General features: G+C 72.6%; 106 protein-coding genes and 3 pseudogenes (2 of these 109 only partly in view). 54 read left to right on the top strand and 55 right to left on the bottom strand.

All coding sequences use genetic code 11. The features are described from left to right. From SACTE_RS02440 to SACTE_RS02425, 4 genes are all read left to right on the top strand, one after another. Positions 1 to 271, top strand: the 3' portion of a protein-coding gene (locus SACTE_RS02440; protein WP_014044440.1) for a flavin reductase family protein. The gene continues 236 nt to the left of window position 1, outside the view; 271 of the gene's 507 nt are visible here — the last part of the coding sequence; its start codon lies beyond the left edge, outside the window; its stop codon occupies positions 269 to 271. A 200-nt stretch (positions 272 to 471) separates the two neighbouring features. Next, positions 472 to 1,257 carry an electron transfer flavoprotein subunit beta/FixA family protein gene (locus SACTE_RS02435; RefSeq protein ID WP_014044439.1) on the top strand — a complete coding sequence of 262 codons (786 nt, stop codon included), beginning with the start codon at positions 472 to 474 and terminating at the stop codon, positions 1,255 to 1,257. 85 nt (positions 1,258 to 1,342) lie between these two features. Next, complete coding sequence (locus SACTE_RS02430; protein WP_014044438.1) at positions 1,343 to 2,305, top strand: electron transfer flavoprotein subunit alpha/FixB family protein; 963 nt, start codon at positions 1,343 to 1,345, stop codon at positions 2,303 to 2,305. 169 nt (positions 2,306 to 2,474) lie between these two features. After that, positions 2,475 to 3,773 (top strand): aldolase/citrate lyase family protein, encoded by a 1,299-nt coding sequence (locus SACTE_RS02425; RefSeq protein WP_014044437.1) that lies wholly within the window; start codon positions 2,475 to 2,477, stop codon positions 3,771 to 3,773. A gap of 38 nt (positions 3,774 to 3,811) precedes the next feature. Here SACTE_RS02425 and SACTE_RS02420 read toward each other — a convergent pair whose 3' ends face one another. Next, on the bottom strand, positions 3,812 to 4,840 hold the full coding sequence (locus SACTE_RS02420; protein ID WP_014044436.1) for a LacI family DNA-binding transcriptional regulator: 1,029 nt from the start codon (positions 4,838 to 4,840) through the stop codon (positions 3,812 to 3,814). A gap of 185 nt (positions 4,841 to 5,025) precedes the next feature. Between SACTE_RS02420 and SACTE_RS02415 the strand changes: the two genes are divergently transcribed. After that, positions 5,026 to 5,997: an ROK family protein gene (locus SACTE_RS02415; RefSeq protein WP_014044435.1), complete on the top strand. Its 972-nt coding sequence runs from the start codon at positions 5,026 to 5,028 to the stop codon at positions 5,995 to 5,997. A gap of 205 nt (positions 5,998 to 6,202) precedes the next feature. On the opposite strand, the gene SACTE_RS02410 is transcribed toward SACTE_RS02415, so the two are convergent. Then, positions 6,203 to 7,057, bottom strand: a complete 855-nt coding sequence (locus SACTE_RS02410) for an NAD(P)H-binding protein (RefSeq protein ID WP_014044434.1) — start codon at positions 7,055 to 7,057, stop codon at positions 6,203 to 6,205. 114 nt (positions 7,058 to 7,171) lie between these two features. Here SACTE_RS02410 and SACTE_RS02405 point away from each other — a divergent pair, with 114 nt between their 5' ends. Beyond that, positions 7,172 to 7,771 (top strand): TetR/AcrR family transcriptional regulator, encoded by a 600-nt coding sequence (locus SACTE_RS02405; protein ID WP_014044433.1) that lies wholly within the window; start codon positions 7,172 to 7,174, stop codon positions 7,769 to 7,771. A gap of 472 nt (positions 7,772 to 8,243) precedes the next feature. On the opposite strand, the gene SACTE_RS02400 is transcribed toward SACTE_RS02405, so the two are convergent. Both SACTE_RS02400 and SACTE_RS02395 read right to left on the bottom strand, forming a co-directional pair. Then, entirely contained in the window at positions 8,244 to 9,203 is a 960-nt protein-coding gene (locus SACTE_RS02400) for an NAD-dependent epimerase/dehydratase family protein (RefSeq protein ID WP_014044432.1), read from the bottom strand. A gap of 166 nt (positions 9,204 to 9,369) precedes the next feature. Next, positions 9,370 to 10,227: an SDR family oxidoreductase gene (locus SACTE_RS02395; RefSeq protein ID WP_014044431.1), complete on the bottom strand. Its 858-nt coding sequence runs from the start codon at positions 10,225 to 10,227 to the stop codon at positions 9,370 to 9,372. Positions 10,228 to 10,424: 197 nt separating this feature from the next. On the opposite strand from SACTE_RS02395, the gene SACTE_RS02390 reads away from it, so the two are divergent. From SACTE_RS02390 to SACTE_RS02375, 4 genes are all read left to right on the top strand, one after another. Continuing rightward, positions 10,425 to 11,303 carry a helix-turn-helix transcriptional regulator gene (locus SACTE_RS02390; protein WP_014044430.1) on the top strand — a complete coding sequence of 293 codons (879 nt, stop codon included), beginning with the start codon at positions 10,425 to 10,427 and terminating at the stop codon, positions 11,301 to 11,303. A gap of 233 nt (positions 11,304 to 11,536) precedes the next feature. Continuing rightward, complete coding sequence (locus tag SACTE_RS02385; RefSeq protein ID WP_014044429.1) at positions 11,537 to 11,965, top strand: Rid family hydrolase; 429 nt, start codon at positions 11,537 to 11,539, stop codon at positions 11,963 to 11,965. A gap of 387 nt (positions 11,966 to 12,352) precedes the next feature. Continuing rightward, the gene (locus SACTE_RS34355) at positions 12,353 to 12,565 is read left to right on the top strand and encodes a hypothetical protein (protein ID WP_019992885.1); all 213 of its coding nucleotides are present in this window, start codon (positions 12,353 to 12,355) and stop codon (positions 12,563 to 12,565) included. After that, entirely contained in the window at positions 12,562 to 13,596 is a 1,035-nt protein-coding gene (locus SACTE_RS02375) for an NUDIX hydrolase (protein ID WP_014044428.1), read from the top strand. The genes SACTE_RS34355 and SACTE_RS02375 overlap by 4 nt, the downstream gene beginning before the upstream one ends. A gap of 35 nt (positions 13,597 to 13,631) precedes the next feature. Here the strand turns inward: SACTE_RS02375 and SACTE_RS34820 are convergent. Beyond that, positions 13,632 to 13,867: pseudogene (locus SACTE_RS34820) on the bottom strand (MBL fold metallo-hydrolase); the annotation flags it as partial. Positions 13,868 to 13,940: 73 nt separating this feature from the next. After that, positions 13,941 to 15,302, bottom strand: coding sequence for a dipeptidase (locus SACTE_RS02370; protein ID WP_014044427.1), 1,362 nt, complete (start codon positions 15,300 to 15,302; stop codon positions 13,941 to 13,943). 195 nt (positions 15,303 to 15,497) lie between these two features. Between SACTE_RS02370 and SACTE_RS02365 the strand changes: the two genes are divergently transcribed. Then, the gene (locus SACTE_RS02365) at positions 15,498 to 16,718 is read left to right on the top strand and encodes a geranylgeranyl reductase family protein (protein WP_014044426.1); all 1,221 of its coding nucleotides are present in this window, start codon (positions 15,498 to 15,500) and stop codon (positions 16,716 to 16,718) included. A gap of 474 nt (positions 16,719 to 17,192) precedes the next feature. Here SACTE_RS02365 and SACTE_RS02360 read toward each other — a convergent pair whose 3' ends face one another. Further along, entirely contained in the window at positions 17,193 to 18,032 is an 840-nt protein-coding gene (locus tag SACTE_RS02360) for a LysR family transcriptional regulator (protein ID WP_014044425.1), read from the bottom strand. 69 nt (positions 18,033 to 18,101) lie between these two features. Between SACTE_RS02360 and SACTE_RS02355 the strand changes: the two genes are divergently transcribed. After that, positions 18,102 to 18,419: a hypothetical protein gene (locus tag SACTE_RS02355; protein WP_014044424.1), complete on the top strand. Its 318-nt coding sequence runs from the start codon at positions 18,102 to 18,104 to the stop codon at positions 18,417 to 18,419. Between the two features lie 175 nt (positions 18,420 to 18,594). On the opposite strand, the gene SACTE_RS02350 is transcribed toward SACTE_RS02355, so the two are convergent. The 3 genes from SACTE_RS02350 to SACTE_RS02340 form a co-directional block, all read right to left on the bottom strand. Further along, complete coding sequence (locus SACTE_RS02350; RefSeq protein WP_014044423.1) at positions 18,595 to 18,897, bottom strand: DUF6332 family protein; 303 nt, start codon at positions 18,895 to 18,897, stop codon at positions 18,595 to 18,597. A gap of 96 nt (positions 18,898 to 18,993) precedes the next feature. Continuing rightward, positions 18,994 to 19,362, bottom strand: a complete 369-nt coding sequence (locus SACTE_RS02345; protein WP_014044422.1) for a hypothetical protein — start codon at positions 19,360 to 19,362, stop codon at positions 18,994 to 18,996. Between the two features lie 68 nt (positions 19,363 to 19,430). After that, positions 19,431 to 20,690: an MFS transporter gene (locus SACTE_RS02340; protein ID WP_026359050.1), complete on the bottom strand. Its 1,260-nt coding sequence runs from the start codon at positions 20,688 to 20,690 to the stop codon at positions 19,431 to 19,433. A gap of 111 nt (positions 20,691 to 20,801) precedes the next feature. Here SACTE_RS02340 and SACTE_RS02335 point away from each other — a divergent pair, with 111 nt between their 5' ends. After that, a complete protein-coding gene (locus SACTE_RS02335) occupies positions 20,802 to 22,016 on the top strand; it encodes an ROK family protein (protein ID WP_014044420.1) in 1,215 nt (404 codons plus the stop codon). A 145-nt stretch (positions 22,017 to 22,161) separates the two neighbouring features. On the opposite strand, the gene SACTE_RS02330 is transcribed toward SACTE_RS02335, so the two are convergent. Together SACTE_RS02330 and SACTE_RS02325 are read right to left on the bottom strand one after the other, a co-directional pair. Continuing rightward, positions 22,162 to 22,686, bottom strand: a complete 525-nt coding sequence (locus SACTE_RS02330) for an ATP-binding protein (RefSeq protein ID WP_014044419.1) — start codon at positions 22,684 to 22,686, stop codon at positions 22,162 to 22,164. A 167-nt stretch (positions 22,687 to 22,853) separates the two neighbouring features. After that, positions 22,854 to 23,210 (bottom strand): hypothetical protein, encoded by a 357-nt coding sequence (locus SACTE_RS02325; RefSeq protein WP_014044418.1) that lies wholly within the window; start codon positions 23,208 to 23,210, stop codon positions 22,854 to 22,856. Between the two features lie 198 nt (positions 23,211 to 23,408). On the opposite strand from SACTE_RS02325, the gene SACTE_RS02320 reads away from it, so the two are divergent. Continuing rightward, the gene (locus SACTE_RS02320) at positions 23,409 to 24,539 is read left to right on the top strand and encodes a PLP-dependent cysteine synthase family protein (protein WP_014044417.1); all 1,131 of its coding nucleotides are present in this window, start codon (positions 23,409 to 23,411) and stop codon (positions 24,537 to 24,539) included. A gap of 127 nt (positions 24,540 to 24,666) precedes the next feature. Here the strand turns inward: SACTE_RS02320 and SACTE_RS02315 are convergent, their stop codons facing one another. The 4 genes from SACTE_RS02315 to SACTE_RS02300 form a co-directional block, all read right to left on the bottom strand. Beyond that, entirely contained in the window at positions 24,667 to 25,809 is a 1,143-nt protein-coding gene (locus SACTE_RS02315) for a cellulose-binding domain-containing protein (RefSeq protein ID WP_014044416.1), read from the bottom strand. A 163-nt stretch (positions 25,810 to 25,972) separates the two neighbouring features. Beyond that, the gene (locus SACTE_RS02310) at positions 25,973 to 27,343 is read right to left on the bottom strand and encodes a cellulase family glycosylhydrolase (protein WP_014044415.1); all 1,371 of its coding nucleotides are present in this window, start codon (positions 27,341 to 27,343) and stop codon (positions 25,973 to 25,975) included. Positions 27,344 to 27,462: 119 nt separating this feature from the next. Then, positions 27,463 to 27,897, bottom strand: a complete 435-nt coding sequence (locus tag SACTE_RS02305; protein WP_014044414.1) for a hypothetical protein — start codon at positions 27,895 to 27,897, stop codon at positions 27,463 to 27,465. Between the two features lie 83 nt (positions 27,898 to 27,980). Beyond that, positions 27,981 to 28,808: a DeoR/GlpR family DNA-binding transcription regulator gene (locus tag SACTE_RS02300; protein WP_014044413.1), complete on the bottom strand. Its 828-nt coding sequence runs from the start codon at positions 28,806 to 28,808 to the stop codon at positions 27,981 to 27,983. A gap of 324 nt (positions 28,809 to 29,132) precedes the next feature. Between SACTE_RS02300 and SACTE_RS02295 the strand changes: the two genes are divergently transcribed. Next, on the top strand, positions 29,133 to 31,415 hold the full coding sequence (locus SACTE_RS02295) for a hypothetical protein (RefSeq protein WP_226995212.1): 2,283 nt from the start codon (positions 29,133 to 29,135) through the stop codon (positions 31,413 to 31,415). On the opposite strand, the gene SACTE_RS02290 is transcribed toward SACTE_RS02295, so the two are convergent. From SACTE_RS02290 to SACTE_RS02280, 3 genes are all read right to left on the bottom strand, one after another. Next, positions 31,385 to 33,850, bottom strand: a complete 2,466-nt coding sequence (locus tag SACTE_RS02290) for a right-handed parallel beta-helix repeat-containing protein (protein ID WP_014044411.1) — start codon at positions 33,848 to 33,850, stop codon at positions 31,385 to 31,387. The two genes, SACTE_RS02295 and SACTE_RS02290, sit on opposite strands and share 31 nt — an antisense overlap. Positions 33,851 to 34,084: 234 nt before the next feature. Next, positions 34,085 to 34,705 (bottom strand): hypothetical protein, encoded by a 621-nt coding sequence (locus SACTE_RS02285; protein ID WP_014044410.1) that lies wholly within the window; start codon positions 34,703 to 34,705, stop codon positions 34,085 to 34,087. A gap of 389 nt (positions 34,706 to 35,094) precedes the next feature. Continuing rightward, complete coding sequence (locus SACTE_RS02280; RefSeq protein ID WP_014044409.1) at positions 35,095 to 35,613, bottom strand: DUF6643 family protein; 519 nt, start codon at positions 35,611 to 35,613, stop codon at positions 35,095 to 35,097. Positions 35,614 to 36,527: 914 nt separating this feature from the next. Between SACTE_RS02280 and SACTE_RS02275 the strand changes: the two genes are divergently transcribed. Continuing rightward, entirely contained in the window at positions 36,528 to 37,373 is an 846-nt protein-coding gene (locus SACTE_RS02275; RefSeq protein ID WP_014044408.1) for an MIP/aquaporin family protein, read from the top strand. 27 nt (positions 37,374 to 37,400) lie between these two features. Continuing rightward, positions 37,401 to 38,918: a glycerol kinase GlpK gene (gene glpK / locus SACTE_RS02270; protein WP_014044407.1), complete on the top strand. Its 1,518-nt coding sequence runs from the start codon at positions 37,401 to 37,403 to the stop codon at positions 38,916 to 38,918. A 15-nt stretch (positions 38,919 to 38,933) separates the two neighbouring features. Here the strand turns inward: glpK and SACTE_RS02265 are convergent, their stop codons facing one another. Further along, a complete protein-coding gene (locus SACTE_RS02265) occupies positions 38,934 to 41,081 on the bottom strand; it encodes a 2Fe-2S iron-sulfur cluster-binding protein (RefSeq protein ID WP_014044406.1) in 2,148 nt (715 codons plus the stop codon). An 11-nt stretch (positions 41,082 to 41,092) separates the two neighbouring features. Continuing rightward, positions 41,093 to 41,893: a siderophore-interacting protein gene (locus tag SACTE_RS02260; RefSeq protein ID WP_014044405.1), complete on the bottom strand. Its 801-nt coding sequence runs from the start codon at positions 41,891 to 41,893 to the stop codon at positions 41,093 to 41,095. Between the two features lie 111 nt (positions 41,894 to 42,004). Here SACTE_RS02260 and SACTE_RS02255 point away from each other — a divergent pair, with 111 nt between their 5' ends. Beyond that, positions 42,005 to 42,625 carry a TetR/AcrR family transcriptional regulator gene (locus SACTE_RS02255; protein WP_014044404.1) on the top strand — a complete coding sequence of 207 codons (621 nt, stop codon included), beginning with the start codon at positions 42,005 to 42,007 and terminating at the stop codon, positions 42,623 to 42,625. Positions 42,626 to 42,748: 123 nt separating this feature from the next. Next, complete coding sequence (locus tag SACTE_RS02250) at positions 42,749 to 44,035, top strand: TerD family protein (protein ID WP_106707901.1); 1,287 nt, start codon at positions 42,749 to 42,751, stop codon at positions 44,033 to 44,035. Positions 44,036 to 44,056: 21 nt separating this feature from the next. Here SACTE_RS02250 and SACTE_RS02245 read toward each other — a convergent pair whose 3' ends face one another. Then, positions 44,057 to 45,259 (bottom strand): glycosyltransferase, encoded by a 1,203-nt coding sequence (locus tag SACTE_RS02245; protein ID WP_014044402.1) that lies wholly within the window; start codon positions 45,257 to 45,259, stop codon positions 44,057 to 44,059. Positions 45,260 to 45,317: 58 nt separating this feature from the next. Between SACTE_RS02245 and SACTE_RS02240 the strand changes: the two genes are divergently transcribed. The 6 genes and pseudogenes from SACTE_RS02240 to SACTE_RS32810 all read left to right on the top strand — a co-directional run bounded on the left by SACTE_RS02240 (position 45,318) and on the right by SACTE_RS32810 (position 51,389). Further along, complete coding sequence (locus SACTE_RS02240) at positions 45,318 to 46,103, top strand: aspartate/glutamate racemase family protein (RefSeq protein WP_019992891.1); 786 nt, start codon at positions 45,318 to 45,320, stop codon at positions 46,101 to 46,103. A 69-nt stretch (positions 46,104 to 46,172) separates the two neighbouring features. After that, a complete protein-coding gene (locus tag SACTE_RS02235; protein ID WP_014044400.1) occupies positions 46,173 to 46,751 on the top strand; it encodes a hypothetical protein in 579 nt (192 codons plus the stop codon). Positions 46,752 to 46,794: 43 nt separating this feature from the next. Continuing rightward, a complete protein-coding gene (gene lnt, locus SACTE_RS02230) occupies positions 46,795 to 48,417 on the top strand; it encodes an apolipoprotein N-acyltransferase (protein ID WP_014044399.1) in 1,623 nt (540 codons plus the stop codon). A 9-nt stretch (positions 48,418 to 48,426) separates the two neighbouring features. Beyond that, complete coding sequence (locus SACTE_RS02225) at positions 48,427 to 48,906, top strand: NUDIX domain-containing protein (protein WP_014044398.1); 480 nt, start codon at positions 48,427 to 48,429, stop codon at positions 48,904 to 48,906. Between the two features lie 305 nt (positions 48,907 to 49,211). Further along, positions 49,212 to 50,018, top strand: a pseudogene (locus tag SACTE_RS35360) (glycoside hydrolase family 16 protein); the annotation flags it as partial. Beyond that, on the top strand, positions 49,992 to 51,389 hold the full coding sequence (locus tag SACTE_RS32810) for a lectin (RefSeq protein WP_050986386.1): 1,398 nt from the start codon (positions 49,992 to 49,994) through the stop codon (positions 51,387 to 51,389). The pseudogene SACTE_RS35360 and the gene SACTE_RS32810, both read left to right, overlap by 27 nt. Positions 51,390 to 51,505: 116 nt before the next feature. On the opposite strand, the gene SACTE_RS02215 is transcribed toward SACTE_RS32810, so the two are convergent. The 7 genes from SACTE_RS02215 to SACTE_RS02185 form a co-directional block, all read right to left on the bottom strand. Then, positions 51,506 to 52,519 carry a bile acid:sodium symporter family protein gene (locus SACTE_RS02215; RefSeq protein WP_014044396.1) on the bottom strand — a complete coding sequence of 338 codons (1,014 nt, stop codon included), beginning with the start codon at positions 52,517 to 52,519 and terminating at the stop codon, positions 51,506 to 51,508. Positions 52,520 to 52,621: 102 nt separating this feature from the next. Then, positions 52,622 to 53,008: a glyoxalase superfamily protein gene (locus SACTE_RS02210; protein ID WP_014044395.1), complete on the bottom strand. Its 387-nt coding sequence runs from the start codon at positions 53,006 to 53,008 to the stop codon at positions 52,622 to 52,624. A 102-nt stretch (positions 53,009 to 53,110) separates the two neighbouring features. Then, positions 53,111 to 53,338 (bottom strand): ferredoxin, encoded by a 228-nt coding sequence (locus tag SACTE_RS02205; protein ID WP_014044394.1) that lies wholly within the window; start codon positions 53,336 to 53,338, stop codon positions 53,111 to 53,113. Then, on the bottom strand, positions 53,335 to 54,528 hold the full coding sequence (locus SACTE_RS02200; RefSeq protein WP_014044393.1) for a cytochrome P450: 1,194 nt from the start codon (positions 54,526 to 54,528) through the stop codon (positions 53,335 to 53,337). The genes SACTE_RS02205 and SACTE_RS02200 overlap by 4 nt, the downstream gene beginning before the upstream one ends. A 105-nt stretch (positions 54,529 to 54,633) precedes the next feature. Further along, a complete protein-coding gene (locus SACTE_RS02195; protein ID WP_014044392.1) occupies positions 54,634 to 55,449 on the bottom strand; it encodes an SAM-dependent methyltransferase in 816 nt (271 codons plus the stop codon). Between the two features lie 114 nt (positions 55,450 to 55,563). Next, the gene (locus SACTE_RS02190; protein WP_014044391.1) at positions 55,564 to 55,824 is read right to left on the bottom strand and encodes a DUF5133 domain-containing protein; all 261 of its coding nucleotides are present in this window, start codon (positions 55,822 to 55,824) and stop codon (positions 55,564 to 55,566) included. 221 nt (positions 55,825 to 56,045) lie between these two features. After that, entirely contained in the window at positions 56,046 to 56,711 is a 666-nt protein-coding gene (locus SACTE_RS02185) for a hypothetical protein (RefSeq protein WP_014044390.1), read from the bottom strand. Between the two features lie 118 nt (positions 56,712 to 56,829). On the opposite strand from SACTE_RS02185, the gene SACTE_RS02180 reads away from it, so the two are divergent. Together SACTE_RS02180 and SACTE_RS02175 are read left to right on the top strand one after the other, a co-directional pair. Continuing rightward, positions 56,830 to 57,264 (top strand): Hsp20/alpha crystallin family protein, encoded by a 435-nt coding sequence (locus tag SACTE_RS02180; RefSeq protein ID WP_014044389.1) that lies wholly within the window; start codon positions 56,830 to 56,832, stop codon positions 57,262 to 57,264. Between the two features lie 337 nt (positions 57,265 to 57,601). After that, positions 57,602 to 57,997, top strand: coding sequence for a DUF2267 domain-containing protein (locus tag SACTE_RS02175; protein WP_019992897.1), 396 nt, complete (start codon positions 57,602 to 57,604; stop codon positions 57,995 to 57,997). Between the two features lie 154 nt (positions 57,998 to 58,151). Here the strand turns inward: SACTE_RS02175 and SACTE_RS02170 are convergent, their stop codons facing one another. Beyond that, a complete protein-coding gene (locus tag SACTE_RS02170; RefSeq protein ID WP_014044387.1) occupies positions 58,152 to 58,325 on the bottom strand; it encodes a CsbD family protein in 174 nt (57 codons plus the stop codon). Positions 58,326 to 58,497: 172 nt separating this feature from the next. On the opposite strand from SACTE_RS02170, the gene SACTE_RS02165 reads away from it, so the two are divergent. The 5 genes from SACTE_RS02165 (at position 58,498) to dhaL (ending at position 63,444) form a co-directional block, all read left to right on the top strand. Further along, positions 58,498 to 59,064, top strand: coding sequence for a PadR family transcriptional regulator (locus SACTE_RS02165; RefSeq protein WP_014044386.1), 567 nt, complete (start codon positions 58,498 to 58,500; stop codon positions 59,062 to 59,064). A 58-nt stretch (positions 59,065 to 59,122) separates the two neighbouring features. After that, positions 59,123 to 60,841, top strand: coding sequence for an acyl-CoA dehydrogenase family protein (locus tag SACTE_RS02160; RefSeq protein ID WP_014044385.1), 1,719 nt, complete (start codon positions 59,123 to 59,125; stop codon positions 60,839 to 60,841). 99 nt (positions 60,842 to 60,940) lie between these two features. Next, positions 60,941 to 61,564, top strand: a complete 624-nt coding sequence (locus SACTE_RS02155; protein ID WP_014044384.1) for a DUF998 domain-containing protein — start codon at positions 60,941 to 60,943, stop codon at positions 61,562 to 61,564. Between the two features lie 160 nt (positions 61,565 to 61,724). Beyond that, the gene (locus tag SACTE_RS02150) at positions 61,725 to 62,723 is read left to right on the top strand and encodes a dihydroxyacetone kinase subunit DhaK (RefSeq protein WP_014044383.1); all 999 of its coding nucleotides are present in this window, start codon (positions 61,725 to 61,727) and stop codon (positions 62,721 to 62,723) included. Positions 62,724 to 62,778: 55 nt separating this feature from the next. Continuing rightward, the gene (gene dhaL / locus SACTE_RS02145; protein WP_014044382.1) at positions 62,779 to 63,444 is read left to right on the top strand and encodes a dihydroxyacetone kinase subunit DhaL; all 666 of its coding nucleotides are present in this window, start codon (positions 62,779 to 62,781) and stop codon (positions 63,442 to 63,444) included. A gap of 43 nt (positions 63,445 to 63,487) precedes the next feature. Here dhaL and SACTE_RS02140 read toward each other — a convergent pair whose 3' ends face one another. Then, positions 63,488 to 64,168, bottom strand: a complete 681-nt coding sequence (locus SACTE_RS02140; protein WP_014044381.1) for an HAD family phosphatase — start codon at positions 64,166 to 64,168, stop codon at positions 63,488 to 63,490. Positions 64,169 to 64,737: 569 nt separating this feature from the next. On the opposite strand from SACTE_RS02140, the gene SACTE_RS02135 reads away from it, so the two are divergent. Beyond that, positions 64,738 to 65,400, top strand: a complete 663-nt coding sequence (locus SACTE_RS02135; protein WP_014044380.1) for a ScbR family autoregulator-binding transcription factor — start codon at positions 64,738 to 64,740, stop codon at positions 65,398 to 65,400. An 88-nt stretch (positions 65,401 to 65,488) separates the two neighbouring features. Here the strand turns inward: SACTE_RS02135 and SACTE_RS02130 are convergent, their stop codons facing one another. Continuing rightward, a complete protein-coding gene (locus SACTE_RS02130; RefSeq protein WP_014044379.1) occupies positions 65,489 to 66,391 on the bottom strand; it encodes a DUF72 domain-containing protein in 903 nt (300 codons plus the stop codon). 156 nt (positions 66,392 to 66,547) lie between these two features. Between SACTE_RS02130 and SACTE_RS02125 the strand changes: the two genes are divergently transcribed. Further along, positions 66,548 to 68,020 (top strand): hypothetical protein, encoded by a 1,473-nt coding sequence (locus SACTE_RS02125; RefSeq protein WP_014044378.1) that lies wholly within the window; start codon positions 66,548 to 66,550, stop codon positions 68,018 to 68,020. A gap of 14 nt (positions 68,021 to 68,034) precedes the next feature. On the opposite strand, the gene SACTE_RS02120 is transcribed toward SACTE_RS02125, so the two are convergent. Continuing rightward, complete coding sequence (locus tag SACTE_RS02120; protein WP_014044377.1) at positions 68,035 to 68,457, bottom strand: ATP-binding protein; 423 nt, start codon at positions 68,455 to 68,457, stop codon at positions 68,035 to 68,037. 276 nt (positions 68,458 to 68,733) lie between these two features. Here SACTE_RS02120 and SACTE_RS02115 point away from each other — a divergent pair, with 276 nt between their 5' ends. Next, a complete protein-coding gene (locus tag SACTE_RS02115) occupies positions 68,734 to 69,051 on the top strand; it encodes a hypothetical protein (protein WP_014044376.1) in 318 nt (105 codons plus the stop codon). A gap of 92 nt (positions 69,052 to 69,143) precedes the next feature. After that, positions 69,144 to 70,079 carry a polyphosphate kinase 2 gene (gene ppk2, locus SACTE_RS02110; RefSeq protein ID WP_014044375.1) on the top strand — a complete coding sequence of 312 codons (936 nt, stop codon included), beginning with the start codon at positions 69,144 to 69,146 and terminating at the stop codon, positions 70,077 to 70,079. Positions 70,080 to 70,117: 38 nt separating this feature from the next. Here the strand turns inward: ppk2 and SACTE_RS02105 are convergent, their stop codons facing one another. Then, entirely contained in the window at positions 70,118 to 70,546 is a 429-nt protein-coding gene (locus SACTE_RS02105; RefSeq protein WP_014044374.1) for a pyridoxamine 5'-phosphate oxidase family protein, read from the bottom strand. A 99-nt stretch (positions 70,547 to 70,645) separates the two neighbouring features. Between SACTE_RS02105 and SACTE_RS02100 the strand changes: the two genes are divergently transcribed. The 10 genes from SACTE_RS02100 (at position 70,646) to SACTE_RS02055 (ending at position 83,378) form a co-directional block, all read left to right on the top strand. After that, on the top strand, positions 70,646 to 71,227 hold the full coding sequence (locus tag SACTE_RS02100; protein ID WP_014044373.1) for a hypothetical protein: 582 nt from the start codon (positions 70,646 to 70,648) through the stop codon (positions 71,225 to 71,227). After that, a complete protein-coding gene (locus SACTE_RS02095; protein ID WP_014044372.1) occupies positions 71,224 to 71,691 on the top strand; it encodes a DUF3618 domain-containing protein in 468 nt (155 codons plus the stop codon). Before SACTE_RS02100 ends, SACTE_RS02095 begins: the two co-directional genes overlap by 4 nt. Further along, positions 71,691 to 71,957: a DUF4235 domain-containing protein gene (locus tag SACTE_RS02090; protein WP_014044371.1), complete on the top strand. Its 267-nt coding sequence runs from the start codon at positions 71,691 to 71,693 to the stop codon at positions 71,955 to 71,957. Before SACTE_RS02095 ends, SACTE_RS02090 begins: the two co-directional genes overlap by 1 nt. A 283-nt stretch (positions 71,958 to 72,240) precedes the next feature. Then, positions 72,241 to 76,557, top strand: coding sequence for a HAMP domain-containing protein (locus tag SACTE_RS02085; RefSeq protein ID WP_014044370.1), 4,317 nt, complete (start codon positions 72,241 to 72,243; stop codon positions 76,555 to 76,557). Next, a complete protein-coding gene (locus tag SACTE_RS02080) occupies positions 76,554 to 78,986 on the top strand; it encodes a SpoIIE family protein phosphatase (protein WP_014044369.1) in 2,433 nt (810 codons plus the stop codon). The genes SACTE_RS02085 and SACTE_RS02080 overlap by 4 nt, the downstream gene beginning before the upstream one ends. Positions 78,987 to 79,072: 86 nt before the next feature. Continuing rightward, the gene (locus SACTE_RS02075) at positions 79,073 to 79,642 is read left to right on the top strand and encodes a TetR/AcrR family transcriptional regulator (RefSeq protein ID WP_014044368.1); all 570 of its coding nucleotides are present in this window, start codon (positions 79,073 to 79,075) and stop codon (positions 79,640 to 79,642) included. A gap of 77 nt (positions 79,643 to 79,719) precedes the next feature. Then, positions 79,720 to 80,907, top strand: a complete 1,188-nt coding sequence (locus tag SACTE_RS02070; protein ID WP_014044367.1) for an SGNH/GDSL hydrolase family protein — start codon at positions 79,720 to 79,722, stop codon at positions 80,905 to 80,907. A gap of 240 nt (positions 80,908 to 81,147) precedes the next feature. Next, entirely contained in the window at positions 81,148 to 82,236 is a 1,089-nt protein-coding gene (locus SACTE_RS02065) for an FUSC family protein (RefSeq protein WP_226995141.1), read from the top strand. A gap of 103 nt (positions 82,237 to 82,339) precedes the next feature. Beyond that, a complete protein-coding gene (locus SACTE_RS02060) occupies positions 82,340 to 83,149 on the top strand; it encodes an SDR family oxidoreductase (RefSeq protein ID WP_014044365.1) in 810 nt (269 codons plus the stop codon). A gap of 43 nt (positions 83,150 to 83,192) precedes the next feature. Further along, positions 83,193 to 83,378: a hypothetical protein gene (locus SACTE_RS02055; RefSeq protein WP_014044364.1), complete on the top strand. Its 186-nt coding sequence runs from the start codon at positions 83,193 to 83,195 to the stop codon at positions 83,376 to 83,378. 39 nt (positions 83,379 to 83,417) lie between these two features. On the opposite strand, the gene SACTE_RS32805 is transcribed toward SACTE_RS02055, so the two are convergent. After that, the gene (locus SACTE_RS32805; protein WP_014044363.1) at positions 83,418 to 83,603 is read right to left on the bottom strand and encodes a hypothetical protein; all 186 of its coding nucleotides are present in this window, start codon (positions 83,601 to 83,603) and stop codon (positions 83,418 to 83,420) included. Between the two features lie 121 nt (positions 83,604 to 83,724). Between SACTE_RS32805 and SACTE_RS02050 the strand changes: the two genes are divergently transcribed. After that, positions 83,725 to 84,096: a VOC family protein gene (locus SACTE_RS02050; RefSeq protein WP_014044362.1), complete on the top strand. Its 372-nt coding sequence runs from the start codon at positions 83,725 to 83,727 to the stop codon at positions 84,094 to 84,096. A 36-nt stretch (positions 84,097 to 84,132) separates the two neighbouring features. Here the strand turns inward: SACTE_RS02050 and SACTE_RS02045 are convergent, their stop codons facing one another. From SACTE_RS02045 to SACTE_RS02025, 5 genes are all read right to left on the bottom strand, one after another. After that, entirely contained in the window at positions 84,133 to 84,810 is a 678-nt protein-coding gene (locus tag SACTE_RS02045; protein ID WP_014044361.1) for a UdgX family uracil-DNA binding protein, read from the bottom strand. Positions 84,811 to 84,841: 31 nt separating this feature from the next. Continuing rightward, positions 84,842 to 85,885, bottom strand: a complete 1,044-nt coding sequence (locus tag SACTE_RS02040; RefSeq protein ID WP_014044360.1) for an SDR family oxidoreductase — start codon at positions 85,883 to 85,885, stop codon at positions 84,842 to 84,844. 43 nt (positions 85,886 to 85,928) lie between these two features. Beyond that, on the bottom strand, positions 85,929 to 87,062 hold the full coding sequence (locus SACTE_RS02035; RefSeq protein WP_014044359.1) for a PP2C family protein-serine/threonine phosphatase: 1,134 nt from the start codon (positions 87,060 to 87,062) through the stop codon (positions 85,929 to 85,931). A gap of 151 nt (positions 87,063 to 87,213) precedes the next feature. Continuing rightward, complete coding sequence (locus tag SACTE_RS02030; protein ID WP_014044358.1) at positions 87,214 to 88,872, bottom strand: catalase; 1,659 nt, start codon at positions 88,870 to 88,872, stop codon at positions 87,214 to 87,216. Positions 88,873 to 89,027: 155 nt separating this feature from the next. After that, a complete protein-coding gene (locus SACTE_RS02025) occupies positions 89,028 to 90,008 on the bottom strand; it encodes a helix-turn-helix domain-containing protein (protein WP_019992903.1) in 981 nt (326 codons plus the stop codon). A 70-nt stretch (positions 90,009 to 90,078) separates the two neighbouring features. Here SACTE_RS02025 and SACTE_RS02020 point away from each other — a divergent pair, with 70 nt between their 5' ends. Beyond that, on the top strand, positions 90,079 to 90,987 hold the full coding sequence (locus SACTE_RS02020) for an oxidoreductase (RefSeq protein ID WP_014044356.1): 909 nt from the start codon (positions 90,079 to 90,081) through the stop codon (positions 90,985 to 90,987). 135 nt (positions 90,988 to 91,122) lie between these two features. Here the strand turns inward: SACTE_RS02020 and SACTE_RS02015 are convergent, their stop codons facing one another. From SACTE_RS02015 to SACTE_RS01965, 11 genes are all read right to left on the bottom strand, one after another. Further along, complete coding sequence (locus SACTE_RS02015) at positions 91,123 to 92,142, bottom strand: hemolysin family protein (protein WP_014044355.1); 1,020 nt, start codon at positions 92,140 to 92,142, stop codon at positions 91,123 to 91,125. Further along, the gene (locus SACTE_RS02010) at positions 92,139 to 93,467 is read right to left on the bottom strand and encodes a hemolysin family protein (RefSeq protein WP_014044354.1); all 1,329 of its coding nucleotides are present in this window, start codon (positions 93,465 to 93,467) and stop codon (positions 92,139 to 92,141) included. Before SACTE_RS02010 ends, SACTE_RS02015 begins: the two co-directional genes overlap by 4 nt. 194 nt (positions 93,468 to 93,661) lie before the next feature. Continuing rightward, positions 93,662 to 94,591 carry a M56 family metallopeptidase gene (locus SACTE_RS02005; RefSeq protein ID WP_014044353.1) on the bottom strand — a complete coding sequence of 310 codons (930 nt, stop codon included), beginning with the start codon at positions 94,589 to 94,591 and terminating at the stop codon, positions 93,662 to 93,664. Positions 94,592 to 94,595: 4 nt separating this feature from the next. After that, positions 94,596 to 94,994 (bottom strand): BlaI/MecI/CopY family transcriptional regulator, encoded by a 399-nt coding sequence (locus tag SACTE_RS02000; protein ID WP_014044352.1) that lies wholly within the window; start codon positions 94,992 to 94,994, stop codon positions 94,596 to 94,598. A gap of 103 nt (positions 94,995 to 95,097) precedes the next feature. Next, positions 95,098 to 96,327 (bottom strand): cytochrome P450, encoded by a 1,230-nt coding sequence (locus tag SACTE_RS01995; protein ID WP_014044351.1) that lies wholly within the window; start codon positions 96,325 to 96,327, stop codon positions 95,098 to 95,100. Between the two features lie 59 nt (positions 96,328 to 96,386). Next, positions 96,387 to 97,580: an FAD-dependent oxidoreductase gene (locus SACTE_RS01990; RefSeq protein WP_014044350.1), complete on the bottom strand. Its 1,194-nt coding sequence runs from the start codon at positions 97,578 to 97,580 to the stop codon at positions 96,387 to 96,389. Beyond that, the gene (locus tag SACTE_RS01985; protein ID WP_014044349.1) at positions 97,577 to 97,777 is read right to left on the bottom strand and encodes a ferredoxin; all 201 of its coding nucleotides are present in this window, start codon (positions 97,775 to 97,777) and stop codon (positions 97,577 to 97,579) included. The genes SACTE_RS01990 and SACTE_RS01985 overlap by 4 nt, the downstream gene beginning before the upstream one ends. Continuing rightward, on the bottom strand, positions 97,774 to 98,445 hold the full coding sequence (locus tag SACTE_RS01980) for a TetR family transcriptional regulator (RefSeq protein WP_014044348.1): 672 nt from the start codon (positions 98,443 to 98,445) through the stop codon (positions 97,774 to 97,776). Before SACTE_RS01980 ends, SACTE_RS01985 begins: the two co-directional genes overlap by 4 nt. A 363-nt stretch (positions 98,446 to 98,808) precedes the next feature. Beyond that, entirely contained in the window at positions 98,809 to 100,338 is a 1,530-nt protein-coding gene (locus SACTE_RS01975; RefSeq protein WP_014044347.1) for an FAD-dependent oxidoreductase, read from the bottom strand. A gap of 13 nt (positions 100,339 to 100,351) precedes the next feature. Beyond that, positions 100,352 to 100,957 carry a flavodoxin family protein gene (locus SACTE_RS01970; RefSeq protein ID WP_014044346.1) on the bottom strand — a complete coding sequence of 202 codons (606 nt, stop codon included), beginning with the start codon at positions 100,955 to 100,957 and terminating at the stop codon, positions 100,352 to 100,354. A 114-nt stretch (positions 100,958 to 101,071) separates the two neighbouring features. After that, positions 101,072 to 101,398, bottom strand: a complete 327-nt coding sequence (locus SACTE_RS01965; protein WP_014044345.1) for a hypothetical protein — start codon at positions 101,396 to 101,398, stop codon at positions 101,072 to 101,074. Positions 101,399 to 101,635: 237 nt separating this feature from the next. Between SACTE_RS01965 and SACTE_RS01960 the strand changes: the two genes are divergently transcribed. Continuing rightward, positions 101,636 to 102,721: an XdhC/CoxI family protein gene (locus SACTE_RS01960; RefSeq protein ID WP_014044344.1), complete on the top strand. Its 1,086-nt coding sequence runs from the start codon at positions 101,636 to 101,638 to the stop codon at positions 102,719 to 102,721. Positions 102,722 to 102,772: 51 nt separating this feature from the next. Here SACTE_RS01960 and SACTE_RS01955 read toward each other — a convergent pair whose 3' ends face one another. Continuing rightward, entirely contained in the window at positions 102,773 to 104,419 is a 1,647-nt protein-coding gene (locus tag SACTE_RS01955; protein WP_014044343.1) for an FAD-dependent oxidoreductase, read from the bottom strand. Between the two features lie 9 nt (positions 104,420 to 104,428). After that, positions 104,429 to 105,343: a diiron oxygenase gene (locus SACTE_RS01950; RefSeq protein ID WP_014044342.1), complete on the bottom strand. Its 915-nt coding sequence runs from the start codon at positions 105,341 to 105,343 to the stop codon at positions 104,429 to 104,431. 514 nt (positions 105,344 to 105,857) lie between these two features. On the opposite strand from SACTE_RS01950, the gene SACTE_RS01945 reads away from it, so the two are divergent. The 4 genes from SACTE_RS01945 to SACTE_RS01930 all read left to right on the top strand — a co-directional run bounded on the left by SACTE_RS01945 (position 105,858) and on the right by SACTE_RS01930 (position 111,956). Then, positions 105,858 to 107,198, top strand: a complete 1,341-nt coding sequence (locus tag SACTE_RS01945) for an extracellular solute-binding protein (protein ID WP_014044341.1) — start codon at positions 105,858 to 105,860, stop codon at positions 107,196 to 107,198. Continuing rightward, positions 107,195 to 108,154: a sugar ABC transporter permease gene (locus SACTE_RS01940; RefSeq protein WP_014044340.1), complete on the top strand. Its 960-nt coding sequence runs from the start codon at positions 107,195 to 107,197 to the stop codon at positions 108,152 to 108,154. Before SACTE_RS01945 ends, SACTE_RS01940 begins: the two co-directional genes overlap by 4 nt. Continuing rightward, positions 108,151 to 109,032 (top strand): carbohydrate ABC transporter permease, encoded by an 882-nt coding sequence (locus SACTE_RS01935; RefSeq protein WP_014044339.1) that lies wholly within the window; start codon positions 108,151 to 108,153, stop codon positions 109,030 to 109,032. The genes SACTE_RS01940 and SACTE_RS01935 overlap by 4 nt, the downstream gene beginning before the upstream one ends. 236 nt (positions 109,033 to 109,268) lie before the next feature. Beyond that, positions 109,269 to 111,956, top strand: coding sequence for a SpoIIE family protein phosphatase/ATP-binding protein (locus tag SACTE_RS01930; protein ID WP_014044338.1), 2,688 nt, complete (start codon positions 109,269 to 109,271; stop codon positions 111,954 to 111,956). Positions 111,957 to 111,965: 9 nt separating this feature from the next. Here SACTE_RS01930 and SACTE_RS01925 read toward each other — a convergent pair whose 3' ends face one another. Continuing rightward, positions 111,966 to 112,598 (bottom strand): class I SAM-dependent methyltransferase, encoded by a 633-nt coding sequence (locus SACTE_RS01925; protein ID WP_014044337.1) that lies wholly within the window; start codon positions 112,596 to 112,598, stop codon positions 111,966 to 111,968. Positions 112,599 to 112,863: 265 nt separating this feature from the next. Here SACTE_RS01925 and SACTE_RS34810 point away from each other — a divergent pair. Beyond that, positions 112,864 to 113,290: pseudogene (locus SACTE_RS34810) on the top strand (amidohydrolase); the annotation flags it as partial. A 9-nt stretch (positions 113,291 to 113,299) separates the two neighbouring features. Here SACTE_RS34810 and SACTE_RS01915 read toward each other — a convergent pair. Next, a protein-coding gene (locus SACTE_RS01915; protein ID WP_014044336.1) for an SAM-dependent methyltransferase crosses the window boundary here: on the bottom strand, positions 113,300 to 113,416 show its end. Its footprint extends 669 nt past the window's final position; 117 of the gene's 786 nt are visible here — the last part of the coding sequence; the start codon falls outside the window, past its right edge; it ends in the stop codon at positions 113,300 to 113,302.

Genomic DNA, 113,416 nt, shown 5'->3' with positions numbered 1-113,416 from the left:
GCACATACTCGGCGAGGACCAGCGGGAGCTGGCCGCCACGTTCGCCCGCAGCGGCGCCGACCGGTTCGGGCCGTCCACCGACTGGCGTGCCGGACCGCAGGGCGTGCCCCTCCTCGGCGGGGTGGTGGCCTGGCTGATCTGCCGGGTGGTGGCCCGGGTCCCGGCCGGGGACCACCGCATCGTGATCGCCGAGGCGGTCCTCGGCGAGCCGCCGGACGACGGCCGGCCGCTGGTCTACCACCAAGGCCGATTCACGGCTCTGCGAGACTGAACGCGAGCAGGTGCCCCCGAACCGGCCGCGTTGGCAAGGTCACAGTTCCAAGCGCTTGCTCATGGGTAAAACACTGGTTGTACTGGCGAGTAATATTTCGCTTGGCACATCGGTCGACCCGACCGGAAACCACCCCAGAAGGCGCCTATGTTGCGTGCAACAAGGCAGCCCGGAAAAGACGATGCAGTAGGAGAGCCGGCGTGAGCTTGAGGATCGTTGTCTGTGTGAAGTACGTGCCCGACGCCACCGGCGACCGGCACTTCGCCGATGACCTGACCCTGGACCGAGACGACGTCGACGGTCTGCTGTCGGAGCTCGACGAGTACGCCGTCGAGCAGGCGCTGCAGATCGCCGACGAGGCGGACGACGCGGAGATCACCGTGCTGACGGTGGGCCCCGAGGACGCCAAGGACGCGCTGCGCAAGGCGCTGTCGATGGGCGCCGACAAGGCCGTTCACGTCGAGGACGACGACCTGCACGGCACCGACGTCATCGGCACGTCCCTGGTGCTCGCCAAGGCCATCGAGAAGACCGGCTACGACCTGGTCGTCTGCGGCATGGCCTCCACCGACGGTGTCATGGGCGTCCTGCCGGCGCTGCTGTCGGAGCGCCTGGGCGTCCCGCAGGTCACGCTGCTCTCCGAGGTCTCGGTCGAGGACGGCACGGTCAAGGGCCGCCGCGACGGCGACAGCGCCAGCGAGCAGCTCGAGGCCTCCCTGCCGGCCGTGGTCTCCGTGACGGACCAGTCGGGCGAGGCCCGCTACCCGTCCTTCAAGGGCATCATGGCGGCGAAGAAGAAGCCGGTCGAGTCGCTGGACCTCGAGGACCTGGAGATCGAGGCGGACGAGGTCGGCCTGGAAGGCTCCTGGACCGCCGTGGACTCGGCGGCCGAGCGTCCGGCCCGTACGGCGGGCGCGATCGTCAAGGACGAGGGCGAGGGCGGCAAGCAGCTGGCCGAGTTCCTCGCGGGCCAGAAGTTCATCTAGCCCTCACGGACCACCGGAGGTGCGTCCGCGCCCCGGGCCGTTCCTTCCCGCCCCGCCTCCCTCGCACGCAGGAGATTGAAGTCCCATGGCTGAAGTACTCGTCTATGTCGACCACGTGGACGGTGCCGTCCGCAAGCCCACGCTGGAGCTGCTGACGCTCGCCCGCCGCATCGGTGAGCCCGTCGCCGTCGCCCTCGGCAACGGCGCCGCCGACACCGCCGCCGCGCTCGCCGAGCACGGTGCGGTCAAGGTCCTGACCGCCGACGCGCCGGAGTTCGCCGACTACCTCGTCGTCCCGAAGGTGGACGCCCTCCAGGCCGCCTACGACGCCGTGTCCCCGGCCGCCGTGCTGCTGCCCTCCTCCGCGGAGGCCAAGGAGATCGCGGCCCGCCTCGCGCTCCGTATCGGCTCCGGCATCATCACCGACGCCGTCGACCTCGAGGCCGGTGACGAGGGCCCGGTCGCGACGCAGTCCGCGTTCGCCGCCTCGTACACCACCAAGTCCCGTGTCTCCAAGGGCACTCCGGTCATCACGGTCAAGCCGAACTCGGCCGCCGTGGAGGCCGCCCCGGCCGCGGGCGCCGTCGAGGCCCTGAACGTCTCGTTCTCCGAGAAGGCCACCGGGACCAAGGTCCTCTCCCGCACCCCGCGTGAGTCGACCGGCCGCCCGGAGCTCACCGAGGCCGCGATCGTCGTCTCCGGCGGCCGTGGCGTCAACGGCGCGGAGAACTTCGCGATCATCGAGGCGCTCGCCGACTCGCTCGGTGCCGCCGTCGGCGCCTCGCGCGCCGCCGTCGACGCCGGCTGGTACCCGCACGCCAGCCAGGTCGGCCAGACCGGCAAGTCGGTCTCCCCGCAGCTGTACATCGCCTCCGGCATCTCGGGCGCGATCCAGCACCGCGCCGGTATGCAGACCTCGAAGACCATCGTCGCCATCAACAAGGACGCAGAGGCTCCGATCTTCGACCTGGTCGACTACGGCGTCGTCGGCGACCTGTTCGCCGTCGTCCCGCAGCTCACCGACGAGGTCAAGACCCGCAAGGGCTGATCGGCCGACGTCGTACCGATCCGACGGCCCGGGGCCGCGTGGTGTTCGCACCGCGCGGCCCCGGGCCGTTTCCGGTCACCATTGACGCCCGGTCCGGAGGCTTATAACTTCACTATGCGGATGATTGATTCCGTCAAGCGGAAACCTTGAAGAGGTGGAGGGCATGGTCATGGGTCAGCAGGAGCAGGTGGCGACGAGCCTCGCCGGCACGGTGGGCACGGAGATCGGCGCCTCCCTCACCGCGGTGGACGCCGAACTCGCCCGGCGCTACCCGGGGGACCCGGGTACCCGCCAGCCCGTCCACACCGTCTACGTCCCCGCCGACGCCTTCGAGGCCGACACCCTGCGCTCGTGGGGCGACCGGGCGCTGGAGGCGCTCGACGAACACGCCCCCGACGCCGCGGCGTTCGCCGAGATCCTGTCCGTCCCGCAGGAGCTCGCGGAGGCCGTCCACGACCGCGTACGCGCCAAGCTGGAGCGCGAGCCGGTGGAGGACCTGCGCATCGACTTCGAGGACGGCTACGGGCCCCGCCCCGACGCCGAGGAGGACGAGGCCGCGGCCCGCGCCGCCCGGCTGGTCGCCGGTGCGTACGCCGACGGGACCGCCGCCCCGTACACGGGTATCCGCATGAAGTGCATGGAGGCCGCCGTGCGGGACCGGGGCATCCGCACCACGGACATCTTCCTCACCGGCCTGATGCGGGCCGGCGGCCTGCCCGACGGGCTGGTCCTGACCCTGCCCAAGGTGACGTACCCGGAGCAGGTCACCGCCTTCGTCCGGCTGCTGGAGGCCTTCGAGGACGCCCACGGGCTGCCTGCGGGACGGATCGGGTTCGAGATCCAGATCGAGACCAGTCAGTCGATCCTCGCAGCCGACGGGACCGCCGCCGTGGCCCGCATGATCGACGCCGCCCAGGGCCGTGCGACGGGTCTGCACTACGGGACCTTCGACTACAGCGCCTGCGTCGGCGTCAGCCCCGCCTACCAGGCGAGCGACCACCCGGCCGCGGACCACGCCAAGGCGGTCATGCAGGTCGCCGCCGCCGGCACGGGCGTACGCGTCTGCGACGGCTCCACCAACGTGCTGCCCGTCGGCCCCGCCCGACAGGTCCACGACGCCTGGCGGCTGCACTACGGCCTCACCCGGCGTGCGCTGGCCCGCGCCTACTACCAGGGCTGGGACATGCACCCGGGGCACCTGCCCACCCGTTACGCGGCCGTCTACACCTTCTACCGCGAGGGCCTGGACCAGGCGGCCTCCCGCCTCGCCGCCTACGTGGCCAAGGCCGGCGGCGACGTCATGGACGAGCCCGCGACCGCCAAGGCCCTCAGCGGCTACCTGCTGCGCGGCATCGACTGCGGTGCGCTGGACACCGACGAGGTCGCCCGGCTCACCGGCCTCACCCGCGCGGACCTGGACGGCTTCGCCTCGCCCCGGCGCGGCGGCCTGACGGTCACCGCGCCGTGAGGGATCCGGGTCCGTGAGGGATCCGGGTCGGGGAGGGCTCAGGCGGGCGGGAGTTCGCCGGAGCCCCGGGCGACGAGCCGGGTCGGCAGCTCCACCCTGGCCGGTGCGTGCCCGGCGCCGTCGAGGCGGCGGAAGAGGTGCTCCGCGGCGGTCCGGCCGACCGCGGCGGCATCCTGGGAGACCACCGTGATGCCGAGCAGGTCGGCCAGTTCGATGTCGTCGAAGCCGACCAGAGCGGTTCGGCGCTCGCTCTCCGCGAGGACGCGGACGACGGTGACCGTCACCCGGTTGTTGCCCGCGAAGAGGGCGGTGACCGGCTCCGGGCCCGCCAGCATGGTCTCGGTGGCCGTCCTGACGCGCTCCGGCTCGGTCGGGCCGAGCGAGACCCAGTCCTCCTCGACGGTGATCCCGGCGTCGGCCATGGCCGCGTGGTAGCCCCGCAGCCGCTCGGTGGCCGTGTGGATGCGCGGCCGGTCGCCGATGAAGCCGATCCGGCGGTGGCCGTGCGCCACCAGGTGGGCGACCCCCTCCCGGGCGCCGCCGAAGCTGTCCGAGAGGACCATGTCGGCGTCGATCCGGCCGGCCGGGCGGTCGACGAACACGGTGGCGACGCCCGCCCTTATCTCGGGCTCCAGGTAGCGGTGGTCGTCGCCCGCCGGGATCACGATGAGGCCGTCCACCCGGCGCGCGCAGAGCGCGAGCACCAGCTCCTGCTCGCGCTCGGGGTCCTCGGCGCTCGAACCGTTGATCAGGAGGGCGCCGTGGGCGCGGGCCACCTCCTCCACCGCCCGGCTCAGCGGGCCGTAGAAGGGGTCCGCGAGGTCTTCCAGGACGAGTCCGATGGACGCGGTGCGGCCCTTGCGGAGCACGCGCGCGCTGTCGTTGCGGCGGAAGCCGAGCGCGTCGATCGCCTCCTGGACGCGGCGTTCGGTGTCGGGCGTGACGCCGGGTTCGCTGTTCACCACCCGGGAGACCGTCTTGAGGCCCACTCCGGCGCGGGCCGCCACGTCCTTCATGGTCGGCCTGGTGCCGTAACGGGGCTCGGGATGGCGGGCGGTCTCGGCCACGGTGCGCTGTCCTGTCGTCGGAGGCGGGTGCCTTCGGTCCCTCCCACGTGGGGCGCGGGAGGGCCGCCGAAGGCTGTGGCGTCGAGCATAGGCCCTGGACAACGTTGTCATGGGAGGGGAGACTGGGCGGAACACCGACCGAAGTCGCAGGTCCCGCCACGCACCCCTCCGGAGAGTCGCCACCGATGCAAACCGACCTCGTCGCCGCTCTGGACATCGGCGGCACCAAGATCGCCGGCGCGTTGGTGGACGACGCCGGATCCCTGCTGGTGCGGGCCCGGCGGGAGACGCCCGCCCAGGAGGACGCCGAATCGGTGATGGGGGCGGTCGGCGAGGTCCTGGCCGAGCTGACGTCCTCCCCGCTGTGGTCCGGCGTGCGCGCCCTCGGCATCGGCAGCGCGGGGCCCGTCGACGCGTCGGCGGGCACGGTCAGCCCGGTCAACGTCCCCGGCTGGCGCGGCTTCCCGCTGGTGGAGCGGGTCGCCGAGGCGACGGGCGGGCTGCCGGTCGTGCTGGTCGGCGACGGTGTGGCGATGACGGCGGCCGAACACTGGCTCGGCGCGGCGCGCGGCTACGACAACGCGCTGTGCATGGTGGTCTCCACCGGCGTCGGCGGCGGCCTCGTGCTGGGCGGAAAGCTGCGCCCCGGCCCCACGGGCAACGCCGGTCACATCGGCCATATCAGCGTCGACCTGGACGGCGACACCTGCCCGTGCGGAGCCCGCGGCTGCGTCGAGCGCCTCGCCAGCGGCCCGAACATCGCCCGACGGGCCCTGGAGCACGGCTGGCGCCCCGGGCCGGACGGAGACAGGTCGGCGGCCGCCGTGGCCGCCTCCGCGCGGGCCGGCGATCCGGTGGCCGTCGCCTCGTACGAGAGGGCGGCCCAGGCGCTCGCCGCGGGCATCGCCGCGACCGCCACCCTGGTCGAGATCGACATCGCGGTGATCGGCGGAGGAGTGGCGGGCGCGGGCGACGTCCTCCTCGCACCGCTGCGCCGCTCCCTGCGCGACTACGCCACCCTCTCCTTCGTCCAGCGGCTCACGGTGGCCCCCGCGCGCATGGGCACCGACGCGGGCCTGGTGGGCGCGGCGGCGGCGGCCACCGCGGCGCTCCCGGCGAGCGGGAGCAACGGCGTACGGGCGGTGGCGGCGCAGTAGTGCCAGGGCCCCGGCGGACCCCGGTCACGGCCGCCGACCCGCTCCCACGCGCCCCGAGCCCTCCGCCACCGGCGGCCGGGACTCGTACAGGGGGCGGGCCCCGGCGGCAACCACGCCGCTTCGACGGGGCTTCCGCAGCGGGGTGTTGCGGGCAAACCGCAGTGGGCTACGGATGAGGGGCAGGCGATCGAAGAGAAGCTCAGCTTCAGGCGGCGACGTGGGCTGCGAGCCGTTCGGCGGCGGTGCGGGGCTCGCGGCCGAGCAGTTCGGCCAGTAGGGGACCGGCTTCGGCGAAGCAGCCGGAGCGGGCGGCCTGGTACCAGGTGAGCATGAGCCGGGCCATCTGCTCCGGGACACCGATCGCGATCCGGTCGGCGACCCACTGTTCGTCGTCCAGGACGACGCGTTCGACAGGGCGACCGGTGAGGGCGGAGGCGATCTCGGCGACATCGTCGAAGGTGACGGCGTTCGGTGCGGTGAGGTCGACGGGGCCGTCGAAGGAGCGGTCGCCGGTGAGAACGACCGCGGTGGCCTCGGCTATGTCGGCACGGTCGGTGTACGGGACGGGGCCGTCTTGCGGCTGGGCGATCACTCCGGTCCGCTGCCACGGGCCGAGCACCTGGTCGAGCGGGCCGTAGGCGCCGTTGCGCAGTGCGGTCCAGGGGACGCCCGAGTCGTCGAGGAGCGCCTCGGTGGCGATGTGGATGTCCGACGGCGGGTACGGGTTGCCGGGGACGGCGCCGTGCTGGCTCGTGTAGAGGATGCGCCGCGCGCCGGCCGCGACTGCGGCTTCGACGGCATTGCGGTGCAGGCCGACCATGTCGGCGTCAGGGTCGTTACCGGATACCAGGAGGACCTGCTCGGCACCGGCGAAGGAGTCGCGCAGCGCGGCCGGATCCTCGTAGGTGCCCTGCCGTACGCGTACGCCGCGGTCGGCGAAGTGCTGCGCCCTGGCGGTGTCGCGGACGCTGATGCCGATCTGGTCGGCGGGTATGCGCTTGAGGAGGTGCTCGACGGTCGTGCCGCCCAGCCCACCGGTGGCGCCAGTCACAACGATCATGTTTTCGACCTCTCGGAACGACAAGTTGACCATGTGGGTTAGTTTCGCTTCCGGCTGCGACCGTAGGTAAGCTGACCGCATGAGTCAAGTTGCGTCGATCGGCAGGAGGGGTCGGTGAGCGCGGTGCCTTCGGGATCCCGGCTGCGCGCCGACGCCCGGCGTAATTCCGAGAAGATCCGCTCCGCCGCGATCGGCGCCTTCCATGGGCAGGGCCTGACGGTGCCGCTGGAGGAGGTCGCCAAGGCGGCAGGGGTGAGCAAGGCCACGATCTTCAACCGGTTCGGTGGGCGGGTCGGCCTCATCGAAGCCGTCATCGAAGAACTCGTGGCGAGTGAGCTGTTCGCCGTCATCGACCATGCTCGGGCCGTCGACGACGTGGGCGAGCGGATCACGTACTACCTCACCGCGCTCCGCGACCTCCAGTACCGCCAGCCCGCCTTCAACGACGTGCTGTTGCAGACGTATCCGCATTCGCGGCAGCTGATGGAGATCTGCCGGGTCGGAAGCGAGGCCAACGAGGAGCTCGTCGCCGCGGCGCGAGCCTCTGACGCGCTGCGGCCGGAGTTCACGGCGGCCGACCTGCACGCACTCGTCGTGGACAACGCCCTTGCCCTCAAGCACGGCAAGCGGCCTCCCCGGGACGACTACGACCGCCGCACCATGTACCTCCTGGACGGAATCCGAGGGCGCTCCTCCGCCTGTGGCGGAGGATAGCCGCGCCCTCGGTCCTGTTCGTCAGGTGCGGCGCCGCCGGGGGCCCGCGTCCGCACGTGCCCAAAGGGATCCGTGGACGCTTCGTCCTCCCCGTCTTCGCCGTGCTCGCGGCACCGCTCTGCCCTCCACCCTGGTCGTCGAACGAGTGCTGGACCGTCGGCGACGGCACGCCGAGACCCTACGAACGCCGGAGGCGGGGGAGTCGGACCGGGTCGACTGACCGGTGAACGCTTGGGGGTGCCGAGCGGCGGGGCGGCAGCGCTGCCCTGCCGCTCCGCCGCCCGGCCGAGCGTCAGGCCGCGTGGGAGCCGGGGCAGCGCTGCCCACGTACTGGTTGACGTGGGAGACGAGGGCGGTGCGCCCCGGGTCGGTTTCGAACTGTTCGGGCGTCGTGCCGGGCCCGCTCAGTCGCGGGCGCATGAACCCGACCGGCCCGGTCCGGGCCGGAAGGCGGTCCTCCGTCGCTGCGCTCTCAGTCCTTCGCCCGCGCGGCGAGGAAGCCCCGGTACCACTCCAGGGTCTGGCTCAGAGTGGTCTCGATCGGGGTGGGCGCGATGCCGAACTTCCGCTGGAACGCGGAGGAGTCCATGATCTGCGGCTCGGTGTGCTGGTAGAACAGCTCGGCGTAGGAGTTCATGAACGTCTCGTCGAACGGCCCGAACGGGCGCGGCTGGTCCACCGTGACCGTCCGCAGCGGGTGACCGACCAGGTCGCCCAGCGTGGTGAGGATCTCGCGTGTGGTGCGGGCGGGGGCGGTGGGCAGGTGCCAGGCCCGGCCGTCTCCTGACGGGTTCTCGCCGAGTACGGCCAGGCCCCGGGCCACGTCGAGGATGCTGCTGTAGCTGTGCTCGAGGTCGATGTCGCCCAGCGCCAGCACCTCGCCGCCCGTGAGTGCGCCCGGGAAAACGGCCCCGCCCAGCGTGGAGTTGAGCACGCGGGGGCCGACGAAGTCCGCCGAGCGGCCGAGCACGACCTTCGCGCGGTCCTCCTTGTGTGCGGCGAGGTAGTTCTCGTCCAGCGCGGCACGCATCTTGCCCTTGGCCGTGGCCGCCCGCCACGGGGTGTCCTCCGTCATGACCTCGCCGCGCGTCTCGCCGTAGGGGTAGATCGTGTCCAGGACGACCAGGCGCGCGCCGGTGCGCGCCACCGCGCCCAACACCGCCTCCTGTATGCCCGGCATGACGTCGACCTGGAGGTGATAGGCCACGTTGACGCAGTGGTAGACGACGTCCGCGCCCTCGATCGCGGCGAGCGCCCCGTCCACCGTGCCGACATCCCCGGCGAGCCGCTCGACGCCGTCCAGCGCTTCACCGGAACCGGCCCGGTCGACCAGCCGAACCGCATGCCCGCGGCGTGCCAGTTCCAAGGCGACGGAGGTGCCGGCGGGCCCGGCTCCCAGAACGGTGTGGAGTGCACCAGATGTTGCAGTCATGTCGTGATCCCTTCGGCTGGGGCGACGTAGCCCTTTCGCTGCTATCGCCACACGCTTTAGTTATAGCCTATAACAACAGTGTGCGGCTATTGCGGGCTGGATCGGGTGACGGCAGGCAGCCTCCTTTTCCCGGGGACCGGACCGGCCGGCGGGCCGCCGCGCGTGCTCAGACTCCGGGAAAGTCGGTGGTCGCGGCGGAGGCGGCGGTGGCGTCGAGATCGGCGCGCAGGGCATCGACCTTCGCGGTGGCGTAGGCGTGGGCATCGGAGCCCAGTAGCTGGCGCAGGGGACCGTCGTCGTGGCCCGCGCGCTCGATGATGGCGGCGGCTCCCTTGACCGGGTCGCCGAGCTGGCGTCCCTGGAGCTCGAGGTGGTCCTCGACCATGGTCCGTACGGCCGGGTAGTGCTTTGAGGTCTCGGCGGGCAGGGCGAGTGAGTCCGTGGTGAGGAAGGAGGTGCGGAAGTAGCCGGGCTCGACGACCGTGACCTTGATGCCGAGGTCCGCGACCTCGGCGGCGAGCGCCTCGCTCAGCCCTTCGAGAGCGAACTTGCCCGCGCAGTACAGGGCCCACCCGGGCATCGTGGTCAGACCCAGGATCGAGGAGATGTTGATGACGCGGCCCGCGCGCTGCTCACGCAGGACCGGCAACGCCGCGCGCAGCACGTTCCAGACTCCGACGACCTGGACGTCGAGCATGTCCCGCACGTCCTTGGTGCTGGTCTCCTCGACGGCGGCGAGGAAGCCGTAACCGGCGTTGTTCACGACGACGTCAAGACGGCCGAATCGCTCGGCGGCTTGGTCCACGGCGCTCCCGACCTCGGCCTCGTCCGTCAGGTCCACGGTCAGCGCGAGGAGCCGGCTGGTGTCGGCCGTGCCGCCCAGTGCGGCCGTGAGGCGCTCGGTGGAGCGGGTGGTGGCGGCCACGTTGTCGCCCTGGGCGAGCAGCTGCCGGACCAGCTCGAGTCCGATCCCGCGGGAGGCGCCGGTGATGAACCAGGTGGCGGGTGCGGTGGTGGAAGGCATGGGTGTTTCCTCTTTGGTGCGGGTTCAAGGGGAAGCCGGAGCAGGGCCGGTGTTCCGGCGCTGACTCAAGCCTGAAGCGCGGCGGAGCGGCTTTCGGGGCCATGCCATGCCCTGGGCGCCCCAGGTCGCGGCTGACTAGGACCGACCGACCCAGCTTGGGCGGCCACCAGCGCTTTTCGTGCCACAGACTTGTTCTTATGGCTTCCGTCAACCGCGAAATCGCCGATTTCCTCAAGCGCTGCCGTGCCCAGTGCGATCCCGAGCGGGCTGGGCTGCCGCCGGACGGACGGGTACGGCGCGTGCCGGGACTTCGGCGAGAGGAAGTCGCCCTGTTGGCGGGGGTCTCCGCCGACTACTACGCCCGTCTCGAGCAGGGCCGTCCCATCAATCCGTCCCCTGCCGTCGTCGAAGCCATCGGGCATGCCCTGAGACTGGACGAGGCAAGCCTTGCCCACCTCAAGGATCTCGTCGGCGTCACCACCACCCGCTCTTCGGCGCGTGCGCCCAGCGTGCAGCGCCTGCGCCCCGGGCTCCACCGACTCCTCGACTCCCTGGACAGCGCTCTTCCCGCGCTCATCCTGGGGCGTCGGTCAGCCGTCCTGGGGGCGAACCGGATGGCCAGGGCACTGTTCGCGGACTTCGACGCCATGCCCGCCAAGGAGCGCAACTACACCCGCTGGCTCTTCCTCGACAAGGACGCGCGCGACCTGTTCGTCGACTGGGAAGTGCAGGCCCGCGCCGCAGTGGAGAACCTGCGCCTGGACGCGGTCCGCGCGTCGGAGCGGCAGGCCACGCAGGCGCTCGTCGCCGATCTGCGGGAACGGAGCGAGGACTTCGACCACTGGTGGCAGCAGCACCGCGTGCATCAGCGCACACACGGTTCCAAGCGGCTGAGGCACCCTTTGGTCGGCGAACTCACGGTGGAGTACGAGACTCTCGCACTCCCCGGGGACAGCGAGACCACCCTGTTCCTCTACACCGCCGAACCCGGATCGGCGTCCGCCCATGCGCTGAACCTGCTCGCGTCATGGACCCTGGCGGAACCACCCACCTCCCCGGAGCACTCGCGCGACTGATCCCCGCCCCGCTGCCATCCGCGGCGGGCGCCGGGGGCCCTCCTTCCCCTGCGCGGCCACGTCTCCCATCGTCAACCGTTGTCCGTTGTCCGCTGCGCCCCGAGGCCGGTGTCCACGCGGCAGGGGGCGGCGGCGCGGTCCTGGAGCGACACGCCCGTTCCGACCGGGTCCGGAAGGCGCCGTGGCCATGGTGGTTGCCTGGATTCCGGAATCCGACCGGAAGGGTGGGAGAGATGGGCGTGCACGAGATCGGTCCACGTATGGTGGGCGAGAGGCTGATGTACAACCGTGCGGTCCGGGTTGAATCGCCCCTGAGCTGGCTTTTTGTCTCCGGGCATGAGGCCCGCGACGACGACGGCACCATCGCCTGCACGGGGGACATGGCCGGGCAGATGAGGCTTGCCCTGCAACGGCTTGGGCAGACCGTCACTGAAGCAGGAATGACGATGGCGGACGTCGTACAGCTTCGCGTCTTCACCACCGACCTGGCCGACTGCAAGGCCCACTACAGGGTCCTCATGGACGAACTCGCCGCGGTCCGCTGCCGTCCGACCAGCCTCCTGGCGGAGGTCAGTGCGCTGTCCGACCCCGACATGCTCATCGAGATCGAGGGCATGGCGGTGCGCTGTGCCGGCGACCCCCAGGCCGACCGCACTGCGTGAGCCGGAGCAGACGCGACTGTTCTGGCTGTCCCTCGTCCGTCCCGCCCTGCGGGCGGACTCCGGGTCCTCCCGCACAGCCTGTAGCACCTGTACGCGCGAGGGCTCAGGGGGAGGGGCTTCAGGGAAGTCCCGGCGGTCTCCTAGGGCTTGTTTCGAAAGTAGCGCCGTCCGCCCGGAGGGCGGGGCCGGCGGCGTCTGGTGCGTGCGATCGCAAGGCGGAGGGTCGCCCCGATACTGGATGTATCGGGGCGATACCGACAACGCAGCGAGCGTGCGTGCCAGGCGTCGCCGGACAGGCGGGACTTTCGCAACAAGCCCTAGTCGCGGGCCCAGGAACTGGTCGGCGAACTGAGCGGCGACATCCCGTGCGTCGCGGTCGAGGAGCGAATGGGGCATGAGCTTCCGGGTGTGGAGGGTGTGTACAGCGAAGTGACGATCGCGATGGAAGAGCGGATCGTTGGGTATCTCCAGGGGGTGTGGGAGAAGGAGGTGGTGGGAGCTGGGCTGTGGACGCCCCCATTTCCCATACCTCTCCCAGACGATCCTGAGATATCCACTTCACCGCTTTTCAGCGGCCTTCCGGTCCTGGAGTATGAATGATCGTCTGGATCAACGGTGCGTTCGGTGCGGGCAAGACCAGCACCGCGAACGAACTGATCGACCTGATCCCGAACAGCACCTTCTACGATCCCGAAGCGACCGGCGAGCACCTGTGCCGTCTGCTGCCCCAGAAGAGACTCGCCGACATCACGGCCTTCCAGGACCTGCCGATGTGGCGGCGCCTGGTGGTGGACACGGCCGCCGCGCTCCTCGCCGAGCTCCCCGGGGTCCTCGTGGTGCCGATGACACTCCTGCGCCAGGAGTACCGCGACGAGATCTTCGGCGGACTCGCCTCCCGGCGCATCCCGGTGCGCCACGTACTGCTCTCACCTGAGGAAACGATCCTGCGGCAGCGGATCGCCGACCGGGAGCGGAGCGCCGGCGGTCCGGCGCCCAGCGGCGGGGCCGGCTGGGCCTACGACCACATCGCGCCCTACCGCGAGGCACTGAACTGGATCACCGGCGACGCCCTCACCATCGACACCAGCACCCTCACCCCGTACGAGACGGCCGAGCGGATAGCCGAGGCCCTGCGCACCGGCGAGGCCAAGGAGTGCGGCATCGTGCAGAGCCCCGAACCCCGGGCCGAGACCGTCGCCTCCGGGGTGCTGCTCTTCGACGAGCAGGACCGGGTGCTGCTCGTCGACCCGACGTACAAACCCGGCTGGGAGGTCCCCGGCGGGGTCGTGGAACCGGGTGAGGCCCCCGCGGAAGCCGGCATCCGGGAAGTCGCCGAGGAACTGGGCATCACCCTCGACACCCCTCCCAGGCTGCTGCTGGTCGACTGGGAGGCACCCCAGCCGCCCGGGTACGGGGGCCTGCGCTTCCTCTTCGACGGCGGGCGCCTGACCGCCCCGGACGCCGCACGCCTGCTGCTCCCCGGCTCCGAACTGCGCGGCTGGCGCTTCGTCACGGAGGAGGAGGCGGCCTCCCTGCTCCCGCCCACCCGCTACGAGCGGCTGCGCTGGGCACTGCGGGCCAGGGAGCGGGGCGCCGTCCTGAACCTGGAGGCCGGGACCCCGGTCGGCTGAGGGACGTACCCCGGGCGTGCGCCGACCCGGCCCGGCCGGTGGAACGACGCCTGGGCCCTCGTACGGTCGATGTCGAAGACGCCGAGCATCACCTGGCCGGCTCCCGCCCCGCAGTCACCGGTGAACAGCACGCCGCGGCGCGGCAGACGGACCGTGACGGACCCGGGTGTGCACCGGGGGAGCGGACGACCCGGGCACCGCCACCGGACGTCAGCTCCTCGACGCCCTCCACCTTCCGGTCGACGCGGGTGGGCGGCGCCGGCGGAACCGTCGGCGTGAAGTCCCAACGTGGCGCGCGTCGCCCGGGATGCCGCTCCGGGCGACGCGCGGCCCCGCGGGGCCCGTCAGGCCTTGGACTCCGCGTAGTTGCGCAGGAAGAGGGCCTCGGCGACCGAGAGCCGCTCCAGTTCCTCGGGGGACACGCTCTCGTTCACCGCGTGGATCCGGGCCTCGGGCTCGCTCAGCCCGATCAGCAGGATCTCCGCCTCCGGGTACAGGGCCGCGAGCGTGTTGCAGAGCGGGATGGACCCGCCCATGCCGGACGACTGCATCTCCTGTCCCGGGTAGGCGACCCGCATGGCCTCGGCCATCGACGTGTACGCCGGGCTGGAGACATCGGCGCGGAACGGCTGGCCCTGGCCGACCTGTTCGACCGAGAGCCGCGCGCCCCACGGGGTGTGCGCCTCGAGGTGGGCGGTCAGCAGCTTCGTGGCCTCGGCGGCGTCCTGGCCCGGCGGCACCCGCAGGCTGATCTGTGCGCGGGCGCTCGCCTGCACGGACGGCGTGGCACCCACCACCGGCGGGCAGTCGATGCCGATGACGGTCACCGCGGGCCGGGCCCAGATCCGGTCGGCGACCGTGCCCGCGCCGATGAGCTCCACACCGTCGAGCACCTTGGCGTCCGTGCGGAACTCGTCCTCCGGGTACTGCAGTCCGTCCCAGGCCTCGTCCGTCGCGAGCCCGTCGACCGTCGTCGTCCCGTCCTCGGCGCGCAGCGACGCCAGCAGCTGGATCATCGCGGCCAGCGCGTCCGGTGCGGCACCGCCGAACAGCCCGGAGTGCAGGTTGCCCTCCAGGGTGTCCAGCCGCACGCGCAGCATGGTCATGCCCCGGAGCGTGGTGGTGACGGTGGGCAGCCCGACCCGGAAGTTCCCGGCGTCGCCGATGACGATCGTGTCGGCGGCGAGCAGTTCGGGATGCGCCTCGGCGTACCGCTCCAGTCCGCCCGTCCCCTGCTCCTCCGAACCCTCGGCGATCACCTTGACGGAGACCGGGACACCACCGTTCGCCTTGAGGGCGCGCAGCGCGAGGAGATGCATGACGAAGCCGCCCTTGCAGTCCGCCGCGCCGCGGCCGAACCAGCGGCCGTCGCGCTCGGTCAGCTCGAACGGCGGGGAGAGCCAGGCCGACTCGTCGAGCGGAGGCTGCACGTCGTAGTGCGCGTAGAGCAGCACCGTCGGGGCCCCGACAGGCCCGGGAAGGAATCCGTACACCGACCGGGTGCCGTCGGGGGTGTCGAGGAGGGCGACGTCCTCGAAGTCCTCGGCGCGCAGTGCGTCGGCGACCCAGTCGGCCGCCGCCTCGCACTCGCTCCTCGGGAACTGCGCGGGGTCCGCCACCGACCGGAAGGCCACCAGCTCGGCCAGCTCCGCCTTGGCACGGGGCATCAGCGAGGCAACGGTCTCGGAAATCGGACGGGCGGTCATGGGCACGCTCCTGGTGGGTGCGACGTTAGGACTGTGGCGCGGTGTGTACGCAACCGTGGACGAGGCCGTGGACACGGCGTTGCGTGTACGACGAATTCATGGCTGATCCTCCCACAGCGGGAATCGGCCACAACGCGCCGTAGGATGCCGTGAGCAACTGGGGCCACAGGTCGGGATCGGGAGCAGAAGCACATCGTGAGCAGCGAGAACGCAGACGCCGGACGTGAGCCGGAAGAGTCGTCGTCGGTATGGGACGTCGTCGTGGTCGGCGCGGGTCCGGCCGGAGCTTCCGCGGCGTACGCGGCGGCCGTCGCAGGCCGGCGGGTCCTGCTGCTGGAGAAGGCCGAGATTCCCCGCTACAAGACGTGCGGCGGCGGCATCATCGGATACTCCAGGGACTCCCTGCCGCCAGGGTTCGAACTCCCCCTGAAGGACCGGATCCACGCGGTGACCTTCTCGCTCAACGGGAAGCTGTCGCGTACCCGGCGTTCCAAGCGGATGCTCTTCGGCCTGATCAACCGGCCCGAGTTCGACGCCGGGCTGGTCGAGGAGGCGCAGAAGGCGGGCGCGGAGCTGCGCACCGGAGCGTCGGTGTCGCGCGTCGAGCAGCACGGTCCGGCGGTGCCCGACCGGCGTACGGTCGCGGTCGTGCTGGCCGACGGGGAGACGGTCCTGGCCAGGGCGGTCGTCGGCGCCGACGGCAGTGCGGGCCGTATAGGGGCACACGTCGGGGTGAAGCTCGACCAGGTGGACCTCGGCCTGGAGGCGGAGATCCCGGTCCCGGAGACGGTCGCGGAGGACTGGGCCGGCCGGGTCCTCATCGACTGGGGCCCGATCCCCGGCAGTTACGGCTGGGTCTTCCCCAAGGGCGACACCCTGACCGTCGGAGTCATCGCCGCACGCGGCGACGGAGCGGGGACCAAGCGGTACCTGGACGACTTCATCGGCCGGCTGGGACTCGCCGGCTTCGAACCCACGATCTCCTCGGGCCACCTGACGCGGTGCCGCAGCGAGGACTCGCCGCTCTCCCGCGGCCGTGTGGTGGTCTGCGGGGACGCCGCCGGCCTGCTGGAACCCTGGACCAGGGAGGGCATCTCCTTCGCCCTGCGGTCCGGGCGGCTCGCGGGCGAGTGGGCGGTGCGGATCGCGGAGTCGCACGACGCGGTCGACGCCCGGCGCCAGGCGCTCAACTACGCGTTCGCCATCAAGGCGGGGCTGGGCGTCGAGATGGGCGTCGGCCGCCGCATGCTCCAGCTGTTCGAGCGCCGCCCCGGGCTCCTGCACGCGGTCCTGACGGGTTTCCGTCCGGCCTGGAACGCCTTCGCGGGGGTCACCCGGGGGACGACCTCACTCGCGGAGCTGGTACGGACGCACCCGCTGGCGCAGCGCGCGATGTCGGCGATGGACCGCCGCTAGGTGTGTTGTTCGGCAACGTCGGTGACATGCGGCCTCTGTGCCTGAACGGGTGAGGGCCTTCTGGGTTCGGCGTGGACGGCGACACCTACCGCCGACCGCCAGGAGGCCCTCGTGTCCCACCGGGGCCCCGGCAGCGACCCATCCCTCATCCCCATGGCCACGAACGAGGCCCGGCGGCTCCTCAAGCGCATCTCCTCACCCCTCCACCACCACACCCGACCCGTACGTACTCGCGTGGTCACCATGGCGAAGAAGAAGCCACGCACGAGCCCGCATCAGCCACATCGCCGACGCAGAGGACAGCCCTTGGGCCTGTCCGGCGGGTCCATGTCGTCGCTCGACGCATGGAGGGCGACGCGCGAGTACCTCGCGACGCGGCCGCGGTGCGCCGACAAGAAGGTCCGGGAGCCCGGAGCGGAACGGCGGTATGTGAAGAATACGGGTCACGACGAGGAGTCCGTTCTTGCCGGCCCGTCAGGGGCGTGTGCGTGAGGTGGCGGCCTCCATGAAGCTACCGACAGCGGCGCTGTGGTCGCGTGCGGAGTGAGCGATGACGATTTCGCTGGGTTCGGCGTCTTCGACGGGCACGCAGACGATTCCTGCCGGTGGAGGAATGACAAGCGAAGCCGGGAGCACGGCAATCGCCCGGCCGATGGCGACGAGGGGAAATAGTTGCGCGGCGTCGGCCACCTCGGGTCCTGGGCCTGCGTCGGTCTCGACTCCGCTCCAGCGTGAGAAGACTTCGCCCTCGAGATCGCTCAGGCGTACGGCGGGCCGGTCTGCGAGTGGATGGTAGGCCGGGAGCACAGCCACACGGCCCTCGGTCCGTAGCGTCTGGTGGGCGAGTCCGGTGAGGTCGTCGAAGGGCGCGTAGAGCAGCGCGAGATCCGCGCGGCCGTCATGGAGATAGTCGGTACGGTCGGTCGGACCGCCGAAGAAGATGTCGACGGGGCGGGCGTCAGCCCGTTGGGCATATGCGGCAAGGATGTCGGAGAGCAGGTGCGCGTCGCCGCCGGGCTTGATCACAAGACGCAGGTGCTCGCGGGCTCCTGCCTGCTGGGCCTGGCTGGTGGCGAACGCCAGGGCGCTGATCGCGTGCCTGCCGTGTTCGAGCAACGCTTGCCCGGCGGGGGTGAGGGCGACGCTGCGACTGGTGCGCTCCAGCAGCTTGACCCCGAGGTGTGCTTCGAGTCGCTGGATCGTCTTGGACAGCGCCGGCTGGGCTATGTGCAGGGCGTCCGCAGCGCGGCCGAAGTGGAGCTCCTCGGCGACGGCGATGAAGTACCGCAGTTCGCGGCTCTCGACGTGATCCATTCCTTGAGGTTATCGCACGAGTCATTCCAGGTCTTGGACATGTGAGGCCTGAGCGGCTTTGCTAGCCGCATGATCACTCACACGATGCTCGTCTCATTCACCGATCCCATCTCCGACAGCGACCTCGATCAGTTCATCTCGGATATCGAAAAGTCGATGCGGAACACAGGTGTCGTGGAAACCTTCTCCGCGCAGCACCACATTCCGGTCCCCGGCGAAGAGGCGATCCCGGCGTTCATCGCCACCGCCGTACTCCAGTTCGGCGTGGCGGACCGCGACGCGCTGGTCGCCTTGTTCGCCGCTCCGGGGGCAGGGGAGGTCATCCACAAGTGGCAGGCCCGTCACCCGTACAAGGTCGCCTGGGTCAACCACCGGACGACGGCCTGAGCGGCGCCCCTGGAGTCCGGCGGCGGAGGGGCGCCGTGCGAGAGGTCACCGGCCGCAGGCAACACTGACGGGGTGTCACCCACGGAGGCACCCGCCTCCGTCCGGGCGGAGGCGCGACGGACTGCCAGGGGCGGTACGCGCGGTACGGGCAGTCGTGGCCGGTGAACGGCCCCTGTCACCGGGGGCGACGCTCCAGTTCGGGGCGGGTCCCGCCCGGCCGGTCCGCCCGCCGGGGCGGACCGGCCGGGGAACGGGGGAAGCGCCACAGGACGTGCACCACGCGGACGGCGAAGACCAAGGCACCCAGCACGGCGCCGCCTATGAACAGGAAGCGCTCGCCGGTCGCCGGCAGGGCGAGGAACAGCGCGGGCAGACAGATCCCGGCGCACGTGGCCGCGGCCATCAGGCAGCCACTCACCACCGCGTACGCGATCTCGACGGTCACGGCGTCCCGCTCGGCCTGCGTACGTAGCCCCATGCCAGAAGTCTCACCTGGGCCGACCCGCCTGACAAGGCCGGGCGTTGGCGTACAGGTGGGACGGGCCCCGCCGGCCGACACCCGTAGGTGGAACCGTCACGCACCCTGCGGGTGGGCGGAGCGGGTGCGGCCGGTCCGCCGCAGCAGCCGCGAGAACCAGCCCAGCGCGCAGGCCTGCACCAGGACGGACACGGCCAGGGCGAGGTAGACGAACCAGGCCGGGCCGCCTCCCTCCGCCCCCACCAGCGAGCCGCCGATGAGGAAGAGGAACACCGTCGGCGCCGCCAGGAAGAACACCCACACCCCGGCGAGCGAGGCGTCGTCGTGGACCACGAAGAGGGTGTCCACCGCGACGAAGACCGTGACCGCCAGCACCAGTCCGAGGTAGACGCGCGAGGCCGCGGTGCCGAACGTCAGGTGTGCCGCCGTACGAAGGCGCCGGTGGTGTGTCAGCCGCTGGTTCATGTCCCGCTCCCCGTGGATAGCCGATGCCTCCATCCTGTGCCCGGGGAGCGGGCCGCGCCTGAGTACCCCTACTCAGCCGCAGGCGGCTGCGTGGCGCCCCGGGCCGCGTAGCCGAGCACCGCCGCGACCGCGGCGAGCAGCGTCACCGTGGTGAGCGCCACGGGCAGGGAGAGCCAGTCGGCCAGGAAGCCGATGACCGGCGGGCCCACCAGCATCCCGCCGTAGCCGAGGGTCGACGCTGCGGCCACTCCGCTCGGCCCCGTCAGCGCGCCCGCCCGGCCGACCGCGACGGGGAAGATGTTGGCCAGCCCCAGCCCGGCCAGCGCGAAGCCCGCCAGCGCCAGCCAGACGGTCGGGGCGAGCGCGCCGAACAGCATGCCCACGGCGGCCGTCGCCCCGCCCGCGACGAGCGTCCGGGTCTGGCCGAGGCGTTCGAGCAGCGTGGTGCCGCTGAGCCTGCCGATGGCCATGGTCAGGGCGAACAGCGAGTAACCGGCGGCCGCGGGGCCCGGTCCGGCGTGCAGGTCCTGGGTGAGGTGCAGGGCTCCCCACTCGGCCAGCGCGCCCTCGCCGTACGCGGTGCACAGGGCGATGACCCCGAACAGGACCACGGTCCGGCGCGCGCCACCGTCGATCCGGGGCGCCGATGCCGGGGCGGATGCCGCTCCCGGGGCGGACGCCGGTACGGACTCCCGGGCGGGCGGTTCGGCGGCGTGCCGGTTCCGCAGGAGTGCCGGGCCGGTGAGCGCGGTGACGAGCAGCGCCGTCCCGGCGAGCAGCGAGAGGTGGGTCGCGGGGGAGAGGCTGCCCGCGACCAGCCCGCCGAGCCCGGCGCCCGCCATGCCGCCGAAGCTGAACGCCGCGTGGAAACTCGGCATCACGGGGCGGCGCAACGCGGCCACCAGATCGACGGCCAGGCTGTTCATCGCCACGTTCGTACCGCCGTAGGCGACGCCGAACAGCAGCAGGACCAGACCGAGGGCGAGAGCCGAATGCGTCTGCGCGGGGAGGGAGATGCTCAGCGACAGCAGCACCGCGCAGACCACGGTGACGGCAGGGCTGCCGAAACGCCGGCAGAGCCGCCCGGTCAGCATCATGGTGATCACGGCGCCGGCGGACACCCCGAGCAGCGCGAGCCCCAACGTGGAGGCGCTGGCTCCGGTCTGGTGCTTGACGGCCGGAATGCGGACCACCCAGCCGGCGAACACGAAGCCGTCGAGCGCGAAGAAGACGGTCAGTGCGATACGCAGCCGGGCCGAGGAGGGCGCGGCGGTGTCTCCGTCCCGGCCCCCCGGCAGCACCGTCCGCAATTTGTTTAGTTGCGGCACAAAGGGCAGCATAGGGGCGCCCCGATCACGTACGCAAGGCCCTCGGCGCCGTGACCGGTGCGGGACGCCGGGGCGTCGGCGGCGCCCCAGGATCATGGGAGACTCGCCCCCATGAACGGCAAGTCGACCACCACGCGGACGAGGCTGGAGAGGGGCCGCAGCGCCCTCGGGCCCGCCCTGGAGCTGGTACACACCGGCCGCGCGCCCACGCGCGCCGTGCTGACCTCCGAACTCGGCGTCACCCGTGCCACGGCGGGCGCCGTGGCCGCGGAGCTGGAGGCGCTGGGACTCATCTCGGTCGACTCCAGCCCGGGCTCCGCCGCCGGTTCGCAGGGCCGTCCCTCCCACCGGCTGTCCATCCGGGACGACGGCCCGGTCACCCTCGCCGCGCAGGTGCACTCCGACGGCTTCCGGGCCGCTCTCGTCGGGCTCGGCGGAAGGATCGTGGCCACCGCACCGGGCTGCGTCACGGTCATGGCCGACCCCGCCCAGGTGCTGGGCGAGGTCGTCGAGGCGGGTGCGCGGCTGCTGCGGGAGACCGGCCTGCGGTGCGTCGGCGCCGGACTCGCCGTCCCCTCGGCGGTCGCCGAACCCGAGGGAACCGCCCTCAACCCCCTGCACCTGGCCTGGCCCGCAGGCGCCCCCGTACGAGAGATCTTCACCGCCCGGGTACGCGCGGCGGGCATCGCCGGACCCGCGTTCACCGGCAACGACGTCAACCTGGTGGCCCTGGCCGAACACCGGCACGGCGCCGGACGCGGTGCCCAGCACCTGCTCTGCGTGGCCACCGGCCACCGCGGCGTCGGCGGCGCCCTGGTCCTGGACGGCCGTCTGCACAGCGGCAGTTCGGGCCTCGCCCTCGAAGTCGGCCACCTCACCGTGAACCCCGAGGGCCGCGCCTGCCACTGCGGAGGACGCGGCTGCCTGGACGTCGAGACGGACCCCCTCGCCTTCCTCACCGCGGCTCGCCGGACACCCGGTCCGGAGGAATCACTCCTCAAGCAGGCCGGCGACCTGCTGCGCACCGAATACGCCGATCCCGCCGTGCGGTCGGCCGCCGAGGCGCTGATCGACCGGCTCGGCCTCGGTCTGGCCGGGCTGGTCAACATCCTCAACCCGGACCGCATCATCCTCGGCGGTCTGCACCGCGACCTGCTGGAGGCCGACCCGGAACGGCTGCGCGCCGTCGTCGCCGACCGCAGTCTGTGGGGCCGCAGCGGCAGCGTGCCGATCCTCTCGTGCACCCTGGCCCACAACAGCCTGGTGGGCGCGGCCGAACTCGCCTGGCAGCCCGTACTGGACGACCCGCTGGCCGCGCTTGCCTGACGGGCCCCGCCTCGGGAAGAGGCATCGGGGACGCCGCCGCCCGCCGTACGGGTTCCCGGTCACGCGCGTGCGCGCCGGTCCCCGGGGACCGGCGCGCACGCGCGAGCATGGTGGCGGCCGGGTGGCGGCACGCCGCCCGGGACGGTCAGCCGACGACGGCCGACCGGGCCCGTGTGGGTGCCGCCACCGGCTCCACGGTGATGCCGAGGCCGGAACCGAAAGGACCGTCGGTCGTCGACCCGTACACCGGGAGGGGAGGCAGGGCGGAGACGAAGGAAGGTGCCGGCAAGGTGAACCAGACGACCTTTCCCGTGTCGTCACTCGGTCGTACGCCCCAGCTCTCGCTGACAGCCGCGATCATCGCCAGGCCGCGACCCGAGGTCGCGGACGAGTCGGCGTCGCACAAGGTCGGCAGCCGGGGGTCGTGGTCGTGGACGGAGACCGTCAGACGGTCGAGCAGCAGCTCGATCTCGACGGTGCATGATTTGTCCGGCTGGGCATGCCGGTGGACATTGGTCAGCAGTTCGGTGACGCCGAGCGCGGCATGGTCGATCAGCGGATCGAGATGCCAGTAACGCAATTGCGCCGAAATGATTCTGCGGACCTGACCGATCCGCGACGGCAGGGCCTGGAGCTCCACCGCGCAGTGCCTGCTTGGCTCGCTGATCACGGCTGCGACTCCCCGAAATAGGTCCGGAAGAAGACGAAGGGACGGATCCAGCAGATGGCTGACTGCTGTTTCTGGTCGGGTCATGCGTGGTCCGCCCTGATCGGCCCGGCGGAGCGGCTTGCGCCGTCACCGCCGGTACACGATCAGTGACGTGTGACCAGCGTGACTCAGGGGGTTGGGGCGCGCAACTCGCGGTGCCCGTACGCAACCGCTGTGTCAGCCCCGCCGCCCCGCAGCGCCTCCAGGAAACTGCGGACAGGCGCGGCCCCGCCGGGACGGCGGTTGCGCTGGCCCATCGTCAGCCGGTAACGCACGCCGTTGACGCTCGCGATGGCCGAATCGGCCGCCAGGAACCACCGCCGGCGGGCGGTCACCGCGCTCAGCGGCGCACTGTCGATCTCCCGGCCGTAGCTGGTCAGCAGTGCCAGCCGGCCGTCCTTCACGATCACTTGGCCGGCCCTGGTGAGGGAGCGGAACCACCGCTCGATCCTCACATCGGTCGCATTGAACTCGGTCGCGGTCACGGCGACTTCACCCCCCTTGTCCCGGCTTCTCCTCAGAAGTTTCCCCCGGAGGGGGCGTTCGCGCCAGACCGCGTCCCGGCCGAATCGTTCCGCCTGCGCCAAGGCCGGGCTATGGGCCCTCAAAGCAAACGTTTGTGCAGGTGGGGGGACTATCGTGAGAGAGGGGAAGGCCCCGCTGCGACACGAGGGAGAGCGCCGATGGACACCACTGGGCACGGGCGGGACGGTGCGGCCGCGGCGACCGTCGACGTCGACCGCAGCGACCCGGAGTACCGGGCGTGGCTGAAGGACGCGGTACGCAAGGTCCAGGCGGACGCCAACCGCTCCGCCGACACCCACCTCCTGCGCTTCCCGCTGCCCGAGCGGTGGGGGATCGACCTCTACCTCAAGGACGAGTCGACGCACCCCACCGGCAGCCTCAAGCACCGGCTGGCCCGTTCGCTCTTCCTCTACGGTCTGTGCAACGGCTGGATCCGCCGGGGCAAGCCCGTCATCGAGGCGTCCAGCGGCTCCACGGCCGTCTCGGAGGCGTACTTCGCGAAGCTGATCGGGGTGCCGTTCATCGCCGTGATGCCCCGGACCACCAGCCCCGAGAAGTGCCGGCTGATCGAATTCCACGGCGGCCGCTGTCACTTCGTGGACGACGCCCGGCGGATCTACGAGGAGTCCGCCGCCCTCGCCGCCGAGACCGGCGGCCACTACATGGACCAGTTCACCTACGCCGAGCGGGCCACCGACTGGCGCGGCAACAACAACATCGCGGAGTCGATCTACCAGCAGCTGCGCCTGGAGCGGTATCCGGAACCCGCCTGGATCGTCGCCACGGCCGGCACCGGAGGCACCTCCGCGACCATCGGACGCTACGTCCGCTACATGCAGCACGACACCCTGATCTGCGTGCCCGACCCGGAGAACTCCTGCTTCTTCGACGGCTGGACGCGCAACGACCCGCTGGCCACCAGCGACTGCGGCTCACGGATCGAGGGCATCGGCAGGCCCCGGATGGAGCCGAGCTTCGTCCCCGGCGCCATCGACCGGATGATGAAGGTCCCGGACGCGGCCACCGTCGCCGCCGTCCGCGTCCTGGAACGCGTCATCGGGCGCAGGGCCGGCGGCTCGACGGGCACCGGCCTGTGGAGCGCGTTCACGCTGGTGGCCGAGATGGTGGAGCAGGGCAGGACCGGCAGTGTGGTCACCCTGATCTGCGACCCGGGCGACCGCTACCTCGACAAGTACTACTCAGACAGCTGGCTGGACGACCAGGGCCTCGACATCCGGCCGTACACCGCCACCCTCGACCGTTTCCTGGCCACCGGCACCTGGGCCTGACCCGTCGGCGCGGGCGGCGAGAAGGCCCCTTCGGCGAGAAGGCCCCTTCGGTTCCGCGGCTCACCCGGACGTCCGGTGAGACCGCCGGGCGAAGGGGCCGTTCACGCCGTGCCCCGCCGACGGGCCGTCAGCAGGCCGGGGGAGCGGAGCCGACGGCCACGTCGTCGAACCACACGGTGTCGTCGCCCGTGCCGTAGCTCTCCCAGCCCAGGCGCAGGGCGGTGGGCCGGGGAGGGGTGGTGGTGCCGGAGAGCCACTGCTGGTCGACGTCCTGGGTGGGGACGCCGTCGGCATGCAGGCCCGGGACCGGATCGTCACCGAGCCAGGTGTCCAGACCGGGGGCCGTCGTGTCGATCGCGAACCGCAGGCACTGCCAGCTTCCCGTCGGCAGCGGCCTGCTCAGCGCCACACCGGCAGGGCTCTGCGCCGGCAGGGTGGCGTCGTCGCTCTCCCGGTTCCACTGGAGGGCGCCGTTCTGGCCCCCCACGCGCAGACTGCGTCCACCCTGGGAGGCGTCGGACAGGGAGACGAAGGTGACGTGCGCGTCGGGGAGGGCCGTGGTGTGCCTCACCCACATGCGTACGTACATCACCGGGCCGACCGAGGACAGGTCCGCGGTGGCGGCGGCGAAGGCGTGGTTGCAGTAACCGGCCCGGCCGTCGATCCGCAGCGATCTGCTGCCGCTGTGCGCGACCGCGGTGTCGACGGCGGCGGTGCCGGTGCCCTCGCAGTCGGGTGCGGCGAACCGCCAGGCGCCGGACGGAGCGGGACCGGTCTGGTCCTCGAAGTCCGAGCAGATCACCGCGTCGCCGCAGTCCGCGCCGGTCGGCAGGTCCGTGGAAGGCGGGGTCGTGGGCGGGTCCGTGGGCGGCGTGGTCGGCGGCGGGGTGCCGTCACCACCGCACGGCACGCCGTCGAGGGCGAAGTCGGCCGGTGCGGGGTCGGCCGGCCGTGAGGTTCCCTGGAGGCCGAAGTCGGCGGAACCACCCGTGGCCAGCGCGCCGTTCCAGCCCGCGTCGACGGCGACCACGGACCTGCCGGTCTGGGTGACGGTCGCGTTCCAGGCCGACGTCACCTGCTGGTCGCCGGTGTAGGTCCAGGTCAGACGCCAGCCGTCGAGCGCAGGGCCGAGATTGGTGACCTTGATCTGGGCGGTGTAGCCGTCGGCCCAGCCGTTCACGGTGTAGTCGACCCGGCAGCCGGGCTCCGCACCACTCGCGGACATCGCCGTGAAGCCGGACGCCAGCAGCGCGAGGGTGGTGAGGGCCACCGCCCAGGGCCGGCGCGGTAATCGCGGGGGGCCGGCGCGGTGATCGTGGGGGAAGGACGCGCACGTGTGCCTCCAGGCAGGGTCGCGGGTTACGGGAAAGGAGAGGTGGGAGCGCTCCCGTGATGGAGGCGGAGCCCCGGCCCGGCCGGAGCCCCGCGGGGGATCAGCCGGTGGGGAAGGAATCGGGGGTGCTGATCCGGTTCTTGAGCAGCGCCCCGGACTCGGTCAGCACGCCGCTGCCGCTGTAGTCGCCGCCGCCGCAGGTGCCCGGCCGGAACGCCGCGCTGCTCTCGGGCGCGTCGGAATAGGTCCAGTTCGCATAGCTGATCTTCAGCTGGTCGAGCAGGTCCAGCCAGGCCGTGGTGCTCGCCCGGTCCATCGCCCCGCCGCCGGTGGCGCTCACCGTGCCGAACTCGGTGACGAAGAGCGGAAGCCGCGCCGCCGCCCGGCTCAGCGTGGAGCGGTAGGCGTCCTTGTGGCTCGCTGCGTAGAAGTGGAACGCGTACATGATGTTGGTGGCATTGACGGGGCTGTTGACGACCTCGCTCTCGTCGGAGCCGTCCGAGACGCCCAGCGAGGACCAGCCGCGGGTGCCGACGATGACGACGGCGTCCGGGTCGGCGGCCCGGATCACCGGGATGACCTGCTCGGCGTAGCTCTTGACGGCCGTCCAGGTCACGCCGTTGGGCTCGTTGGCGATCTCGTAGATCACGTTCTTCTTGCCGGCGTTGCGCGCGGCGACGGACGCGAAGAACGTCTTGGCGCGGTCGAGGTTGACGTTCGGGTCGCCCGGGGTCAGGGTGTGGAAGTCGATCAACGCGTACATGCCGCGGGCCTCGGCCATGTCGACGAGGTCGTTCACGCGCCGGGTGAAGCCCGCCGGGTCGGTCTCGTAACCGTCCTCCTGCACGTACATGGCGATGCGCAGCAGGTCCGACTTCCAGTCGTTCGCCAGCGCGTCCAGGGAGGCGGCGTCGTAGCAGGCGTCGAACCACTGGATGCCGTGCGTGCTCATACCCCGCAGCTGCACGGGCCGGTCGTACTGGTTGCAGAGGTTCACCCCGCAGACGTGGAGCTGCCCGTTGACGTCCACGGGGGTGCCGCCGTCGGAGCCGGCCGGGGGTTCTCCGGTGGAGCCCGTACAGGCGACACCGTTGAGCGCGAACGCCGTGGGAGGCGGGTTGGCGCCCGTGAAGGAGCCCACGAAGCCCGCCTCGGCCGACGCGCCGGTGGCCAGTGTGCCGTTCCAGTCGGCGCCGGCGGCGGTGACCGCGGAACCCGACTGCGACCAGGCGGCGTTCCAGCCCTGGACGACCTTCTGTCCCGCGTCCGGCAGGGTGAACGTGAGCTTCCACCCGGTCACGGGGGTTCCCAGGTTGGTGACCTTCACCGCGGCCTGGAAGCCGCCCTGCCACTGGCTGGTGATCGTGTAGTCGGCCGTGCAGCCCGCGGCGGCCACCGCCTGGGGGCCGGTCAGTGCCGTGAGGCCCAGGACCGTCGCGCAGGTGGCCAGTAAGGCCAGAAAGCGTTTCACAGCGTTCCTCCTCGTGTGAAGCGGGAACAGTGCATGATGGGAGCGCTCCCACCCATCGGGCCGAGACCGTACACCGGTGCGCCGAGGCGTGTACAGACATCCGACCGCCCGGACGCGCCCTAATCGGCGAGCAGCGTGTCCAGCACCCGGCCGAAGACCCGTCGGCCCCCGGACGCCAGCAGCGGATCGGCCCCCCGGGGCAGCAGCCGCACCCACAGCTCCTCGACCCAGATGACGTGCGAGCCCGCACCCGTCGGGCACACGTCGATGGATGCCCGGCCCCGGACGAGGGAGCCGCGCTTCTCCAGCTCGCACAGCCCGGCCCGCCCGGCGGCGGGCGGGACCCACCGGACCACTTCCATCGGATCGTCGAATCCCAGCGGGCCCAGGCCCGTACGCGCCACGAAGACGGTGCCGTTCCGGGTGGGCGGGTCGGTCCGCACGGTGACCGCCGTGAGCGGAACGGTGTCGCCGTGCCGCTCCCAGTCGGTCACCCGGCGCCAGGCCTCGGCGGCGGGGAGGGGAGTGAAACGCTCGATCCGGAAGACGGCCACAGCAGGATCCTAGGACGTCCGGGGCCCGCGGGACGTGGAGCGGAACGCGCGCGTCGGTGCCGGGCCCCGCGTCCGGGCGGCCGTCAGGAGGCCGGTGCCTCGCCCGCCACGACCAGCCCCGGCAGATGCTCCTCTATCTCCCGCCGGACCTCGTCCGAAAGGCTCGCGTCCGTGACGAAGGTGTCGACCTCGTCCAGCGTGGCGAACGAACTCAGCCCCACCGTGCCCCACTTGGTGTGGTCGGCGACCACCACGACCCGGCGTGCCGCCCCCACCAGACGTCGATTGGTCTCGGCCTCCGCGAGGTTCGGGGTCGAGAGGCCGGCCTCGACCGAGATGCCGTGCACCCCGAGGAACAGGACGTCGAAGTGGAGCGAGCCGATCGCACGGTCGGCGACCGGCCCGACCAGCGAGTCCGACGGCGTACGGATCCCGCCGGTCAGCACCACGGAGGCCGCACCGGAGCGCCCGTTGCCCGAGACCGGTCGCTGCGCGTCGTGGAACACGTCGGCGACCCGCACCGAGTTCGTCACCACCGTCAGCCCCGGAACCTCCAGAAGGTGACGGGCCAGCGCGAACGTCGTCGTACCGCCGGACAGAGCGATCGCGCTGCCGGGCACCGCCATCGCCGCGGCCGCCCGCGCGATGTCCTCCTTGGCGCTGAGCTCCAGCGTCGACTTGGCCTCGAAACCCGGCTCGTGCGTGCTCGCCTCGACCACCGGGACGGCCCCGCCGTGCACCTTCTCGATCACGCCCTGCCGGGCCAGCGCGTCCAGGTCCCGGCGGATGGTCATGTCGGAGACGCTCAGCCTGCGGGTCAGCTCGTTGACCCGGACGCCGCCCCGCTTGCGCACCTCGTCGAGGATGACCGCACGCCGCTGCTCCGCGAGCAGATTCTGGTTCTCGCTCAACGCCGGGCCGGTCCTTCCCTGGAGTCCACACGGTCCGGCAGCGGCCTGCGGGACGGCCTCATCCTTTCACGCACCCCCACCGGCCGTGCCACTGGGGAGATTCGGTGAGGGGGGTGCCGTGGACCCGGTCCGTCCGGGACAGTGGTGACTGTGCGTCAGTGGACAGCTCCGCGCGGCGCCGTCGTCCCCTTCCCGGAGGCCGAGAGGCCGGACGCACCAGAGAGCGAGTCACCGACCTTGACCCGTGCCCACCAGGACCCGCCGAGCGGCGGGGCAGCGCTGGAACTGCTCGTCCACGGTGTCGGCGGAACCACCCCGCACGAGATGCTCGGCGACCCCAGGATCACCCGGGTCACCGGTGACGTCACCGCGGCCGTCTACCGGCGCACCGAGGACCTCGGCGCCGAGCAGGACCCCGAGCGCCGGGGGGACGGGCCCGTCCCCGAGGCGTACTGCTGGTCCAACCTCACCTCCGGCAACGGTTCGCGGGCGCTGTGGCTGCTGCTGCTCCCCTTCATGGTGGTCAACCTGGCCCACTGGATGCGCCCCGGCGCACGCGGGAGCGGCACCGCGGTCCGCCTGTACGGAGTGATGGTGCGGCTCATCGCCCTCAGCCTCACCGTGCTGCTCACCGCCGCCGTCTGCGAGGTCGCCCTCGATCTCGTCGCCTGGCAGTGCGCCGGTGCCACCGAGTGCGTCGGGCGCCGCTCCTGGCTGGGGTTCCTCTCGCCCGACCAGGGCGGCTGGTGGTCCCAGCCAGGCCGACGTCTCGCGCTCGCCGCCCTGCTGCCCGCCGCGCTCGTCGGACTGCTCTGGTACCTGTCCAACCGCACCTGGAGCGCCTACGAGTCGCAGCGACCGCTCGACCTGGAGGAGTCGGACAATCCCCCGGCACCCGCGGCGGTCCCGGAGCCGCCCGGCGCCCCCGGCGTCCGCCCCGCCCTCGGCCGGCCCGGCTTCTGGTACGGACGCAGGCTGGTGGCCCGGCTGCGCGCCGCGCACACGGCCGCGGGCTTCCTCACCGTCGCGGCCGCCGTCGGAGGAGCGGCCGCCCGGTACGACCGGTCCGCCGACGGCCCCGTGCCCGCCCCGGTCGGCCGGCTGTTCGAGGTGGCGCTCGTCCTGTGCTCGATCGCCGTCGTCGGGGTGGTCTGCCGACGGGGCCGCAGCGAGCGGCGCCTCGACAACCGGATCGACCGCGCGGTCACCTCCTTCCTGCCGGCCACCGCGCTCGCCCTGCTGTTCCTCGCCGCGGTCTACGCGGCCTGGTCACGTCCCCGCTGGGTCTCCTCGGGCGCCCTCCCCGGCGAGGCCGTCTTCGGCGTCCTCGTGCTCGGCCAGGGGCTCCTCGTCGTCGTGCTCGCCGGTGTGGCGCTGGGCCTCTACCGGCGTGCGCCCGAACCGCGCACCACCCTGCGGGGGCTCGGAGGTCCCGCCGTGGCCATGCTGGCCTGCGCGCTCGGGGGCGTGATGACCGGCGGGGTGGCCCAGCGTGTCGCCGACTGGCTCGACGGCCCCGGAACACCCGGGATGGGCGGCCCGTCCGTCGTGGAGGGCCCGCCCGTGCTCCTGAGCTGGCAGGCCTCCGTGATCCCGGTCCTCCTGCTCCTGCTCGTGTTCCCCGTCACCTGGCTCGTCGTCCGCACCGCACGACGCGCCCGCCGGATGGGGCCCGGGATCGAGGCCGAGTACGCGCAGGCGCACCCCGACCCGGGGCGCACCCGGCAGATCGCCCGCATCAGGGCCACGGCCGCGCTCACCGACTCCGCACCCCGGATCGTGGCCCTGGTCTCCGGGGCCACCCTGTTCCTGGGGGCCGGGGCGGTCGTCGGGTCCTGGGTCAGCGGACAGGTGCCCGGGCGGGCCCTGGACGAGGCGGGTCCGCTCGTGGAGTCCGTCGCGGAGGCCGCGCAGGCGACGGGATCCTGGCTGATAGGGGTCGGGTTCATACTGTTCGTCACCTGGGGGCGCCGCGCCTACCGTGACGTCTCCGCGCGCCGCACCATCGGCATCCTCTGGGACGTCGGCACGTTCTGGCCGCGCGCCGCCCACCCCTTCGCCCCGCCGTGCTACGCGGAGCGTGCCGTCCCCGACCTGTCGTCCCGGATGTGCGCCTGGACGGGCAGCACCCGGGGCAGGCTCGTCATCTCCGGCCATTCCCAGGGCAGCGTGCTGGCGGCCGCCGCCGTGTGGCAACTGCCTGCCGCGGCACGCCGTCAGGTCGCCCTGCTCACGTACGGCTCACCGATCGAGCGGCTCTACGGGCGCTGGTTCCCGGCCTACTTCGGCCCCGGAGCGCTCCAGGGGCTGCACCGGTCCGTGCACTGCTGGCGCAACCTGTGGCGCGCCACCGATCCCATCGGCGGGCCCGTCCGGATCGACGAGGGCGACGGCCCGGAAGTGGACCGCGGCCCGCTGAAGGACCCGCTCGTCTACGGCCGTACGGTGGCGCACCCGCTGCCCGAGCCCGTCCTCGGCCACTCCGACTACCAGGCCGACCCGTCCTTCGCCGTGGAGCGGGCCGCGCTCCTGGACCGGCTCGGACCCGCACTGCCCCGGCAGGCCACCGGGAAGGTTCAGGGCAGCTCGGGCAGGTCCTCGGGGTAGAGCAGGGTGAGGTCGTCGGTGCTGGCGTCCGTCAGCTGGGCGACCCGGCCCGCGTGGCGCTCGACCATCGACTCGAAGGTCTGGCGGGCGGTGCGGCCGTTGCCGAACGCCGGGCCCTTGGGAAGCGCGGTGAAGTACTTGAGCAGCGCCTCCCCGGTCCCCTCGGCCAGGCTGTACTCGTGCTCCTCGGACTGCTGCTCGACGATCCGCAGCAGCTCCTCGGGGAGGTAGTCGCTGAAGGTGATGGTGCGTGAGAAACGGGACGCCACGCCCGGGTTGACGGTGAGGAAGCGCGCCATCTCGTGGGTGTACCCGGCCACGATCACCACGACCGCGTCGCGGTGGTCCTCCATCAGCTTCACCAGGGTGTCGATGGCCTCCCGCCCGAAGTCGCGGCCGGAGTCCTCGGGGGACAGGGCGTACGCCTCGTCGACGAACAGGACTCCGCCGCGTGCCCGGTCGAACGCCTCCTGGGTGCGGATGGCAGTGGACCCGATGTGCTCGCCGACCAGGTCGACCCGTGACACCTCGACGAGGTGGCCGTGTTCGAGCACCCCGAGGGCGGCCAGGATCTCTCCGTACAGCCGCGCCACGGTGGTCTTGCCCGTGCCGGGGGAGCCGGTGAAGACGAGGTGGCGGCGCACCGACGCGGCCTTGAGGCCGGCCAGCTGACGGCGCCGGCCCACCTCGATCATGTCCGTCAGCGCCCGCACCTCGCGCTTGACGCTCTCCAGGCCCACCAGCGCGTCCAGTTCGCCCAGGACGGCACCGGCGTCGCGCGGCGCCTCGGCCGGAGCCGGCGGTGCCGTGGCCGGTGCCGGGGACGCCGGGGCGGGGGCAGGCTCCGTGGTCCGCTGCCCGGGCGTCGAGCCGAGCAGCCCGCCCACCGGCCGGTCCGAGGTCAGGACGGGCGAAGCCGGGGGAGCGGCGGGGCGCAGCCCGCTCTCGTCGCTGGTGCAGTCCTCCACCACCGGGCCGCCCGAACGGCCGTCGCCACCGGGGCCCGCGCCGTCGGCGAACTCGTAACCACCGCGTGCGCACCGCTCGGTGCGGCAACGGCTGAGCGTCGAACGGCAGCCGTCCATCACGTGGAAGCCGTAGCCCTCGCTCCCCGTGACCCGGCAGCCGCGGAAGGTGCCGCGGCCCTCGGCGGAGACGTAGAAGCCGGCCTCCGCGGGCGAGGTGACCGTGCAGCGCTCGATCGTCGGGTCGGCGCCCTTGGTGACGATCACCCCGGTCTGGGCGGCGTCGATGGTGCAGTTGTTCAGGGTCCCGCCGCTGCCGTGGTCGCGGAACCACGCCCCGGTGGACGCCTCGCGGATCCGGCAGTCGTCGAGCTGGGCGGTGGCCCCGTCGCTCACCGAGACCGCCGTGTTGCGGATCTGCGACAGATCGCTGTCCACCACATCGGCACGCGAGCCCCGGTCGAGGACGAAGAGCGCGTCGGGCACGTCGTGCACCCGGCAGGAGTCCAGGACGACCGTGGCGCCGTCGCTGACCCAGACCGCCGGGTAGTCGCCCGTGGAGTCGTGGATCTCGCACTGGTTGGCGTCGACGCGCGTGCCCGGGTCCCAGACCGACAGGCCGTTGCGGCCGAAGCGGCGCACGGTCGAGCGGGTCAGGGTGAGCACCGCGCGGGACCGGAGATCGATCGCGTTCTCCGGGATGTCGTGGATGTCGCAGTCGGCGAGGGTGAGGAGGGCATCGGTGTCCAGGGTGACCCCGTCCCCGGAGGTGCGGTGCACGGTGCAGTCGGTCAGGTACGCGGAGCCCCGCGCGGTGACCTGCACGCCGCTGCCCTTGATCTCGTACACCTCGCAGCCCACCGCCTCCAGCACGCTGCCCTCACCGGTCACGCTCAGCCCCGCCCCCGAGGCGTGGTGGACACGGCAGCGGTCGAGGCGGGGGCGGGCGCCGTCGCGGACCCAGACGCCGGTCTGGCCCGCCGAGACGACCTCGCACTCCTCGAACACGCCCCCGGCGCCGTCGAGTACGGCTATCCCGACCCCGGCCGGATTGTCGACACCGCACCGGCGCACGGTCGGCCTGGCCCCGCCCCGGACCTCGATGCCGGCGGCCGACCTGGTCACGATCCGCAGATCCGTCAGCTCCGGTGTGCCCTCCTCCACGAGCAGCGCGGGAGCCGCCGAGTCCTGGCCCTCCACATGGATGTCGCGGATCACCGCGGCGGAGCGGACGGTCAGCGGCACCCCGTCGGCCGGCGCGATCCGGACGGAACCGGCGGAGCCCTCCGCGCCGCGCAGGGTCACCGCCCGGTGGACGACGAGATTCTCGCGGTAGGTGCCGGGGGCGACGGTGAGGACGTCACCGTCCGCCGCCGCCTCCAGGGCCGCGGTGAGGGAGGCGTATTCGCCCGTGCGGCGGCGCCATCGCGATGTGCCGGTGTGCGTCACCTGGACCGTGCCCTGTGCCATGGTGCTGCTGTGCCCCCGCCTCGTGCCGTGTGCGCTGCCTCGTGCCTGTCCGCATGCCGTGCCGCTGTCCTCGCCGCGGCTGCCCGGCGGCTCGGCGTCAGCCTCTGCCGGAGGAGTCGGGCCGGCCGGTCCACCGTAGCGCGCGTCGCGGGTGCGGGTTGACGGGTCGGCCGGCTCCCGGTCTCCTTCGTGAGCGCGCCGGGGCGCCCCCCGTCGGACACCGCGCCCCCGGGGTCAGGTGCCCGTACCCGTTCTGCCCCAGTCGGGCCCGGTTTCGGCCCAGGCCCGGTCGATGAGCTGGTACCTCCGTCGCATCATGAGCCGTACGGCCAGTCTCCGGGCCGCCTCCACCAGCCCGGCCGCGAGCAGCGTCACACCGACACCGGCCAGCGCCGCGTGGGCACGAGCGGCCGAGGCGTCCATGGGGCGCATCGCGGGAGCGCCGCGGTCGTCCGTCCAGAGGCGGATCCGGGTGCCGGGGGCGGTCGTCTCGGACGTCGTCGAGAGCGTGCCCGCACGCGCGGTGCCGTCCGGCGCCGTCCAGACGGCCGCCACCGAGACACGGGTGGTGGCCTCCGTCACGACATCCTCTGCGGGACGGGCGAAGGGTGACGTGCTGTCAGGGGCCTCGCGGACCACGACGGCCGTCGTCAGATGGCGGTGGGCGCGCTGGGTCCTGACCGCCTCCTGGAGGGCGTCACCGGTGAGCGAACCGCACAGCCGGCCGAGCAGCGGGGCCACCACCAGCATCAGCAGCAGGGCGGACAGCCCCAGCCACGCCTCGTGGCGGTCGGTGGGCCTGCACAGGGGATTGTGCCGCCACCGGCGGATCCCCAGGATCGCCCGCACCGTCACGCACCCCCTCGTCCGCGCCCGCGCGTCCACAGCACTCCGCACCCCGTCCCCTCCGCCACCGGACAGGCGCGGCAGTGGCGACGGGAGCGGCCACGCGCTACCAACGAACCGAGTGGTCCCGCGAGTTCCCGGCCGACGGCGGAGGCGGGCACCGTTCCGCCCGGCATCGCCACGCGGACAGCGACCTCCCCGGTCGCGATGCGCTCCGCGCGTTCCTCCGCCACGGCACGGCGGCGTCCTCCACCGTCCCGGCGGACGGGCGGAGTCCGGCGCGCACGCGCGCCGTGCGGACGGCCGCCGCCGGATCACGGCCCGGCGGCACCGCTCACGCGGACAGACGTGGCGCACCAGGCCCCCAGGCGGGGCCGACGTCCGCCGCGCCCGCCGACTCAGTACCCCCGGCTCTGATACGGCCGGTTGTACGGGTCCTCGTACGGCGACTGCTGCTGCGGCTGCGGCTGCGCCGGAGCGGGCCGCGGCGAAGCCGGACGCATCGCCTCGTAACCCGTGCCCGGACGCGGCTGTTGCTGCTGGGGCGGCGGCTGCTGCTGATAGCCGCGGGGCGCGGAAGGCTGCTGCGGGATGTAGGGCGTCGGCGCCGGGTGCAGCTGTGCGGGCTGCATCATCGGCGCCTGCTGCGCCCCCGCGTTCTGGTACTGCGGCTGCCCCGTCTGCTGCGGATAGCCGTAGGACCCGGTGTGCTGCTGGGACGGGGCCGCCGGCAGGGCCGGAAGTGCCGAAGGCAGCGCCGGCAGATAGCTGTTGCCGGTGTCGTAGGCGGCGGGAACTCGGATCGGTGCGATCTGAGGGGTACCCCGCTCCGCGACCAGGGAGTCGTAGATCGGGGTGTCGGGGAACGACGGCGCGGCGTAGTAACCGCCGCCGTAGGTGGAGCGGGGGGAGGTCATGAGACATAAGTTAAGCCCACGATGTGCTGATTGGGGAGTCCCAGCCTCGGGGTTATCCGTTTTACGCTGGTTCTGCGCGCCTGGCCTGCCAAAACATCGTTAAAGCTTCCGTCTGCAACGAAGGCTTTTCCGCGCGGGACGACCGTGGTTGACGAGAAGTGTTCGCCTGGCTACAAAGGGCGACGCCCCCGTGATGCCGCAGGCTGCGGCGGCTGCCCTTTCCGGTCGGCGCACCTCGCGACCGGACGGCGGAGCCCGCGAGCGGACGGTGAAGAACCTGAAACGGAAAGGGCGGCGCCCGAGCCCGCGCAGTTCTTCCGCCCCTGGTGCCACGGATCACCGCTACGGTCCCGGCAAGTCGACCTCGCTAACGGCCGTGCCCTTACGGAAGGAACTCCCGTCGTGACGGCGCGGATCGGTGAAGGACATTGTGTACGACCTGTTCCGCCTTCACTCCCGTGTCCGGCCGGAGATCGAGATCGGATTTCCCGGTCCTTTCGTGCGGGCCGATGAACGACCGGGCACCCGGATAACGTTCCCGGGCGCGACGGGGCCGCTTCGCGGTCTTCACCGCGGGCTTCCCGGACCGGGGTCGCGGACCGGCCGCGGTCGACCGGCCTGCGCGGTGGCGTGTGGCCGGAAAGTCACGTACGCGTACCCGCCGCCGTCACGTGCCGGGACTCTTCGGAGGTACCCACGCCGGGCTCTTCATCACGCCCGGGAACGACTCCGACCGGTCACCGCCATCGCGGGGGACCAGCCGAGGTGATGGCGGAGCCCGGTCGGGCCACGTCGTCGCCGGAGGGGCCCCGGTCCGGCTTCATCCTGATATGCGCACTTTGTTCCGGGGTCTTAGCCTACTGACATTGCTCGGGTAATCGAGGGCCGGTTCAGCCGGCGGAGGGCGAGCTCCCATGGCTGAGCGACGCATGAGATCCGGACTGATCGGCGAGTTGTCGGCCGAGTTCGCGGGCACGATGATCCTCATCCTCTTCGGATGCGGCGTGGTGGCCCAGGTGGCCGCGGGCGGGGCGTTGACGGACCCGCCCGGCGGGCTCGGGGACCACGACAGCATCGCCTGGGCCTGGGGGCTCGGTGTCACCCTGGGTGTCTACGTGGCGGCCCGGCTGAGCGGTGCCCACCTCAATCCCGCGGTGACCCTCGCGCTCGCCGCGTTCAGGGGATTCGCGTGGAGCAAGGTGGCGCCCTACGCACTGGCCCAGACGGCCGGCGCGTTCGTGGCCGCGCTGCTGGTCCGCTGGAACTACAGCGAGGCGCTGGCGAAGGCCGACCCCGGGCACACCGTCAAGACGCAGACGGTGTTCTCCACACTCCCGGCCAACGGCAATCCGGCGCTGCCCGTCCATGAGTGGGGTGCCTTCCGCGACCAGGTGATCGGCACCGCCATCCTGCTGCTGCTGATCATGGCCGTCACCGACATGCTCAACACACCGCCGGGCGCGAACCTGGGCCCGTTCATCACCGGTCTGATCGTGGTCGCCATCGGTATGGCCTGGGGAACAAACGCGGGCTACGCGATCAACCCGGCCCGTGACTTCGGCCCCCGGCTGGCGAGCTTCATCACCGGGTACGACGGGGCGTGGCGCGATCAGTACGGCAATCTCTACTTCTGGGTGCCCATCGTGGGCCCGCTGGTCGGCGGCCTGCTCGGCGCGGGGCTGTACAAGGGGCTCGTCGGCCGGTTCCTGCCCACCCCGGTACCCGAGCCGGCGGGACGCGCCCCGGCATCCAAGGACTGACGGCACCGTCCGGAGAGGTGGCACATCATGGCGGACTTCATCGGCGCGGTGGACCAAGGGACCACCAGCACCCGATTCATGGTCTTCGACCACGGCGGCAACGAGGTCGCCAAGCACCAGCTGGAACACGCCCAGGTCCTGCCCCGCTCCGGCTGGGTGGAGCACGACCCGGTGGAGATCTGGGAGCGCACCAACTCGGTGATGCAGAACGCCCTGCGGTTCGGCGGCCTGTCGGCGAACGACCTGGCGGCCATCGGCATCACCAACCAGCGCGAGACCACGGTGGTCTGGGACCCGCGCAACGGGCGGCCCTACTACAACGCCATCGTGTGGCAGGACACCAGGACCGACGCCATCGCGGCCGACCTCGAACGCACCGGACGCGGCGACGTCATCCGCCGCAAGGCAGGGCTGCCGCCGGCCACCTACTTCTCCGCCGGCAAGATCCAGTGGATCCTGGAGAACGTCGACGGCGTACGGGAGGCCGCGGAGGCGGGCAACGCCCTCTTCGGCAACACGGACGCCTGGGTGCTGTGGAACCTGACCGGCGGACCCGACGGCGGCATCCACGCCACCGACGTGACCAACGCGAGCCGGACCATGCTGATGGACCTGGAAACCCTCGACTGGGACGACGAACTCCTGGGATTCTTCGGCATCCCCCGGGCGATGCTTCCCACGATCAACCCCTCGTCGGACCCCGAAGCCTTCGGCGTGACCCGCACCTCCCGGCCGCTGCGCGGCGCCGTCCCCATCACCGGGGTCCTCGGCGACCAGCACGCGGCCACCGTCGGCCAGGTCTGCTTCGCGCCCGGCGAGGCGAAGAACACCTACGGCACCGGCAACTTCCTGGTGCTGAACACCGGTACGGAACTGGTCCGCTCCCAGCACGGCCTGCTCACCACCGTGGCGTACAAGTTCGGTGACAGCCCGGTGGTGTACGCGCTGGAGGGCTCCATCGCCGTGACCGGGTCCGCCGTACAGTGGCTGCGCGACCAGATGAAGATCATCAAGTCCGCTCCCGAGAGCGAGGAACTCGCCCGTACCGTCGAGGACAACGGCGGCGTGTACTTCGTCCCCGCGTTCTCGGGCCTGTTCGCCCCGTACTGGCGCTCCGACGCCCGGGGGGCCATCGTCGGGCTGGCGAGGTACAACGACAACGCCCACCTGGCGAGGGCGACGCTGGAGTCCATCTGCTACCAGAGCCGCGACGTCGTCGAGGCCATGGAGCGGGACTCCGGCGTCCACCTCGACGTGCTCAAGGTCGACGGCGGTGTCACCGCCAACGACCTCTGCATGCAGATCCAGGCCGACATCCTCGGCGTACCCGTCAGCCGCCCCGTCGTCGCCGAGACGACCGCCCTGGGCGCCGCCTACGCGGCGGGGCTGGCCGTCGGGTTCTGGCGGGACACCGACGAACTGCGCACCCAGTGGGACGAGTCGAAGCGGTGGCAGCCCCAGTGGTCCGAGGAGCGGCGCGCGGAAGGCTACGCGGGCTGGCAGAAGGCCGTGGAACGCACCCTGGACTGGGTGCGGGTCCCCTGACGCGTCGGCCGGCGGTCACGGGTCCGTGATGTCGAGGATGACCCCGGACAGGGGACGGCCGACGCACGTCAGGACGTAGCCGTCGGCCTTCTGCCGTGGCGTGAGGCAGTTCGGCTCGTTCTGCGTGACCTCACCGCCGCGGAGCCGCACCACGCAGTCGCCGCAGTTCCCCACCGTGCAGGAGTGCGGCATCGCGATGCCCGCGGCGAGTCCGGCGTCGAGGAGCGTCAGGCCGGGCTCGACCACCACCGTGCCGACGAGGCGCCCGTCCTCCTCGACGGTCATCTCCTGCGGCTCCGTGACCGCGGTCCCGGTGTCCGCTCCGCCGCTGTAGCGCTCGTGGTGCACCCGCTCGTCCGGGACCCGGAGCCGTCCCAGGACGTCCCGGACGGTGTCCGTCAGCGGTCCGGGGCCGCAGACGTAGTAGTGCGCGTCCCGGGCCGCGGACAGGCCGGTGATCCAGCGGCGCACGCCGTCCGCGTCGAGCCGCCCGTCCCGGCGGGTCAGTACGTGGGTGACCGACAGCCGTCCGGGGTGTTCCTTCTCCAGCCGGGTCAGCTCGTCGGCGAAGATGACCTCCTCCTCGCTGCGGCTGCTGTAGAGCAGCGCGATCCGGCCACGGTCCGGCCGGGTGGCGAGCCGCGTACGGATCATGCTCATCATCGGCGTCACGCCGCTGCCCGCCGCGACGAGGACGACGTCGTCCCCGAGGCTCGGCCCGGCGTGGAAGGATCCCGACGGGCCCCTCAGCGCGATGCGGTCCCCGGCGCGGAGATCCCGGTGAACATGGGTGGAGAAGCGGCCGCCCTCGATGTGCTTGACCGTCACCTCGAGCCGGGACGAGCCGGGTGCCGACGAAGCCGAGTAGGCCCGTCGCACCGGGCGCCCGTCGATGTCGGCCACGAGCGTGAAGAACTGGCCGGGCCGGAAGTCGAACGGCCCCGGCTTCTCGTCGGCGTCCTCCAGCACCAGGGTGACGGCGCTCGGTGTCTCCCTGCGTACCTCGGCCACGCGCACCTCCCCCAGGGGACTCCCGGCCCCGCCCGCACCGGCCAGGCGTAGGCCCGTGCCGGGCTCCACGTCCTCGTACCCCTCCTTCCGCAGCCCGGACCGGTAGGCGCGGTTCATCACCAGCCGCAACAGCCGGGGCATCCCGGGCAGAGCCCCGAGGGCCCTCAGCAGGAACGCGGGCGAACCGCCGCCGCCCTCGACCGCGTTGGCGGCGAGGTGTCGGCCCGCGAGCGCCATCAGGTCCGGTACCGCACCGCTCTCCAGGTGTGCGCCGGGGCTCCACAGCCGCGAGCGCGCCACGGCGTCGCTGCCGGTCACCTCGGCGTGCTCGACGTCGACGAGCAGCCCCAGGTGCGGGGGCACACCGCGCAGCGCCATGGTCTCCAGCAGCGCGGGGTCGTCGGTGATCGCGCCCCGGCCGTGGACGTGCAGCACGCCGCTGCGCCCCGGCACGAGCGCGGCGAACGAGAGCCGGTCGTCCTGGAGCAGGTTGCGGAGGGTGTCGGCGCGCTTGTTGCCCCTCCGGTCCGGGATGAGGAGCGTGCGGCTGTCCAGGATCCGCGCAGCCGCCCGCCGGTCCCCGCGCGGACTCGTGTCGCTCCCTCCGGACGCGTCCCACGTGGACAGGGCGAGGAACGGTGCCGCGGCCAGGAACTCGGCGACACCGGGCCGGCCCAACGGCCCGTCACCCTTGATCCCGGCGGCCGGGCCGGCCGGGGCGGGCGGCTGCCAGAGGCGGGACCGGAGGACGGCCTGCGCGCAGTGGACGTACGCCTCGGCGATGTCCACGACCGTCTCCGCCCCCTTCCGCGCGGCCACCGAACCGTTGACCCGCAGGATCTCCCCGACGCCCGGCAGGAGGAAGAAGAGCGAGACCGGACCGCGCGGGGCGCCGGGCCCGGGTAGGGGGAACGAGATCCGTGTGGGCGAGTGGACGTGTGCGAACCCCGCCGCGCCCCCGACGAAGACCGTCCTGCTGGTCCCGTCGGCATCCCGGTAGCCGAAGGCCGCGATCGGGCACCGGGCGAGAACGGTCCGGCACCCCTCGTCGAGGGCGCCGATCTGCTTGCGCATGACCATCGGCGCGGGACGGCCGACAGCCGTCTCGACCTCGTCCACCGTCGTCAGCCGGTGCGCGTGTGCGTGCTGCACGAGTGTTCCTCTCAGCCGGGGGTCGACCGGCCCAGACGCCAGTAACCGATGAACGAGATGTCCCGCTTGGACACGCCGCGGTCGTTGACCAGATGCCGCCGCACCGACGTGGCCAGCCGGGACTCGCCCGCGACCCACGTGTAGAAGCGGCCGGGCGGCAGCGGCGCGCGGCGCACCGATTCCAGCACCGAGGCGCCGGGCGGCAGGCCGCTGTCGTCGCGACTGGACCAGTGGACGTGGACACCGGCGAGCACGTCGAGGGACCGGACGTCGGCCGCGGCCGCCACCTCCAGATGGACCACCGTGGCGAGCGAGCGCGGTGTGCTCTCCAGGATCGACAGGATGGCGGGCAGCGCGGTCTCGTCGCCGACCAGCAACCGGCCCTCCGCGTACTCCGGCAGCCGGTACGTGGTGCCGATGTCGAAGATCCCCGCCGGGTCGCCCGGCTCGGCCCGGCGCACCCAGGACGACATGGGGGAGTCACCGTGCAGGGCGAACTCGATGTCGACCTCGTCGTCGGCGGGCCGCGCACGCCGGACGGTCAGATTGCGGACCCACGGGCGGACCGCCTTGGGCAGCAGCAACAGCTGGGCCATCCACGCCTCGTTCGAGGCGGTCGGCATCCGCAGCGCGCTCTGGCCCTCACGCGGGAAGAACAGGCGGACCGCCTGGTCGTCGCCGACCACGTCCAGGTTCCGTACGGCCGGGCCGCCGAGGGTGACGCTCGCGAATCCTGGTGTGAGGAACGCGCGCCGGCGCACCTCCAGCGTGATCATCGTGCGTGTCTCGGGCCGGTACACCTTGGGGATCACGACGTGTCACCCACATCGAGCATGCTCTTGTCTGTGCAGGTCATGGCACTATTGTGAGCAATAGCTCAGCTCTCTGGCTACTCGCTTTCCACGCCCCGAGGAGAACCCCGGATGCCGTCGGCCGACCACCGCCTCCAGCCACGTCGCAAGCCCCGTCAGGTCCGCGCCGAGCTCACCCGCGAGCGCATCCTGACCGCCGCTGCTCACGTTTTCGCCGAGTACGGCTACGCCGCCGGCACCACCAACCGCATCGCCGAACACGCCCGCATCTCCATCGGCTCGCTGTACCAGTACTTCCCCAACAAGGACGCGATCCTCGCCGAGTTGCTGGTGCGGCACATCGACCGCGGCAGGTGGACGCGGGCCGACCAGCTGGATCTGTCCCCCGGAAGCCTGGAGGCGGCGGTACGGGCACTGGTCCGCGACGCGGTCCACAACCACCGCGACGACCCGCAGCTGCTGCGGATCATGATCGAGGAGGCGCCGCTCTCGAAGGAACTGCTCGCCACGATCGAACGGCACGGGAAGGCCCGCGTCGGTCAGGTGCGCGATCTCCTCGACCGGCACGCGGACGTCCAGGTGCGCGACCTCGACACGGCGGCCGAACTGATCGTGTTCACCGTGGAGATGAACACGCACAAGCTCATGGCCGACCCGCGGAACATTCCGGTCGAGACGTTCGAGAACGAACTGGTGGACATGGTCACTCGTTATCTGCGTGGCGACCGATAGCCGCTCACCGGGGCGGCGCCCGTCCCGACCGCGTCCCTCCGTCGCGGTGTGGGCGTGGCGGCACCCCGGGGATTAGGTTGGCCGGAAACTCTCCGGGCAGCCGGACTCGTGTTGGGGGCGAGCATGACCATGCAAAAGGGAACCAATGTCGCGGTGCCGGCCCGGGCCGTGCGGGTCGAACTGGGCTGGCGCGCCGCGCCCGGGGCGCCGGATGTGGATGCCTCGGCGCTCCTCCTCGTGTCGGGGAAGGTGCGCGGCGACGCGGACTTCGTGTTCTACAACCAGCCGGCCCACGCGTCCGGCGCGGTACGCCACGAGGGCAAGAGGACCACGGGCGGCACCGTGACGGACACGCTCACGGTCGACTTCGGCCGCATGGAGCCGGCCGTCGAACGGGTCGTCGTCGCGGCCTCGGCGGACGGCGGCACCTTCGGCCGGGTGGCCGGCCTGTACGTACGGGTCGTGGACCAGTCGACCGGCGCGGAGCTCGCACGCTTCGAGAGCGCGGACGCGACGGTCGAGACCGCCTTCATCCTGGGTGAGCTGTATCTGCGTCAGGGAGCCTGGAAGTTCCGGGCGGTGGGACAGGGGTACGACACCGGACTCGGCGGCCTGGCGACGGACTTCGGCATCTCCGTCGACGAACCCCGGCAGCAGCCGGCGACGCCGCCCGCCGCCCCGCAGCAGGCCCCGTACGCGCCGCAGGCGTCCCCGCCTCCCCGGCCGTCGGCGGCCCCCGCGTCCTCGCCGCCCCCGGCACCGCAGCCGGTGCGGCTGACCAAGGTCACTCTGACGAAGGAGGCCCCTTCCGTCTCGTTGACGAAGCAGGGAGGTACCTCCGGAGCGCTGCGCGTCAACCTCAACTGGGAAACGCGCAAGCAGTTCAAGGGCTGGGGAGCGAAACTCGGCAGGGCCGTCGCCACGCACGCCGACCTCGACCTCGACCTCTGCGCGCTCTACGAACTCACCGACGGACGCAAGGGCGTCGTGCAGGCACTCGGCAACGCCTTCGGTTCCCTCGCGCAGCCGCCGTACATCCACCTCGACGGCGACGACCGCACCGGCGCGCTCTCCACCGGCGAGAACCTCACGGTCAACCTCGACCACAAGGACCGGCTGCGCCGCGTGCTGATCTTCGTCACCATCTACGAGGGCGCCCGGAGCTTCGCCGATCTGCACGCCACCGTCACCCTCCAGCCGCAGAACGGGGCGGCGATCGACTTCTCCCTGGACGAGTGCACGGTGCCCTCCACCGTCTGCGCGCTCGCCCTGATCACCGACGACGGCGGGGGAGGCCTCACCGTGCGGCGCGAGGCCCGCTACCTCGTACCGGAGCGCGGTGTGAGCCCGCAGCGGACCGTCGACGCCGCCTACGGCTGGGGCATGAACTGGACACCCGGCCGTAAGTGATCCCGGCCGCCCCGGCGTACCTCAGGGCTCGGGAGCGGCCTCGGGACGGGCGTACGTACGCCCCTTCCAGGCCGCGCCCCGGCCCCGGTAGTGCTGCACCGCCGAGTCCACCGTCATCAGGAGGTAGAGGACCGCGGTGAACGGCAGCAGCGGCGCCAGCCAGAGCGACTGCCGGTAGTAGCCGAGCATCGGCATGTACGTGCCGGCCATCACCACCCAGGCGACTCCGCCCGCCCACGCGGCGGCGGAGTCGCCCGCCATCAGCCCGGCGACGAGCGTGGCGGGCGGCGCGACGTAGACCAGCAGCAGCCCCACCACCGTGGCCGCCAGCAGCAGCGGGCTGTGCCGCAGCTGCGCGTACGCGCTGCGCGAGACCATCCGCCACAGATCGGGCAGCCCCGGGTACGGCCGCACGCTGTCCACCCGGTCCGCGAGCCCCAGCCAGATCCGGCCCCCGCCGCGCTGCACCGCGCCGGCCAGCGTCACGTCGTCGATCACCGCCTGCCGGATGGACTCCGGGATCCGCGCGCGTTCGGCGGCGTCGGCGCGCAGCAGCACGCAGCCGCCCGCGGCCGCCGCCGTCCGCGACCGCGCCCGGTTCACCCACCGGAAGGGGTAGAGCTGGCCGAAGAAGTAGACGAAGGCCGGTACGACCAGCCGTTCCCAGGTGCTCGTCACCCTCAGGCGCGCCATCTGGGACACGAGGTCGAAGCCGCCCGCGCCGTCCTCGGCGCCGTCGGACGGTGGCCCGGCCGCCGCGCGGACCAGTTCGCGCAGACTGTCCGGCTCATGGGCGATGTCGGCGTCCGTCAGCAGCAGGAACTCGGGCTTCTGCCGCCGGGCCAGCGCGATCCCGTGCCGCAGCGCCCAGAGCTTGCCCGTCCAGCCGGGTTCGGGTTCGCCCGGCGTCACCACACTCAGGGGCAGCCCGCCGCAGCGCGTGGACAGCGACCGGGCCAGTTCCCCCGTGCCGTCGTCGCTGCAGTCGTCGACCAGGACGATCTCCGCCTCCCCGGGATAGTCCTGGGCGAGCAGCGAGGGCAGACTCTCCGGCAGCACGGCGGCCTCGTTCCGTGCCGGGACGACCACCGCCACCGACGGCCAGCGAGCCGGTTCGGCGCGGTCGGGCAGCCGCTGGTCGGTCCGCCAGAAGAACCCCTGGCCCAGCAGCAGCCACCCCCACGCGGACAACGAAACGACGGCGATCCAGGCAACGGCGCTCATCCGCCGAAGTCTGCACCACTTCGGCGATCGCGCAAGGGCGGTCGACTATGGTGACTGGGTGAAGATCGCACTCATGGATTCGGGAATCGGCCTGCTCGCGGCCGCGGCCGCGGTACGCAGGCTGCGGCCGGACGCCGATCTGGTGCTGTCGTCCGACCCCGCCTCGATGCCCTGGGGCCCCCTCACACCCGAGGGCGTGACCGAGCGCGCGCTCGCCGTGGCGCGGGCCGCAGCGGCCCACCGGCCGGACGTGCTGATCGTCGCGTGCAACACCGCGTCCGTCCACGCGCTGCCGACGCTGCGGGACGAACTGGAGCCCGCACTGCCCGTCGTGGGCACCGTGCCCGCGATCAAACCGGCCGCGGCCGGCGGCGGCCCGGTGGCGATCTGGGCCACCCCGGCGACCACCGGCAGCCCCTACCAGCGCGGACTCATCGAGGACTTCGCCTCCCACGTCGACGTGACCGAGGTGCCCTGCCCCGGGCTCGCCGACGCCGTGGAACACGCGGACGAGGCGGCGATCGACCGCGCCGTGGCCGCTGCCGCAGCCCTCACCCCGCCCGGTACGGCGGGCGTCGTGCTGGGCTGCACCCACTACGAGCTCGTGGCGGAACGTATCCGCGCCGCCGTGCGGCACCCCGGCCACCCGGACGCCACGTTCCACGGCTCCGCGGACGCGGTCGCCGCCCAGGCGCTGCGCCGCGTCGGTGCCGTACCCGCTCCGTCGGCCGAACCGTCCGGCACGCTCACCGTCCTCCTCGGCGGGCACCCCGCCGACCTGCCCGTACCCGCTCTGGCCTACACGGAGAGCCGGCTTCTGCGCCCCGTGAGCCCCGCGCTCTGACCCGCGCGCCGCCCATGCGGGCCGCCGGTGCCGGTACCCGCAGGGCGGAACCTGGGTACGCTGCTTCGCATGACGGACCACCCCGGCAACACGCGGCACGGTTCGAACCAGACCCCGGTCGTGGTCTGGACGGGTCGGGCCACCAACCGCTTCCAGTGGCTGCTCGCGGTCGCGGGCGCCGGGTGCATGGCGCTCGGCGTCAAGCTCGCCGTCGACTCGGCCTGGACCTCCGGCTTCGCCCCGCTGCTGATGGCGGTCGTCGGCTGCCTGGCCGCCGGACTGCTGATCCTCTTCGGGACCCTCGCCTTCGTGCATGTGGCGGTCACGGTCGACGGCGACGCCCTGGAGGTGCGCTGCGGCCACATCGGGCTGCCCCGGCGCCGGATCCTGCTCACCCATGTGGTCGGCGCGCACTTCGCCCCCCGGGTCACCCCGCGCCAGTGGGGCGGCTGGGGCTACCGCTGGCGCCCCGAGAAGGGCACCGCCGTGGTCGTGCGCCGGGGCGAGGGACTGGTGCTCTCCCTCGGCGACGGCCGGACGTTCACCGTCACCGTCGACGACGCGGAGGCGGCCGTACGGTTCATCCGCGACCGGCTGCACCTGGGGACGGGAACCGGCAAGTCCGCCGGGAAGTCCGCCGGGTCCTGACCGTCGCGCCGTCCGCACAGGCGGGCACCGTAGACTCCGGCGGGTGAGCGCCACCATCACCACCGCCGAACCGCCGCCCGCCCCCGCCGCCCGCGGCACGAGGCACCGGACGCGGTTCGTCCGGCCGGCCGCGGCCGTCCTCTCCGGCGTGCTGCTGTACCTGAGCTTCCCGCCCCGGCCCCTGTGGTGGCTGGTGCTGCCCGGTTTCGCGCTGCTGGGCTGGGTCCTGTCCGCGCGCAGGATGCGGGCCGCGCTGGGGCTCGGTCTCCTCGCCGGTCTCGGCTTCATGCTTCCGCTCCTGCACTGGACGGGCGAGGACGTCGGGCCCGTCCCGTGGCTCGCGCTCGCGCTCGCCGAAGCGCTGTTCGTCGCCGTGGGCTGCATGGGGATCGCGGCCGTCTCCCGGCTGGCGTACTGGCCCGTCTGGGCGGCGGCCGTATGGACCCTGGACGAGGCGGTGCGGGCCCGGGTGCCGTTCGGCGGCTTTCCCTGGGGCAGGATCGCCTTCGGCCAGGCCGACGGCGTGTTCCTGCCGCTCGCCGCGCTGGGCGGTACCCCGCTGCTCTCCTTCGCGGTGGTGCTGTGCGGGTTCGGGCTCCTGGAGGCCGTACGTCAGGTCCGCCGCCACCGCGCCGCCGCGGGGGTGCCCCGGGCCGCCGCGGTCGCGGCCGCCGCCACCGTCGCCGTACCCGCCCTCGCCGCGTTCGCCGCCCTGCCGCTCGTCGACGACTCGGCCGAGGACGGCACGGCGACCGTCGCCGCGATCCAGGGCAACGTGCCGCGCCTGGGACTCGACTTCAACTCCCAGCGCCGGGCGGTCCTGGACAACCACGCCGCCCGTACGGAAGAGCTCGCCCGGGACGTGAAGGCGGGCAAGGTGCCGCAGCCGGACTTCGTGCTGTGGCCGGAGAACTCCTCCGACCTCGACCCGTTCCGCAACGCCGACGCCCGTGACGTCATCGACCAGGCGGTGAAGACGATCGGTGCCCCCACCGTCGTCGGCGCCGTCCTGACCCCGGACACGGGGGCGCTCCGCAACACGCTGATCCAGTGGGACCCGGTGAGCGGCCCCGGCGCCACCTACGACAAGCGGCACATCCAGCCGTTCGGCGAGTACATGCCCATGCGGTCGTTCGTACGGATCTTCAGCAAGGACGTCGACCGGGTCCAGCGGGAGTTCGGCCCCGGCGACAAGGTCGGGGTCTTCGACCTGGCGGGGACGAAGGTGGGGTTCGTGACCTGCTACGAGGCCGCGTTCGACGACGCCGTGCGCGACACCGTGAAGCACGGCGGGCAGCTGATCGCCGTACCGAGCAACAACGCCACCTTCGGGCGCAGCGAGATGACCTACCAGCAGCTCGCGATGTCCCAGGTCCGCGCCGTGGAACACGGGCGGTCCGTCGTCGTCCCGGTGACCAGCGGGGTCAGCGCGGTGATCCGTCCGGACGGCACGATCGTGGAGAAGAGCGGCATGTTCACCCCGGACGCCCTGGTCGACGAGGTGCCGCTGCGCTCCTCGCTCACCCCGGCGACCCGGCTGGGGGTCCTGCCCGAGGGGCTCCTCGCGCTCGTCGCGGTGGCCGGGATCGGCTGGGTGACGGTCCGCTCGGTGCGCGCCCGGAAGGGCCGTGGGGCGGGGCCCGAGGACGCTTTGGCGGCCCCGTAGGCTCGACGCATGTCTACTCCCGACTTCATCCGCGAGATCCGTGCCACGGCCGGTCACCAGCTGCTCCTGCTCCCCGGCATCACCGCGGTCGTCTTCGACGACCAGGGCCGGGTGCTGCTCAACCGACGGTCCGACACCGGCTCCTGGTCGGTCATCGGGGGCATCGCCGAGCCCGGCGAGCAGCCCGCGACGACCGCGGAGCGGGAGGTGTACGAGGAGACCGCCGTGCGCTGCGTGGCGGAACGGGTCGTCCTCACCCAGGCGCTGAAGCCGGTGGAGTACGCCAACGGCGACCGGTGCCAGTACCTCGACGTCACCTTCCGCTGCCGGGCCACCGGGGGCGAGGCGCGGGTCAACGACGACGAGTCGCTGGAGGTGGGCTGGTTCGCCGTCGACGCGCTGCCCCCGCTGAGCGAGTTCTCGCTGTTCCGCATCAAGCAGTCGCTCACGGACGGACCCACCTGGTTCGAGCCGACCGGCGGGGCCTGACCGGCGCTGCCCGCTCGCGCCCGGGCCGGGAAACCCCCTCGAACGGCGGGGTGCCGGTCCGGGCCGCCACGGGCTGTACGGGGCAGCGGCCCAGGGGACCGGACCGCGTTCATGTATGTGGTCCATACCAAGCTCTTGACAGGGTTATCGTTCACTTCTTAAATCGCGTAGTGAACTAAGCCCCCCGCAGGGTGAGTCGTCACTCGTCCGTTCCGCTCGGCGAGATCTCCGCGCCGCCCTGTCCGCCCGTGCCTGTCATGCGCATGCCATGCCAGGCTTCGTTGTCATGTCTATGAAGGGCAACCATGGACTCCCCACGTCTGTCCAGACGCTCCAGACGCCTGCTTCTCTCCCTCGCCTCGGTGCTCGCGCTCACATCGCTGACCACCGGGTTGGCGCAGGGCGCGCCCGCACCCGCGGCCGAGGCCCCCGCGCGGACCGCCGCCGCGGCCGCCGTCACCTTCTCCGACGAGTTCGACGGCCCCGCCGGTGCCGCCGTCGACGGCGGCAAGTGGCAGATCGAGACCGGCGACAACGTCAACAACCACGAGCGGCAGTACTACACCGCCGGCAACCGCAACGCCGCCCTCGACGGCCAGGGCCACCTGGTCATCACCGCGCGCAAGGAGAACCCCGGCAACTACCAGTGCTGGTACGGCCGGTGCGAGTACACCTCCGCACGGCTGAACACGGCCGGGAAGTTCACCACCACCTACGGCCGTGTCGAGGCCCGGATGAAGATCCCGCGCGGGCAGGGCATCTGGCCCGCGTTCTGGATGCTCGGCAACGACATCGGCCAGGTCGGATGGCCCAACTCCGGCGAGATCGACATCATGGAGAACGTCGGCTTCGAGCCCGGTACCGTACACGGCACCCTGCACGGCCCCGGCTACTCCGGCAGTGACGGCATAGGCGCCGGGTACAGCCTGCCCGGCGGGCAGGCGTTCGCCGACGCTTTCCACACCTTCGCCGTGGACTGGAGCCCGAACGCGATCACCTGGTCCGTCGACGGCACCGTCTACCAACGGCGCACCCCCGCCGACCTCGGCGGACGGCAGTGGGTCTTCAACAAGCCGTTCTTCGTGATACTCAACCTCGCGGTCGGCGGCTACTGGCCCGGCGACCCCGACGGCAGCACGCCCCTGCCCCAGCAACTCGTCGTCGACTACGTCCGCGTCAGCTCCGACGGCGGACAGCCGGGCGGCGGCGGGGGACCCATCAGCGGTCTGGGCGGCAAGTGTGTGGATGTCGCGGCGGGTGGTACGGCGAACGGTACGGCGGTGCAGTTGTACGACTGCAACGGTACGGCCGCGCAGCAGTGGACGGTCGGTGGTGACGGGACGATCCGGGCGCTGGGCAAGTGCCTTGATGTGGCGTCGGGTGGTACGGCGAACGGGACGCAGGTGCAGTTGTGGGACTGCAACGGTTCGGCGGCGCAGCAGTGGGCGACGCCGGCGGCCCGGGACATCGTGAATCCGCAGGCCGACAAGTGCCTGGACGTGACGGGCGGGAACGCGGTCAACGGTGCGCGGCTCCAGATCTGGACCTGCACCGGTGCCGCCAACCAGAAGTGGACCGCGCCGAGCGGCGGCGGCACCACACCCCCGGGACCGGGCGCCATGGCCGTGGCCCCGTACCTCTACAACGGCTGGGGCAGCCCGCCCAGCCCCACCACCGTCATGAACGCGACGGGCGTCAAGTGGTTCACGCTCGCCTTCGTCCTCAGCAACGGCTACTGCAACCCGCAGTGGGACGGCGGCCGGCCGCTGACCGGAGGCGTGGACCAGCAGACGATCAACACCGTACGGTCGGCCGGCGGCGACGTCATCCCCTCCTTCGGAGGCTGGAGCGGCAACAAGCTGGAGAGCTCCTGCTCCAGCGCGGGTGAGCTGGCCGCCGCCTACCAGAAGGTCATCAACGCCTACGGGCTCAAGGCCATCGACATCGACATCGAGGCCGCGGCGTACGACAGCCCCACCGTCCAGCAGCGCACGGTCGACGCGCTGAAGACCGTCAAGGCCGCCAATCCCGGGATCAAGGTGTACGTCACCTTCGGCACCGGCCAGAACGGCCCCGACTCCAGCCTGATCGGCAGGGCGGCGGCCTCCGGGCTCACCGTCGACAGCTGGACCATCATGCCGTTCAACTTCGGTGGCGTCGGCCAGAACATGGGTCAGCTCACCGTCCGCGCCGCCGAGGGCCTCAAGACCGCGGTCAAGAACGCCTACGGCTACTCGGACGACCAGGCCTACCGGCACACCGGCATCTCCTCGATGAACGGCATCACCGACAACAACGAGACGGTGACCGTGGCCGACTTCCGTACCATCCTCGGCTACGCCCAGCAGCGCCACCTCGCCCGGCTGACTTTCTGGTCGGTCAACCGGGACCGGCCCTGCACCGGCGGCGGCGCCGACACCTGCTCGGGCGTCTCCCAGCAGCCGTGGGACTTCACCCGGGTCTTCGCCCAGTACAACGGCTGAACCCGGCCCGGTGCCGCCCCGCCGACACCATCGGCGGGGCGGCACCGGCGCGCGTCACGGGCGCGGCGATACACGGGTCAGGTGTACCCAAAAATGTCCGCGGCGAGGCCACGGGGTCAGGCCTCCTCGGCAACGGCCGCCGGGGAGGGGCCGGTCTCCGGTGCCGGCTCCCGGCGCCGGGAGCTGTGGGACATCCAGGCCGCGACCAGTGCGCCCGAGATGTTGTGCCACACGGAGAACACGGCGGCGGGCAGGGCCGCCAGGGGGCTGAAATGCGCGGTCGCCAGCGAGGCGGCGAGCCCGGAGTTCTGCATGCCGACCTCGAAGGCCATGGCGCGGCTCGCCGGTCGCCCGAGACCGGTGATCTTGCCCGCACCGTAACCGAGGGCGAGCCCGAGCCCGTTGTGCAGCACGACGGCCACCAGCACGCTGAAGGCGGCCGACTTGATGGTGTCGGCGCTTCCCGACACGACGGCGCAGACGATCGCGGCCACGGCCAGTGACGACAGCCACGGCATCACGCCCAGCACCCGGTCGATGACCTTGCCGGCGACCAGCCGCACCACGAGACCGCCGATCACCGGCAGCAGCACGGTCTTGAGGATGTCGGTCATCATCGAACCGGCGTCCACCGGCAGGTAGGCGCCCGCGAGCAGCAGGGTCAGCGGCGGTGTCACCAGGGGCGCGAGCACGGTCGAGACGGTGGCGACGGAGACGGACAGCGCGACGTCGCCCCGCGCCAGGAAGGTCACCACGTTCGATGCCGTACCGCTCGGGGCGCAGCCGACCAGGATCACACCGGCGGCCAGCTGGGGCGGCAGCCCGAGTGCGTGGGCGATGATCCAGCCGAGACCCGGCATGATCACGTAGTGCGCGACCAGTCCGATCGCGACGGCCCACGGACGCTTCGCGACACCCTTGAAGTCGAGCGGGGTCATCGTCAGCCCCATGCAGAACATGACGACGCCCAGCAGGTAGGGCACCGACTCCGTCCAGCCCGCGAACGTACCGGGCGTGACGAGGCCGGCCGCGCCCGCGAGCAGGACGAGGACGGGGAACACGGTGACGGCGAGCCGCGCCGCCTTGTCGTCGGATCCCGGTTGATCAGGGGTTTTCTGTTCGCTTAGCACAGGCGCGATAAGACGCCGTGCGACCGGGACCCCGCAAGCGCGTCTCGTTATGTGGTCACTACATCCACCATGCGTCTCCCCGGGCCGCGCGTTCCGAGACCGTCAGGGCCGGTAGCGCAGGGGATGGTCGGCGGGCACCTCGGTCAGCACGATGCGGTGGCCGTCAGGATCGGCGACCCACATCTCGACCAGGCCCCACGGCTCCTTCACCGGCGGACGCAGCACCCGCGCACCGCGGCCCGACAGCTCGGCGTGGGCGGCCTCGCAGTCGGCGACCTGCATCCACAGCTGGAGCGTCGGCGTCGCGGCCCCGTCGGACCGCCCCGACACCTCGAGGAAGCCACCGCCGAGGAAGTAGACCGTCCCCCGCTCGGGCCCGGTGCCGAACTCGCGGTACACCTCCAGCCGGAGGGTCTCCCTGTAGAAGGCGCGTGACGCCTCGGGGTCGCGGGGACGAAGGAGTACGCGGCTGCTCAGGACGTGCACCATGACCGCGACCCTACGCCGGTCCCCGCCCGTCGCGAAGCGCCGCCGCTCCCACGGGTCCGGACCGGCGGACCGGGGCCCGGCCGCGACCCGGGCCCCCGCCGCTCAGGGCCGCGGCCCGATCAGCTCTTCCCCCTCACGCACCAGGATCGCCGCCGCCGGGCACGAGTCCGCGGCGTCCAGCGCGCGCTCGTCCGGGGCGATCCGGTACCGCAGGGGCTTCGCCCGGTCCTCGTCGTCCAGGCCGTACAGCTCGGGTGCGATGCCCGCGCACATGCCCGATCCCATGCACAGGCCCCGGTCCACCTCGGTCGTCCAGGACACCGCCGTCACCACCCCACCGGCATCTCGCGCGGACCACGCACGAGCATCTGGGTCTTCCACTCCACGTCACCCGCCAGCCGCAGGCCCGGGAAGCGCACCAGCAGTGCCTCCAGCGCCTCCTGGAGCTCCAGCCTGGCGAGCGGCGCGCCGAGGCAGTGGTGCACCCCGTGCCCGAAGCCCAGGTGCTGGACCCCGGACCGGGTGACGTCCAGCCGGCCCGGCGCGTCGAACTTCAGCGCGTCGCGGTTGGCCGCGCCGATCGCGACCAGTACCGGTTCACCGGCCCGGACCAGGGTCCCGCCGACCTCCACGTCCTCGGTGGCGTACCGGGCGAAGCCGGCGCCGCTGCCCAGCGGCACGAACCGCAGGAGCTCCTCGACCGCGCCGCGGATCAGCTCGGGGCGCTCCCTCAGCAACGCCATCTGGTCCGGGTGGTCGAGCAGGGCGTGCACGAAGTTCGGTATCTGCGTGGCGGTCGTCTCGTGGCCCGCCACGAGGATCCCGACACACAGATCGACCAGTTCGGCCTCGCTGAGCCGGTCCCCGGTGTCGCGGGCCTCGATCAGCCCGGTCATCAGGTCGGGCCGCGGCCGGAGCCGGTGGTCCTCGATCAGGCCGGCCATGTAGGCACGGAGTTCCTCCCGGCTGCGCCGGAACTCCTCGGCCGTCAGGGAACTGGTGGAGAGCGCGGCGTCGCTCCACACCCGGAACTTCGGCCGGTCCTCCTCCGGGACGCCGAGCATGCGGCAGATGACGGCGACCGGGATCGGCAGTGCGTAGTGCTCCACCAGGTCGGCGGGCTGCCCCAGGGCCTCCAGCTCGTCCAGCAGGCCCTGCGACAGCTCCCGGACCCACGGCCGGAGTTTCTCCACCTGGTGCACCGTGAACGCCTTCGCCACGAGCGTGCGCAGACGGGTGTGGCCCGGGGGGTCCATGCTCAGGATCCCGCTGTCCTGGCGCCCTTCGGACTGGCGCGGTGTGTCGTGCCGCAGCGCCTCCGCCCTGCTGAAGCGACGGTCGCCGAGCACCAGGCGCGCATCGGCGTACCGGGTGGCCAGCCACGCCGGCTCACCGTAGGCCAGCCGGACGCGTAACAGCCCCGGCTGCTCCAGCGCCTCCCGGTACGCCTCTGCCAGCCCCAGCCCCGCGGGTTCGTTGAAGGGGTAGGGGAGGGGCGCCTGCTCGGCCGTGGTCGTCATGGTGTGACCTCCAGTTGCTCAGCGTGACCCACCGAGCATCACCAGCGGCCGTGGGCCCGGTCAACAGCGCCTTGTCGGCCATCGACGGCCCGGCGGCGAGCGGCGTCAGCCCTTGCGCGCCACCGCCACATAGCCCGCGCTGACGACGTCGTCCTGGCCGGGAACCGGTTCACCGAGCTCGGGGTGCCAGGCCTCGGCGGCCACGATGCCGGGCGCGACGATGTCCAGGCCCTCGAAGAACGCGGCGAACCGGTCGCGGGTGCGAGGGGCCAGCGTGAGCGTGTTCGCCCGGTACATCTCGTCGACCTTGCGGGCCGCTTCCGGGTGGAAGTCGGCGGTGAGGTGGGAGATCACCACGTAGCTGCCCGGTGCCAGCACGGAGACCAGCCGGTCCACCAGGGCGTAGGCGCCGTCCTCGTCGCTCACGAAGTGCAGCAGCGCGATCATCGAGAGTGCGACCGGCTGCCCGAAGTCGAGTGTCTTCCCGGCCTGTTCGAGGATGGCGTCCACGTCCCGCGCGTCGGCCTGGACGTAGTCGACGGCGCCCTCCGGGGTGCCCCGCAGCAGCGCCTCGGCGTGGGCCAGCACGATCGGGTCGTGGTCGCAGTAGACGACCCGGGCGGCGGGGGCCGTCCGCTGGGCGACCTGGTGGAGATTGGGCTCGGTCGGTATCCCGGTGCCGATGTCGAGGAACTGCCCGACCCCCTGGCCGGCCAGCCAGCGGGTGGCGCGGTGCATGAAGGCACGGTTCACCCTGGCCATCACGGGCACGCCCGGCTCTACGGCCAGCATCTGCCGGCCCATCGCCTCGTCGACCGGGTAGTTGTCCTTGCCACCGAGGAACCAGTCGTACATCCGTGCGGGGTGTGGCCGGCTCGTGTCGATGCGCGGGGTGAGGCCGTCCTGCTCGGGTGCGGTCATCGCGAACTCCAGGGTCGAGGTGATGGTGATCAACTCGCCCCAGAGTAGAGAAGGTTCGGTGCCGCGGGGCCTGGTCCGGCCGGATGCCGGACCACGGACCCCGCCGCTTCCGCCTCAGGCGGTCTGCAGGTTGTCCCCGCGCCGGGGCTTGGCGGGGCGGGGGCCCGGCAGGACCGTGCTGTGCCGGGCGAGCACGGAGTCGGCGATGGCGATGGCCTGCGGGACATCGAGCGTCCCGGTGAGGACGCACAGGGTGCGGGTGGCGTCCTCCACGGCCCGGGCCGTGGCCGCGGTGGGCCGCCGGTCGTCCTCGATACGTGCGTCGGCGTAGCGGGCCAGAGCCACGCGAAGGTCCTGGGGACCAGGGGTCAGCACAGCGGGTTCTCCTCCGGGTCGGTCCGGTTCCGTGCCCTGCCCGGTGGTCGCCGTTCGTCGTGCCGTGACGCCGGACAGGCCGGCGCGGGGCGCGAGGGTGCGTGAGCAGGCCTTGAACGCCTACCCCTTTGCGCCCGGTGTACGCCCGGCGTGTTCCGGCGGACCGACGCGCCTGCCGTGGGCCTGCCGGTGACTTGCCGGTACGGGCTCCCGTGGCCCGGTCAGGCCTTCTCGCGCCGCTGGTCGGTGCTGTCCCGCCGGAGCTGCTCCGTGTGCCGGGCGAGAGCGTCGACGCCCGCGGCGAGCTCCGGATGGCGGTCGAGGTGAGGGCGGGTGCCGGTGAGGGGTGCGACGAGGCCGGCCGCGTCGTCACCGGCGAGCGCGTCGGTCAGGTCGTCGACCGCGGACCGGGCGCCGGGGGAGAGGTCGGGGAGCGCGGAGATCCGGCCGGCGAGGCTGCGCAGATGGGCCGCGTTGTCCCGGGCCCAGGCGGACACGCTGCGTCCGGCCGCACGCCGGTCCCGGGTCGCCTGGACGCGCTCCTCGCCGGTCGTGCCGTCGGCTCCGGGGCGCAGGCGCAGATAGCGGCGCTCGGCCGCCTGGCGGCTGGCGACCCCCAGCGGTTCCGCCAGATCCGCCCAGCTGGCGCCGGCTCCGCGGGCGGTCTCGATCAGCCCGGTCTCCCAGCCGGCGAGCCGGTGGCGCACCTCGCGCAGCAGCAGCAGGGCGGCCAGGGCCTGTCCGGCCCCGGCGTGAGGCGGCGTCGCGTCCGCCCCGTTCTCGCCGATCGCGTCACGGACCGCGCCGTCGATCCGCCGAAGAGCCTCCACGGCGGCCTCGAAGGAGGCGGGGCCGTCGGGCGGCCCAGGTGTGGCGGTGCCGGTCACGGCAGCTCCTCCGTCATGTCGTTGGATGGATGACGTGGTCACTTGTCGTCGTTCCGATGACATGCTACAACAGAGGCACGTGACAGCGCATTGGCACTACCACTGGAGGTGTTCCGCGATGTTGATGCGCACCGACCCGTTCCGCGAACTCGACCGGCTCGCCCAGCAGCTCACCGGCACGGCCGGTACCTGGTCCAGGCCGACGGCGATGCCGATGGACGCGTACCGCGAGGGCGACACCTATGTGATCGCCTTCGACCTGCCGGGTGTCCCGGAGGACGCGATCGACGTCGACGTCGAACGCAACATGCTGACGGTCCGGGCCGAGAAGCGGCCGGCCGCCAAGGCCGACGACGTGCAGATGGAGCTCTCCGAGCGGCCCCTGGGTGTCTTCTCCCGGCAGGTCGTGCTGGCCGACACGCTCGACACCGAGCGCATCGAGGCCGATTACGACGCGGGCGTCCTGACCCTGCGCATTCCGATCGCCGAGCGCGCCAAGCCCCGCAAGATCAGCATCCGGTCCCCGCGTGAACGGAAGCAGATCGGCGGCTGAGCAGGCGCCGCCGCGGTCCGGGGGCGGGCGGGCGCGGCCCGTCCCGCCCCCGGGGATCCCGGCTGAACCCGCTGCCCGCCGTCGTGCCCCTGGTTCCCGAGCGGTTCGACCGGGCGACCGCCGCTCGGATCGAGGGGGCCACCGAGTGGACGGTGCAGTGGGGCGGCCGGTGCCGTGCTCGCGTCGTGGCCGACGCGCCGGGGGAGGGCCTCGCGCGTCGGCCGCTGGTCCAGCTCCCCCGGGACACGACGTGCTCCTCGGCCGTCCGGAGCGTCCCGGGCCGCCTTCCCTCCGACCACCCGCACCCATTCCTCCGTACCCGGAAAGGACCATCAGCGTGAACTGGCAGCAACTCGTCGAGCAGGTGCGTTACTCGGGCAGGTACGCCACCTCCCAGGAGGCCGAGGAGGTCCTGCGAGCCGTCCTGCCCGTACTGGGCGCCCAGGTGACCGGCGAGGAGCGGTGCGAGCTGGCCGCCGCCCTGCCCGCCGAGGCCGCGACGCCGCTCACCCGCGCCATACCGCACCCCCGGCCGCTGGCCGCGCCCGCCTTCGTGGACGCGGTCGCCGCCCGGCTGGACTGCACCGGCCCGCAGGCCCGGTGGGCCTCCGCGACCGTCCTCACGCTGCTCGGTGACCACCTGGGCGCGGCCGTCACCGGGCGTCTCCTCGACGCGCTGCCCCGCGGATACGCGCTGCTGTTCGGCCGCGCGGAGCTGACCGCGGCGGCCTGACGGGTACACCGGCGCACAGCGAAGCCCCGACACCCGGAGGCGTCAGGGCTCATGCCGTGGGGTCCGTACCCGGGGGCGCGCGCAAACGACCGCGCGTCCCCGGGCACGGACCCCACCCTTGTCGCGCCCGGACGGGGCGCGGCACCAGGAGTGTTCAGTGCTTGAAGGCGTCCTTCGTCTTCTCCTTGGCCTGGCGGGCGTCGCCCTTGACCTGGTCGGCGCGGCCCTCGGCGGTGAGGCGTTCGTTGCCCACGGTCCGGCCGGCCACTTCCTTGATCTTGCCCTTGGCCTGCTCGGTCTTGGCCTGGCTCTTCTCATCGGCAGCCATGATCACTCACACCTTGCTGTGGTCGACGTCAGGAACATTCCGTCGTGTGACCGGAACGGAGCCACGCAAACCACCTGTGTCCCATGCGATCGCCCCGGGGTGCGCGGGTGAGCCGTGTCTCACCGGCCCGCCGCCTCTTGATATGCAACGAGTTGCATAGAACGATCGGGGCATGGCCCTCGACCACGCGATCCTCGTCTCCCTGCTGGAACAGCCCGGCTCCGGCTATGAGCTGGCCCGGCGGTTCGAGCGGTCCATCGGGTACTTCTGGACGGCCACCCACCAGCAGATCTACCGCGTCCTCAAGCGCATGGAGTCCGACGGCCTCCTCGACGTACGCGACATCCCGCAGCAGGGCCGGCCGGACAAGAAGGAGTACTCCGTCGCCGGGCCCGGCCGCGACGCCCTCGCCGCATGGCTGCACGAGCCGATCGAACCCGAGAGCCTCCGCCACGACCTCGCCGTGAAGATCCGGGGCGCGGCCTTCGACGACCCCGCCGCGCTGATCCGCGAGGTCGAGCGCCACCACCGGGTGCACAGCGAGCGGCTGGAGCACTACCTCACCGGTGAGCGGCGCGACTTCACCGGTCCCGGCGCCCCCGCCCCGCTCGACGCCGGGCAGGAGCTCCAGCACGTCGTGCTGCGGGGCGGCATCGCCTACGAGCGGATGACGGTCGCCTGGCTCGACGACGTACTCGCCACCCTCCACCGGATCGGCCCGGCCGCTCCGCGAACCTGAGGCGCCCCGCCCCTCCCCACCCTCCAGCCACCCCCGACACCCGGAAGGACGGTCCGCCATGACCGACCCGCTGCTGTTCAACCCGCGCACCTACGACCCGGCGCACTTCGACCCCGAGACCCGCAGGCTGCTGCGCGCCACCGTCGACTGGTTCGAGGACCGCGGCAAGCGCCGGCTGATCGAGGACTACCGCTCCCGCGCCTGGCTGGGGGAGTTCCTCGACTTCGCCGCGAAGGAACGGCTGTTCGCCACCTTCCTCACCCCGGCCGCCGTCGCGGAACACGAGGACCAGCGATGGGACACCGCCCGCATCGCGGCGCTCAACGAGATATTCGGGTTCTACGGGCTCGACTACTGGTACGCCTGGCAGGTGACCATCCTCGGTCTCGGGCCCGTCTGGCAGAGCGACAACGCCGCGGCCCGCACCCGTGCCGCCGAACTCCTCTCGCGCGGTGAGGTGTTCGCCTTCGGCCTGTCCGAGCGGGCGCACGGGGCCGACATCTACTCCACCGACATGCTGCTGGAGCCGGACGGCGACGGAGGCTTCCTGGCCTCCGGCTCCAAGTACTACATCGGCAACGGCAACGCCGCCGGACTGGTCTCCGTCTTCGGCCGCCGCACGGACGTCGAAGGCCCCGACGGCTACGTCTTCTTCGCGGCCGACAGCCGCCACCCGGCCTACCACCTGGTCAAGAACGTCGTCGACTCCTCCAAGTACGTCAGCGAGTTCCGGCTGGCCGGATATCCCGTCGGCCCCGACGACGTACTGCACACCGGCCGCGCCGCCTTCGACGCCGCCCTCAACACCGTCAACGTCGGCAAGTTCAACCTCTGCACCGCCTCGATCGGCATCTGCGAGCACGCGATGTACGAGGCCGTCACCCACGCGCACAACCGAGTCCTCTACGGCCGCCCGGTGACCGCCTTCCCGCACGTGCGCCGCGAACTGGCCGACGCCTACGTCCGGCTGGTCGGGATGAAGCTCTTCAGCGACCGCGCCGTGGACTACTTCCGCTCGGCCGGCCCCGACGACCGCCGCTACCTGCTGTTCAACCCGATGACCAAGATGAAGGTGACCACGGAGGGCGAGAAGGTCATCGACCTGATGTGGGACGTCATCGCGGCCAAGGGCTTCGAGAAGGACACCTACTTCGCCCAGGCGGCCGTCGAGATCCGGAGCCTGCCCAAGCTGGAGGGCACGGTCCACGTCAACCTGGCCCTCATCCTGAAGTTCCTGCGCAACCACCTGCTCGCCCCGGCGGGTTACGACCCCGTCCCGGCCCGGCTGGACGCGGCGGACGACGCCTTCCTCTTCCGGCAGGGACCCGCGCGAGGGCTGGGCTCCATCCGCTTCCACGACTGGCGCCCCGCCTTCGACGCCTACGCCGACGTGCCCAACGTCGCCCGCTTCCGGGAGCAGGCCGACGCGCTGTGCGACTTCGTCCGCACGGCCGCACCCGGCGAGGAGCAGAGCCGTGACCTCGACCTGCTGCTGTCCGTCGGCCAGCTCTTCGCCCTGGTGGTCCACGCGCAGCTGATCCTGGAACAGGCCCGCGCGACGGACCTGGACACGGACGTGCTCGACGAGCTGTTCTCCGTCCTGGTCCGCGACTTCTCCGCACACGCCGTCGAACTCCACGGCAAGGAGTCCGCCACCCAGGAGCAGCAGGACTGGGCCATCGGCGCGGTGCGGCGTCCCGTGACGGACGCGGACCGCTCCGCGCGGGTCTGGGAGCGTGTGGCGGCGCTCTCCGGGACGTACGAGATGGCGCCCTGACGCCTGGCGCCGCGCCACGGGAGGTCCGGGGGGAACCACAGGCCGCCCGCCCCGCGTGTGCGGCGCCCGCCGGGGGGCCCGGCGTCCTACCGTGATCCGATGCGTTCCGTCCCCTGGTGGGTCCTGCTCTCGTCGGCCTGTGCCCCGGTCCTCCTGGTCGGGGGCTGGACGATCTCGGCGGTCCTCCAGGGGCCGGGCTACGACCCCGCCTCCGCCACCATCAGCATCCTGGCCGCCGACGGTGCCCACGGTTACTGGGTGATGACCTCGGCCCTGCTCGGCCTGGGGGTCTGCCACGTGGTCACCGCGTGCGGACTGCGGCCCGCGGCGCGAGCCGGGCGGCTGGCGCTCGGCGGCGGAGGAGTGACGGCCATGCTGCTGGCGCTGTTCCCGGCCCCCAGCAGCGGCGGGTCGCTGGACCACGGGACGGTGGTGGCCGTCGGCTTCTGCCTCCTCGCCCTGTGGCCGGTACTGGCCGTACGGCGCGGCTCCGCCCCGCTCGCGCCCGGCGGGGCGGCCGCGCCCTGGGGGCTGCGCCCCGGGCCGTCCCTCGTGGCCGCCGGGTTGATGTGGCTCGGCGGCGCCTGGTTCCTGCTCGCCCTCTTCCTCCACGGCACGGCCGGCGCCGCCGAGCGCGTCGTCACCTTCGAACAGTCCTTCTGGCCCCTGATGGTGGCGGTCTCCTGCGCCCGGGGGACGGGCGGGGAGGAACGTCCCGTTTGAGGCGGTACGGGGCCCCGGAGCACAGGCCGTTTGCGGATCGCGGGACATCCGGCACTCTCCGCGAGTTGCCGCATGCCCTGGGTCACCCGCACCATGGAGGTCTCATCCGGAGGTCGTCTCATCCGGCCGTGCCCGGCCGGGGACGGAAGGGGCGCCGCGTATGGCCAGGTACTTCGAGAACAGCGCCGACGGTCTGGTCCCCGATGCGCTGTCCGGGTTCGCCCGCGCACACGCGGATCTCGTGGAGTACGACCCCGTGGACGGATACGTCACCGCCCGGCACACCGCACCGGGACGGCGCGTGGGTCTTCTCTCGGGCGGCGGGTCGGGGCACGAGCCGATGCACGCCGGTTACGTCGGCGCGGGGATGCTCGACGCCGCGTGCCCCGGGCGCGTCTTCGCCTCCCCGCACAACCGGCAGATCTACCGGGCCTCCCTGGCGGCGGCCCGGTCGGACGGCGTCCTGCACATCGTCAAGAACTACACGGGCGACCGGATCAACTTCGGCATCGCCGCCGAACGCCTCGCCGACCACGGCATCACCTGCAAACGGGTCCTCGTCGACGACGACCTGGCCTCCGACTCCGAGGAGATCGCCGCAGGACGCCGAGGCACCGGAGGCACGGTGCTGGTGGAGAAGATCCTCGGCGGCGCCGCGGACGCGGGCCTGGGGATCGAGGAACTGACGGAACTCGGCACCGCGGTGGTGAGCCGGTGCCGGACCCTCGCGGTCGCCTCCGCCGCGCATCACGCTCCGAGCACCGGCGAGAGGGCCTTCGACCTGCCGGCCGGGGAACTGGAGTACGGCGTCGGCATCCACGGAGAACGCGCCGACCGCACCCGGCCCCAGGAGAGCGTGCGCGCCCTGGTGGAGGACATGGCCGGGGCCCTGCTGGACGAGCTGCGTCCCGGCACCGACGAACCGGTCGTGGCGCTCGTCAACGGTCTGGGATCGGTCACCTCGCTGGAGCTGTACGGGATCTTCGGCGAACTCGGGCAGGTGCTCGACGCGCGGGGGATCCGGCCGGCCCGCCATCTCGTCGGCGACTACGTCACGGCACTCGACATGCGGGGCTTCTCCCTGACGCTGCTGGTGGCCGGTCCCGCCGTGCTGGACTTCTACGACGCGCCGGTACACACCCCGGCGCTGCGCTGGTGACGGGTGCAGCGGCCGGGTCCCCGGCAGCCGGTGACAGGAGCAGGAGGACGACGCCATGACGACACCCGCTTTCGACGGAACGCTGACGCGCGACTGGATGCACCGCTTCGCCGACTCGGTGTACGCCACCGAGGCGGAACTCACCGCGCTCGACCAGCGGGTGGGTGACGGTGACTTCGGGACCAACCTCACCGCCGGGGTCCGGGCCGCCGGACACCTCCTGGACGCCGGGGGAGCGGAGGCCGGGCCCTCGGAGACGCTGGGATGCATGGCCACGGCCTTCCTCGACGAGATCGGTGGGACCAGCGGTCCGCTCTTCGGTCTGCTCTTCCAGGCGTTGAGCAGGTCCGCCTCCGGGAACGGCCTCACGTCGGACGGACTCGCGGAGGGCGTCGAGCAGGGGCTCGCCGCGATCCGCCGGGTGGGTGACGCTGCCCCCGGGGACAAGACGCTGGTCGACGCGCTGACCCCGGCCGCGGCCGCGCTGCGGGGGGCGTCCGGAGGGACACCCCCCGACCGGGCACTGTCCCTGGCGGCTGACGCCGCCTGGCAGGGGGTGCACGACACGGCGGGACTGTCGGCGCGCATGGGACGGGCGAGCTACCTCGGCGAACGGGTGACCGGCATCCCCGACCCCGGAGCGGTCGGGGTCGCCCTGCTGTTCGCCTCGGCGGCCGGTCCCGTGCACACCCTCGCCCCCTACCTGCCCGGCGGCGGATGACACCGGGAGCGCGTGGGGCCGCCCGGCCCCGCGGCCACCCCCCTTACGCTCCGATGTGGTCGCGCGCCCAGGCCACCAGTTCGGGGTCGGCGAGGCTGGAGACCCAGAGGTCGGCGGCCTCGCCGTCGGGTCCGGGCGGGCACGGGCCCGTACCGAGCACGCGGAGACCGGCCCGGCGGGCCGATTCCATGCCCGTGAGCGAGTCCTCCACGGCGAGCGCCTCCTCCGGCGGGACACCGCAGAGGCGGGCGGCGACGCTGTAGACGTCCGGCTGAGGCTTGGGCCGTACGTCCTCGCCGGCGACCACCACATGGCCGAAGCAGCCCAGCAGCCCGGCACGGTCCAGGCAGGACTCCACCATCTCGCGCGGGCAGTTGCTCGCGACCGCGAGCGGGCGGTGCCGGGCGGCCAGCCGGACCAGCGCGGAGGCTCCCGGCATGGTGACGGGGTCCTCGTCGACCAGCGCGGTGAAGTGGCGCAGGAGTGCCTCGGTCAGGTCGTCGACCAGGTCGGGTTTGCCGGTCTCCTCGGCCATCAGGGCCCCGCACTCGACGTAGTGCACCCCCTTGGCCCGCTCGCCGAAGCCGGCCGGGGGCTTGAGGCCGAACGAGCGGAAGGTGATGTTCCGGGCTTCCTGCCAGTGGCGTTCCGTGTCCATCAGGGTGCCGTCGCAGTCGAAGACGATCGCGGACGGGGACCAGGAAAGGATGGGATGAGCTGTCATTTCTCCGCCGTTCTCGGAAGGGGCGCCGACCCGTTCGGTTCGCGGGTCCGGGCTGGTGCCGGGCGGTGGGGTGATCCGCTCGGCCTCTGGAAGTGGCGATGTCGCACGGCCTTATGCGGCCACACACCGACGTGGCTCGATGCGCCGGGGGCGTGCCGCGACAGACGCGGCGTCCGTCGTTTCCGACAGGGCCCGAAAACATCGTGATCATTACGTTAATTTGCCGACGTCGCCTGCCGCAATCACCAATTCGGGTGCATAGGAATTGCGCGCTGTTCCGGGGCCGGCCCTCGCGCGGCGCGGCGAGGTGGGGGCGGAGAGGTCCGAGAGGCCATCGATCACCCTGCTGAGCAGGTGTTTTGTGGGAATCGACGGGCGCCTCGCGTGCGGCGTGCCGGCCGGTGGGAGAGGGCTGGTACTCGGCGCGTCGGATTGCGCGATATCGCCCGCACACGCGCACGGTCGAAGAATAATAAAATCTTCGCGCACCGCGACCGCGCCCTTCACCTGGGAGGGTGCAGCCCGTTCGCGTCGTGGTGATAGAACAAAAGAGCGAAGGTGGAACACAGGTGCAGGACAGGGCGCGTGCGACCCGTAAAGTGCTACTGGAATCCGCAGCACATCTTTTCGTCGAACGTGGATATGTGGGAACCAGTGTCAACGACATAAGTGACCACTCGGGGCGGACCAGCGGCGCGATCTATTTCCACTACTCCAGCAAGGAGAAACTGGCGCTCGCCGTGGTCCGCGAGCAGTTCGCCAGCTGGCCTCAGCTCGCCGCTCCCTATGCCGCCCCCGAGATCCCCCCGCTGGAGAAGCTGGTGGTGCTCAGCTTCGACATCGCGCGGGCCCTCAGCGAGGACGTCGTGGCCCGCGCCGGCGCGCGGCTCTGGGCGGAGCGCCGCAGCATCGACGCCGCCGTACCCACACCGTTCGACGCCTGGGCGCTGGCCGCCACCCGGCTCCTCGCGGAGGCGCGGTCGAGAGGTGAACTCGCCGAGGACATCGAGCCGTCGGACACCGCCGTCACCCTCGTCTGCGCGTTCTTCGGTCTGTGCACCCTGACCGACGAGGTGCGGGGCGGGCAGGACTGGGGGACGCGGCTGGACCACTGGTGGCTGCTGGTGCTGAAGTCCCTGCAGGCGGAGCCGGATCCCGCGGCCCTGCTGGCACGGGCCCGGACGCGGATCCCGGCCCGGAAGGAGGGGCGGGTCCCCACCGGACACCGGTGAGGACCCGCTCGCACCTCGCGCCGCGCGGGGCGGTGGCACGCTGCCGGCTCCGGCGATCACACCCCCGGGCGAACGGAGCCGGCCCGGCTCAGACCCGCCGGCCGGTCACCTGACTGGGTTCCAGGAACCGCCGCATCGCCGAGGCGGAGCGGACCGCGGCATCGGCGCAGCAGTTGTTGAACAGGACGTGCAGCTCCTCGGTCCGGTCGGCCATGTTCCTCAGCCGCGGGACCCACTCCGCGAGTTCCGCCTCGGAGTAGAGGTGGCGGAAGCGCTCCTCCTTGGTCCCGCTGCCCCACGCGCTGTTGCGGCCGTGGAAACGCACCACCGCCAGGTCGCGTGACGTCACCGGTGTGGCCGGGGGTATGGACGCGGGCAGCGTCTGCACCATGTCCACCGCCACGGCGGCCATGCCCAGGTCCGACAGCAGCGCAGCGGTCGCGGCCCGGCGGGTCCGCCGCCACCAGTCCGGATGCCGGAACTCGACGGCGACCGGCCACCCCTCGGTCCGTTCCCGGCACCGGTCCAGGAACGCCTGGGACCGGGGGCCCGGAGCGAACCACGGCGGGAACTGGAACAACAGGGTGCCGAGCCGGCCCGCCCGGCGCAGCGGTTCGAGCGCCCCGCCGAAGCGGAGCCACACCTCGTCCAGCAGCCCGGGGTCGGCATAGGCGCGCCCCGGCCGCTGGTGACGCCGCGTCAGATGTGCCCGGAGATCGGCGGGAAGGGCGTTCGGCGCCGTCGGGTGGCCGGTGAGCAGCGAGAACGCCTTCACGTCGAAACGGAAGTCCTCCGGGGTGCGCTCCGTCCACAGCAGGCTGTTGCGGGTGCTGGGAAGCGCGTAGTAGGTGGCGTCGACCTCGACCACGGGGAACCGGTCCGCGTAGTACCGCAGCCTTCCCTCCGGGTCGCCGCGGTCCGGCGGGTACCAACCGCTGGCGAGGAGCGCCTTGTCCGTCCAGGAACACGTGCCGACCAGAACCTTGCCCATGCGCCCCCGCCTACCCCGTACCGGGCCTGCCGCACGCGCACACGCGCCACCGGTCCACCGCGGCCTTCGCCGGAGCGGGACCGCCGTGCTCCGCGCTCCGCCGGAATCCCGCCGTACGGCCCCCGGGGGCCGTACGGCGGGTGGCATAGTGCCCGCATGCCCTCTCGTGCACGGACCGTCGGCCGGCCGGCCGCCTCGGCAGCGGTTCTCGCCGCCCTTCTCGCGGTATCCGCCCCGCCCGCCGCGTCCGCCCCCACCGACGAGGCCCGGCTGCGTCTGGAGACCCCGGAGACCTACGTCATGTACCACGCGGACGAGGGAGACCGGGGTACGGACCAGGGATTCGCGATACCCGTCGCCGTCGTGCCCGGCGGCACCGCAGCCGCCCGCAACGTCAAGGTCGTGGTGGACGCCTCGGGGCTCCGGGGCGTGGCCCGGGTGGCGAAGGGCGGCTACGGCAACTGCACCGGGGAGGGCTGGGTGTTCACCTGTGCGTACGGCACCCTGAGGAACGACGGCGAGAGCAACGTGCCCTTCGCCCTGCTCGGCGTGGACGGCGTGGAGCCGGGCGACAGCGGCACGGTCACCTACACCGCGAGCGCCGACAACGCGGCAGCCGTCACCGGCAGTACCCGCATGGCCGTCGGCGGCCCCACCCTGCTGTCGCCCGAAAAGGAGGCCCGGGTGAACGGACTCGAGCCCGGCAGACCGGCAGAGCTGACCCCCGCGTTCGCCAACCGCACCCGGTTCACGGCCGAGGAGGGGGTCGCCGTGCGGATCACGGCGGACGGCGGCCTCACGCTGACGCCCCGTCACAGCAACTGCTTCTACGCGGGCACCGCGCCCACCTCGGCCTGGTGCGCCTTCCCGACCGAGGCGGCGCCCGGCACGGCGTACCGCACCCGCACGCCGCTCACCTACACGGCGGCGGAGCGCGAACTGAAGGGCACTCTCGTCTACGACTGGTCCTCCGCGCCGCACAGGCCCGACGGCCACGCCGTGCGCGGCACGGGCGCCCCCCTCACCCTGACCCGCACACCGGCCCGGGGCTTCTCCGAGGGCCCCTCCACCGTCGCGGTCGGCACCACGGTGCAGGCCGACCAGAGGCCCGTCACCGGCACCGTGCGGGGCCGCGTCGGCGACACGGTGGAGGTGCGGCTCGGCGTGCGCGACCTGGGGCCCGGCAGACCGACGGGCGACGAGGACCGGGGGCGCTTCGAAGTGGTCCCGCCGGAAGGGACCACGGTCACAGCCATCCCGTACACCTTCGAGGACACGGACGGGCAGTGGGCGTGCGAGCGGCCGAAGAGTCCCGGCGGCGCCTTCGTCTGCGACGCGGCCGACCCCCGCTTCACCGAGGGGCGGCAGGACGCCGGGACCACGGTCGTCGGCTTCCGCTTCCGCATCGACCGCCAGGTCCCCGGAGCACGGGGCACCATACGCACGTACAACCCCTACGACCGCACCCCCGGGAACGACACCGGCGTCATCCCGCTGGAGGCCGCACCGGCCCCCTTCCACCGTGCTCTGCCGCACCCGGTGGCCTGGGGCGCGGGCGGCGCGGCCGCCGCGGCGTTCCTGTACGCCGTGTACCGCAGGCGGCGGGCCCGTCCCGGGGCGGCCGGCTGAGCGCGGCCGCTCGGTCAGCCGGCGGGTTCCCCGTGGTCGACCGGCGGAGCGCCGGGCGGTACGAAGCAGGCGATGACGGTCTTGCCGGACTCCTGCGGATGGGTGGTCCAGCTGTCGGCCAGCGCGTCCACGATGGCCAGACCGCGTCCGCCGGTCCGCGTGCCGTCGGCTTCCTGCTGGGCGGGCGGGGCCGGATCGCCGTCGTGGACGCTGACGTGCAGGCAGCGGCTGTCCCACGTCAGGACCAACTGCGCCTCGCTGTGCGCGTGCACGTGGGCGTTGGTGATGAGTTCCGACACGCTGAGCAGGATCGCGTCCACGGTCTCGGGGGCGTCCTTCGTCCAGTCCAGGGACTCCAGGTGCTCGCGAGTCCAGTGGCGACCGGCCCGTACGCCGCGCGACACCGGGAAGGACTGGGCCCAGCCCACCGCCCGCATCGACGTATCCCGTGGTCCTGTCACAGCGTCTCCCTCGTCAGGCTCCCGGGGAAGAGGTTCCCGGGAAGCGATTCACAGCAAGGCGCGGCTCTCGGCAGAACGCGGCACCCGGGAAGCGTCTCCCGCCAGGCGCCTACCCCCTCTCCGGCCGGATACGGCGAGCCGTCCGGAGCTCCCAGGGGCGTCTCCCGCCGAGGATTCACGAGGTGAATCGGGGGCACTCCCATGAAAAGCTCGAAGCCCGGCTCCGCCCGGGCCGGCACTCCTGGAGGCCCTGTGACCACCTACGTCATCACCGTCCCCGGAACCTTCCTGCACGACGTCACGGAGGACCAGCTCTCCGGCGTGGAGCGCAGGCTGCGCCCGAGGGACCCGCACAACACCGAACTGGGCGAGGCGGAGGAGCTGGAGCTGCTGACGGTGCAGGAAGGCAACACGTTCTCGCTCCGCCTGGAGATCGAGGCGCACGGCCGGGCGGACGCCGAGGCCCAGGCCAAGCGCCTGGCCGAGGCCGCGTTGCGCGAGAACGGCCTCACGGCCGAGGACGCCCCGCTGGGCCCGGCCGTCGTCACCGGCATCGACAGCGAGTACTGACCCCTTACGGCACCTGAGCCCGGCCGTCCACCGGGGGTGCGGTGGCACATGGAGCGAACGGGTGACACTGTGGCCCCGTGGACCGTGATCGCGTGAGTGAGCAGCTGCTGGACGGCCTGACCGTCGACACGAGCAGGCCGGAGCAGCCGATCCTGCTCGACGAGGCGGGCCGGGCGATCAAGACCTGGCGGGAGAACTACCCGTACGACCGCAAGGTCCGGCGCAAGGAGTACGAGCGGGGCAAGCGCGTCCTGCAGATCGAAATGCTCAAGCTCCAGCGCTGGACCAAGGACACCGGGGCCCGCGTCGTCGTGGTGTGCGAGGGGCGCGACGCGGCGGGCAAGGGCGGCACGATCCAGCGCTTCACCGAACGCCTCAACCCGCGCGGCGCGCGCATCGTCGCCCTCGACAAGCCGACGGACCGCGAGCGCGGCCAGTGGTACTTCCAGCGCTACGTGGCCCACCTCCCGGCTCCGGGCGAGCTCGTCTTCTTCGACCGCTCCTGGTACAACCGGGCCGGTGTGGAACGCGTCATGGGGTTCTGCACGCCCCGGGAGTACGAAATCTTCCTCAAGCAGTGCCCCCTCTTCGAGGAGATGCTGGTCGACGACGGCATCGTCCTGGTGAAGTTCTGGTTCTCCGTCTCGCGCGCCGAACAGCGCACCCGCTTCGCGATCCGCCAGGTCGATCCGGTGCGGCAGTGGAAGCTCTCGCCCACGGACGTCGACTCGCTGGACCGCTGGGACGACTACACCACGGCGAAGATCGACATGTTCCGCGCCACCGACACCGAGCACGCGCCGTGGACGGTGGTGAAGAGCAACGACAAGCGCCGGGCCCGCCTCGAAGCGATGCGCAGCCTCCTGGCCCGCGTCGACTACGCCGCGAAGGACGCCGGCGCGGTCGGCAGGCCGGACCCGCTCGTCGTGGGCCCCGCCGCCACGCTGCTGGAACCGGGCGAGGAGGACAGCGAGCTCTCGCCCACCCGCCTCGCGTCGTACACCGAGGGGCCGGGCGTACACCCGTAGGGCGATAGGCCGACGGCCCGGTCCCGGGGGCCCGTCGGTCAGACCCGTCCGAGGTCGGAGCTGAGCCAGTGCTCGGGTCGCAGGCGGATGACCACCTGCTCGCCGTGCTCCTTCCACGCGAAGTCGACGTAGGCATCGACCTTCTCCGCCGGCAGATAGCGCGACGAGATCTCCACGAGCTGTTCGCGGGTGGCGGGGCGGGTCGAGACGACCGGGCCCTCGACCGAGACGTAGCGGACCGTGGGGGTCACCCGGTCGACCATCAGACCGAACCGTCCCGCCTCGGCGATCGCCAGGCCCTTGCGGGAGTGACGCCCCGTCATGATCCAGACCTCCCCGCCCGGTTCGTACTGGTACCAGATCGGCACGGTGAGCGGGGCCCGGTCCTGACGCCCCGCTTCCACGGCCAGTGCGGCGACGTGCGGCTCTGCGAGGAACTGCTCACGTTCTTCACGGGTCAGTGCCATGGAAGGACTCCTTCGTGGGCTCGCTGTCGTGGTTCCGTGTCGCATTATGTCCCGCCGACAAGGACGCATCGGTCACTTCTGGCGGGGCAGGCGGGGGGCATGCAGCGAAGCGACGCACGGACGGTCCCCCACGCATCCGGTGGCGTGCACGCCCGCGCCACCGATGGACACCCGCACGGCCGTCACCGGCTGGGCGGGCACCGAAGAGGGGCGTGGCACCGGCGCCTGCTCGCCTACCGCGAGGTCGAGCTCGTCCGGTCGCCGTCGCCCGACGGCGGTGACGCGCAGTGCCTGCTGCTGGTGCATGTCCGCAAGGTGGTCGGGCAGGTGGACTACCGCCTCTGCTCCTCGTGCGCGGAGGGCGTCATCACCGGCGTGTTCCTCGAGGAGAGGTTCCGGCGCAGCGGCCTGGGCACCAGGGCCCTCTCGCATCTGAGGGCCCGGCACCCCGGCCTGGTGTGGCGCACCACCGTCGACCGGCGGCTGACGCGCGACCTCCTGCGACGGATGCGGGTCGTCAGGCGTACCGGGGACGGCGGATGCCCGCACACGCCGGCGGGCGGGGGGCGGATCCGTGCCGCTCAGGAGCAGCAGGACCCCGGCCTCCCCTCCCGCTCCCGGGCGGGCGCCGAAGGGGCGAGGACCGGCATGGCCGAGAACAAGGAGAGTGGACAGCGATGACGGACAACGACGACAGGCCCGTACCCACCCCGGCGGAACTGCGTGCGCAGGTGGAGGAGACACGTGACGAACTGGGCCGCACGGTCGAGGCGCTCGCGGGCAAGGCCGACATCAAGAACCGGGCCCAGGAGAAGACGGCCGAGGTGAAGGACCGGGCCCAGGAGAAGACGGCCGAGGTGAAGGACCGCGCCCAGGAGAAGACGGCCGAGATACGGAACCGGGCGCAGGAGAAGGGCACCGAGGTCAGGAACCGGGCCCAGGAGGCAGCCGGACAGGCCCGGATCCGGCTGAGCACCACGGCCCACACACTGGGTGGGAAGGTGCAGGACCACACACCCGAACCGGTCCGTGAGAACGCCGGCCGAGCCGTGGAAGCCGCGCGGAACAGGCCGGGCGTCCTGCTCGCCGTCGGTACGGCGGCCCTTGTCGTCCTGCTCGTCGCCCGGCGCCGGGGGAGGCACTGATGAAGACCGTCGAGATCATGTACAAGCCGGTCGGACTCGCGCTGGGACTGACCGGTGGTCTGCTGGCCGGCGCGGTCTTCAGGCAGGTGTGGAAGGTGGTCGGCGGCCAGGACGAGGCGCCCGAAGCCACCGACCAGGACCGGGGCTGGACCGAGATCCTGGTCGCCGCCGCACTCCAGGGAGCGGTCTTCTCCACGGTCAAGGCGGCGGTCGGGCGGGGCGGTGCCGTCACGGTGCACCGGCTGACCGGCACCTGGCCGGACTGACCGCCGCCGGCGGTCCGCCACGGCACTCCGCCTCCGCCCCGCGCCCGGCCCGGAACCCTCGCTCGCAACGCGGGATCCGGGCCGGGCGCCGCCGTGTCCGGGTCCCGGCCGGAACCGACCCGTGCCGCGCCGCCGGGGCCCCACCGGGGTATCCTGAGCCACAGTTGTCTGGCGGCAACGGTTTGGCCGGCGTGGGGGACGCCGGAGGGGGACGGTCCGCGGTGCGGGCCGTCGGGGCATGCCGTCTTCCGGCGGCTGCCGGGGAGCCTACTGAGGATTGGCCATGGCGGAGACGACGACAGCTGAGAACCCGCGTCCTGTGCAACGCACGCGCAGGACGGGCAAGGTGGGGGAGCCGGAGCTACGGCAGTTGCTGGCGGGGCTCACGGCGGTACGCGACGGGGACTTCGGTACGCGTCTGCCGGACGAGGCCGAGGGCCTGCTCGGCGAGATCGCCACCGTCTTCAACGGCATGGTCGACCAGCTCTCCCTGTTCACCTCCGAGGTGACCCGGGTCGCCCGCGAGGTCGGCACCGAGGGCACCCTGGGCGGTCAGGCCGACGTACCGGGCGTCTCGGGGACCTGGGCCGACCTGACCGACTCGGTCAACGCCATGGCGGGCAACCTGACCACACAGGTCCGCGACATCGCGCACGTGGCCACCGCGGTGGCCAGGGGCGACCTCTCGCAGAAGATCGACGTCGACGCCCGGGGCGAGATCCTCGAACTGAAGAAGACCATCAACACGATGGTCGACCAGCTGTCCGCGTTCGCCGACGAGGTGACCCGGGTCGCCCGCGAGGTCGGCACCGAGGGCAACCTCGGCGGCCAGGCGGACGTGAAGGGTGTGTCGGGCACCTGGCGCGATCTGACCGACTCCGTGAACTTCATGGCCGGCAACCTCACCGACCAGGTCCGCAACATCGCCCAGGTGACCACGGCCGTGGCCCAGGGCGACCTCTCGCAGAAGATCACGGTCACCGCCCGGGGCGAGATCCTGGAGCTCAAGGACACCATCAACACGATGGTCGACCAGCTCTCGTCCTTCGCGGACGAGGTGACCCGCATGGCCCGGGACGTCGGCACCGAGGGCATCCTCGGCGGCCAGGCGGACGTGAAGGGTGTGTCGGGCACCTGGCGTGACCTGACCGACTCCGTGAACTTCATGGCCGGCAACCTCACGGCACAGGTGCGGTCCATCGCCCAGGTGGCGACCGCCGTGGCCCAGGGCGACCTCTCCCAGAAGATCGCCGTCACGGCCCGGGGCGAGATCCTGGAGCTGAAGGAGACCATCAACACGATGGTCGACCAGTTGTCCGCGTTCGCCGACGAGGTGACCCGGGTCGCCCGCGAGGTCGGCACCGAGGGCAAGCTCGGCGGCCAGGCCACCGTCCGGGGTGCCTCCGGGACGTGGAAGGACCTCACCGACAACGTCAACGTGATGGCGTCCAACCTGACCGGACAGGTGCGGTCCATCGCCCAGGTGGCCACCGCGGTGGCCCGCGGCGACCTGTCGCGGAAGATCACCGTGGACGCCGAGGGCGAGATCGCAGCCCTGGCCGAGGTCATCAACACCATGGTGGACACCCTCTCCGCCTTCGCGGACGAGGTGACCCGGGTCGCCCGCGAGGTCGGCACCGAGGGCCGCCTCGGCGGACAGGCCCGGGTACCGAACGTCGCGGGTACCTGGAAGGACCTCACCGACAACGTCAACTCGATGGCGAACAACCTGACCGGACAGGTCCGCAACATCGCCCTCGTCACCACCGCCGTCGCCAACGGCGACCTCTCCAAGAAGATCGACGTCGACGCGCGCGGCGAGATCCTGGAGCTGAAGACGACCATCAACACGATGGTCGACCAGCTGTCCTCCTTCGCCGCGGAGGTGACCCGCGTCGCCCGCGAGGTCGGCAGCGAGGGCCGGCTCGGCGGACAGGCCGAGGTCGAGGGCGTGTCGGGCACCTGGAAGCGGCTCACCGAGAACGTCAACGAACTCGCCGGGAACCTCACCCGTCAGGTGCGGGCCATCGCCGAGGTCGCCAGCGCGGTGGCCGAGGGCGATCTGACCCGGTCGATCACCGTCGACGCGTCCGGCGAGGTAGCCGAGCTGAAGGACAACATCAACTCGATGGTCGGATCGCTGCGCGAGACGACCCGGGCCAACCAGGAACAGGACTGGCTGAAGTCCAACCTCGCCCGGGTCTCCGGGCTGATGCAGGGCCACCGCGACCTGGAGCTCGTCGGCGCACTGGTCATGGAGGAGCTCACCCCGCTGGTCGCCGCCCAGTACGGCGCGTTCTACCTCGCCGAGGAGACACCCGAGGGCACCGAGCTGCGCATCGTGGGCTCCTACGGCCGCCCGGCCGGCGGCAACGGCCACGACCGTTTCAAGATGGGGGAGTCGCTCGTCGGCCAGGCCGCCCGCAGCCGCCGCACCATCGCGGCCGACGGCGTACCCGGTGACTACATCAGCATCTCCTCGGGTCTCGGCCCGATGACCCCGGGCAGCCTGATCGTGCTGCCCGTCGTCGTCGACGACCAGGTGCTCGGCGTCATCGAGCTCGCTTCGTTCACCGCCTTCACCCCCATCCACCGCGACTTCCTCGAACAGCTCATGGAGATGGTGGGCGTCAACGTCAACACCATCGTCGCCAACGCCCGCACCGACGAACTCCTCGGCGAGTCGCAGCGCCTCACCGGTGAACTCCAGTCCCGCTCGGAGGAACTCCAGGTGCAGCAGGACGAGCTGCAGCGGTCCAACGCGGAGCTGGAGGAGAAGGCGGCCCTGCTGGCGGCCCAGAACAGCGACATCGAGGCGAAGAACCTGGAGATCGAGCAGGCACGCCAGGAGCTGGAGGAGCGCGCCCAGCAGCTCTCGCTGGCCTCGACCTACAAGTCGGAGTTCCTGGCCAACATGAGCCACGAACTGCGTACCCCGCTCAACAGCCTCCTCATCCTGGCCCAGTTGCTCGCCCAGAACCCGACCCGCAACCTCACCGTCAAGCAGGTCGAGTACGCCGGCATCATCCACTCCGCGGGCAGCGACCTGCTCCAGCTGATCAACGACATCCTCGACCTGTCGAAGGTCGAGGCCGGGAAGATGGACCTCAACCCGGAACGCTTCACGCTGCGCCAGCTCCTCGACTACGTCGAGGCCACGTTCCGGCCGATGACCACGCAGAAGAGCCTCACCTTCACCATCAGCACCGCTCCCGGCGTGCCGGTCGACCTGCTGACCGACGACTCGCGGCTGCGCCAGGTCCTGCGGAACCTGATCTCCAACGCGGTCAAGTTCACCGAGCGCGGCAGCGTCGAGCTGCGCATCGAACCGGCGGCCGACCACGAGCTCCCCGACTCCGTGCACCGCGGCGGCGGCGTCGTGGCCTTCCGGGTGAAGGACACCGGGATCGGGATCGCCGAACAGCAGCTGGAGACGATCTTCGGTGCGTTCCAGCAGGCGGACGGCACGACCAGCCGCAAGTACGGGGGCACCGGCCTGGGCCTGTCCATCAGCCGGGAGATCGCGCATCTCCTCGGCGGCGCCCTGACCGCCCGGAGCACGCCCGGCCGGGGCAGCACGTTCACCCTGTACCTGCCCGTCGCCCGGGCGGACTTCCAGGACCAGGCCGCTCCGTCGCCCGAGGTCTCCGCCGCGGACTCCCCGGCCGCCGCCGAGCCCTCCGACACCCGCCGGCCGAGCGGTCCGGCGGACCCGGAGCCGCGCAAACCGCGCCGGCTGCTGGTGATCGAGGAGCGTCCGCGCGGGCTGCTCTCCCTCGTCGCCGAGAGCGCGGTCGCCGAACTCACCGGCAGCCACGACCGCGAGGACATCGAGGTGATCACCGCGGTCGGCCCGCAGGACGCCGCGAGCGCGCTGGCCGCCGCACCGTTCCACTGCGTGGTCCTCGAACTCGACATGACCGACGACGGGGCGGCACGCTTCCTGGACGCCATGGACGGCGACCGCGCACTGAAGACCGTTCCCGTGCTCGCCCACAACAACCGCCGTATGGACGCCGCGCACGAGCAGGCGCTGCAGTCCCGGGGCCGTGTCCGCCCGCTGGAGCTCCTCTCCAGCCTGGACGAACTGCGCGAACGCATCGCGCTGCACCTGTCGGCCGAGCAGCCCGGAGCCGTGGTGCCCCTGGTGCGCGGCGAGGAGATCCACCCGCAGGCCCCGCCGGCGATAGACGACAGCCTGCACGGCCGCACGGTGCTCGTCGTCGACGACGACGCCCGCAACCTCTACGCGCTCAGCGGCATCCTGGAGCTCCACGGCATCAACGTCCTGCACGCGGAGAACGGCATCGAGGGGATCGAGGCGCTCCGGGAGCACCCCGGCATCGACCTGATCCTGATGGACGTGATGATGCCGGAGATGGACGGATACACCGCGACGATGAAGATCCGCGAGGTGCCCGCCCACGCCACCCTGCCCATCGTCAGCGTCACCGCCAAGGCGATGCCCGGTGACCGGGAGAAGAGCCTCGCGGCCGGAGCCAGCGACTACGTCACCAAGCCGCTGGACGCCGACGACCTGATCGCCTGCGTACGCCGGTGGCTGGGCCGGCGGTCCGACGAAGCGCCGGTGGTGTCGTGACCCGCGAAGCCATCGGCGAGGGCACCACCGGACTGCCCCGCCCGGCCGGCCCCGCCGAGCCGGAGCTCGAAACGGGCGGATCCCCGTCCACATCAGGCGTCGGGCGGCTGGCCGCCACGGTGAAGCGGCTGCGGGCCGAGGTCAGGGCCGCACAGGCCGAGGCCGACGGGCGCGCCCTGGTCGAGCTGGCCAAGGGCGTCATGATCGAGCGGCTGCGCTGCGGACCGGCCCAGGCCGCCCGCCAGCTCACCGAACTCGCGGCCCGGGCCCAGCTGTCGCCGCTCGAACTCGCCGCGGACATCGTCAACCAGGCCGCCCGTGACCAGGTCGCCCAGGTGGCGGACGACTTCGTACGGCAGGCGAACGCCGCCCCCGGCGACGAGGGCGGGAGCGGCGACAGCTCCGTCGCCGTACGCCTGCGTACCGCCGAGTGCGCCGCGCTCGCCGCGAGCGACACCCAGGCCGTCGCCGAATCCCTGCTGGAACACGCGCTCGCGCCGCTCGGTGCCACGGCCGTCGCCGTCTGGGCGGCCGGGACGGACGCCTCCCTCGCCCTGTGCGGACACGCCGGATTCAGCGCCGACGAGGCGGACCGCTGGCGCTACGTCCCGCCCGGCGTGGCGACCGTGGCCCGGCACGCGCTCAGCGATCTGCGCATGGTCCGGATCGCCTCCCTCGCCGAGGCCGGCATCCCCTCCGTCGGGCACCGGCAGACCCCGGACGGCGGCCGGATCGCGCTGCCCGCCGGCACCGGCGGGAGGATGTACGGCGTCCTGGAGATCTGCTGGCCGCAGCGGCTGCCCGAGCAGCCGTCGGCCGTACTCCGCCAGATCGAGGCGCTGGCCGAGCTGTGCGCCCACACCCTCGAAAGCCTCCCGGCCGCCGACGCGCGGCACCCGGGCGGCGGGGAGGCGGCGGACCTCGCGGAGCTGGTGGACCTGTCCGAGGGGCTGTACGACCCGGCCCTCGTGCTCACACCGCACCTCGACGCCGAGGGCACCCTCGTCGACTTCCGGATCCGGCACGCCAACAGCCACTTCCTGGACCCGGCCGGGCGGCCGCGCGGTGCCGTCAGCGGCGCCCTGCTGCTGGAGGCCTACCCGATGGCCGCCGGCGACAGCGAACTCTTCGAGAAGACCGAACGCGTCTACGCCACCGGGGAGCCCTTCCGTGCCCGGCGGATGACCCTGACCGCCCTCGTGGACGAGGTGCCCCTCTCGTCCGTCGCCGACCTCAGCATCACCCGCCACCACGGCAGCGTGCTGCTGATCTGGCGCATCGAGGACGAGACGGCCCGGCTCGCCAGCCTGCTCCAGCACGCGCAGCGCCTCGGCCGCATCGGCGGGTTCGAGGAGAACCTCGTCACCGGCGGGATCACCTGGAACGGGCCGCTCTTCTCCCTGTACGGGCGGGCCGCCACCGAGCCGCCGGTCTCCCTCCAGGACCTCACCGGCCACGCCCACCCGGACGACGCCGTGGCCATCGGCCGCTTCCTGCGTGCCGTGCTCCACCACCGCCAGCCCGCCTCGACCGCCTTCCGGCTGATGCGTCCCGACGGAGTGACCCGCCACATCCGGGTCATCGCCGAACCGGTGCTGGACGCGGACGACCGGCTGCTCGCCGTCCGCGGCGCCTACCAGGACATCTCCTCGCAGCACTGGACCGAGGTCGCCCTGGCCGCCACCCGCGACCAGCTCGCGCACTCGGAGCAGGAGTCCGCCGAACGCAACCGGCTGACCCTCCAGCTCCAGCACGCCATCATGCCGCCGACCCAGGCCCCGCTCGACGCGCCCGGTCTGGACGTCGCCGTCCGCTACCGGCCGGCGGAGTCGGAGGCCCAGGTCGGCGGCGACTGGTACGACGCCGTCGTACTGCCCTCCAAGCAGATCCTGCTGTGTGTCGGTGACATCGCGGGCCACGGCATCAAGGCGGCCACGGGCATGGTCGTGCTGCGCAACGCCATGCGCGGCCTCGCCATCACCGGCGCCGGCCCCGGCCAGCTGCTGTCCTGGCTGAACATCGTCGCCCACCACCTCACCGAACAGGTCACCGCGACGGCGGTCTGCGGCCTGTTCGACCCGGAGACCCGCGTCCTGCGCTGGGCCAGGGCGGGGCACCTTCCGCCGGTCCTGGTGCGGGGCGAGGAGGCCACCACGCTGCCGCTGCTCCAGGGACTGCTGCTCGGCGCCCTCGCCGAGGCCGACTACCAGGAGGAGGAGATCCAGCTCGAGGCGTCCGACACCCTGCTGATGTACACCGACGGGCTCATCGAGCGCAGGGACACCAGCGTCCAGGACTCCCTCACCCAGCTCCTCGCCACCGCGGGCGCACCGGCCCCCACCCTCGAACGGCGACTGGACCGGCTGCTCACCCACAGCGAGTCGGACACGGACGACGACACCTGCATCATCGGTATCAGGGTCGGCTGAGCACCACCCGCGCCTTAACCTCTCTCTGATTTGCCTAAAGCCTTTAGGTAAATGCACACTGGAGCCCGTCGAACGAGGGAGAGACCGTGGCGCGGGCAGGGCTGACCACCGAACGTGTGGTCCGAGCGGGTGCGGAGCTGGCCGACGAGGCCGGCTTCGACCAGGTGACCGTCTCGGCGGTGGCGCGGCACTTCGGCGTCAAGGTGGCGAGTCTGTACTCCCACGTCAAGAGCTCCCACGACCTCAGGACGGGCATCGCCCTGCTGGCGCTGGAGGAGCTCGCCGACCGGGGCGACGACGCGCTGGCCGGGCGCGCGGGCAAGGACGCCCTGTCCGCCCTCGGCAACGTCTACCGCGACTACGCCCGCGAGCACCCCGGCCGCTACGCGGCGGCCCAGTTGCGGCTCGACCCGTCGACGGCCGCCGCCAGCGCCGGAGTCCGGCACGCCCGGATGACACGGGCGATCCTTCGGGGCTACGACCTGACGGAGCCGGACCAGACCCACGCCGTCCGGCTGCTGGGCAGCGTCTTCCACGGCTACGTCACCCTGGAGCTGGGCGGCGGCTTCGACCACAGCGCCCCCGACAGCCAGGAGACCTGGAACCGGATCCTGGACTCCCTCGACGCGCTGCTGCGGAACTGGCCCGCGAACTGACCGAGGCCGCGACCCGCCCCCGGTCGGCCGAGCCCGGAGCCGGCCCCACGTACCCACTCCGAACGACAGGTTGAGGCATGCGTACCGAACACAGCTGGATCACCACCCCCGTCACGGCGTCCCTCCTGCGCGGCGTCGTCGACGTGGAGCACACCGAGCACGGGCTGCTGCCGCACCGGCTGCCGGCCTGGGCCCGCGCCCAGTGCGCCGACCCGCAGCTGGCCATGGCCGAGTCCCAGCCCGCGGGTGTACGGCTCGCCTTCCGTACCCGGGCCACCGTCGTCGAGCTGGACACCCTGCCCACCAAGCGGGCGTACGTGGGCGCACCGCCCCGGCCCGACGGCGTCTACGAACTGCTCGTCGACGGCCGCCCGGCCGGCCGGGCCACCGTGACCGGCGGCAACACCCTGACCGTCGACATGACCACCGGGACCACCGAGTGGGCGCCCGGCCCGCCCGGCACCCTCCGCTTCGCCGGGCTGTCGGACCGTCCCAAGGACATCGAGATCTGGCTGCCGCACAACGAGACCACGGAGCTGGTCGCCCTGCGGACCGACGCCTCTGTCGAACCCGCCGCCGACCCGGGCCGCAAGGTGTGGCTGCACCACGGCAGTTCGATCAGCCACGGCTCCGACGCGGCCGGTCCCACCAGCACCTGGCCGGCCCTGGCCGCGTCCCTCGGCGGTGTGGAACTGATCAACCTGGGTCTGGGCGGCGGTGCCCTGCTCGACCCGTTCACCGCCCGCACCCTGCGCGACACCCCGGCCGACCTGATCAGCGTGAAGCTGGGCATCAACGTGGTCAACGCCGACCTGATGCGGCTGCGGGCCTTCGGCCCCGCCGTCCACGGCTTCCTCGACACCATCCGTGAAGGGCACCCCACCGCCCCCCTCCTGGTGGTCTCGCCCCTGCTCTGCCCCATCCACGAGGACACCCCCGGCCCGAGCGGTCCGGACTTCAGCGACGTGGCCGAGGGACGGCTCCGGTTCCGCGCCATGGGCGACCCCGCGGAGCGGGCGGCCGGAAAGCTGACGCTCACCGTCATCCGGGACGAACTGGCCGCCCTCGTCCAGCGGCGTGCCGTCGACGACCCGAACCTGTACCACCTCGACGGCCGCGAGCTGTACGGCGAGGCGGACTACGCCGAACTGCCGCTCCCCGACGAGCTCCACCCGGACGCCGCCGCCCACCGCCGTATCGGTGAACGCTTCGCCGAACTGGCTTTCGCCCGCGGTGCCTTCGCCGGCGCCCGGGAGGCGGTCTGACACGGTGACGCCGAGGCGTACGCGGGCGGTCCGGCCCTGGTCGGAGCGCCCGGGGGAGGGCGGGGGCCCGTGCTCCGGGTGCGGCGTTTGTGTCATATGCGGCCGGGTACAGGTGTTCTCTGCATTCAGAGCACCACCCGTCGAGGAGTGACCCATGGCTGCCCCGCCCTCCCGTCGCCGGCCCCCGGCCACCACCCCCGGCCGCCCCCGGTGAGGCTGTGGCCGGACCGCCTGGCCTGGGTGGTGCGCAAGCCCGACCGCTATCTGGTGGTGCAGTCGCTCAAGGCCGCGGCTGCCGCGGCCCTGGCGTGGGCGGTGACGGGCTGGTGGCTGGCGGCGCCCATGGCCCTGATGGCGCCGTGGGCGGCTGTCGCCCTGGTGCAGGGGACCGTCTACCGGTCGATGCGCACCGGCGTCGAGCTGCTGTCGATGATCGCGTCGGGGACCCTGCTCGCCGCCGGGTCGGCCGCCCTCACCGGGAACACGATGACGGCCATGCTCATCGCGCTGCCGGTGGCCGTCCTCCTCGGTAACTGGGCGCCCGTCGGCGAACAGGGGCTGTACGCTCCCACCACCGCGCTGTTCGTCCTGGCCTACGGGTCGTACTCGCCCATCGCCGTCGGACACCGCCTCCTGGAGACGCTCGTGGGGGCCGCGGTCGGCGTCACCGTGAACGCGCTCGTCCTGCCGCCGGTCCACTCGCTCCAGGTCACCCGGCTGGCGTGCTCGCTGCCCGGTGACTGCGCCCGCCTCCTGCGCCGCATGGGGGAGGGCGTGGGCGACGACTACTCGCAGGCGCGTGCGGCGGAGTGGTACGAGGCCGCGGGCGGGCTGTACAGAGCGCTGTCGGAGCTGCGTACCGCGCGGGCCTGGTCCTCCGAGAGCGCCCGCTTCAACCCGGGGCACCGCCTGCGCCGCCGGGTCCCGGCCGCCCCGTCGGACGACTGGGACACCGTGTGGACCCAGGTCAGCGACCGGCTCCTGACACTCTCGCTCGCCCTGAGCGAAGCGGCGTCCGACTGGCGGCGGCTGCCGAGGCCGCCCGGGGAGGCACTCGCCGAGCTGGGCGTCCTGCTCGTCGCCGCGGCGGAGGTCTGCCTGGTCGACCAGCAGGCCATGGAGCACGGGTACGACGACGAGCTGACGGCCCGCCGCCACGAGCACCTGGGGCGGGCCCGGGAGGCACACGTCCGGATGAAGGGCCGCCAGCCGGACACCGACCCGGACGCCCGGGCCTCCGTGGGCAGCCTGGTGGCCGCCTCCCAGGCCCTGCTCGACGATCTGACCCCGTCCGACGACCGGTCGGGCGCGGACCCCCGGCATACCTGACCGCGCGTTGGCGCGCCGACGCCTGCTGCCCGGTAATGGGGGTAGCCGGGGCCGTGGGCGCCGGTCCACCGTCCCGGCGACGCATCCGGCACAGGGAGGAACGATGACCGAGGAGATCCGACCGGTGGCGCCCGTCGCACTGGTGACAGGCGCCGATTCCGGCATCGGCCGCGCCGTGGCCGTGAGACTGGCGCAGCAGGGCATGGACATCGGCGTCACCTGGCACCGCGACCGCGAGGGCGCCGAAGCCACGGTCCGTGAGGTCCGGGACGCCGGCCGCCGTACAGCGTCGGCACGGCTGGACCTCACCGATCCGCCCGGCGCCGCCGGCGCGGTGGACACCCTCGCCGAGGAACTGGGCCGGGTGGACGTCCTGGTGAACTGCGCCGGCACGGGAACGGCGACCCGGTTCCTCGACCTCGACCACGCGACGGTCCGGCAGGTGCTCGACGTCGATCTGGTGGGGCCGTTCCTCTGCTCGCAGCGCGCGGCGCGCCGCATGATCGCCCAGGGCGGCGGAGGGCGCATCGTCAACGTCACCTCGGTGCACGAGCACCAGCCGAGGGTCGGCGCCGCGCCGTACTGCGCCGCGAAGGGCGGTCTGGGCATGCTGACCCAGGTCATGGCCCTGGAGCTGTCCGAATACGGGATCACGGTGAACTCCGTGGCGCCCGGGGAGATCGCCACCCCGATGACCGGGCAGGAGGACGCCGACGTGTACAGCACCGAGCGGCCCGGCATCCCGCTCGGCCGGCCCGGCGACGCCCGTGAGGTGGCCGCCGTCGTGGCCTTCCTGGCGGGGCCCGAGGCGTCGTACACGACCGGGGCGTCCTGGGCCGTGGACGGCGGGATGCTCCGCATGGGCCCGCAGGCCGGGTCGCACCTGACGTCCCACGACTGGCGCCGGCCCTGAACCCGGGGCCGGCCGCCGACGACAACCGATGAGGAGCAGACCGATGGCATCACGCAAGCACACCGGACGCCGCGAGGACGAGACCGGGCTGGAGGAGGTCACGGAGGAGGCCGAGCGCGCCGCCCGCCGCCCCGTCCCGTCGACGGCCGGCGAGGAGGAGCCGCTGGAAGGGGACGCGATCAGCCCCAGTCCCCGGGCCCAGGAGGACACCGCGAGGGACGACGACTGAGCCGGAGGCCAGGGCCGCCCCGTCGCGGGCCCCGGTGGCTCAGGGGTGGTCGGGCGCCTGCTCCGGCGGGCGCCCGCCGCCCTTGCCGCCCCGGTCGCTCCCGTGGGCACGGCCACCCTTCCCCTGCCAGGACTTCGGCTCCGCCGCCTTGTGGGCTCCGCTCTCCTGGGGCGTCGCGCCACCCTTTCCGCTGCGTCGTAGCTCGGGCTGTTGCGGATTGGACATATCGTCTCCTTCCAGGGCGTTAACGGATAAAGCTTCGTACCTCTTGCGTACCCTGCCGTGGGACCGCGACACCTGCGCGCGGCCCTTCGGCGTGACCGATCGGCGGAAAGAAGGACCGCACATGCCCATCGCGACCTACAGCCTCGTCGCCCTCGACTGCCCCGATCCCCAGGCACTGGCCGGTTTCTACCGGTCGGTGCTGGGCGGCGAGGTCAGCAACACATCGGACCGCTGGTACGAACTCCGGGTGCCCGGTGGAGCCCGCATCGCCTTCCAGGAAGCGCCGGACCACCGGCCGCCCGCGTGGCCGCAAGGCGATCACGACTCCCAGCAGGCCCACCTGGACTTCGACGTGACCGACATCGACCGGGCCCAGGAGGAGGTCCTGGCCCTCGGGGCGACGCCGCTGGACCTCGACGACCGCGGCGGCGAGCGGGGCTTCCGGGTGTACGCGGACCCGGCCGGCCATCCGTTCTGCCTCTGCCGGCAGTAGCGCGTCCGGCCCCGTGGCCGCCCGCATCCCGGCCGCTCAGCCGAGGAAGCGGGCGGCCACGCGCAGGTCGGACACCAGGCCGTCGAACGCCTCGTCCCGGTCCCGGGCCCGGAGCACCGCCGAGGGGTGCACCGTGGCGAGAAACCGGCGGCCCCCGGGACGCTCTTCCCCCGCGGTGAGGGGAAGGTCCTCATCCGGCGGAAGCGAGAGCAGCGCCCCACGGGACTCGGACACCTTGAACGCGTTGCCCAGCACGGACTTGCCGGCCGTCGCCCCGAGTGCCACCACCAGCTCCGGATCCACCCGGCGCAGCTCCGCGGCCAGCCACGGGCGGCAGGCCGCGAGCTCGCGGAGGTCCGGCGCCTTGTGGATCCGGCGTCTGCGGCCCTCCGCGACGGGCGCGAACTTGAAGTGCTTGACCGCGTTGGTCAGGTAGACGTCCCGGTCGTCGACGCCGGCCGCGGCCAGCGCCCTGCGCAGCAGCCCTCCGGCCGGCCCGACGAACGGCTCGCCCGACCGGTCCTCCTGGTCACCGGGCTGTTCCCCGACCAGCAGCGCGCGGGCCGGAACCGGCCCCGTGCCGAACACGGTCTGTGTGGCGTCCGCGTACAACGGGCAGCCGTGGCAGCCGGCCGCAGCCCGGCGCAGCGCCGCGATCCCGCCACGGACGGGGAGATACGCCTGAGCCCCCTCGTACGCCTTCGCCGCGCTCATCCCCGCCTCCTCGCGACGGTGCGGCGCCAGGTCATCCCAGCCGCTTCCCGGCCAGCGGCTCGGTGTCCTCGCCCTCGCCCCGGCGCACGCCCCGCAGGAAGGCGGTGAGCGCCTCGGCCGCCGTGTGGACCGGCTCCCAGCCGAGCTCCTCGCGGGCCCTGGCCGAGTCGAGGACCGGCAGCCGCAGGACGGCGTCGAACAGGTGCGGAGAGGCCGGTACGGCGTGGGCGCGCCAGGCGGCGGACAGAGCCGTACGCACCACGGCCCGGGGCACGCGGACGATGCGGGCGCCGAGCAGGTCGGCCAGCTCCCGGGCGTCGGTCACCGTGTCCGTCGCCAGGTTGAAGGGACCCCGGACATCCCTGAGCACCGCGAGCCGGTACGCCTCGGCCGCGTCGTCGGTGTGCAGCACCTGGAACCGGAGCCCCTCCAGGTCCGGTACGAAGGGCAGCAGATCGGGCCTCAGCAGGTTCCCGGGGACGTACCGGCCGGCGAAGATCCGGCGCTGCTCGGGTGCCGCCGTCTCCTTGAACAGGAAGCCGGGCCTCAGCCGCACCACCCGGATCTGCGGATGCCGCAGCTCGAAGCTGTCGAGCACCCGCTCCAGGTACGCCTTCTCACGGCAGTACGCCGCGTCCGGCCAGCCGTGGGTCGGCCATCCCTCGTCGACCCCCGGCTCCGTCTTGGGGCCCGGGGAGTACGCGCCGACGGACGAGGCGTGGACGAGCGCCGGAACGCCCGCGGCGGCCACCGCCTCGAAGAGGCGCAGGGAGCCGAGCACGTTGCTCCGCCAGGTGACCACCGGATCGTGGGTGGGCTGGAAGCGCCACGCGAGATGCACGACCGCGTCGGCACCGGAGAGCAGCGTCGCGAGCCGGTCCTCACAGTCCGGCCGCGACAGGTCCACGGTGTCCCATTCCACCCCCTCGATCCGCAGATCGGGGCGCCTGCGCGCCAGCCCCAGGACGGAGCCGACCTCGGGGTCCCGGGCCAGCGCGCGGACCACGCTCGTCCCCACGTTGCCGGTGGCCCCCGTGACCACGATGCGTTTGCCGGGAGTCGGGTGCACAGTCATGTGTCCTCGCTCGCTTCCTTCGCGGAGATCTTGCGCCTGTCCCTCAACTATTGCCCCGTACGGGCCGGTCTGCCCGGCCGTCCCGCGCCGGCGGCCCGGGGCACCGCGGGGTGAGGGCGAGAGTGGCCATGTCGTCGTCGCGCGGGCCGCCCGTCCAGCGGTGCACGGCGTCCTCCAGGGCGGCGAGCACCGTGTCGGGGGTGACGGGTTCCCCTGCCGCGAGGCGCGGGTCGCTCCCGGGGTCGTAGAACACGCCGTCCGGGGTGCGCGCCTCCGTGACGCCGTCGGTGACGAACAGCACGACGTCACCGGGGGAGAGGGGGACGACGTCCGGCCGCGCCCGGACGTCGCTGAGGTGCCCCATGCCCAGCGGCAGGTCAGGGGTGGTCGGGGGCAGCGCGGTGATGCGGCCGTCGCGGATCAGATAGGGCTCCGGGTGGCCCCGGTTGACGACCCGCAGGCCGCGGCAGCCGTGGTCGATCTCGGCGAGGAGCGCCGTGGTGAACTCCTCGGTGCGCCGGTCGTCGTCGTGCTGGACGCTCTCGCGTTCGAGGGAGTCCTCCAGACGGGCCGCGAGCTCGCCGATGTCGGGGACGTAGTGGGCCGCCTCGCGGAACGCGCCGATCAGCGTGGCGGTGGTGGAGACGGCCTCGACCCCCTTACCCCGGACGTCACCGATCAGGACCCGTACGCCGTACGGCGTGTCCTGGATGGCGTAGGCGTCGCCTCCGATCCTCGCCTCCGCGTCGGCCGCCTCGTAGCGGGCCGCCACCCGCACCGGTCCGATCTCCCTGGGCGGGGCCGGCAGCACCGCGCGCTGCATGGCCGCGGCCACCGACCGAGCGGCGGCGACGCGCCGGTCGCGGTGTTCCAGCATCAGGTTCACGTCGACGCCGAGCGCGACGGCCAGGACGACGTTGACGACCTCCGTCCAGCCGAGGGCGTCGGCCAGCCGCCCCGAGTCCCACTCCAGCAGGACGGTCAGGACCAGGGCGAGCACCCCGGTGCCCATGGCGCCCCGGAGGCTCAGCATCGTGCCGGCCAGCACACACGCCGCCGCGACCAGCGGCGCGGCCGTGTAGACGGCCGGGGTCGTCACGTCGATGCACGCCGCGACGGCGATCAGCGCGGGCGGGGCCCACCGCCAGGACGGACGGCGAGCGGTCAGACGATCCATCCCTCAGCCCTCACACAGCTTCTGCGGGTCGGCCACTTGGGCGTACCGGTGACCGGGCGCCCCGGGCCGCCACCTCCGCGGACGGCCGCCGGACCGGGTGCGGATCCGGTGCCCGGGGTGCCCGCTTCGCCCGTGACCGGCGGCCGGAGGGTCAGCGCTCCACCACGTGGCGCTTGTTGGGGACGCAGTGCGTCATGGTGAGCCCGGTGACGTCCCGGGGCGGGTTGCCGCCGAGACGCGCGAGCCGCTTCTTCTCCTCGTCGCTGAGGTTCTGCGTGGCCAGCGGCGGGAGGTGGGCGACGTCGGAGGCGCTGATGCCGATGCCCTCGCCGACCCGCAGCCCCAGGTCGTTGTCGGCCATCAGGCAGTGCCAGACCATCCGCTCCTGGACCGGGCGCGCGCACTGGGCGAACAGGTCGGTGAAGTTCTTGACCAGGTCGTCCTGCTCCCACTTCTCCATCAGCTGGAAGCGCTGGCCCGCCTGGAGGTAGTCGTTGGTGCGGGGGATCCGGGCCCGGGTGAGCCGGCCCTCGATCACCGGGCCCTGCTCGTCGTGGGTGGGGTAGGTGTACTCCCTCAGCCCGCCCGTGATCGACGGCTCGTAGTTGACCTCAGGGTTCTCGCCGCCGTGACCGTTGTCGTAGGCCATCTGTCCGTCGCGCTGGTTGGTGGCGACATGGGCGTGCTTGGCCTGGTTGACCGGCAGCTGCAGGTAGTTCGGACCGACCCGGTAGCGCTGTGTGTCGCTGTAGGAGAACGTCCGGCCGACCAGCATCTTGTCGTCCGAGAAGTCCAGCCCGTCCACGAGGACACCCGTGCCGAAGGACGCCTGCTCGTTCTCGGCGAAGTAGTTGTCCGGGACCCGGTCGAGGACCATGCGCCCCACCGGCTTCGGCGGGAAGTCCTGCTCGGGCCAGGTCTTGGTGTCGTCCAGCGGATCGAAGTCCAGCTCGGGGTGGTCGTCGTCGGACATCATCTGCACGACGAGTTCCCACTCGGGGTGGTCACCGCGTCCGATGGCCTCGTACAGGTCCTTGGTGGCATGTCCCAGATCGCCGGCCTGGACGTTGGCCGCGTCCTCCTCGGTCATGCTGCTGACCCCCTGCTTGGGCAGCCAGTGGTACTTGACCAGGACGGTGTCGCCCTCCGCGTTCACCCACTTGTAGGTGTTGACGCCGAAGCCCTGCATATGGCGGTAGTCGGCCGGGATGCCCCGGGGGCTGAAGAGGTTCACCAGCATGTGCATGCTCTCCGGGGTCTGCGACATGAAGTCGAAGATCCGGGCCGGCTTCTGCTCGTGGCTCACCGGGTCGGGCTTGAGCGCGTGGATCACGTCGGGGAACTTGATGGCGTCGCGGATGAAGAAGACGCCCAGGTTGTTGCCGACCAGGTCCCAGTTGCCCTCCTCGGTGTAGAACTTCACGGCGAAGCCCCGGGGGTCCCGGGCCGCCTCGGAGGAGTCCCGGCCGCCGATCACGGTGGAGAAGCGAACGGCGACGTCCGTCCGCCTGCCCGCCTCCTGGAACAGCCCGGCCCGGGTGTACCGGCCGATCGGTTCGTCGCCCCACTTGCCGTAGGCCTCGAAGTAGCCGTACGTGGTGACGCCGCGCGCGTGGACGACGCGCTCCGGGATCCGCTCCCGGTCGAAGTGGCTGATCTTCTCCAGGAACTGGTAGTTCTCCAGAGTCGCGGGGCCCCGCGCGCCGACCGTGCGCTGGTTCTGGTTGTCGTAGACGGGATGGCCCTGCCGGTTGGTGAGGTGCGGCCGGTCGTCGTGCCCGTCGGCACCCTTGTTCGCGGTCTCGGTCACAGGTAGCGCTCCTTCACTGCGCGGGATTGGCCACCCCACCGTTCCCCGCGGCGGCGCACCCGTTGCACGGGCCGACCCGATTTCCGCCGTCCGCCGCGCCACGACGACCCTTGTGGCCCCCGCCGTCCCGCCCCCGGTCCTCGGACGCCCCGGGATCATCCGGCGAGGAGGATGTCGGCCGCGGCGGTACGGGCGTAGAGCACCGAACGGCCCGCCCGGTGGGCACTGACCAGGCCCGCGTCACGCAACGCGGTGAGGCACTGGGACACCCCTGCCCGTGAGAGCCCGGTGCGGCGAGCCAGTTCGGTGGTGGAGGCGGGCGTCTCCAGTTCGGCCAGCAACCTGGACCGCGAGCGGCCCAGGACGGCGGCGAGGGCCGCGGACCTGGTGTTCGGCCGGGGATCCCACAGCGTGCCGATGCCGCGCGCCGGATAGGCCAGCTGCGGTGGATCGGGCGGCGTCACCCGGGTGAAGGGCACCGGGCCGGTGAAGGCGGACGGGATCAGCACCAGACCCGGGCCCGCCGTGCCCCGGGACAGCGAACCGCGGCGACGGGCCAGCCTGAGCGCGTCACCGGCCCAGGTCACCGAGGGGTGCAGGTCGTCGAAGAGGTGGCCGGGGCCCCGCTCGGCCACCCTGCGGGACCGGTGGAAGACATCGGCGTCCAGGACGCCCCGGACCCGCACCCAGTACGGGGCGAGCGCCAGCTCCCAATACGCCTCGATCTCCTCCGTGACCCGGATCAGGCGCGCCTCCGGCTCGGCGTACAGGGCCCGCGACCGCGGACCGAGACCGCCCTGCTCGTCCCCGAGGCGGTCCAGATCCTGGCGCACCCGGGCGGCGGGGGTGGCCCGGATCCTGGCCAGCTCCTCCGCCAGGGCGGGGGCCGGCGAGGTGGGCGCGGGGTTCAGGAAGTCGGGTACGTACCCCGCCGGCGGGACCAGTTCGGCGAGCCAGCCCCGGTCCAGGCCCGCGGCCGTCAGCCGGGGCCCCACCTGCTCGGTCCAGGACCGGTGGACGGGATCCGGGCGGCCGGAGCGCAGCAGCCGGCAGCTCGGCCCGACCTCCCACATCGGCGACACGGCGAACCGGACCTGCGCCAGATCCCTCGTCGAGAACACCAGCTCCGCCGTCACTGCCGCCCCGAGGATTCATACATGACCGAATCAGTGGCGGTCATCGTACTGCGCGGGGACGATCCCGGGCATGACTTCACAGACGATCACCGCCGCCGCCTCCGGCAGTCGGCTCCTCGGCGACCTGACGGTCAACCGGATCGGCTTCGGCGCGATGCGCCTGCCGCAGACCGGCGAGGCTCTGACGGCCGGTGCCGTACCGCGCGACCGGGACGCGGCGGCACGTGTGCTGCGCCGCGCGGTCGAGGTCGGTGTGAACCACATCGACACCGCCGCCTTCTACTTCTCGCCCCTGCGCTCCGCCAACGAACTGATCAACCGGGCGCTGGCCCCCTACCCGGACGACCTCGTCATCGCCACCAAGGTCGGCCCCGGCCGGGACCCCTCGGGCCGGTGGCTGCCCCACGCCACCCCCGAACAGCTGCGCGGCCAGGTCGAGGAGAACCTGCGCCAGCTCGGCCGCGACCACCTCGACGTGGTGAACCTGCGCATCGTGGGTACGGACCCGATCGCCGAGCGCTTCGGCGCACTGGCCGAGCTGCGCCGGGCCGGGCTCATCCGCCACCTGGGCCTCTCGAACATCACCCCGGACCACCTCGCCGAGGCCCAGGCCATCGCGCCGGTGGTCTGCGTGCAGAACATGTACGGCATCGGCGTGCGGCCCGAGCACGACGAGTTCGTGCGCGCCTGCGGTGAGCAGGGCATCGCGTTCGTGCCGTTCTACTCCATCGCCGGCACCGGCCGGCAGGCCGGCACGACGGGGACCGAGAGCGACGAACTGCTCGCCGTCGCGCGGGCGCACGGGGCGAGCGCCGCCCAGATACGCCTGGCCTGGACGCTGCACCGGGGACCCCATGTGCTGGCCATCCCGGGCACCGGCGACGTCCGGCACCTTGACGACAACGTGGCGGCGGGCGCACTGCGCCTCACCGACGGCGAACTGGCCGCCCTGGACCGCCTCCACCGGCGCGGGGCATGAGCGGACGGCGTCCGCCGCGACGGACGGCTGCCCCATGCCTGGCTGGGCCGTGTCGACCCGCGCTGGACCATCGGCACGGGCGGCGGCCGGTGACCGCCCGAGCCGCCGCACCTCACCCGCGGAGCCCCTGGGCCGTCAGCTCGGCGTGGACGGGCCGACCAGCTCGTCCAGGACGTCCTCCATCGTGACGAACCCGATCACCGTCCCCCGGTCGCCCGCGACCGCCGCCAGATGCGTGCCCGCGGACCGCATGGCGGTCATGGCGTCGTCCAGGGGCGTGTCGATCTCCACCCGGATGACCGGATGGAGATCGTCGGAGGGGAACGGCTCGCTGCGTTCCGCGACCCCGAGCGCGTCCTTGATGTGCAGGTACCCCAGGATCGCGTCACCGGGCCCGGTGACCGGCAGCCGGGAGAACCCGCTCTCGGCGGCGGCCCGTTCGAGCCGCCGGGGCGTGATGTCGTGCCCCACCGTGACCGTCCTGGCCAGCGGCACCATCACCTCGCCGACCGGCCGCGTCCCCAGTTCGAGCGCGTCCCGCAGCCGCTCGCCGTCGGCGGGGTCCAGCAGACCCGCCTCGCTGGAGTCCTTCACCAGCCGGACGAGTTCGTCGTCCGTGTAGACGGAGGAGACCTCGCCCTTCGGTTCCACCTTCACCAGCCGCAGGATCGCGTTGGCGAAGGCGTTGATCCCGAAGACGAACGGGCGCAGGGCGCGCGTCAGGGCGACCAGCGGCGGGCCCAGCAGCAGCGCCGTCGGTGCCGGCGCCGCCAGCGCGATGTTCTTGGGCACCATCTCCCCGACGAGCATGTGCAGATACGTCGCCGCCGTCAGCGCGATCACGAACGCGATCGGGTGGATCAGCCCCTGCGGCACCCCCACGGCCTCGAACGGCGGCTCCAGCAGATGGGCGAAGGCCGGCTCCGCGACCGCGCCGAGCACCAGCGAGGAGACCGTGATACCGAGCTGGGCCGTGGCCATCACCGCGGAGAGGTGTTCGAGTCCCCACAGGGTGGAGGTGGCCCGGGTGCCGCCCTTCAGCGCGGCCGGTTCGATCTGGCTGCGCCGTACGGAGATGAGGGCGAACTCGGCGCCCACGAAGAAGGCGTTGGTGAGCAGAGTCAGCGCGCCGATCAGCAGCTGGACGGTGGTCATCGCACTTCCTGGACGGTCTCGGGGACGGGGGCCGTGATCCGGACACGGTCGGCCCGGTGGTGCGCCACGTGCAGGACGGCGCACTGCCAGCCGGCGATCTCGACGCGGTCGGTGACGAGCGGGATGCGCTCCAGACGGGCCGCGACCAGTCCGGCCAGCGTCTCGTACGGTCCGTCAGGCGCGGCCAGTCCGATCTCCTCCAGCTGGTCGAGCCGGACGCCGCCGTCCGCCTCCCACACCGCGCGGCCGTCCGGCGACGGCTCCAGCGCCACGAGGTCGGGCCGCTCGTGCGGGTCGTGCTCGTCCCGTACCTCGCCGACGACCTCCTCCACGATGTCCTCCACCGTGGCGACGCCCGCCGTACCGCCGTACTCGTCGATCACCACGGCCATGGTGCGGCCGCGCCGCAGCCGTTGCAGCAGACGGTCCACGGGCAGCGAGTCGGGCACCAGCAGCGGCGGGGTGGCGAGGTCGGTCACCGGGGTGCGGGAGCGCGCCTGCTCGTCGAGCGCGAGCACGTCCCGTACGTGGACCGTGCCGATGACCTCGTCCAGGCTGTCGCGGTAGACGGGGAAACGGGACAGCCCCGTGGCCAGGGTGAGGTTGGCGGCGTCCTGGGCGGTGGCGCGGGCCTGGAGGGCCCGCACGTCCACCCGGGGCGTCATCACGTTCTCGGCGGTCAGCTCGCCCAGATGCAGCGTACGGACGAACAGCTCGGCCGAGTCCTGCTCCATGGCGCCCCGCAGCGCGGAGTGCCGGGCCAGCGCGACCAGCTCCTCGGGGCTCCGCGCCGAGGCGAGCTCCTCCTGCGGCTCCAGCCCGAAGCGCCGCACGATCCGGTTGGCGGTGTCGTTCAGATGCCGGATCAGCGGGGCGAAGAGCGCGGTGAACGCCCGCTGCGGTCCGGCCACCACCTTGGCCACGGCCAGCGGGCTGGAGATCGCCCAGTTCTTCGGGACCAGCTCACCGACGACCATCAGCACCACCGTGGCCACGATGACGCCGAGCAGCGTCGCCACGGTCGAGACGGCTCCCTCGGGCAGACCGGCGGCCTCCAGCGGCCCGCGCAGCAGCACGGCCAGGGACGGTTCGGCCAGCATCCCGATGACCAGCGAGGTGACCGTGATGCCCAGCTGGGCTCCGGAGAGCTGGAAGGTCAGGCGCCTGACCGCCCGCAGGGCGCCCTCCGCACCCCGTTCGCCCGCCTCGGCGGCGCGCTCCAGCTCACCGCGCTCGATGGTGGTCAGTGAGAACTCGGCCGCGACGAACACCGCGCACGCCAAGGTCAGGACGAGCGCGACGAGCAACAGGAGTACTTCCGTCACCGTGCCACCCCCGTCCCGGCGGTCGAGTGCGGGTGGGCCGTGACACGGCTGGTACTGACAGGTTCACCCATTGCGGGTGCTGCTCCTTCACGCTTCGTGGACAGGGCGGACCGCTGGGGCCCGGGACGGAAAGTGTCCCGGCTCAAGGGTAAAGGGTCCGTAAAGTGCCCACGTCGGAGCGGACGGGGAGCCGGTTACAGGGGGGTGGCGGCCTTCAGTACGAAGAACAGCGTGACCGCCGCGTTCGCCGAGGAGAGCGCGGAGACCGTCGTCCCGGCCGCGGCCCCCCAGGCGGCCAGACCCACGGCGGTGAAGGCGGGCGGCCACACCCGCGCGGCCGGCGCCGGCGCCAGCAGGGCGGCGACCCGCCGCGGCACCGGCCCCGGCGCCGCGAAGTGGGCGAGCGTCGCCGCGGGCGACCCCCGGGAGATCAGAGCCGCCTTGCCGATGGCGCGGGCCACCACCCGCCGGCTGCCGACCGCCGACGCCGCGTCCTCGTCCGCCCACCGCTCCGCGGTGTAAGCCACCGTCGTACGCAACGGCCGCAGGAACGGATTGGCCCGCGCCGCCAGCTGCACGGTGAGCAGGAAACGGTGGTGGAGACCGGCCAGGTGAGCGCGCTCGTGGGCGAACAGCGCCCGGCGCTCCGCCGGCTCCAGGCAGGCCAGCAGCGACGTCGAGGCGACGACGCGCCCTCGCCCCCCGGGCAGCGCGTAGGCGTACGGGGCGTCGTCGGGCAGCACCGCGACCGTGGTGGGGCGCAACCCGGCCAGCGCGCGCCCGGCGTCCCGCCGTACCCGGTGGTGGCGCCATGCCGCCCCGGAACACGCGGCGAGGACCGCGGCCAGCAGGGGGATCGCCGCGGTGCCCGCCACCTCGTCGTACGGCACCGCCTCGCGCACCTCGGGGTCCGACCACCCGTCGGGCAGCGGATTGCCCGGCAGCTGGGCCGTACCGACCACCACCAGCAGGGCCAGGCAGAGCGTGCTGCACAGCGCCAGCACCGCCGCGACCGCCGACAGCAGCCAGGTCGCGGTGCGCGGGTGCAGCCGGTGCTCCGCGAGCCGGGCCACCGGCCAGGCGCTCAGCGGCAGGACCAGCGGCAGGAAGACGAAGACGCCCATGGCCCTAGGCTTCCGGTTCGTCGGCCGCCTGGCCCAGCAGGTCTCTCAGCAGCCGCTCGTCGCCGGGTGTCAGCGCCGTCAGGAAGCTGGCGAGGACGGCCTCACGGTCGCTCTCGCCGTCCAGGACCCGGCGCATCCGCATCGCCGCCAGGCCCGCCTCGTCGGACCTCGGGGTCCACAGGAAGGAGCGGCCCTGCCGTCGCCGCTCCACCGCGCCCTTGGCCTGCAGCCGCGTCAGGATCGTCATCACGGTGGTGTAGGCCACGGCGCCCTCCAGCCGTTCCTGCACCCAGGCGGCCGTCGCCGGCTCACCGGCGCGGCAGAGGGTGGACAGGACCTGTGCCTCCAGCTCGCCCTGGGCGCGCCGCCGGGGCTGCCCGCCGCTGGTGTCCTCTGCCGCCACTTCCGGTTCCTCTTCCCGCCGCCGTGCCCCCGGGTCGCCGCGGGGCGGTTCATCGTACTGACCCGCCGCCCGCACGGCTCCCCGGGGAGGCCCGGTCCCGGTGTCACCAGGTGACGGGCAGTTCGTGCAGGCCGTAGATGACGGTGTCGTACTTGAACCGGGTGTCCTCCAGCGGGACGGCCGGGCGCAGCGTGGGGATGCGCCGGAAGAGGGTGGGATAGACCACCTGGAGTTCGAGCCGGGCCAGCGGCTGGCCGACGCAGTGGTGGGCGCCGGCGCCGAACGCCTGGTGGCGTCGGGCGTTGCGGGTGATGTCGAGGCGGTCGGGGTCCTCGAAGACCTGCGGGTCACGGTTGGCGAGCTCGCCGAGGAGGATCACGCCTTCGCCGGCCGCGATGGTCTGCCCGGCGATCTCTATGTCCTCCAGGGCGGTGCGGCGGCGGCCGAGATGGACGATGGAGAGGTAGCGCAGCAACTCCTCGACGGCGCCGACGACGACCTGCGGGTCCTCGGCGTCGCGGACGGCGGCGAGCTGGTCGGGGTGGTGGAGCAGCAGCAGGGTGCCCAGGCTGATCATGTTCGCGGTGGTCTCGTGGCCGCCGAGCAGCAGCAGGACGCCCATGGTGGCCGCTTCCCGGCGGGTCAGCTCGCCCGCCCGGACCTGCCCGCCCAGCGTGGACAGCAGGTCGTCGGCGGGTTCGGCGGTCTTCTGCGCGACCAGGTCGTCGAGGTACTCCGCCAGCGCCGTGTGGGCGGCGTGCCGCTCCTCACCGGTCGCGACCGCCGAGACCAGGGTGCCGCTGTTCCGCTGGAAGAACGCGTGGTCCTCGTAGGGCACCCCGAGCAGGTCGGAGATGACGAGCGAGGGCAGGGGGAGCGCCAGCGCCTGGACGAGGTCGGCGGGCTTCGGACCGGCCAGCATCCGGTCGATGAAGGTGTCCGTCATCCGCTGGACGGCCGGACGCAGGGCCTCGACGCGCTTGAGGGTGAAGGCACCGCTGACCATGCGGCGCAGGCGGGCGTGTTCGGGGTCGTCCATGCCGACGAAGCTGAGGTCCGTGGACCCGCCTCCCCGGTGGTGACGGGGATCGACGGGACTGGGGAAACCCGGGTTGGAGAAGTCGACGCTCAGCCGGGGGTCGGCGAGCAGCGCCCGCTGCTCGGCGTGCCCGGTCACCGCCCAGGGGGTGCTGTCGCCCCAGGAACGGACCCGGGTGACGGGACCCCGGTCGCTCAGCGCCCGCATCCCGGGCGACGGGTCGAACGGGCAGACGGGGGAGCGGGGCGCGGGAAAGGCGGGGATGTCCGGCGCCGCTTGGGGGTGGGTGGTCATGGGATGCCTCCGGGGGTGGGGTCGAGGAAACAAGGGGGCCCGGCGCCGGCCGGGCAGGCTCACCGGCCGGCCGGCTCCGGCGGGCGGGTGAAGCGGTCCGTCAGGACGGCCCGGTGCAGTCGGGTCTGCTTGGGCATGTTCCAGCCGAGCACGCCCGTGGGCCCTCCCGGGGCGTCGTACCGCACCACGAAACGCCCCTGGGCCGGATCGCCGTCCACCACCTCGGGGGAGGCGTCCGCCGTGGGCGTGCCGAGCACCTGGATCTTCACCTGGAACTGGTCGGTCCAGAAGGAGGGCACGGGCAGGTACGGCCGGTTCTCGCCGAGGATGTTCCCGGCGACGGCGAGGGCCTGCTCGGTGGCGTTGGCGCGGTTCTCCAGCCGCATCGCCCGTCCGACTCCCGCGTGATGCCAGCGCGCCACGTCCCCCGCCGCCCAGACGCCGTCCGCCGCGCGGCAGTACGCGTCGCAGACGACGCCGTCGTCCAGCTCCAGCCCGCTGCCCGCGAGCCAGTCGGTGGCGGGTGCGCAGCCGATCGCGGCCACCACCACGTCCGCCTCCAGCTCCTCGCCGCCCACGAGCCGCACGCCGGCGACCCGGCCCTCCCGTGACAGCAGCGACTCCACCAGGGTTCCTCCCCGCAGCACCACGCCGTTGCGGGTGTGCAGGGCGGCGAGGTGCCCGGCGGCGAACGGGCCGAGCTGGTCGGTCATCGGGGACGGCTGCGGGCCGACCACGCACACCTCCAGCCCCATCAGCCGTGCGGTGGCCGCGGCCTCCGCGCCCAGCACCCCGTCACCGACCACCACGAGGCGACGGGCGGCCACCAGATCGGCGCGCAGGGCCGCCGAGTCGTCGAGCGTACGCACGACGTGCACGCCGCGCAGTCCGCCCGGGCCGGGGAGCGGGCGGGCCCGTACGCCGGTGGCGACGACGACCGCGTCCGCCGTCAGTGTCCGACCGGACGCCGTCTCCACCCGACGCCGTGCCGCGTCCAGCGAGACGGCCGGATCTCCGAGGACGAACGTGGCGTCCAGCCCGTCGAGGGCGTCCTGCGGGCGCAGCCGCGCCTTGTCCGGCTCCCAGGCGCCGGAGAGCACCTGCTTGGACAACGGGGGCCGGTCGTAGGGCGGTCCGGACTCGGCGCCCAGCAGGGTGAGACGTCCTTGGTAGCCCTTCCGGCGCAGGGCCTCCGCCGTGCCGAGCCCGGCCGCGGAGGCTCCCACCACCAGGACGTGCCCGGGGGAGCTCACGCGTCCTCGTGGAGACGGATCGCGGCGGCGGGGCAGATGTCGGCGGACTCCCGCACGACGTCGTGCCGGCCTGCGGGCGGCTCGTCGTCCAGCAGGACCACGATGCCGTCCTCGTCGCGCTGGTCGAAGACCTCGGGGGCTATCAGCACACACTGACCGGCGGCGCAGCACTTCTCTTCGTCGACGGTGATCTTCACAGGGTCTCCTTGGTACGGGGGTGGGGGTGGGTGACCGGGGCGGTGAACAGGCCGACGAGCGCGTCCTCCAACTCGTCGGCGGTGTCCGACCAGGACGCGCGGGGCCGGGCGGTCCTGTCCGCCAGCCCCCGTTCCCGCTCGGCACAGGTGTGGGTGATCAGATGGCGGGCCATCTCGCCCCGCACGCGGCGGACGTGCGGCGGGAGATCCGCCAGGCGCTGCTTCAGACCGAGCATCACGGCGTGCAGACCGGGCCGGCCGAGGGCCTCCTCGGCGATCAGGTTCCGCGTCACCGGGTCGGTGAGGACCTGCACCGCGAACCGGGCCTGCCAGGACGGGACACCGAGGGCCGCCAGGTGCTCGGAGACCGGGCGTACCAGGCAGCGCACCCAGTCCCTGAGATCGGTGCTGCCGCCCACCTCGGCCACGTGGCGGGTGCGGAGCGCGTCGACCTGTTCGCCGTGCCGCACCATGATGGCGCGCACCAGGTCGAGCCGGGAGCCGAAGTGGTAGCTGACGGCGGTGACGTTGCCCTGGCCGGCGGCCTCGCTGATCTGCCGGTTGGAGATGGCGGACAGCCCCTGTTCCGCGTAGAGCCGTTCGGCCGCGGTCATGATCGCCTCACGGGTGGCGGCGGACCGTGCCACCCGGGCTCCGGTCGCACTCATCCGCTCACCGCCGGTACCCGCGCGGACATGTCGGTCATGGCTGCTCCAGTCGTGGGGGAGGGGGAACCGCCTGACCGGAGCCAACCCGACCGACCACACCTAAGTCAATCGACTGACTGAATTTGATCGCAGCCCGCACGGAGGCGCGGCGACGGGCCCGAGCACGCGCCAACCCCCGTGCGCACAAGGAGTGTTACCGAAAGCCGGGGCTCGCGGAAGCGCGCACACCGAGCTGCCGGTCCGGGCCCGGGGGGCACTGCCACGCGGACAATGGCGCAGTTTCGACGACGGGCACCACGGCCGAGGGCGCCGCCGGAGCCCCGCAGCAGCGGGCTCCGGCGGCGCCCTCGGCGCACGCCCCGGTTACTCGGCCGGAGGCAGCGGACGAACGGCGGGACCCTGGAGCACCTCACCGTCGACACCGAACCGCGAGCCGTGGCACGGGCACTCCCAGGAGGTCTCCGCCGGGTTGAAGGCGACCAGGCACCCCAGATGCGTGCACCGCGCCGACACGCTGTGCGTCCGGCCCTCCTCGTCACGGTAGACGGCCCGGTGCCGCCCTCCGTCCCGCACGAGGGCACCCGTACCGGGGGCGATCTCCTCGGCGGAGTCCACCCGCGTGCCCTTGAGGCGGTCGCCCACGAAGTGCCGGGCCACCTCCGCCTGTTGGGTCAGCAGCTTGGCGCCCTCGCGGACCGTGCTCCGTAGTCGGCGGGGGTCGTAGAGCCCCGCCCAGGAGGGGGTGTCCCCGGTGAGCGTCGCCGTCAGGAGCTGCCCCGCCAGCACGCCTCCGCTCATGCCCCAGCCGCCGAACCCCGTCGCGACGTACACATGGCGCGCGCCGGGGTGGAACGGGCCGATCAGTGGCACCCCGTCACTGACGTCGTTGTCCTGGGCCGCCCAGCGGTACGCCGTCGGACCGGCCGGGAAGTGCTCATGCATCCACGCGTCCAGCCGCCGGAACCGCTCACGGGCGTCCCCCGTACCGGGTGTGAAGTCCTCGCCCGTGACGATGAGCAGCCGCCGGTCCGCGTCGAGCGGCGCCGTACGCACCGAACGCTTGCCGCCCTCGTCGGTGATGTACATGTGCTCCGGCGCGGCCTCGGCCGCCAGTGGGGCCGCCACGACGAGTTCACGGCGCGGCGACATCCGGGCGAAGAGCAGAGCACGGTCGAACACGGGGACGTGCGTGGCGATCACCACGTCACGCGCCGACACCGTCAGCCCCGACTCCGTGGTCACCCGGCAGGGGCTGCCCTCGCTCAGACCGGTGACCCGGGTCCGTTCATGGATCACACCGCCCCGCGCACGGAGGTCGGACGCCAGTGCCAGCAGATACCGGCGCGGATGGAACTGCGCCTGACGCCTCACCCGGACCGCGGCCGCCACGGGGAAGGGGAGCTCCGTCTCCCGTACGCACGCGGCGTCGAGCCCGGCCTCGGCGGCCGCCTCGGCCTCCGCCTCGAACTCCGCACGGCGCCCCGGGTCCGTGGTGAAGGTGAACGCCGAGGCGCTCTCCAGGTCGCAGGCGATGCCGAGCTCCGCCACCACCGCGCCGACCCGCTCCACCGCCGCCTGCTGCGACAGCGCGTACCGCGCCGCGCCCTCGGGCCCCCGGGTGCGCCGGAGCCGGTCGTACACCAGGGAGTGCGCGGCGGTGAGTTTGGCCGTCGTGCAACCGGTCACCCCGGCCGCGACACGGTCCGCCTCCAGCACGACGACGCTGCGCCCCGCCCTGGTCAGTTCCCATGCGGTGCTCAGTCCCGCCACGCCGCCGCCGACGACCACGACGTCGGCCGCCCGGTCGGCGTCCAGGGCGGGGAAGGCGGGGTGTTCGGACGTCGCCATCCAGTAGGACTCGTCCGTTCCCGGCAGTTCGGTTCCGCGTGTCATGCGCACTCGTCTCTCAGGACGGCGGTGCGGGCACCGGGTGTTCGGTGAGGGCGCGCGCCGTGTGGAAGAGGTTGGAGGCCATCGCCCGGGCGGTGGAAGCCGCCCAGTCGTGGCCGCGATCGTCGTCGAGGTAGTCGGGGCCCGGCCCGGGGCCGAGGTGCCAGTACGTCCACGCCTGGCCCGGCACGGTGTACCCGATGTCCCCGAGTGCCCCGCAGATCTCGCTGATGACGTGGTGGGCGCCGTCCTCGTTGCCGGTGACGACCACACCCGCCACCCGGTTGTAGGCGACGGGCCGGTTCTCGTCGTCCGTCTCGCTGATCATCGCGTCCATGCGTTCCAGGACGCGCTGGGCCACGGAGGAGGGGCGGCCGACCCAGGTCGGGGAAGCCACCACGACGATGTCGGCCGACGACAGTTTCTCGCGCACCGACGGCCACTCGTCACCCCCGCCCATGTCGTTCTCGACGCCCGGCCGGATGTCCAGGTCGACGGCGCGCACGACGTCCACCGTCGCGCCGTGCCCCTGCAGAGCGGTGACGACCTGTCGGGCCAGGGCCTCCGTGTTCGAGGGCTGGGGGGACGGTTTGAGGGTGCAGTTGATCACCAGGGCGCGCATGACTCCCACTCTCGCGTCGGAGGGACGGGAACCGCGCCGACCCGCGCGGCCGTTCACCCGCTCGTAGGGGTACGGGGGCCGGACGGCCGACGGGTGCCGGATCCCGCGGCGGGATCAGCGGCCGACGGCCTTGCGCAGCTGGTCCTTGTTCATGGTCGAGCGGCCCTCGACGTTCTTCTTCTTCGCCTCTTCGTACAGCTGGTCCCGGGTCGGCCCCTTCGCCCCGCTGTGGGAGCGCTGTCCGCCGCGCTCGGAGGCGGACTTGGGATCACGGATCGACGTCTTGCTCGCCGTCTTCGACTCACCGGCCCGCGCACGCTCCTTGTTGACCGTGCGGGCCGCGATCTCCTCGGCCCGGCCCTCGGAGGCGCCGCGCTTCTCGGTGCTCTCCTTGATGTGCTCGTACTGGCGTTCCCGCTTGCGGTTGGATCCTGCCGGCATGACGCTCTCCTTGCTCTCGTCGGGCCCTGCGGCGGCACGGCTGTCCCTTGCGTGCCGTTGTGTACCCGGGTACCCCTACTTCACGCCCGAAACCCGGCGCCCGCGACACGGGGCGCCGATGCGGGTGAGCGGGGCGGGCGACCGCCCGGCGGACCGGCCCCGGTGCCCGCGGTGACGCACACTGAAGGTCATCCACCGCGCGGGACTCCCCCCATCCTCCGGTCCGAGGTGAACGACATGAGACACGTCATCCAGCAGGCGGCCGCCTGGCAGCGCTCCGGGATCCGCTTCGCCATGGCGACCGTGACGCGTACCTGGGGGTCGGCACCGCACGGCCCCGGCGCGTCCATGCTGGTGTCCGCGCAGGGGCGGGTCGCCGGGAGCGTGTCCGGGGGCTGTGTGGAGGCCGCGGTCTGCGCGATGGCCGAGGAGGTGCTGACGGATGCCACGCCGGCGGTGGGACGCTGGGGCGTGGACGACGGCGACGCCCTGGAGGCCGGACTGACCTGCGGCGGGACGATCGAGGTGCTGGTCCGCGAGATCACCCCCGCGGTGCCGCTCGACCGGATCGCGGCCGACCTGGAAGCCGGTGTCCCCGTCGCCCTGGTCACCTCCGTCGCCCGAGGGTCCGCCCTGGCCGTCGGGGAGGGCTCGGTCACCGGCACGCTCGGCGACCCGCGCGGGGACCGGGCGGCGGTGCTCGCGGCCGAAGGACTGCTGGGCCGTGGCGCCGGCGGGCTCGTGCGGGCCGGCAGCGGGGAGCCGGACTGCGCGCCGGAGGAGGACCTGCTGGTGCAGTCCTTCGCGGCCCGGCCGCGTCTGCTGGTCTTCGGCGCGACCGAGTTCGCCCGTCCGCTGGCCGGTATCGGCGCCGCCCTCGGCCACCGCGTCACGGTCTGCGACGCCAGGCCCGCCTTCGCACTGCCCGAACGCTTCCCGGGAGCCGACGAGGTCGTCACCGACCGGCCCGACCGATGGTTCCGCCACCATCAGGACCGGGTGGACGGGACGACAGCCGTCTGCGTCCTCACCCATGACGCCCGGTTCGACGTGCCCGTGCTCGCGCTCGCCCTGGGCAGCCGTGCCGGTTACGTGGGGGCCATGGGCAGCCGGCGCACACACGAGGACCGGCTCGTACGGCTCCGCGAGGCGGGCCTGGCCGACGCGGAACTCGCCCGGCTCCACTCGCCGATCGGGCTGGACCTCGGCGGGCGCGGGCCCGAGGAGACGGCCCTGTCGATCATGGCCGAGATCGTCGCCGTACGCCGGGGTGGCAGCGGACTGCCACTGACCGCCGGGAGCGGTCCCGTCCACGGCGTGTGACCGGGCCGCCCCTGGGAGAAATTGCGCGGCCGGCGCACGCCCCCGCCGGGATCAGCGGACCGGTCTCCGGCGGGCGCGCCCGGCCGCCACCAGCTCCGGGAGAGTCGCCAGCTTGACGCGGGGCCGCCCCTCCAGGCGCCCCCGGGCCAGCTCGGCCCGGTCGATCTCCGCGAGGCCGCGGGCGTCGACGAGGCGGCGGTTGCGGCGCCGCGCCAGACGCCGGAAGGCCTTCGGCCCGTGCTCCGGTTCGACGAGCCGGCCGGCGACGGCGTCGGCCAGCAGCGTGGTGACGGTGTCCTCGGCGCATGTCCGGTTCGCCCCGATGCCGCCGGACGGGCCGCGCTTGATCCAGCCCACCACGTACGTGCCCCGCTCGCCCGTCACCCGGCCGCCCTCGTGCGGGACCGTCCCGGTCGCCTCGTCGAAGGGCAGTCCGGCGACCGGCAGGCCTCGGTAGCCGACCGCCCGGAGCAGCAGGCCCGTAGGGATCTCCGCCCCGTCGCGACCACCCGTGACACGGACACCCCGCACCCGGTCCTCGCCCCGTGCCTCCACCGGCTCGGAGTGGAAGCGGAACACGATGCGCCGTCCCTCGGGCGGTGCGGCGGACCAGTCCACCGCCTCCCGCCGGATGCCCCGCAGCACCGCCGCCTTGTCCCCGGGCGCCGCGGCGTCGACGGCCGCGCCGGTCCGCGGATCGTGGTCGTCCAGTACCAGTCCGACGCCGGGCAGGTGTGTGAGGGCGAGCAGTTCGGACCGGGTGTACGCCGCCTCACCGGGCCCGCGCCGCCCGAGGACCACGACCTCGCGCACCGGGGAGGACCGCAGCGCCTCCAGCGCGTGGCCGGCGATGTCGCTGCCGGCCAGGGCGTCCGGGTCCGACACCAGGATGCGGGCCGCGTCGAGGGCGACGTTGCCGTTGCCGACGAGGACGACCCGCTCCGTCGAGAGGTCCACGGCGTCCGGCGCGACCTCCGGGTGGGCGTTGTACCAGGCGACGAACGTCCTGGCGGAGAGACTGCCCGCCAGGTCCTCGCCGGGGACCGAGAGCCTGCGGTCGGCGGCGGCACCGACCGCGTAGACGACCGCGTGGTGGTGTGCGGCCAACTCCTGGTGCGTGACGTCCCCGCCCACATCCAGGCCGAGGTGCATCCGCACCCGGGGGTGCGCGTGGAACCGCGCGAAGGCGTCCTGCGCCTTCTTCGTCGACGGATGGTCCGGCGCCACGCCGTACCGCACGAGCCCGCCCGCCACCGGCAGCCGGTCGATCAGCGTCACCTCGGCACCGGTGTGCAGCAGCAGGTCCTCGACGGCGTACATCCCCGCGGGGCCGGTGCCGACGACGGCGACCCGGATCGGTGCGAAGTCCGACGGCAGGCTGCGCCCGAAGACCGGCTCGCCCCATGCGTGGAAGTTGGGCCCGGCCACGGCCGGTTCGGCCTCCCGGCCCTCGTAGTAGGCCGCGTTGATCTGCTCGTACTCCCGCAGCGCGCCGGTCAGGCTCTCCACCGGGAAGATCGCGTCCACCGGGCAGGCGTCCGCGCAGGCGCCGCAGTCGATGCAGGACTTCGGGTCGATGTGCAGCATCTCCGTGCTGCCGAAGTCCCGTTCCTCGGGCGTGGGGTGGATGCAGTTGACGGGGCACACCGCGATGCAGGTGGCGTCGCTGCAACACGTCTGGGTGATGGCGTAGGTCATGTCGTCCGCTCAGATCAGATGGGCGCGCTTGTAGAAGACCAGGGCCGGCCGGGTCAGCAGGCGTGCGGAGGCCAGGAAGTCCATCAGGCCCGAGCAGCTCGACCGCATCATCGACTTGTGGTGCTCGTTGGCCTTCGCCTCCCTGACGGCACGCTTGCCGTCGAGCCCGGCGTTGGCGTACACGTCCTTGTTGACCATGCTCGTGACGATCACGTACGAGGCCACCGCGATCACGAAGGCGTGGATCCGGCGGCGCACCCGGCCCGCGCCGGCGAGGTGCTTGCGGGTCTCGGCGCGGGCGAACTTCATGTGCCGCGACTCCTCGACCACATGGATGTTGTTGATGGTCCGGACGAACGGGACGACCCGCTCGTCGCGCATCCAGTCCCGCTGCATGACGTCGAGGACCTCCTCGGCGACCAGGATCGCCGCGTACGCCGCCTCGCCGAAGGCGACCGTCTTGAACGCCCTGCCGAGCTCCACCGCGAGCCGGTGCGGCCGGTAGGCCGGGGCGCCCAGCTTCTGCGCGCCGCGGGCGAACATGATGGAGTGCCGGCACTCGTCGGCTATCTCGGTGAGCGCCCACTGGACGTCCGCGCTCGTCGGGTCCTTCGCGTAGACGTCCCGCAGCACCATCTGCTGGAGGATCATCTCGAACCAGATCCCGGTGCTGGCCACCGACGCGGCCTCCTGGCGGGTCAGTTCCTTGCGCTGGGCGTCGGTCATCTCGTGCCAGTACGCCGTGCCGTACAGGGTGCTCCACTCCGGGCTCGCGCCGTGGAAGTCCTTGTCCAGCGGGGTCTCCCAGTCGACCTCCGTCGCCGGGTCGTACGCCAGCATCGCGGCCGAATCGAGCAGGCGGCGGGCGACGTCGTGCTCCTGGGGCCGTTCCTCGGGCCCGGGTCGAACGGTGCTGCTTGCCATGGTGCGGCTCCTCGGTTCGCGCGTGCGGTTCCTTCGGGTTGTCGCGGCAGTACTGACGCGCCGTCAACACCCCTGTGTGCGGCGGCACATGGCGGCCGCCGGGGGAGAGCTGAGCGGGAGGGGGCGGAGGACGGGCGCGGGGGGCGGCTCCCGCACCGCCTGTTAGACGGAAGGTATAACAAGCGCACCCGACCGGCCTACCCCTGAGTAGGAAATCGGTCCGCTCCGGTGCGACATCTCCCCTTCGTCCGGGCACGGGACGGGCTTCGTCGGCGGGTCGCCGCACACCCGGAGGGGAGGTGTACGCGCCTACCGGTTCGTCATCTCGGACATCGTTCGCGATCTCAGCGCAAGTCATTGACGCCGGGATGGGGCGGGCCTACGGTCCCGTCCGAAGTCACGGTCGACTGTCGGTATATCGAACGATCGAGAGTCCGCCGCCCGCCGCCGTCCCTGCCCGAGAGCCGGATCCGCCGCCCGCCCACCTCTTCGAGACGAGCCGAGACGAGCCGCCATGCATCCACCTCACGTCAGTCGGCGCCGCGCCCTCGCGGGCGGCGCCGGAGCCCTGGTCGCCGCCGGAGCCCTGGGACCCCTGTCCGGTTGCGCCGCACCCGCCACCGCCGTCGGGCCGGGGCGGACAGCGCTGCGGTACTGGCACCTGTTCGGCGGCGGCGACGGCGTCACCATGCAGGCGATGCTGGCGGACTTCCGCGCCGCGCACCCCGGCATCGCCCTGGAGGCCGCCACCCTCCAGTGGGGCGCCCCGTACTACACCAAGCTCGGCATGGCCGGTGCCGGCGGCCGGGCTCCCGAGCTCGCGGTCCTGCACCTGGCCCGGCTCGCCGGCTTCGCCCCCGGCCGGCTCCTGGACCCCTTCGACCTCGGTCTGCTGGCCGAACACGGCATCCTGGAACAGGACTTCCCGCCGGAGATCTGGCGTCGCGGCCAGGCCGGCGGCAAGCAATACGCCGTACCGCTGGACACCCACCCCTTCGTCCTCTACTTCCAGACCGAGATCTGCGAGAAGGCCGGACTCGCCGCGGGCGGCCGGCTGAAGCCGATCAGCGGCGCCGAGCAGTTCGCCGACGCCCTGCGCGCCGCGAAGAAGGCCACCGGCCGGCCCGGCCTGGTCACCGAGACGCTCGGCCCCGACTGCATCACCCCCTGGCGGCTCTTCTCCACCTTCTACGCGCAGACCGGGGGCACGGTCCTGTCGGCCGACGGCAAGCACCTCGCGCTCGACGACACCAAGGCGCTGCGCGTACTGGAGTACCTGGCGAACCTGGTCGAGGAGGAACTGATGGTGCGCCGTGCGGACTACCCCGCCTGCGTCGGCATCTTCAACGAGGGCCGGACCGCCTTCCACCTCAACGGGGAGTGGGAGATCACCACCTACCGCGGCGCGGGCATCCCCTTCTCGATGACCCGGGTGCCCGCGCTCTTCGGCAGCGCCGCCGCACAGGCCGACTGCCACACCTTCGTCCTGCCGCACCAGGCCGACCGCGGCGGGGCCCCGAACGAGGCCGCGCACACCCTCGTCGCCTGGATGCTCCGCAACTCCGTCGCCTGGGCCGAGGGCGGCCACGTACCCGCCTACCGGCCGGTCCTCGACGACCCCGCCTACCTCGCCCTGAAGCCGCAGTCCGAGTACCGCGACGTGATCGACGACGTGGCCCTGGACGACCCCGCCTGGTTCGCCGGCTCCGCCTCCCGCCTCTGGATCGAACTCGGCGCCGTGTTCTCCGGCGTACTGACCGGGTCCCGCACCCCGCGCGGCGCCCTGAGCGAGGCCAAGGCCCGGCTGCACGGCCTCCTCGGCACCAGGAACCCCCTCCCGGGAGCCGCGTCATGACCTCCACCGCCGCCCCACCGCCCCCGGTGGCGAAACGGACCGGCACCGCACGACGGCCCGCGGCCCGCTCGGTGCGCCGCCCGTGGACCGAACACGGCCTGGTCTTCGTGGCCCCCTTCCTCGCCGTCTACGCCGTGTTCCTGATCTGGCCCCTGATATCCGGCGTCGGCATCAGCCTGACCAGCGAGAACATCACGGGCAGCGGAGGGGAGTTCGTCGGCCTCGACAACTACGCCGAGGCGATACGCGACGGGGAGGTGTGGTCCTCCCTGTGGAACACCGTCTGGTTCACCGTCCTGTCCACCGTCCCGCTCGTCCTGGTCGGCCTCGGGCTGGCGCTCCTCGCCCACCAGCTGCGCGTCGTGCAGTGGCTGTGGCGGCTCAGCTGGTTCGCCCCGTTCCTGCTGCCGTCCGGGGTGGTGTGCCTGCTCTTCGCCCAGATGGTCTTCCCGTCCGGTTTCGGCCTCGCCGACCAGCTGCTCGCCTCCGTCGGCCTGGAGCCGGGCATCGGATGGCTCAGCGACGAGCGCTACGCCATGCTCTCCGTCGTGGCGACCACCGTGTGGTGGACCGTCGGCTTCAACTTCCTGCTGTACCTCGCGGCCCTCCAGGCCGTCCCGGCCCACCTCTACGAAGCCGCCGAACTCGACGGCGCGGGCGCCTGGAAGCGGCTGGCCCACATCACCCTGCCGCTGCTGCGCCGCACCACCGTCCTGGTCGTCGTCCTCCAGGTGCTGGCCTCGCTCAAGATCTTCGACCAGGTGTACATCATGACCGGCGGCGGCCCGGACGACTCCACCCGGCCGATCCTGCAGTACGTCTACCAGCAGGGCTTCACCGGCTACCGCATCGGCTACGCCTCGGCCGTCTCCTACATCTTCTTCGCCCTGATCCTGCCCGTGTCCCTGGTGCGGCCGTTGTCGGCCCGGCGCCGAGCCGAGGAGGCCGCCAAGTGAGCACCACCGTCACCGCCCCCACACCCACCGAGACCGGTGGCGGGGGCCGCCGCCGGAGGTGGACCCCCGGCCGGATCGCCCTGCTGCTCGCCGCCCTCGTCCTCACCGCCGCATGGCTCCTGCCGCTCGCCTGGGCCGTCGCCACCTCGCTGAAACCCGAGAGCGAGACGACCGGGACCCCGCTCGCCTGGATCGGCTCACGCGTCACGTTCGACGCCTACACCAAGGTCTGGGAGTCCGGAGAGCTGACGCGCTGGTTCCTGAACTCCGCGTACATCTCGCTCATGACGACCGCGCTGACCGTGCTGACGTGCGCGATGGCCGCCTACGGCTTCACCCGCACCCACTTCCGGGGCCGACGGCTGCTCCACGGGCTGGTACTGGCCGGGATCATGGTGCCCCCGCAGGTGCTCATCGCCCCGCTCTTCCGCGAGATGGTCCAGCTCGGCCTCGTCGACACCTACTGGGGCGTGATCCTCCCGCAGGTCGCCGTGCCGGCCATGGTGTTCATCCTGGTCAAGTTCTTCGACGGCGTGCCCAGGGAGCTGGAGGAGGCGGCGTTCGTCGACGGGGCCGGCCGCTGGCGGGTGTTCTGGACGATCGTGGTGCCGCTGTCACGGCCGGTGCTCGCGGCGGTGGCGATCTTCACCTTCATCTCCACCTGGAACAACTTCCTGTGGCCGTTCCTGGTGACCACCGACCCGAACGGGATGACCCTGCCCGTCGGCCTCGTCAACGTCCAGTCGTCCTTCGGCGTGCGCTACGCGCAGATCATGGCCTCGCTCGTGATCGCCGGACTGCCGCTGCTGGTCGTCTTCGCGCTCTTCCAGCGGCAGATCGTCCGGGGCATCGCCCACACCGGCCTCGCCGGCCAGTGACCCTGTGCCGGGACCGGAGGGCGGCTCTGCCATGCTTTCGGGATGCCGCCCGAGCCCCGCGCCCCGCAGGACGTCACGCCCGACCCGCCCCAGCGGCCCGTACACCTCGGCCGCCCGGCGCGGTCCGCGGGCATCCCGACCCCGTGACGGACCGTGCCCGGCGTGTCACAGCGAGGGCCACGCGGGCCGTCCCGCACGGTTCGCCCGGCGTATGTCGAGGGTGTACAAAAGGGAGCATGGCCGCACGCTCCGGCCGCCCGCGTGCGTTTCTCCGGATGAGGACGCTCGCTGGTCAGGTCTTCCTCCTGCAGGTGGCGATCGTGGTGCTGCTCGTCACCGCCGCCGTGGCCGCGCTCGTACTCCAGTCCCGGGCCGACAGCGAGCGGGAGGCACGCAACCGGTCGGTCGCCGTGGCCGAGACCTTCGCGAACGCCCCCGGCATCCAAGCCGCCCTGGAGGGCCCCGACCCCACCGCGGTGCTCCAGCCGAAGGCCGAGGCGGCCCGGAAGGGCTCCGGCGTCGACTTCGTCGTCGTCCTCAGCCGTGACGCGATCCGCTTCACCCACCCGCTGCCCGACCGCATCGGGAAGAGGTTCGTCGGTGACGTGGGCCCCGCGCTCAGGGGCGAGGTCGTCACCGAGCGGATCAACGGCACCATCGGCCCCCTCGTCCAGGCCGTGGTCCCCGTCTTCGGTTCGGACGGCAAGGTCATCGGCCTGGTCTCCGCAGGCATCACCATCTCCCGGGTCAGCGGGGTCGTCGAGGAGCAGTACGTCCTGCTGTTCGGGTCCGCCGCGGGCATCCTGCTCCTCACCACCGCCGGAACGGCCCTGGTCAGCAGGCGGCTGCGGCGCCAGACCCACGGCCTCGGCCCCGCCGAGATGACCCGGATGTACGAACATCACGACGCCGTCCTGCACTCCGTGCGGGAGGGCGTGCTCATCGTCGGCGGCGACGGGCGGCTGCTGCTGGCCAACGACGAGGCGCGGCGGCTCCTCGGCCTCCCGGCGGACGTGGAGGGCCGCGCCGTCACCGACCTGGGCCTCGACCCCGCCACCACGCGGCTGCTCGCCTCAGGACGGGTGGCGACCGACGAGGTCCACTCGGTGGGGGACCGGCTGCTGGCCGTCAGCCAGCGGACCACGGACCGTGACGGAGGCCCGCCCGGCAGCGTCACGACCCTGCGCGACACCACCGAGCTCCAGGCCCTCTCGGGCAAGGCCGACGTGGCGCGGCAGCGGCTCAAACTGCTCTACGACGCGGGCACGGAGATCGGCACCGTGCTCGACGTCGTACGCACGTGCGAGGAGCTGGCGGACTTCGCGACGACCCGGTTCGCCGACTACGCCACCGTCGACGTCTCCGAGAACGTCCTGCGCGGCGAGGAGCCGACGGTGGTCCAGGCCATCAACGAGATGCGGCGTACCGCCTTCAGCGGCGCGCGGCAGGACGCGCAGCTCTTCCCCCTCGGCTCGGTCCTGCGCTTCATGCCCGAGACGGTCACCGGCGCCGCGCTGCTGCGGGGCGAGGCGGTCCTCGACACCGACCTCGCCTCGATGCGCGGCTGGCAGAAGGTGAGCCCCGACCGGGCCGAGCGGCTGCTGGAGTACGGATTCCACTCGATGATCGCCGTTCCCCTGCGGGCCCGCGGACTCATCCTGGGCGTCGCCATGTTCTGGCGCGCGGAGAACCCCCAGCACTTCGAGGACGAGGACCTGTCCGTCGCCGAGGAACTCGTCGCCCGGGCCGCCGTCAGCATCGACAACGCCCGGCGCTACTCCCGCGAGCACGCCGTCGCGGTCACCCTCCAGCGCAGCCTGCTGCCGCGCGGCCTGCCCGAGCAGAGTGCCATCGACGCCGCCTACCGCTATCTGCCCGCCCAGGCGGGGCAGGGCGGTCTGGGCGGGGTCGGCGGCGACTGGTTCGACATCATCCCGCTCCCCGGCGCCCGGGTCGCGCTCGTCGTCGGCGACGTCGTGGGCCACGGTCTGCACGCGGCGGCCACCATGGGACGCCTGCGCACGGCGGTCCACAACTTCTCCAGCCTCGACCTGCCGCCCGACGAACTGCTGTGGCACCTGGACGAACTGGTGGCGCGCATCGACCAGGACGAGTCCACGGAGGACTCGGGGAACGCGGTCACCGGGGCCACCTGCCTCTACGCCATCTACGACCCGGCGTCCGGCCGCTGCACCATGGCACGGGCGGGCCACCTCCAGCCGGTGATCATCGGCCCCGACGGCACCGCCGCGTTCGCGACCGTGCCCGGCGGGCCGCCCCTGGGGCTCGGCGGCATGCCCTTCGAGACCCTGGACGTGCAGCTCGCCGAGGACAGCCGGCTGGTCCTCTACACCGACGGGCTCGTCGAGGACCGGAACCGGGACATCGACGAGGGGCTGGAACTCCTGCGCACCACCCTCGACGGACATCCCGGCCGGACCCCGGAGGAGACCTGCGAGGCGGTCATCGACGCCCTGGTGCCGGGACGGGCCCAGGACGACGTGGCACTGCTCATCGGCCGCACCCGCAGGCTCACCGCCGAGAACGTCGCCGAATGGGACGTGCCCTCCGACCCGGCGGCGGTCTCCGAGGTGCGGTCGGAGGTGTCCGGCACCCTCACCGCGTGGAACCTCGTCGAGGAGGCGTTCACGACCGAGCTGATCCTCAGCGAGCTGGTCACCAACTCCATCCGTTACGCCACCGGCCCCATCCGGGTGCGCCTGGTCCGTGACCGCGCCCTCATCTGCGAGGTGTCCGACCGCAGCAGCACCTCGCCGCACCTGCGCCAGGCGGCCACCACCGACGAGGGCGGCCGGGGGCTCTTCCTCGTCGCCCAGCTCGCCGAGCGCTGGGGCACCCGCTACACCGACGACGGCGGCAAGGTCATCTGGACCGAGCAGCCGCTGCCCGGCGACGACCTGTGAGCGACGGCGTCAGCCGCGTGTGCAGTGCAGGAACACCTGGGGCTCCGGTACCGCACCGGGACGGTCGGGCGTGAACACGGTGTGCCGCTCCCACTCCACCGTGAGCCCGGCCCCCGTCACGAGCTCCCCGAGCGCCTCGGGTCCGAAGCTGGTCACCCGCACCTCCTGGCCCATGAACTCGGCGGCCACGTCCTCCACGTCCAGCGGCACCGTCGCCAGCACCAGCCGGCCCCCGGGCCGCAGGGACGCGGCGAGCCGGCGCACCAGCCGGGTCTGGTCCGCGCGGGACATCTGCAACAGCGCGAAGTACACGCAGACCGCGTCGTAACCCGCCGGCTCCAACGGCAGAGCGCGGATGTCCGCGCAGCGGAAGTCGGCCTCCGGCACCCGTCGGGACGCGAGGTCCACCATCACCGGGGACACGTCGACCCCCAGCACCTCGTGCCCCGCGCCGGCCAGCGTCCCGGCGGTCGGGCGCCCCGTGCCGCTCCCGACGTCCAGGACCCGGCCGCGCGGGGCGAGTTCCTCCAGCAGACGGCCGAGTGATGCACGGTGCGCGGCCGAGCCGGCGAAGGCCTGCTCGTACGCGGCACCGATGGCGTCGAACGCGACGGCGGCGGGGGGCCGGGCGGCCTCGGTCATGTGCCTTCCTTCCGTCGGCCGGCGAACGGGAGCCGCCGGGCGGGCGAGTGGGCCGCCGGATCTCCGGCCGCCCGTCGCGGGGCCGCCCGGCAGAACAGGTTCCGCCCCGCCGACGGCCCGCGCGTCGCGGGGAACGGTACGCCACCGGGCCAGGCGCCGGGAGAGGCCCGACGAGCGGGAGCCGGTCCACCGCCGGGCGCGCCCCGACCTCGTTCTCGGCGGCCGGGTCCACGGCCGTCGTGAGGAAGCCGACGGCGCCATGCTCGACGCCACACGCGATCAGGTCCTGGACGCGATCGAGCGGATCGTCGGAGCCGAGTGCGAGGCGTTTCTGGCACCCCGGGAGCCCGAGTTCGAGCGGACGGCCTCCTTCCCGCCCGTCGTCAACGACGAGGAGCCGACCCGGCGCGTCGCGGACGCCTTCGGCGCGTACTTCGGCGACGACGCCCACACCGTCGAACCGCAGACCGCCAGCGAGGACCTGAGCGAGATCCCCCGGGCGTTCGGTGTGCCCTTCACCTCCTGGGCGATCGGCGGCATCGACCCCGAGCGCTACGCCGAGGCAGCCAGGAAGGGAACCGTCCCGCAGGACATCCCGGTCAACCACAGCGCCACGTTCGCCCCCCGTCGTCCAGCCGACCCTGGACACCGGCGTCAGTGCCATGGCGGTGGCCGCCCTCGCCTGGCTCGGCGGACTCGGCCTACGGGACGCGGGCCACCGCCACGTACATCCCGCTCTCCTCGGGCTCCGGGGCCGCCGTGCCGCGGAACCAGCGCGGTGCCGTCACGACACCCGGCTCCACGACCTCCAGCCCCTC

The organism is Streptomyces sp. SirexAA-E (assembly GCF_000177195.2).
GTDB lineage: Bacteria > Actinomycetota > Actinomycetes > Streptomycetales > Streptomycetaceae > Streptomyces > Streptomyces flavovirens.
The sequence above is the reverse complement of the archived record's forward strand: the minus strand, read 5'-3'. Positions and strand labels throughout refer to the sequence as shown.

Bases quoted from the DNA above. Each gene is read 5' to 3' on its own strand.
- SACTE_RS01925 (WP_014044337.1), bottom strand. From the start codon at position 112,598: ATGACCGAGGCCGCCCGGCCCCCCGCCGCCGTCGCGTTCGACGCCATC.
- SACTE_RS02155 (WP_014044384.1), top strand. From the start codon at position 60,941: ATGCGTTCCGTCCCCTGGTGGGTCCTGCTCTCGTCGGCCTGTGCCCCG.
- SACTE_RS02360 (WP_014044425.1), bottom strand. From the start codon at position 18,032: ATGGATCACGTCGAGAGCCGCGAACTGCGGTACTTCATCGCCGTCGCC.
- SACTE_RS02210 (WP_014044395.1), bottom strand. From the start codon at position 53,008: ATGGTGCACGTCCTGAGCAGCCGCGTACTCCTTCGTCCCCGCGACCCC.
- SACTE_RS02390 (WP_014044430.1), top strand. From the start codon at position 10,425: ATGGCTTCCGTCAACCGCGAAATCGCCGATTTCCTCAAGCGCTGCCGT.
- SACTE_RS02170 (WP_014044387.1), bottom strand. From the start codon at position 58,325: ATGGCTGCCGATGAGAAGAGCCAGGCCAAGACCGAGCAGGCCAAGGGC.
- SACTE_RS01980 (WP_014044348.1), bottom strand. From the start codon at position 98,445: ATGAGTGCGACCGGAGCCCGGGTGGCACGGTCCGCCGCCACCCGTGAG.
- SACTE_RS02085 (WP_014044370.1), top strand. From the start codon at position 72,241: ATGGCGGAGACGACGACAGCTGAGAACCCGCGTCCTGTGCAACGCACG.
- SACTE_RS02255 (WP_014044404.1), top strand. From the start codon at position 42,005: ATGCCGTCGGCCGACCACCGCCTCCAGCCACGTCGCAAGCCCCGTCAG.
- SACTE_RS02100 (WP_014044373.1), top strand. From the start codon at position 70,646: ATGCAGCGAAGCGACGCACGGACGGTCCCCCACGCATCCGGTGGCGTG.
- SACTE_RS01965 (WP_014044345.1), bottom strand. From the start codon at position 101,398: ATGCCGGCAGGATCCAACCGCAAGCGGGAACGCCAGTACGAGCACATC.
- SACTE_RS01960 (WP_014044344.1), top strand. From the start codon at position 101,636: ATGAGACACGTCATCCAGCAGGCGGCCGCCTGGCAGCGCTCCGGGATC.
- SACTE_RS02095 (WP_014044372.1), top strand. From the start codon at position 71,224: ATGACGGACAACGACGACAGGCCCGTACCCACCCCGGCGGAACTGCGT.
- SACTE_RS02195 (WP_014044392.1), bottom strand. From the start codon at position 55,449: ATGACCGCACCCGAGCAGGACGGCCTCACCCCGCGCATCGACACGAGC.
- SACTE_RS01940 (WP_014044340.1), top strand. From the start codon at position 107,195: ATGACCTCCACCGCCGCCCCACCGCCCCCGGTGGCGAAACGGACCGGC.
- SACTE_RS02415 (WP_014044435.1), top strand. From the start codon at position 5,026: ATGCAAACCGACCTCGTCGCCGCTCTGGACATCGGCGGCACCAAGATC.
- SACTE_RS02225 (WP_014044398.1), top strand. From the start codon at position 48,427: ATGTCTACTCCCGACTTCATCCGCGAGATCCGTGCCACGGCCGGTCAC.
- SACTE_RS02400 (WP_014044432.1), bottom strand. From the start codon at position 9,203: ATGACTGCAACATCTGGTGCACTCCACACCGTTCTGGGAGCCGGGCCC.
- SACTE_RS02180 (WP_014044389.1), top strand. From the start codon at position 56,830: ATGTTGATGCGCACCGACCCGTTCCGCGAACTCGACCGGCTCGCCCAG.
- SACTE_RS02345 (WP_014044422.1), bottom strand. From the start codon at position 19,362: ATGAACCAGCGGCTGACACACCACCGGCGCCTTCGTACGGCGGCACAC.
- SACTE_RS02295 (WP_226995212.1), top strand. From the start codon at position 29,133: ATGCTCGGCGACCCCAGGATCACCCGGGTCACCGGTGACGTCACCGCG.
- dhaL (WP_014044382.1), top strand. From the start codon at position 62,779: ATGACGACACCCGCTTTCGACGGAACGCTGACGCGCGACTGGATGCAC.
- SACTE_RS02245 (WP_014044402.1), bottom strand. From the start codon at position 45,259: ATGAGCGCCGTTGCCTGGATCGCCGTCGTTTCGTTGTCCGCGTGGGGG.
- SACTE_RS02040 (WP_014044360.1), bottom strand. From the start codon at position 85,885: ATGACTGTGCACCCGACTCCCGGCAAACGCATCGTGGTCACGGGGGCC.
- SACTE_RS02410 (WP_014044434.1), bottom strand. From the start codon at position 7,057: ATGATCGTTGTGACTGGCGCCACCGGTGGGCTGGGCGGCACGACCGTC.
- SACTE_RS02035 (WP_014044359.1), bottom strand. From the start codon at position 87,062: ATGGATCGTCTGACCGCTCGCCGTCCGTCCTGGCGGTGGGCCCCGCCC.
- SACTE_RS02250 (WP_106707901.1), top strand. From the start codon at position 42,749: ATGACCATGCAAAAGGGAACCAATGTCGCGGTGCCGGCCCGGGCCGTG.
- SACTE_RS02125 (WP_014044378.1), top strand. From the start codon at position 66,548: ATGCCCTCTCGTGCACGGACCGTCGGCCGGCCGGCCGCCTCGGCAGCG.
- SACTE_RS02070 (WP_014044367.1), top strand. From the start codon at position 79,720: ATGCGTACCGAACACAGCTGGATCACCACCCCCGTCACGGCGTCCCTC.
- SACTE_RS02165 (WP_014044386.1), top strand. From the start codon at position 58,498: ATGGCCCTCGACCACGCGATCCTCGTCTCCCTGCTGGAACAGCCCGGC.
- SACTE_RS02045 (WP_014044361.1), bottom strand. From the start codon at position 84,810: ATGAGCGCGGCGAAGGCGTACGAGGGGGCTCAGGCGTATCTCCCCGTC.
- SACTE_RS02355 (WP_014044424.1), top strand. From the start codon at position 18,102: ATGATCACTCACACGATGCTCGTCTCATTCACCGATCCCATCTCCGAC.
- SACTE_RS02015 (WP_014044355.1), bottom strand. From the start codon at position 92,142: ATGACCACCGTCCAGCTGCTGATCGGCGCGCTGACTCTGCTCACCAAC.
- SACTE_RS02275 (WP_014044408.1), top strand. From the start codon at position 36,528: ATGGCTGAGCGACGCATGAGATCCGGACTGATCGGCGAGTTGTCGGCC.
- SACTE_RS02150 (WP_014044383.1), top strand. From the start codon at position 61,725: ATGGCCAGGTACTTCGAGAACAGCGCCGACGGTCTGGTCCCCGATGCG.
- SACTE_RS02105 (WP_014044374.1), bottom strand. From the start codon at position 70,546: ATGGCACTGACCCGTGAAGAACGTGAGCAGTTCCTCGCAGAGCCGCAC.
- SACTE_RS02320 (WP_014044417.1), top strand. From the start codon at position 23,409: ATGGACACCACTGGGCACGGGCGGGACGGTGCGGCCGCGGCGACCGTC.
- SACTE_RS02370 (WP_014044427.1), bottom strand. From the start codon at position 15,302: ATGACCGCCCGTCCGATTTCCGAGACCGTTGCCTCGCTGATGCCCCGT.
- glpK (WP_014044407.1), top strand. From the start codon at position 37,401: ATGGCGGACTTCATCGGCGCGGTGGACCAAGGGACCACCAGCACCCGA.
- SACTE_RS01995 (WP_014044351.1), bottom strand. From the start codon at position 96,327: ATGACCACCCACCCCCAAGCGGCGCCGGACATCCCCGCCTTTCCCGCG.
- SACTE_RS02130 (WP_014044379.1), bottom strand. From the start codon at position 66,391: ATGGGCAAGGTTCTGGTCGGCACGTGTTCCTGGACGGACAAGGCGCTC.
- SACTE_RS01950 (WP_014044342.1), bottom strand. From the start codon at position 105,343: ATGGCAAGCAGCACCGTTCGACCCGGGCCCGAGGAACGGCCCCAGGAG.
- SACTE_RS02290 (WP_014044411.1), bottom strand. From the start codon at position 33,850: ATGGCACAGGGCACGGTCCAGGTGACGCACACCGGCACATCGCGATGG.
- SACTE_RS01975 (WP_014044347.1), bottom strand. From the start codon at position 100,338: ATGACACGCGGAACCGAACTGCCGGGAACGGACGAGTCCTACTGGATG.
- SACTE_RS34355 (WP_019992885.1), top strand. From the start codon at position 12,353: ATGGGGCATGAGCTTCCGGGTGTGGAGGGTGTGTACAGCGAAGTGACG.
- SACTE_RS02200 (WP_014044393.1), bottom strand. From the start codon at position 54,528: ATGACGACCACGGCCGAGCAGGCGCCCCTCCCCTACCCCTTCAACGAA.
- SACTE_RS02395 (WP_014044431.1), bottom strand. From the start codon at position 10,227: ATGCCTTCCACCACCGCACCCGCCACCTGGTTCATCACCGGCGCCTCC.
- SACTE_RS02335 (WP_014044420.1), top strand. From the start codon at position 20,802: ATGAACGGCAAGTCGACCACCACGCGGACGAGGCTGGAGAGGGGCCGC.
- SACTE_RS02050 (WP_014044362.1), top strand. From the start codon at position 83,725: ATGCCCATCGCGACCTACAGCCTCGTCGCCCTCGACTGCCCCGATCCC.
- SACTE_RS32805 (WP_014044363.1), bottom strand. From the start codon at position 83,603: ATGTCCAATCCGCAACAGCCCGAGCTACGACGCAGCGGAAAGGGTGGC.
- SACTE_RS02060 (WP_014044365.1), top strand. From the start codon at position 82,340: ATGACCGAGGAGATCCGACCGGTGGCGCCCGTCGCACTGGTGACAGGC.
- SACTE_RS02140 (WP_014044381.1), bottom strand. From the start codon at position 64,168: ATGACAGCTCATCCCATCCTTTCCTGGTCCCCGTCCGCGATCGTCTTC.
- SACTE_RS01930 (WP_014044338.1), top strand. From the start codon at position 109,269: ATGGCCGCACGCTCCGGCCGCCCGCGTGCGTTTCTCCGGATGAGGACG.
- SACTE_RS02055 (WP_014044364.1), top strand. From the start codon at position 83,193: ATGGCATCACGCAAGCACACCGGACGCCGCGAGGACGAGACCGGGCTG.
- SACTE_RS02425 (WP_014044437.1), top strand. From the start codon at position 2,475: ATGGGTCAGCAGGAGCAGGTGGCGACGAGCCTCGCCGGCACGGTGGGC.
- SACTE_RS02385 (WP_014044429.1), top strand. From the start codon at position 11,537: ATGGGCGTGCACGAGATCGGTCCACGTATGGTGGGCGAGAGGCTGATG.
- SACTE_RS02020 (WP_014044356.1), top strand. From the start codon at position 90,079: ATGACTTCACAGACGATCACCGCCGCCGCCTCCGGCAGTCGGCTCCTC.
- SACTE_RS02375 (WP_014044428.1), top strand. From the start codon at position 12,562: ATGATCGTCTGGATCAACGGTGCGTTCGGTGCGGGCAAGACCAGCACC.
- SACTE_RS01945 (WP_014044341.1), top strand. From the start codon at position 105,858: ATGCATCCACCTCACGTCAGTCGGCGCCGCGCCCTCGCGGGCGGCGCC.
- SACTE_RS02160 (WP_014044385.1), top strand. From the start codon at position 59,123: ATGACCGACCCGCTGCTGTTCAACCCGCGCACCTACGACCCGGCGCAC.
- SACTE_RS02005 (WP_014044353.1), bottom strand. From the start codon at position 94,591: ATGGGCGTCTTCGTCTTCCTGCCGCTGGTCCTGCCGCTGAGCGCCTGG.
- SACTE_RS01970 (WP_014044346.1), bottom strand. From the start codon at position 100,957: ATGCGCGCCCTGGTGATCAACTGCACCCTCAAACCGTCCCCCCAGCCC.
- SACTE_RS02280 (WP_014044409.1), bottom strand. From the start codon at position 35,613: ATGACCTCCCCCCGCTCCACCTACGGCGGCGGTTACTACGCCGCGCCG.
- SACTE_RS02090 (WP_014044371.1), top strand. From the start codon at position 71,691: ATGAAGACCGTCGAGATCATGTACAAGCCGGTCGGACTCGCGCTGGGA.
- SACTE_RS02350 (WP_014044423.1), bottom strand. From the start codon at position 18,897: ATGGGGCTACGTACGCAGGCCGAGCGGGACGCCGTGACCGTCGAGATC.
- SACTE_RS02120 (WP_014044377.1), bottom strand. From the start codon at position 68,457: ATGCGGGCGGTGGGCTGGGCCCAGTCCTTCCCGGTGTCGCGCGGCGTA.
- SACTE_RS02235 (WP_014044400.1), top strand. From the start codon at position 46,173: ATGACGGACCACCCCGGCAACACGCGGCACGGTTCGAACCAGACCCCG.
- SACTE_RS02430 (WP_014044438.1), top strand. From the start codon at position 1,343: ATGGCTGAAGTACTCGTCTATGTCGACCACGTGGACGGTGCCGTCCGC.
- SACTE_RS01955 (WP_014044343.1), bottom strand. From the start codon at position 104,419: ATGACCTACGCCATCACCCAGACGTGTTGCAGCGACGCCACCTGCATC.